The organism is Spirosoma harenae, from assembly GCF_054776975.1.
In genome coordinates this window covers 282,989-398,331 of record NZ_BAAHBD010000008.1, presented here as the reverse complement: position 1 = coordinate 398,331, position 115,343 = coordinate 282,989, and the positions used below count along the sequence as shown (strand labels likewise).

Genomic DNA, 115,343 nt, shown 5'->3' with positions numbered 1-115,343 from the left:
GATTTTCGGCATTCACAAGCATCACACTCGGCGTTTTCTTCTGTTTGCCCGTTTTTTCATCGTCGGTGATAAACATGGCTTTTACTTTATACCAGATTTCACCGCCCTCTTCATTATGAAAAACGTCGGCCAGTTTCATGCGCGAAATATTGGTAATATCGAAGTCGGGCGTGTTGGCGGCAATCTCCTGATATAGCCGGGTTTCGGCGTCCGTGTAACTGACGGCATCGACCAGATACGCTTCTGTTACCGTTTTTTGCTTGATAAATTCTTCATTCCGGCTACCGACATTCGCATCGTCGATAGGCTGCTGAAATCGGATTTTTCCGAGAAACCAGTTGGGCATTTTTTAAGATTTTGATACGTAAAAATAACAATTTTTATGAGGTAAAAGTGCGGAAAGAGTGATGAGTTATGAGCGATAAGTGATGAATTTTTATTGCTTTTACTCATCGTTTATCACTTATAACTCATCACTTTTTATCACTCTTTTTTACTCGCTCGATTGGCTTGTTTGATGGTCTGTTCGATCTCATCCCATTGCTCAGAAGAGACATTTTCGAGGTGATTAAACTCACCCGCCATCAGGACTTCACCTCCATCAATCGTGATGGATTCGCCAGTGATAAAGCTTGAATAATCCGAAAGCAGAAAAGCCGCCAGATTAGCCAGTTCGCCATGTTCGCCCACTCGTTTGAGGGGAATACGACTAACCGGATCCATCATCTTCATTAAAGGTTCTGGAAAGAGTCGATCCCAGGCACCTTTCGTAGGAAATGGCCCCGGCGCAATGGCGTTGAGTCGAATGCCGTATTTACCCCACTCAGCCGCTAATGATTTGGTCATTATCAGCGCCCCGCCCTTCGCTACTGCCGATGGAACGACGTAACCCGACCCCGTTGTGGCATAGGTTGTTGAGATGTTCAGCACCGTACCGGGAATTTTGGCGTCAATCCAGTACTTCCCGACGGCTAAGGTAAAATAATACGTTCCGCGCAGAACGATGTCGACAATGGTATCAAACGCTTTATAAGATAGTCGCTCGGTGGGGCTGATAAAGTTGCCCGCTGAGTTATTGAGCAGGCCATCAATTTGGCCAAATTTCTCCAGCGTTTTGGCAATAACCGCTTCAATTTCAGCAGGATTGCGTACGTCACACGGAACGGCCAACACCTGGCCGCCCGTTTCCTCCATCAGTTCAGCCGCCGTTGCATCGATCACAGCTTGCCGACGGCTACAGATCGTAATACTAGCACCCAATTGCAGCAGGTAGCGGCTAATCGATTTCCCAAGGCCTGTACCGCCCCCGGTAACAATAATGGTTTTCCCCTTCAGCGCATCATCGCGCAACATTCCTGTGGTCATAATGATTGAATTGATGAATGATTGAATTGTTGAATGAAAGGTTTATTGTCGCGGTGAATAAATATGCTAGCGTAAGCCTATTCAATCATTCAACAATTCAATCATTTAATACCCCCGGTTTATTTTTCGGTTGAATTCGGCCTGGCGTTTTTCCAGAGTCGCCTGCATAGCTTCAGAGAAATCGTCGGATTGAAGCTGGCTTGAATTCCAGACGGCTACGTATTGCAGACCGTCTTCGACAGATTTGTTCAGGCTGTAATTAAGGACCCGCTTGGCTCCCTGCACGGCAGAAGCCGGATTACTGGCAATCTGATGCGCCAGTGTTGCAGCAGCTTCAAAAAGTTGATCCGGCGTTTCGTACACATGATTGACTAAGCCCACTCGTTCGGCGAAAGCGGCATCGTAATCGGCACCGGTAAACGCCATTTCGCGCGTAAATCCCTGACCGATAATGTGCGGCAGAAACTGAAGACCACCAATGTCGGGTGTGATCGCGAGTTTGGCTTCCCGGAGACTAAACTTCGCGTCGCGGGAGCAGAGTCGGATGTCGGCGGCTGCGATCATGTTTACCCCACCACCTATACACCAGCCATGCACGGCAGCTATGACAGGTTTCGGCGACTCGTGCATTTTTTGAAAACCAGACTGCATTTGTCGAATTTGCGCCATGAGTTCTGCTCGCTGATTGGCTAAAACGGTGCCGGTTGTCATTGATATCAGGCGAGGAATCATTTGTGGCAAATTCAGGCCGTAACTAAAATGATCACCGCTTCCCCGAAACACAATGCATCGGATGTCGGTCATTAGATTAATGGCATCCATCGTCTTCGGGAGTTCTTCCCAAAACTCTGGTCCCATGGCGTTTCCCTTGCCAGGGCCAAGCAATGACACCGTTAAAACGCCGTCGGTTTTTGTTAAGGATAAGGATTGATACGTTTGTTCCATAACAGCAAATGGGCTTGCAGAGGGTTGGCGTAAAGGTAATAGAATTACCGAATTGGCAGTAATGAATACCAATACTGAGATGGTCAATCACGTTTATTACGAGGTTACGGTCTAAAAAAGCTAGCCTGTTGCGCTATCGACGAATTAAATTATAGCCCAAAACAAGCCGATTTTGATTAAGAACAGTAAACCCGACTTACACCCATCTTTTGCCATTGAATGCAACGACAATTTGTTTTTTGTTGCTTAACTGACCTATTACGTCTATGAATTACTCAGAGAAGATTACTCGTCAACAGTTTCTTAAGTTGAGCGCTCTGGCTACCTCGGCCGCGTTTTTGTCTCAATTGGATGCCTTTGCCGCTACGCCAAAAGCCGTTGGTTTACAGTTGTATACGCTACGCGATCTGATGGCTAAAGACCCGGATGGTACGCTGAAAAAAGTAGCCGAAATCGGTTATAAAGAAGTGGAATCGTTTGGCTACTCAGATGGGAAATTTTTCGGTAAAACAGCCAAAGAGTATAGCGCATACCTGAAAAGTTTAGGATTGGCAGCGCCTAGTGGACATTATACGACTGGGAAAACAATGCCCAACATGAAAGGAACGCTGACGAATGATTGGAAGCGGGCCGTTGATGATGCCGCTGCCATTGGTCAGAAATATATGGTTTGCGCCTACCTGTTTCCCGACGAACGGAAAAAACTGGACGACTACAAACAGTTTGCAGACCTGTTCAATAAATCAGCGGAGGTGTGTAAAGCCGCTGGTATTCAGTTCTGCTACCACAACCATGATTTTGAATTTAAGGAGTTAGAAGGTAAAATGCCCTACGATGTGCTGCTGAATGGGACAGATAAAAACCTGGTAAAACTCGAACTTGATTTATACTGGGCCACCTTCGCGAATCAGGACCCCGTTGCCTTATTTAAAAAGCACCCTGGTCGGTTCCCGCTTTGGCACATCAAAGACATGGAAAAAACACCCGAACGGGCATTTGCACCAGTCGGTACGGGTTCCATCGATTTTCAGCGCATTTTCGATGCGAAGAAAACGGCTGGTCTAGCTCACTATTTCGTTGAACAGGATGTCTGCAAACTCCCTCCATTAGAATCAATTGCGATTAGCTACCGCAACATGGAGAAAATGAGCATGTAGTTTTGGGTTGGGCATAGGGTGAATTTCTTAATCACCCTATGCCCAACGCTAACAACTGCTAAAACCACTTCCCCAGGTCTGTGTCTTCACAGACCCCTTCCCGGATGGCAGCGCTGGCTGACGCACAAGGGGCTGTGAGGACACAGACCTGGGGTATGGAGTAAAAATAAACTAAATTTTACCCCATGACCTTGCACCTATGCCCTAAGCCAACAGCTGCTGAAACCATTTGCCGGAAGATTTTACAATACGTTGCTGGGTTCTGAAATCGACGTAGACCAGGCCGAAGCGAGGGCGAAAGCCTTCAGCCCACTCAAAATTGTCGAGAAAGGTCCATGCGAAATAGCCGTGAACGGGGAGTCCATCTTGCTTCGCACGTAATGTTTGCTGAAGATAGTCCTGATGGTAGGTAAGCCGGGCTACGTCGTATACCATCCCCCGTTGAAGCGTATCGTAGAAAGCTGCCCCGCTTTCGGTGATGTATATCTTTTTAACTCCCTCGTATTGACTGAATTGCTGAATAACCCGGTACATACTTTCTGGGTAAACTTCCCAGCCCATTTCAGTAATGGTCGATACATTCCGGCGTAGGGGCGATACTTGGGAGGCCCACAGATACGGCATAAAATACGACTGCTCCACCACCGCCCGGAAATAATGTTGCAGGCCAATAAAATCGAAATCAAAGGCCAACCTCTCCATATCACCGGGTTTGGCCACTTTCTTTGCAATACCCGACAAAAATGGCAATTCTTTGGCTGGATAACCCAACCCTAGAGCTGGTTCGATAAACAGCCGATTCATCAGCGCATCGGCACGGTTGGCGGCAGCTTGATCGCGGGGGGTAAACGGATCGATTGGGGAGCAGGAAAACGTTGTGCCTACCTGAGCATCTGGGATATTCTGCCGGACCATACGGCCTCCCTCGGCTTGTGCTAGTGCCGTATGGTGAATAACGGGCAATAAACTTCGAAAACTACGTCGGCCAGGCGCGTGCTGACCCGTGAAATAACCCAGTACCGAAAAAGCCAGCGGTTCGTTCAGGATAATCCAGTGCTTGACTTTATGACCGAAGGCTTTGGTGCAAACGTCCGCAAAGTCAGCAAACCAGTCGATAATTCTCCGGTTGGGCCAGCCGCCCAGATTTTCGAGTGCTTGTGGTAAATCCCAGTGATAGAGCGTAATCCAGGGGGTAATCCCCAGTTCCAGACAATAATCGATTAGTCTATCGTAGAAGGCCAGTCCAGCTTCATTGATGCGTCCGCCGTGAGCGGGGCCAAGACCGTCGGGTAAAATTCGTGACCAGGACAGGGAGAAGCGAAAGGCATCGAATCCGAGTGATTTATGTAGTTGAAGATCAGACTCGTAGCGATCGTAGAATTCACAGGCGATATCGGCCGTTTCACCCGTCTTGATCTTGCCTTTCTGTCGACTGAACGTATCCCAAACGCAGGGAGTACGGCCATCCCGGTCTACGGCTCCCTCAATCTGATATGCAGCGGTAGCGGTTCCCCAGATAAAATTTTCACCGAAATCCTTGCGGCTAAATGGTATTGAAAAAGGCGGAATAGCAACTTCGTTAATCAACGCAGTATCGATAGATGGCTGAATCCCGCAAAAGTACCGCGTTGTCTGAAAATGATAATCCCCAACACAATTATTTAACATACTGTGTTGGGGATTGATCGTTTTACTTCGTCTGATTAGCCACGGCGATTGTAAGGGGCATTATACCGATTCGGTTGTTGGGCTGCAAACAGGCGGTCACGTTGAGCAGAAGTTAGAACGGCCAGCATATCCTGACGTTTGCGTACCTGAAGCTGACGAAGACCAGTAGGCGTCATACGAGAGGTTTGCATGATACGATCGTAATTGTCCTCGATTTTGTGAAGCTGTTTTTCCTGACGTCGAGATAGGCCAACGATGGCGTCGATCCTGTCGATTTTAAGCTCATCCTGAAACTGGTCGCGGTCATAACGAGAGCCACCATATTGAGGAGGACGGTTATCAAAAGGTTTAGAATATACGCCTTGGGCAAATGTTACAGTAGTTGCGAAGGCAAAGAAAGTCAGGGCGGTTGCGATTGTCTTTTTCATGATCAGTAGCTGTTTATTTGTGCGTTACTGATTCTTAGAGGGGAAGTAGGTAGCTGCGTTTAATCGACCTTTTGTGCATTCTGGCTGAATGCCTTTTTTCTGCTTCCGAACCCCTGTTAGGTACTTCCGAATGGCCAAAAAATAAATGATTACCTTTGCAGAGTCTTTTTGTATTCCCATAAAAACCCAGAGGACGACCTCGCCGTAGTGGTAAATAAATTCGGGACGACCCGGCTTTTTAGAAATCGTACACTATGTCTTGGGTTTATTTAGTTTTCGCTGGACTGTTAGAAGTCGTATGGGCCTATTCAATGAAACAGTCCAATGGTTTTACACGTCTTACGCCCTCGTTGATCACTATTATGGCTATGATTGCCAGTTTTGGACTACTGGCGTTAGCCATGCGGACGTTACCGCTGGGTACTGCCTATACGATCTGGACAGGAATCGGAGCCATAGGCACGTTCATTCTTGGCATTATCTTTTTAAGTGAACAGGTTAGTAGTACTCGCTTGCTGGCTGCCGGGTTAATCATAGCGGGCCTACTTTTAATGAAATTCTCTTCTAAACAGTAAAACGGCCATCAACTGGATTAGGCGTTGAAAAACAACGTTAAAGCGAAATACTCCTTCTTCGGGAAAGGGCGGGGAAGACACAATTCACTACTATTTCAAAACCGAAACCGCGTTTATGGTGTCTCATAAGAGAGACTTTCGGATTCGTATGTAAACGTTGAGTACATGTTTGGTAAGCCTTTTTTTTATGCACTACTGCCGATTTTATTAGTAATAACAGCTACATTTTCTACTGTAGCGCAGGATACAATCAGGCTAAAATCTGGCCGTCAAAGCATTCCAGATACATTATTATTTAAAATACAAAAAGCTCAGTCGGTTATCACAGAGATTAAAGCGGCTAACAAAAAAGGGTATGGCATTGCCCGCATACGCGTTGGATTAGCTGATGTAAAAACGACGATTGCCCCCGTTTCGGCCGATTTAAAAAACAGTAAGAATACCATTGAGGCCAAAAATCTCTCGAACTACAGCCTGATCTTGAGCGATGCACAGGCAAAACTGACGGCCTGGCGAACGACGCTCTCTAAATCAAACAACGATATACAGAATCTACTCGACCAGGTCCTTGCGTTGAGTTCGGATTCCTTATTGATGGTGACTGGCAATGATACGACCGAGAAAAAATTATATGCCGATCAATTAGCCAGCCTTAAACTACAGTTGCAGGATGCAGGCAGCCAGACCACGGCCCGGTTGGATACGGTCAGTCGATTACTGGCCGATGTGTCAGGTACGTCGCTCAATATCAGTACTATGCAAACAAGCATTGCTGAGCGGTTGCAGAAATCTACGGAAAATGCGTTTCAGAAAGAGTCGCCTTATTTGTGGGAAGCGCCCACAACCCTGGCAGTTCGTAATCTGTCAGCAATACTCAGTGCAAGTTTCCTGGGACAGGACCGAATCCTTAATTACTTTTTTGCCTCTTCCTGGGACAATCTGTTTCTGTTGTTTCTGCTAGCTGGGCTATTTTTCCTTTGGGTGTTTACGAACTTCAAAGCCGCTCGTAGACCCACATTGCGACAAAAGGTCGACGAGCTTGGGTTGGTTAATATAAAGCCGATTCCTATCGTTGCCTCACTGATTGTTTTGCTTAACCTAACGCCCCTTTTTGAGCCCCAGTCACCTTCTATTTACGTAGAGATTTCCCAGTTTCTCTTATACGTAGTGCTCTCCATTCACCTTTGGAAGCGGTTTTCCCAACGCGATGTCTGGATGTGGCTGGCAGCCGGGTTTTGCTATATTCTGCTGATTGCTCTAAATACTGTAGCCCGCGATTCGCTGTTTATGCGACTTGGGCTTATTGCCCTGAATGCATGCTTTTTATACATCGGTTTTACCTTTTCCAAGCGACTTCCACGCCATCAACGACTCAATCGAATGGTTCGGGCGGTCATGAAATTGTATCTGTTTTTCCACGGGCTAGCCATTTTATTGAACATTTTTGGTCGAATTAGTTTAGCGAAAACAGTTAGTGTGACGGCTGTTATTGGACTGGTTCAAATAATTGGGTTAGGGATTCTTATCGATATAGTTCTGGAAGCCTTAGCCTTGCAGATTACGACTAGTACGTACGTGCAGGGATTCTTTTCTCGCGTGAATGTAAACCGCACACAACGATCTTTTAAAAAAGGGCTGACCTTTGTAGCTATCGTCCTATGGTTACTCGTGTTTTTTATCAATCTGGGCCTGGCCGATAGTCTGTTTAGTTTGGCTTATAAACTCCTGACCAAACCGCGCGGATTCGGCAGTATTACCTTTACGCTAAGTAATGTATTTGCCTTTTCGGCTATCATTTACCTGTCTACTCAATTACAAAAAAATATAGGCCTGCTCTTTGGTGAAAGTCAACTGCCAACGGTAGAGGATAGGGTAGGGCCGGTCAGTTCCATATTAGCGTTAGTACGGCTGGCTATAATTATTGCTGGGGTGTTGCTGGCATTTGCGGCTTCGGGAATTTCGATTGATAAGTTTACGGTCGTTCTGGGTGCACTCAGCGTGGGCATTGGTTTAGGCATGCAGAATATTGTCAGCAATTTCGTATCGGGCATCATTCTGATTTTCGAAAAACCGTTCGAGATTGGGGATTACGTGGAGTTGGCCGATAAAAAAGGTCGGATTCGTGAGATTGGTATCCGGTCGAGTAAGATGCTAACGGCTCAGGGCTCAGAAGTTATCATCCCAAACGGCGATTTTATTGCGAACCGGATCGTTAACTGGACCTCTAACGAAACGTATCTGAAAACGGATCTAACGGTAAAAGTAGCTGGGACTACCGACCTGCAGGTAGTTCGCGATCTACTGAAAGATGAGGTGAGCCAGCTCGATGGCGCGTTGAAAAATAGGGTACCTGAGCTGTTTATTACGGCAATTGGCCCAGATTCGATCGAACTGAAGGTGCAATTTTGGATAAACAGTATCTACAATGAAACAGCCCTGAAAAGTCAGCTTCTGGAGCATCTATTAACAGCCTTTAAACAGGCTGATATTCACCTGATATAAACTCGGTTGAGTTACCTATAGAAAGAGCACAGTGCTAGCTTAGTTTGCATTATCTGGCAGTTTTTTCGTTGATGTAGGACAGTAGCTAACTCATTTCAACATTCACTGAGATACCAGGTTACAGCTTTGACTTGATAGACACATTATGATTCAGATTACGTCCTGGGCTACTTTAGGATTGACAGCGCTATTATTTTTTATCGCTATTTTCGGGCGCTACGTCCTGTTTTCGCTCGTCTTCTGGTGGCTATTCAATAAGTTAAATACGGATTCATTAGCTAACCGAACGGTTCAGCTTCGTCCCAGAAAGTCGGGGCAGGAGTGGAGGGAGATAGGTTGGTCAGTGTGGACCTCCCTTATTTTTACGGCGATTGCCCTGGGGGTAATGGTTGCTTATCAGAAAGGATACACCAAAATTTATACAGACATTCACCTGTATGGTCTGGTGTGGTATCCAATTAGTATTGCGTTAGTCCTGTTCATACACGAAACCTATTACTATTGGCTCCACCGCTGGATGCACAGGCCGGGCATTTATCCGTTAGTACACAAAACCCATCATGATAGTTTGACCACCTCGCCCTGGACGGCATTTTCGTTTCATCCGTTAGAGAGTACCCTGCAAGCCATTCTGATTCCTGCGTTAACCTTTGTGCTGCCGCTGCATAGCACAGCTGTTGGGCTCATTTTAATCATAATGACCTTATCCGGAGCAATCAATCACTTGAATGTTGAAATCTACCCAGGAGCCTTTGATCGTCACTGGTTAGGTCGATGGTTGATCGGGGCCACTCATCATAGTTTACACCATAGCCAATTTCGCTATAATTATGGCCTCTATTTCACATTTTGGGATAAATGGATGAACACTGAAAGTCCAGATTTTCACCGGGTTTTTAGCCAGAAAAGTAAAAAAGAGTCTGTTGAAAAGGAGCGCTATAAGTCAATAGACCGATCCTGATTTTTTCGGGCCATTGCCTGGGCGATAATGCTAGCTACGATTAGCTGGAGCGCGTGATAGATCATAATCGGCAGGATAACCACGCCAGCCATAGTGGCCGGAAACAAGACTTTTACCATGACACTGCCTTGTATCAATGATTTTTTTGAACCGCAGAACAACGCCGTCACCCGATCTGGCTGGCTAAAATGCAGGAGGTGGCTGAGTAGATAGATCAGTCCGAAAACGAGGGCAAATAAGCCTAACATAAGGGCTGATAACTCGACCAGATCGCTTACCGAATAATTTGCAAACAGATTGAGCGAAAACGATTCGCAGAAGGAAGTGTACACAATCAGCAAAATTGTCGTCTGATCGCTGTACCGCAGGTAGGTTTTGTGCCGGTTCGCAAACTGCCCTAATCGTTTATTCAAAAGAAGACCCAATACAACCGGAATAATCACCTGAATGGTAAGTTTGCCAATTACGCCTGTCAGGTCATACCCTCCGTTGACGTCGGTCAGTACGAAACTCATCCAGAGGGGCGTGATAAATACACCGATCAGGCTGGAAATACTGGCGTTAAAAATGGCCGCTGGTAAATTCCCCCCTGCTATAGACACCATCACTACTGATGACGAGACCGTAGAGGGCAGCACCCCTACATAAAAAATACCCAGCCAGAGTAAGCTGGTTTCGGGCGTTGCCAGGAACGATCGGCCAGTCAGCGTGATAATCGGGAAAAGGACAAACGTAGTCAGGTGAATGAGCAGGTGGAGCTTATAATTGAGAAGGCCAGCCTTTAATTGATCGAAGTTTAGGCGCAGGCCATAGAAGAAAAAAATCAGTGAAACGCCGTAGGTTGCCAGTGAGGATAGCGAGAAAAATCCTTCCTGAATACCGGGTGTGGGCCAGATTTTGGCCAACCCAATCATAGCCAATAAGGCAATTATAAACCAATCGAGCCCAATCCGGGCGAGGAGATCACTTACACTTTTTTGAGCCATACTTCACAACGTATGCATATTAACAAATCTCGCCATCAGAAAGATAATTTCGTGAGAGAATGTTGATCAAAGGTAAGGATAAGTGCGAACCTGGTCGACAGACTTTTCGCGTCATGTCTGTAGCCATTAAGGCGTACAAATTGTTATAGGTATCAGCAACAAATCAAGTGAAACCAATGTCGGCAAACAACCGTGCCTTTAACTACGACCTCGATTATCGACAGCTGAATCTGCGTGAACATCCTGAATTATACCGAGTTGGAAAAGGCGAGCAGGGTGTTCTGTTAGTACAGCCCTATAAGGGAGAAATTTTGCCATACTGGAAATTTAAAACGCCCGACATAGCCCGTGAATCCTCGGAGAAAATCTACCAGCTTTTTCTGGATTATAAAGAAAAAGGTGATTTTGTAGGTATGGATATGGCCCGCAAATTCCTGCAAATGGGCATGACGCGAAGTTTACGATACTACCATCATAAATCAGGACAGAAATACATTGGTCCCGTTCCTGATGATAAAAAAGGCCAAAGTGGCGCACATGGAAGAGACGTAGCGCCCGAAGAACATGACCAAACGAAGAAAGAGAGTGCGGAAATCTTTCAGAAAAAATATTTAACGGTCATGGAAGATGCGGAATACCTACAACAACGCGATGCGTTTAAACAGAAATATGGGTAGGAGATTATAAAAATTAAATACGTTCACTCTCTATGGCTTTAGCTGCATTTGTAGCTAGTTCGATAATCATGGGGAGTAGATGGCCAAATCGGGCGTCCTGGCTGTGGCCCTGCTTCCAGCGGGCGTAAATCTGCTGGGCGATGACGGCGTTTTTATACAGCCCAAATACGTAATAGAATAGAATATTGGTCAGGTCGCGACCGCTATGGTTGGCGTATCGATCCACTACTTCCTGGCGTGTCAGATTGCCGGGCAGCCAGGTTAGGTTGAAGTTTTTATAAGCCGGACTATCACCCGCTTCTGACCAGTAGGCTAACGTAGCGCCCAAATCCATGAGCGGATCGCCAACCGTCGCCATTTCCCAATCCAGAACGCCCTTGATTTCGGGGGTTGGTTCACCTGTTTCGTCAGTAGAAGCGAGTAGCAAGTTGTCGTATTTGTAGTCATTGTGCAGAAAAGTCGGTGTCTGTTCAGGTGGATAGTGCTGCTGGAGCCACTCACCGACATAGTCCATCGCAGGAACTGTATCGGTTTCCGCGTTCTGATAACGACCACTCCAACCTTCCACTTGTCGCCGTACATATCCTTCCGGTTTCCCCAGTTGAATTAGTCCGGTTGTATGAATGTCTAAACCATGTATAGCTACCAGATTATCGACCAGGACTTCTGAAAGCTGGCGCATCCGTTCTGGAGCAATTTGCAGAGTAGGGGCCATAGTTGCCCGTAGAACAATTCCCGTTACCCGTTTCATAATGTAAAACGGTGCGCCCAGTACGTCAGGAGATTCGCAGTAAACAATAGGTTCTGGAATTTTATCGTAATGCCCTTTTAACAACGACAGCACACGAAACTCCCGACCCATGTCATGGCCCCCTTTGATATTCGCTCCAAATGGTGGTCGGCGAAGGACGTACTCTCCCGTTGCTGTATTTAGCCAGTAGGTCAAATTCGAAAAACCGCCCGGAAATTGTCTGACCTCCAGCACTTGTCCCATCTTTGGAGCGTAATGGCGGAGGTATTCGTTCAGCCGAACCAGATTCAGTTCTTCACCTTCACGAACCGACCGTGGCCTATCAGGAGCAAGCATAGGATAGTTGATGTAGTATGTAGGATATAGGCGTAAAGTACCTGGAACCAATATCATACTTCATACATTCCTCTTACTTCTTTTTGAACTTGTCTACGATTTTAGTGAGTGGATAGCCTACATTCAGACTCAATGATCGATTATAAGCTTTAGCACCATCTGGTCCAAACGGACTTGGCTGAATATTAAGTAGCCCTAAATCGTACGCTAGTCGAACCCGTAGGCTATTGGGAAATTGATAGCCAATGAGGCCTTGACCAGGCTTCATCGGTGGCGACTTGTACGGTTCCTGGCCTTTTGGGAAGCCCGGCCCGTTGAACCCTTTATCACCTACTAAATAAATTTATTTTTAACCAAATCGACAGAACCTTCTGTCATGAAAACGCTAATGCAGGACTGCATCAAAGAACAAGTCAAAAACAGAAATGGAATGCGAAAAAACAACGGTTTTTTCATAGGCGTAAACAATTTGAAACGTGGAATTGCCCCAAATTTCCCGTGTTATACACCTCTACGAAATAGTTATCGCTAACTACTTTCTATAGGTTTACGCCAACTGATTGATGCTTAAACAAGTCCCTGCTCTTTGGCAAAGTTGAGTAGGCCGATTGGCGTATCGATACCCAATTTGCTGGCAATATTCCGGCGGTGGGCGTTGACGGTAAATTCGCTGATAAACAGTCGTTCGCTGATCTGGCGGGTGGAGTAGCCCCGTACAATTAGCCGGATGATTTCGACTTCCCGTTTTGTAATCTGGTATTTTACCGTGAAATCGTCCGTGAATGATTCGGAGCTGCTAGGCGTCTGGGCTTCTTCTGGGAACCAGGTTTCACCTGCCGAAACCGCTGATATTGCATTCTTTAGCGTGACGGAACTACTGGTTTTGAGCAGATATCCGTTGGCCCCCAGCGCTTTCATCTCTTTGATTAGTTTTGGCTGATCGTAGCTGGTGAAGATGATGACTTTTAGGAGTGGAAACTTTTCCTTTAGAGCAGTCAGCGTCGTAATTCCGTCCATGTGGGGCATATTCAAGTCCAGCAAGACCAAATTGACGGGCTGTTTTTGCAAACGATCTAACAGCTGTCGACCATTCGTAACCGGCTCCAATACCTCTACATCATCCATCTCTTCCAGCACCAACCGAACCCCATCAACCAGCAATGGATGATCGTCCGCTATAATCAGCCGTAAGGGCATACGCTTACTGTTTTTTAACACTAAGTAAACCTAATATAATCGGTTATTTCTGTTCAGCCGCCATTAGTTTACGAAACTGCTGTAATTCTTTCGCTTTTTGCCGAATGTCCAGACCGTATTTTTTGAGAATGCTGATGGCCAGATTTTGTTTGTGCACCTCATCTGCTCCATCCCAGATGCGGGCACCCCGCTCATGTCGGTACATGGCTGCTAGCACCGTATCGTCGGTTACACCCAAGGCACCATGTACCTGGATGGCTCGGTCCAATATGCGGAGAAAGGCGTTGGCAACGTAGAATTTGATGGCCGATACGGCTTCGCGAACATTGCTCACACCAATGGTGTCGATCATGTGCGCGGTATTGAGCACGTATAGTCGACAAGCATCAATCTCGGCCCGACTTTCGGCGATAAAGTCCTGAATGAATTGCTTTTCGCCTAACATGACATTGTCCTCAATTTCACGCGTAGCTGCTCGTTTGCACATGAGATCGAGGGCTTTTTCGGCGTTACCAACCCAGCGCATACAGTGGTGAACGCGTCCCGGACCCAGTCGCTCCTGCGCCAGGCGAAAGCCCATTCCTTCGCCTGCAATCACGTTTGAAATGGGCACCCGACAATCGGTATAGGTCACTTCGGCGTGACTAAACCAACCTTCTCCCGCTTCGCCAAATACCGGTATATTGCGTTCGATGTTGAAGCCCGGTGTATCTGTGGGCACAATGATCATACTGGCGCGCTGGTGCGGAGCCGCATCCGGATTTGTTACGACCATGACAACGGCAAACGCAGCTCCATCGGCCGATGAGGTAAACCATTTTCGACCATTAATAATGTACTCATCGCCATCTCGTACGGCTGTTGTCGCCATTCGCGTTGGGTTTGAACCCGCAAAATCAGGTTCAGTCATCGAGAAGCAAGAGCGAATTTCACCCGCCATGAGCGGCTTTAGATAACGTTCTTTTAATTCTGGCGACGCGAATTTGTGAAGGAGTTCCGTATTGCCAATATCAGGCGCCTGACAGCCAAATACATAATGCCCGAAAAAAGGCGCATACGCCAATACTTCGCTGATTTGACCAAACTCGCAGAGGGTCAGTCCGTGACCCGGTCCGTCGTCAGGGCCCGATTCTTTAGGTAGCGCCAATCCCCATAAACCAGCGGCTTTTACTTGTTCGCGTTTCTGATCGAGAACAGGAATTATGGCACTTAGATTATGATGCGAAAAGCCAGCTTCAAGCGGAATTAGTTCGGTCTCGACAAACTCGCGAACCCGGGCTAGCAAAGGTCGGACGCGCTCCGTAGTGAAAATCGTTTCCATGGGAGAAAATTAGCCGTTTTTTACGGATTCGCAGCATTCAAATCTGGAGTGCGCCCTTGCAAACCACCCGTATGAACGGCGACAACCGATGAGCCGTCTTTGAAATAGCCGTTTCGGGCGAGGTCGTAAATGCCGTACATCATTTTGCCCGTATACACCTGATCCAGCAAAACACCCGTTTTTTGTTCGAATTTCTGGATAAAACGTAGTAATTCGGGCGTCGTTTTCGCATAACCACCAAAGTGGTAATCAGAGATTAGTTTCAGGTTGTTTATTTCGTTTGCAATTGACTCATAACCTGAAGCCTGAACCTTGAAACCCGAACCGCTTTTCAGTACAACAAATCCCAATACCTCTGTGCCAACCGGCACCGATTGCACCAAACCTAATACAGTACCACCCGTTCCTACTGGGCAACAAACATAGTCGGGTGCATCGCTCAACTGGGTGATTAGTTCAGGGAGAATTTCTGCCGTTCCTCGAATGGCTAGTTCGTTGGTTCCACCCTCGGGAATCACATAACAGCGCCCAAATTGCTGCGTCAATTGATCCAAAAAGGCTGACTCTTCTTTATGCTGATAATCGGTTCGGCTGATAAAGTGCAACGTCATGCCACACGACTGGCAAAACGTTAGCGTCGGATTCAGAGGAAGTTGAGCCAATTCTTCACCTCGAACGATGCCAATTGTGCTAAAGCCAAACTCCCGTCCGGCAGCTGCAACGGCGTATAAATGATTTGAATAGGCACCACCAAACGTTAGTAGCGTATCAAAACCCTGTTCGAGAGCAGCCAGCAAATTGTATTTGAGTTTTCGCCATTTATTCCCCGATACGGTAGTATGAAGCAGATCATCGCGTTTGATAGCCAGCCGGATATTTACCGGCTCCGGAAAGGGATCATCGAGCCATTGTACGGGTGAATTGGCTGGAAACGTTTGCCAGTGTTCGGCGAAATCGTGGTTCATCCCGTAAATTTGCCAAACTATTTGAGATCATCCCATTATGACCGAAGCGGTTGACGAATTTTCGGAAGAGGAAGAATTGTACGAACACCACCGCATTGTGGTCGACAAAGGGCAGAGTTTGCTGCGCATAGATCGCTTCCTGATGGATCGACTGCAAAACGCAACCCGAACCAAAATTCAGGCGGCTATTGATGCAGAATCCGTTCGGGTAAACGATAAGCCCACCAAGGCCAGTTATAAAATTAAGCCTTCCGATGTGATCACGATTTCGCTGTCGCACCCGCCCCGCGATACCGAAATCAAGCCGGAAAACATTCCGATCAATATTGTCTACGAAGACGATGAACTATTGGTGCTGAATAAAGAAGCGGGAATGGTTGTTCATCCGGCGCACGGAAATTGGGACGGCACGCTGGTGAATGCACTGGTGTATCATTTTCAGAACTTACCTACCTCGCGCAATGGCGAAATCCGTCCGGGATTGGTGCATCGAATCGATAAAGACACATCGGGGTTGATGGTGATTGCCAAAACGGAATTTTCCATGACGCACCTGGCACGCCAATTTTTCGAGCATACAATTGAGCGGACGTACAACGCGCTCGTTTGGGGAATTCCGAATCCTGCCGATGGTACGATAACCGGCTACATTGGTCGCTCGGTCCGCGACCGGAAAGTACAGGCGATTTACGACGACGAAACAAAAGGCAAGTGGGCCGTTACGCATTATAAAACCCTGAAAGATTTGCGTTATGTAGCACTCGTGCAATGTAATCTGGAAACGGGTCGCACGCATCAGATTCGGGCGCATATGAAACACATTGGTCACCCCCTGTTCAATGATGCCATGTACGGAGGTGACCGAATCTTACGAGGCAACCCAGTCGGAAGCTACAAAGCCTTTGTTGATAATGCCTTTAAGCTATTGCCCAGACAGGCTTTGCATGCAAAATCACTTGGCTTTACGCACCCCCGGACCCGCCAATGGCTCCAGTTTGACTCCGAATTACCCGACGATTTTCAGGCGGCATTGGACAAATGGGAGAAGTTTGTTATAGCGTAAGGAAAGTAGGTTTATTCTGTATCTTGCACCCTTATTCAACTACTGCTACAAACTTATAGTCACCTAAAAAACTTAGTCCTACCGAACAAAATATGATTAGCATTCGCCCCGGCACGCTCGAAGATATACCCGAAGCATTCGAGCTGGTTATGGAATTAGCCGTTTATGAACGAGCTGCCGATCAGGTTACCAATACAGTTGAACAAATGGCCTTAGATGGCTTTGGGCCGAATCCCCTCTTCGGTATGATAATGGCCGAAGACTCTGACAATAAGAAGATTGTGGGTATGGCACTGTATTTCTTCCGCTATTCGACCTGGAAAGGAAAACGCCTGTATCTGGAAGATATCATCGTAACCGAAGCGTTCCGGGGGTATGGCGTTGGAAAATTATTACTGGATGCGACCATCGAAATGGCGCGTGAAACCAATTGCACGGGTATGATGTGGCAGGTGCTGGATTGGAACGAACCCGCCATAGGCTTCTATAAACAGTTTGGTACTCGATTTGACGACGGCTGGACAAACTGTCATCTTGATTTTTAAGGCGTATTAGTTTGAATTATATGATGCTCAATTTTCCTTGATTATGAGTCTCATACGGACAAAAATTAGTGTCTTTTCGGATGCTATTCAACCTGGTTCTGCCTTTGAAGATTTGCCTGATTTTTGGGTTGATCCAATGCCGTTTGTCCCTCGTGAGAAAGAACGAGTTTATATAGAGGGGATGATGGATCCATTTAAACGTCCATTTTCGGCCTTTACCGAAAAACAATGGCATACCGTATACGCATTAGACTATACCGTTGATTCTGTTGCTTATGGTCAGGATGAGGAAGGATATTTTGTCAACTTGTTGTTAAAAGGCGACTAAATTAACTCAATCGATACTTGTTACGCATAAAAAACGTCGATCCTGAGTGGGTCGACGTTTTTTGATTAACACACTGGCATACAGATTGCTACGTGCCTTTGTGTAATAAGTATATTTATGGGTTAATTTGGAAACACTGGCTTTATTGGAGTCAGTGTTTTTTGTATCAAAGGTTAAGCAGCTAACTGAACTTTGTTTTGAATTGTTTCCAATGGATCGGAAGTGGTTGCTTTGAGTTTCTTGTGATAGAAAAAATACGAACCAAAACCCAGCGCCACAAAAATAAAAATTGGCGACCACTCCCCGAAAGACTTGCCACTATTCGCGACGGAATACGTAGCACCCAACAGGTCGAAGATAAGACCGGCATACGCCCATTCTTTAAGGCGCGGAAAGCCCGGAACCAGAATGGCCACCACCCCGAGTAATTTGGCCCAACCCAGAAACGGAATGATATACGTCGGATATCCCATTTCACGAAACCCCTGTACGGATATTTCGTTAACCATGATATTAGGAATGGCCGAGCCAGCCATAACAAATGCGAACAAACCAGTTAATACCCAATACGTGATTTTCGTTTTTTTCATGGTTTTAGGAGCTGTGTTTAACGAACGAATTTGTGTCATGGCCGTAGTTGTTGTTTGTTTGATTATAGCTCAAATTTACGGCATTTCGAGGGTAGAAATAGGGGGCGAAAACGGCGATAAACGGGTGATTTCCGCCATTATTCATGGCCTATTTTAGCATCTCTTTTTATCCGTAAGTATTGATCGAAACAATTGAGAGAAAAGTAAAAACAGTGAAAAAAATAGGGTTGTAATTCGGAGGATATAAATAAAAAATCAGCCCATCATTAAATCTGTGGACTGATTAGAAAACGCTGGCCGAATTAATTATTAAACAGGATTTTGGGTCGGTATCAAATGATTTTCAACCGTTCTTCTTCCAGATCAATTTGATACAGTTGTTGACGGATAATCTCTTCGTCAATCTTAGGGTCTTTGTTGAGTTCGGTGAGATACTGTCGCTGACTTTCAAGTAGTTCCACAAAAATTGCTTTGGTCTTTACGTTCATCCAGCTATCGTCGGTCGCTTTTGATCGCTCTTCCCACTGCTTCAGGAATTTCTCCAGCCCGATGTGCCCATCCAGATCAGACTCATATTTAGCTTTCATAAACTGAAAAACATGCTGCTTGAGGCCCTGTTTCATTTGTTGTCGCATCAGTCCGTCTGATTCCTCATCGACTAAGTCTTCAAACACGTTGGTTCGGCTTATGATAAAAGGAAGCGTAAGTCCCTGAACAACAAGGGTAAGTAGTATCGCTACAAACGTGATAAACAGGATGAGATTCCTTTGTGGGAAAGGCGTGCCATTTTCTAACGTGATTGGGATTGCTAAAGCTGCTGCCAGCGATACGACACCCCGCATGCCCGTCCAGCCTAACAGGGTGGGTATTAGCCAACGTCTTTTTCTGGTACGAGCACGTGGAATAACACTGGGTCGAAAGAGGATTGTAGCTAATAAGGCGGTATAGGAACTTATCATCCGGGCGCCAATCAATACACCTGTAACCAATATGCCATAGCTAATAGCAGTACGTAACGGAATACCTTCCGAGCGCAGGCCATCGACAATTTCGGGAAGTTCCAGACCAATGATCAGAAAGACGATGCCATTGAGGATGAATACAAAACTTTCCCAGACACTGAAGCTTTGAATGCGGCTGGCACTGTCGAGGAAAATCAGGCGTTTGCTCGACATAAACAGACCACCACTTACAATCGCCAGTACGCCCGAACACCCAAGTTCCTCGGCTACCCAATACATAAAATAAGGCTCAATCAGCGTCAGGGCGATATGGGATTGGGCATCGAGAGGAAGCCGTTTATGGCCCTGAACAAAAACCCAGGCCAATAGCAAGCCGATACCTGCACCACCGATTACCATCCATAAAAAACTCAGAGCTGCTTGTTGCCAGATGATCTGACCCGTACCAACGGCTACCAAAGCAAACCGGAAAATAATCAGTGAAGAAGCGTCATTGAGTAAGCTTTCTCCTTCCAGAATAGCGGACGTGGATTTGGGGATTTTTACAAATTTGGTAAGTGCTCCAGTACTGACGGCATCCGGTGGGGATACGATTCCGCCCAATAAAAATCCTAAGGCAATCGTAAATCCTGGAATAAAATGGTTAGCCGCTATCGCTACTGACAAGGCGGTGAAAAACACGACAAGAAACGCAAAACTGCCAATAATTCGCCACCATTTTTTCATCTCTTTGAAGGAGATCGTCCAGGAAGCTTCAAAGAGGAGCGGAGGTAAGAATATGAAAAAGATGAGGTCAGGGTTGATGCGTACTCGGGGTAGCCCTGGCATGAAACTGACAAGTAGCCCGGCTACTACTAATAGAATTGGATACGCAATTTTTAGCTGAGTAGCCCACATGTTCAGCAACACGATGGCTGCTATCATGGCGAGCAGAAAAGGCAAAAGAGTGTGCATTAAGTCAAAATCTATGAAGTAATATCTGGTCTTTCCGCTGGCAGATACACGCTAAACGTAGCTCCATGTCCTAGCTGGCTTGTTGCTGTAATGGCCCCTCCGTGATTGGCAACTACTTTCTCGCTAATGGCTAAACCCACCCCTGTTCCGGCAAATTCATTTCTGCTATGCAATCGTTGGAAGACCTGAAAAATGCGATCCAGATATTTCTCGTCAAAGCCTACACCATTATCCATTACATCAATACGATGATATAAAACGGAAAACCGACCTGGTTTTACCGAAGGCGGCAAATCGCTGGCAGCTACCAATTGATAGCGAATCGCAATTTGTGGAATGGTTGGAGCACCCGACGAATTGACCCGACTAAATTTCAGAGCGTTACTGAGTAAATTCTGGAAAAGCTGACCCATTTGCGAAGGATCGCCCGAAACGTTGGGTAATGGATCGATTTGAATCTGAGCCCCCGTTTCGGTAATAACGAGCTCTAAATCAGTCAATACTGTATCGATGATCTCAGTAAGAGACAATATATTACTCGTATCGCGACGGGTTGAGATGCGTGAAAAATTGAGCAAATCTTTAATGAGCATCGACATCCGACTAGCCGCCGACTGCATCCGATTTACATAGCTTAATTGATCGCCAGTTGAATTGGCGTAATACGTTTTGAGCAGATCACCAAACTGCTGAATCTTGCGTAAGGGTTCCTGTAAGTCGTGGCTGGCTACGTAAGCGAATTTTTGTAGGTTTTCGTTCGACCGAATAAGTAAATCGGTCGATTCGGTCAACTCTTCATTGGTAGCACTCAGCTCTTCGTTGGTGGCAGTCAGTTCTTCGTTGGTAGCGGCCAACTCTTCTGTCCGTTCCTGTACCAGATTTTCCAGGGCGAGTTGTAACTCCCGTTCAAGGGTTACGTCCTGTACTGTGCCAGCTATACGAACCGGTTTTTTCGCGTCGTCAAAATAGGTTTGACCAAGTGCATGAATCACCTTGCGTTTTCCGGTTTTGGCATTTATAACAGAATATTCAGCTTCAAATTTCCCCTTAGAACCCAATTGTTGAGCCGCCTGAAAGGCGTTGGTAACCAGATTTCGATCCGTATCAACCACGCAGCTCATCATCTCTTGCCAGCTAGTATCTCTATTGTCAAGTCCAAGCAAGTTGCAGTAGCGCTGAGAAAGCTGGGTGGCCCCGGTTACCGTATCAATAGTCCAGGTACCCAATTCTGCTAATTCAATAGCTCCCCGAAGCGATGCCTCACTTTCGCGGAGTTGCTGCTGAATAAGCATCTCAGTAGTTACATCGATGGCCATGTTTAGGATGGCATATACCTCACCCTGGTCGTTAAAAATTGGCTGATAGGTGAAATTGAAGTAAAACGTTTGTAGTTGACCATCAATGACTAAATCGCAGCGATCAGCCGTAGCATGGTATGCTTTACCCGTGGTGTATACCTCGTCCAGAATTTTGATGAATGGCTGAGACTCCAGTTCAGGCAATAATTCGGCGAAGGTTTTCCCAATCACGTTTGGTCCCTTTCCCCAGAACTTGGTCATTGGTTCATTGACTTCCTCGATCACCAGTTCCCGGCCCACCAGCAGGCCAGTTGCTACAGGTGCCTGTGCAATAAGGGCGCGGAAACGGGCCTCGCTTTCTTCAACTTTTTTTCGGGCCAATACCTGTTGCGTAACATCGACGCTTACATCTAATACACCGTATACCTTTCCGTGTTCATCGAAGAGCGGAGTGAAGGTCACGTTAAAATAGTATGTCTTGTTTTTTTCGCCTTTAAATACCACTTCCACATCCGAAGCCTGAAATGGTTGGCCTGTGGTTAGTACGCCATCCAGCAACTGAAGAAAGTGCTGATCTTCCTGTAAGACGTCAGAAAAAACGCGTCGAAATGATTTTCCTTCTATATCCGGCCCTTTTCCAACCAGGTCAATAAACAATTGATTTGGGTTCTCAACGATGAGATCCGGACCGACAAATACACCAATCGCGGCTGGGGCTGAGGTTAAGATAGAACGGAGTTTTGTTTCATCCTCAATGAGTCGCTTGCGTTCAACGACTGCCTTTGTGGTTTCTATACAATTGACCAGCACACCAGCGGCTTCTCCTTGGTCGTTCAGCGCCAAACTATAGGCGAATGTCCAGTAGACATCCTCTAACCGCCCATTTCGATAGGCCGTAACGGGCGTATCCTGAAAGGTTACCGGCTCACCTGTAGTCAATACACGTTCTAGTAATGGGCCGACAAAATCCCAGCTTTCTGGCCATATTTCCCGCGCGGGCTTGCCTATCGCCGGATGTTTTGCCAAATTTAGGCTGGGCGTGAACGCATCATTATAGAAACAAATGTGATCAGATCCCCAAAGGACCAATGCTGGCAGGTGGGTATGAAGTATGTTACTGATGTTGGTCCGTAAGCTATAAGGCCAATCGCCAGGAGTACCCAGCGACGTTTTTGACCAGTCGTAGGATCGTATGAATTCCCCCATCTCTCCACCGCCCTGTAAAAATGGATAGGGATCTGGACTAACATCTGACATGACAAACGACTTGATACGATGTGGACAGTCTAGCCGCAGTAAAGCCTGCTATATGTATATCAGGAACAAATAATGGGAAGATAACCCCCTTGTTGTATAGACGGGAAAGTATAGCTATTAGTTGGAAAAACGATAGATGGCCAGTCATAGAAGTTGAATTACAAGACACCAGACAACATGTGCCTACTCGAAACGAAGTAACTTTCATGTAAACTAGTAGCCCGACTTAAAAGTTAGGCCAACTTTCATTTTTTGGTGACGATCATAACCGAAATTGGCTGCGAAACATCAACTATTTTTACATCATCTGATAAGTTTAGACTTCACGATAACCGATAAAAATCATTTAGATGATCTCATTAATCAACCTGGCCGATAAATTTGAAAGCTTCACGGAATATTGGCATCCGTATATAATTGGCGAACTGAACGGCCAATACGTCAAGATTGTCAAAGCGAAGGGCGCTCTTGTCTGGCATAGTCATGAGCATGAAGACGAACTGTTTCACATTCTCAAAGGGCGTTTTATTATGGATTTTCGGGATCATACTGTTGAGGCTGGCCCCGGCGAAATTCTGATTGTGCCCAGAGGAGTCGAGCACCGGCCACGAACGGGCGACGAAGAGGTCCATTTGATTCTATTTGAACCCAAAGCCACCAAACATACGGGCGATTTAGTACTCGATGTGACCGTGTCGGAACAGACCTGGATATGAGTATTTCGTTGCAATGAGGAGTTTATCCCGAGGGTTCGCTTATAGAGATTCAACCATCAAGTTTTATGTTCCTCAAAGTATCAATAGTTAGTTTTCTGGTGTGCGTGGCTCAGGGAGGTGTACAGGCACAAGCGCTTAATACATTATCGGCTCAGGAAAAGAAAGAGGGCTGGAAGCTCCTGTTTAATGGTAAAGACCTTACCGGATGGCATAAATATAACGGCAAAGGCACCCCGGCGTCGTGGAAAGTGGAACAGGGCGTATTGCACCTGGATGTTCCCCAAACGGCCACCGCTACTCCTCGCGATGCAGGTGATATAGCGACTGACGCTGTTTTTAAAGGTGATTTCGACTTTAAAGCCGAATTCAAAATCGAAAAATATACCAATAGCGGTTTCTTTTTCTTTGTCGAAGAATCACCTAAGAATGAGAAGATTTACACGACAGCTCTTGAGGTTCAGGTTGGTGATGACGCTCTGTACCAGAAAGCCGTAGAACATCCGCACAGTTCCGGCGATCTGTTTGGCATTGCCGACGTACGGATTCAGGAGCCGCAGCCGCTGGGAAGCTGGAACAAAATGGATGTTTCGCTGAAAAAGAATAAGTTGACCGTCACGATCAATGGGTTCATAGTTCAGGAACACGACGTTACCAGCGCTGATTGGAAAAAGCGCGTGGCTGCAAAAGCTCAAAAAGGCATACCCTTTGCCAACGGGAAGTTTACCGGACGAATTGGTTTACAGGACTGGAACACCAGTGTCTGGTTTCGAAATATTAAAATAAAGAACCTTTAATCTTAACTGGAAAATATGGAAAATCAGTCAACGCGTCGTCAGTTTTTAGGCACTACAGCTGCCCTCATATCGGGCATAGTTGTCAGCAACAGCAAAGTTTTTGGTATGCCTGTCCTGATTCGCAGTTTGGGCGACAAACCCAATTCAGTATTGAAAGGCGTACAGATTGGGACAATTACATACTCATTTCGAGATATGCCCGATCAAAGCGCCGAAGCTACCCTGCAATATGTGCTTGATAGTGGTATAAATGCCATTGAGTTGATGGGCGGCCCGGCCGAAACCTTTGCCGGTGCTCCGAAAAGCTCAGTCGATATGAAGGTGATGTTTCCGCTGATGAGAAAAAAACGCGAAAACCAGACGTTAACGGACGAAGAGCAGAAAACGCTAACGGAACTGGAGACGCAGCAGAAAGCCTATCGGCAGGAAATGGCTAAATGGAGAGCGTCGGCGTCGATGAGTAAGTTCGAACAGTTGAAGAAAATGTACAACCAGGCGGGTGTACAGATTTACGGCTTCAAGCCCGATGCCTTTGGTATGCAGAATTCCGATGCTGACATCAATTATGGTATGCAGGCCGCCAAAACGCTGGGGGCTAATCAGGTGACACTCGAACATCCAGCCAACGATGCACATACGCTGAAACTTGGTAAGATGGCTGAAAAACACGGCATTCGCGTCGGCTATCACGGCCATGAGCAGCAAACGCCAACGTTCTGGGATACGGCCCTGGCGCAATCGCCAGCCAACGCGATGAATTTCGATCTGGGCCACTACATAGCGGCTGGTCAGCCCGATCCGCTGGGATTGATCAAACAGAAACATACGCGAATTTCCAGTATGCACATCAAAGATCGTCAGACGGCGGATCATGGGAAAGGAAATCTTCCCTGGGGGCAAGGCGATACACCGCTGAGAGAGGTGCTGAAACTGATGAGCGAACAGAAATATACGTTCCCGGCTGCGGTCGAACTGGAATATAAAGTGCCCGAGGGATCGAATTCGGTGGCCGAGGTGAAAAAATGTGTCAATTTTTGCCGGAATATTTTAAGCTAATCGGCATAGGGCATGGGGGTAAGGTCAGAGGGTAAAACAGTCTTTACGATTACCCTCTGATCTTACCCCCATGCCCCATGCTATTTCCCAATTCTATGAAAAGACGAACGTTCGTAAAAGCTTCTCTTCTTACAAGTACTGTTACTAGCGCTATTGCCCCATTGAATCCAGCTAGAGCTGCTTCGGAGGCTCAGCAAAACGCAAATCCAGAGTTTTATGAACTGCGGATTTACAGCTTGAAAAACAATAAACAACGCAAGGCAGTCGAAGCCTATTGGCAACAGGCCGCCATCCCGGCCCTTAATCGACTGGGCAGCAAAAACATTGGTGTTTTTACCGAATATCTCCCGCAGGGATTTACCAAACTGGTTGTCGTAATTCCATTCAATTCACTGGACGATTATTTTAATACGCCCGATAAATTGGCTAAAGATGCTGACTATCAGCAGGCAGGTGCAGAATACTTAGCTGCCGAAGCGACTGCCCCCGCTTATGAACGTATTGAAAGTTCGTTGCTGAAGGCATTTACGCTCATGCCCAAACTGGAGGTGCCTGAAAAAAAGGCGCGTATTTTTGAGTTACGTCGCTACGAAAGCCATAATGAAACGGCTGGCCGAAAGAAGATTGAAATGTTCAATCAGGGGGGCGAAATCGCGATATTCAAACGGGTAGGATTAACGCCTGTGTTTTTTGGCGAAACGCTCATTGGCCCCATGCGACCTAATCTGACCTACATGCTGACCTTCGATAATATGGAGGAGCATGACCAGAACTGGAAAACCTTCGGTAGCGATCCGGAATGGAAAAAGATTAGTTCTGTACCTGAGTTTACGGATGCTCGTATTGTATCGAATATTACCCGGATGTTTCTGATCCCTACTACGTTTTCACAGGTATAGTAGTCCTGGTAAAAGGACGGGGCGAAGCTATTTATGAAGAAAAAGTCGTATAAAAAGTCTGATTTACCTGAAAAAATATGTCCTGTCTGCCAGCGCCCGTTTACGTGGAGGAAAAAGTGGGAAAACGTGTGGAATGAGGTAACTTATTGCTCCGAGCGTTGTCGTAGAGAGAAGCATTCCGGGCAACTAAAAAACAAGCAAATGCCCTGATTGACTCAGGAAGATTATCATAGAAGATGCTAGTTCAAACGTATCAACTCTCCGCTCAGTTGATACGTTTTTCCTTTTTCGGTCGTCAAACGAACCTGCTTATTCCCATAGCGTAACAGGCAAGGCTGCCCTGCTTTGGATGTTACCTCAACGCCACTTAACTGACCATTCTGCCAGCGAATATTGAGCACAAATCCGCCTTGGGCGCAGATGCCGTTGATGTAGCCGGTTGGCAAATCGGTCGGTAAGGCAGGGAGCAAATCAATCGTTTTCCCCTGACTTTGCAAGATCATTTCGCCAATGCCGCTGGCTCCGCCGAAGTTACCATCAATCTGAAAAGGCGGGTGCGCATCGAACAGATTGGGGTAGGAGCCACCACCCGTTGTGCCCTCGGGCGATATAGCAGGGCGGAAAAGCAACTTGAGCATAGTATAAGCATGATTCCCATCGTGGAAACGCGCCCAGAAATTGATTTTCCAGGCCAGACTCCAGCCTGTTCCTTCATCACCCCGTTCCAGCAGCGATTGACGGGCGGCTTTCATCAGGTCGGGAGTTTCATCCCACGTAATATCAGTGCCAGGGTGAACACCCCAGAGGTGTGATACGTGTCGATGCGTGTCTTTCGGATCGTCAACATCCTGAAGCCACTCCTGCAATTGGCCATGTTTACCAACCTGATTTGGTGCAATCTGGGTATACATCGTTTTTAAGGTGTCGCGAAACGCCCCGTCAGTAGCCAGTATTTCGCTGGCAACGACGCAGTTTTTGAACAGATCACGAATAAGCTGATGGTCCATCGTAGGGCCGGCGACAAGTCCGCCATGTTCGGGTGAGTTAGATGGCGTGCTGATGAGCCAACCCGTTTTTGAATCTTTCACCAGAAAATCCACGAAAAAGCGAGCTGCTTCCTTCATAGCTGGATACGCCCGATTTTTCAGAAAAGACAGATCCTGTGTGTAGCGGTAATGTTCCCAAAGGTGATGGGAAACCCAGGCAGCACCACTCACCCAGATGCCGTGATTCGACGCATTGATCGGAGCTGTACCGCGCCAGAGATCGGTGTTGTGATGCAGCACCCAACCACGTGCATTATAATGCGCTCGGGCCGTTTTTCTGCCCGCTACAACCATCTCGTCGATAGCGGTAAACATAGGTTCGTGACAGGCCGAAAGATTCAGCATTTCGGCAGGCCAGTAATTCATCTCTACATTGATGTTTGTCGTGTATTTACTGCCCCAGGGTGGCGTAAGTAAATCGTTCCAGATGCCCTGCAAGTTAGCGGGTTGGGTTCCCGGACGCGAACTGGAAATCAGTAAATACCGGCCGTACTGGACATATAAAGCTACCAGTGAGGGATCTGACGATTTCTCGAAACGCTGCAGTCGTTCATCTGTGGGGAGTTGTTCATTGGCTGAGTGCCCCAAATCAAGCGACAACGTATTAAAATAGGTCTGATAATCCTGCACGTGAGAGACCTTGATTGCATCAAACGTTTTGTCCTCTAGCGCCTGTAACGGCTGCTGACTCATCATCGCAGGGTCGGCAGATATGTCTTTATAGTTTTTGAAATTGGTACCTGCGGTCAGATACAGTGTTGCTTCATCAGCGTTAGTGATTACCAGTTTGTTATCCGCTACACGTATCTTCCCATTTTTCGTCTGGACACGGAGAAGACTTTCCCCTTTTAATGCCCCATTCTTCACCTGAACCGATAAGGCAATCGTTTGATTGTCAATTTTGCGAATCGAAAAGCCCTGGTGCGAACTAGTTAACGAAGATTGGAAACTAATTTTTCCGCGCTGGTTGGCCGTCAGATGAATAGCCATGACCTGAGACGGGGCACTGACCAGATACTCGCGGGTAAAGCTCACACCATTGGCCGAATACGTAACACGGGAAAGCGCGTTGGTCAGATCTAGTTCGCGTCGATAATTTGTTGCCTTTCCCTGATCTTTAAAGGTTAGCCAAAGATCGCCAAAAGGCTGGTAATCGGCCTGATAGCGTGGAAAAGCCGGGGGCGCATCATCCTGAATCCAGTATTTAAACGGGCGGCTAAGCGGAACGCCATCAGTCGATTTCTGACCAACTGGATAAACAACAAACGTTGGCTGACTGGTTTTCACGCCGATAAAACCGCCTTTATCGAACAGGTTGATAACCTGAATCGCCAATTGATTTTTGCCTGCCCGAAGCTTTGCTGCCGGAATTGTGTAGCGTCGGTTTTTAGCAATTCCTTCATCAGAGCCAATCAGCTCGCCGTTCAGATACGTAAAATCCTGATCGCGAATTCGGCCCATATCGAGTACGACGTCTTTTCCAATCCATTCTTTGGGCAGATCGAACGTGGTGCGAAACCAGACAGCCCCATCCAATCCTTCCAGCACCTCTTTTTCCCATCCATCAACGGTTGGAATCGGCATCGTTTTCCAGGTCTGATCGTTGAACGTAGCAGCAGCAGGATTCGCCTGGGTGTTGCTTAGATTCCGAACGCGGGCAAACCAATCAACTTTCTTTTGGGCATAGCCCTCCTCGTTACTCTGTCGACCCATGAATGTTTCCTGGGCCAACTTTTCGGCTTCGGCTTGTTTTCCATCGGCCAGCAACTGACGAATTTGCGGCAGGTATTGTGCTGCCCCTTCGCGTTGATACTCGCGCGGTCCACCCGTCCAGAGTGTTTCTTCATTGAACTGAATATGATCGCTTTCGAGGCCGCCGAACACCATTCCTCCCAATCGGCCATTGCCAATCGGCAACGCTTCTACCCACTGGCTGGCTGGTTGTTTATACCAGAGCGTAAAAGACTGTTTAGCTGGGGGCTGCGCACTAACACGCCAGGGTAGGAGAGTCGCTAAAAAACTAATGATACATAACAAGAATCTCATAGTAATTAAGGTAGCCAGGAGGAACCTCAAAATGACAATTAATTGATCTGAGAAAAAGCTAGTGAAAAGCGATATATAACCCCACCATTGTGATTACCAACGCAATCCAGGCGATCCGGACGGTTTGGGTTGGTTTGGCAATCGCATTTGTTTTAATCGTTTCGGGTGTATATACCGTTGGGTTTTTATCCAACAACGAAATTAGAATGGCCACCAGAAATAATGTGGCAAATATTGAGAACGAGAGCAACAGATAATGCGGCCAGAAAGAATACTGATCAGCAGGAAAGACCCATAAATAAAGCACACCGACGCTCAGACTGAACGCCGAACCGACTGACAGAATGGAATTTACGGCCGTTCGAGTGGTACGTTTCCAGAAAACCGTCAGCAGGAAAACGACGGAAAGGGGAGGAGCAATAAAGCCCAGTACCGATTGAAAAACATCAAATAAATTGAGCCCTTTTATACTATCGATAGCCAACACCATCAGAACCGCAAACAGGCAACCAGCTAGTACGGTCATGCGTCCAACGCGGATAATGTCTTGATTACTAGCCTTTGGATTAATTTTCTGCGCATATACGTCCATTGTAAATACGGTGCTCAGCGAATTCAACGACGAACCAAGCGTGCCGACTAACACCGCAATCAACACCACAATAACGAGTCCGTTCATACCCGGCGGGAACAGATTTGTTACCATTGTCATGTAGGCTTCGTCGGGATTCTTAAGATTTGGGAACAGGATGAAACACAGAATGCCCGGCAGAATAAATAACGGCAACGACAGGATTTTTAGCCAGCCAATAAAATTGACACCTAACTGTCCCTGTTCCAGATTTCGGGCACCCAACACGGATTGCACCATCGCTTGATCGGTACAGAAAAACGCAATAGCCGCCACCGGATAACCCAGCAGAATAGCGGGCCAGGGATATTTAGTGTCGCTGGCCGGATGAATCAGACTCCAATAGTTAGTCGGAGCTTTCTGAAAGACCGCTTCCAGTCCGCCAATTTTATTGATACCAATAACAGTAAGGGTTAGGGAGACACCAATCAGCAAAATCATCTGGAACACATTGACGCGGGCGATAGCTTTGAGCCCACCCGTATACGCAAACAATCCGGCAAATAATACCAGTACAATCACCGACTGCCACATCGGAATACCCAGAATCTGACGGACCAGAAAACCACCCGCAAACAAGCCTAACGAAAGCCACGAAATCAGGATTTTGATCAGTGCGTACCAGGCCAGAATGGTTTGGGTCGATTCACCGTAGCGTTTGCCCATAAATTCGGGCATGGTCATTACGTTGGCTGCCAGGTATTTGGGGGCAAATACAATGGCTAGCAAAAACAGGAAAACAAACGCATACCAATCGAAATTAATAGCTACAATTCCGGTGCTATAGCCAATACTCGCAAAGGCCAAAAGCATCGACGGGCCGACATTGGTCCCCCACATATTGAATCCAATGCTCGCCCAGCCCAACGACTTATTCGCCAGAAACAGCGTTTCGTCGGTCTGTCCTTTTTTCGGTCGACTGACCCGATAACCAATAATCGCCAGAATCACCAGATAGGCCAGCACAATGCCATAATCCAGCGGAGTTAAGCGGTCAGTGATTTTATTCATTGATTTTCAGGAATCAGAATGATAATCCATGCTCACTCAATACGTCCTGTACCTTCACAGGCTGACCAGTTTGCAGCGATTTGTCCATTGATTGAAGCAACGCTACTGTACCGATGCCTTCCCGAATATCCGGATACGCCGTTTGGCCGGTCTGGAGACAGGTAGCGAAATAATCGAGGTAGTTCTGGTACTCGCCCGCGTGATGGCTTTTTCCTTCAAACCGGAAATAGTGCTTCAGTTTGTGTTCCCAGGTCTGCACGATTTCTTCGCCCGTATTGGTTGTGATGGCGTAACGTAAATCCATATAATCGGCCTGGCTGCAGCCTTCTGTACCACGCAGAATACAACTCATTTCGGAATCTCTTACAACGGGTTGAACAGGACCTGTGTAGGCACCACTCACGCGGGCAATTCGCCCGTCGGTGGCTTTGAAAATGAAATGCATCGTATCCGCATTTTTCAGGCCGCCTTTCCGCCCGTTGGAACTAAGCATTCCGTAGCCCATCACTTCCTCAATATTGGGTAGATACCAGCGGATAAAATCGACAGGGTGGCTAAGTCCGCCATAAAGCCATTTGAACGCATTTTCCAGCGACCATCCTTTCGCCAGAAACCAGCGATGGTCGGCGTGGTAATAGCCTTCGATAGTAATTAATTCGCCGATGAGACCAGCTTCATAATCGGCCCTCTGCTTTTTCATCGGCTCGAAAAAGCGGGAACTCTGGCCCACAAACACTTTTTTGCCTGTTTTTTCGCTCACCTCAATCAACTCCTTCGCTTTCGATAAATCATCGATAAACGGCTTTGTGCAAACCACGTGTTTGCCATGGAGCATGGCCAGTTTGGTATGCTCTGCATGAAGGTGATCGGGGGTGTAAATCGCGATAACATCAATTGTTGGGTCATCGAGTAAGTCCTGGTAACTGGTTGTATAGTTCTGGAAATCAAATTCTTTGGCTCGTTGCTGACACAATTCCAGTTTCTGATCGCAAATTTTGACCAGCTCATAGTTCGGACTCGACAATGCCGCCGACATCGTACTACGTCCTTCGCCTAATCCTAAAATACCTAATCGTAACATTGGTTTTGTTTCTTATTTTATTCCTTTCAACTCCACCCAAACCTCGCCTGGTTTTGTGCCTGGAATCCCTTCCTGGTACTTCTTCATGCGCGTATTCCATTCATCGACGCGGGGGTTGTTTTCGGTTGTTTTTGGGTTGAGTTTGTCTAAATGTTCGCCTTTCGGAATGCTGATCACCAGCATCAACTGCCGTCCGTTTCGGTACAAAAGCAATTGTTGAAAGTGCGCATTACAAAAGCCGTTCGACACTTCCGGCCATTTCTCAAACTGCGTAGCGTGATAGTCCAGATATTCCTGCTGGAGCTTGGGGTCGGCGGCCAGATTGGCTGTCAAAATTGTATGACTCCACTCGCCTGCGACTGGTCCGGTAGCGCACCGATTCCGATTGAATTCGTAAAACAGGTCGTAGTAGGTTTTGACGTTGGCCGTTGGAAAGGCAGATTTCAGTCGTTCGCCCAGCACAAAAACGTCTTGCACTTTATCGAAAATGACGAAATGATTTTGCCACTGAAACAGCGCTTCCGGGCGAACTTTATTTTGCGCCATTACTTTCTTTATCTGCTCACTATCAATCGATTGTCCCTTCGGGACAGTTAGTTCGACGATAACCGGACTTTCTTTATTGATACGCCACAAATGGTCAGCGGCCGATTTCTCCTGAAGCAAATGCCGATACGCTGGTTGCAGTCCCGCTTTGATTCGAATGCTATCCGCAACGTGTGGGCCATTGTTTGTCCAGATATTATTCGGACCATTCGCGTTTTGCAGGTATTTTTCGGAAGGCGTCCAGTTGTCTTTTATTGTGAAATACGACGAGCCTTCGTCGGTGTATAAATAAAACCAGTGGGCGGGTAAGTGGGCGTAAGGAGCTTTGTAAACGCTATCGATGGTGTTCTCGGCGATGATTGAACCAGGTTGCGCGGAAAGGGTATATATGGCCGCTGCGTCATACATGTGTTTGGCGTAGTGATGAATCCGATTGCCTACTATCCGGTTGTTTCGCATAGCATTGATGGTACGTGTCCAGCCCCAGCCCAGGCTAATCCCGCTGTAGCCTACTTCGCCAATGTCATTATGCTCGATCGTAATGCCTCTGACGTTTCCCGCGCCAATACCAACACTGCCCCAATCTTCGTTCGTTACGTTCGTAATCAGGTTGTTACTGATTGTTAAATTGGTGCAGATTTCCCGCTGATCGGCCGGATTATAGGGCAAGTGAATTTCGGTAGCTTCATCTGCGTAAACGCCGGCCTGTATGCCCGTTCCGCCAATGTCCTTAAACAGATTTCCTTGAATAAGATTGTCCTGAACGCCTTTGTGATAATCCAGACCGGTAGCCGCCAGATGCTCAAATCGACAGGTTTCAACAGTCGTATGATTGGCAAAATTTACTGCCAAAGCCGCAGCCGGACGACCTATCCAGGCCTGATTTTCCAGCGATTTTTTGTCGGGTGTTCCGGGTATTTTCAGCTTGTAGGCATCCAGCATGTACAGTCCGGCCTGATGCGGTACTTGCCCCTGTTGCGATGGTCGCAGCCAGCCTGTGTGCTGAAACGAAATGCCTTTGATCAATATGTTCGATACCGGATGATCAATTGTTCCGGTGATATGTACCAATGTTTCGAGAATGGGTGCGATTACTTGTGCCGTTTCAAGATTTTCGGCCGGCCGTGGGATGTAGTAGAGCCTTTCGGTTTTGGTATCCAGAAACCATTCGCCGGGTTGGTTTAAAAATTGGATGGCATTGGTTAGATAAAACGCTGAATTACCCGTTTCTTTCGAAAACCAGGGAGCAGGCCACGGATGTTCAGACTGAATACGACTTTCGGGTTGATGAAACCATAGTTTCGCGCTATCACCTTGTACATCCATTTGTTTGATACGGAGATTGGCAATGGCCCACCACTGATGAATAGTCATTTCCAGCCCATCGGCTTTGGATAGATCACCGAAGGCAGGTGCCGGAATCCAGCAGGTTTGTTCCTGTTTATTCCACGACAGAATCCGGTTCATCAACGGATAGGGTGTGTCTTTGGCTCGTGTTGCCTTTTCGCCATTGACCCACAACTGCCGGAACTCCACCAATCGCCCACCAACTTTCGGTGCGTCGGCAACCCAGACTTTTCCAAGCGCATCCCTTGGTAAGCCTGCTACCGTCCCTTTCAGCTTTTGCCACTTTTTAATCAGTATACCACCACTCAAAACGGGCTTTTCGTTCGGAGCCGCTTCAATAACTGTTGGACTTGTAGGCGTTCCCGAATCTTCCGGACGAATAAATACAGCTTCGTTTAGTGCATACAGACCGTTTCGTAGATAAATATGCGCCCCCTGTGAAATAGTCGGGTCATTCAATCGACGCAGTTCCCGAACCTTCCGAACCGCCAGTTGCAGGCTGGCCAGCGGTTTATCCTTTGTCCCCACGTTTGCATCCGATCCATCTGGTGATACCCAGATTTCAGCCTGCGCGAAAAGGAGCGAGGGAAGGAGAAAGGCGAGTACTAATAAAGCAGACAGTCGTTGCATGATCTGTGGTGTCGGGTTCCTAAACCCGACATTTCATTTTCCCGAAAAGTTAAAATACAAGGTCATTTCGATAGCGCGGGCGGGTTCTTTTTCGTAATCGTAAAAAGCGTACTTCTGACCCATTGGGCCGGTGGTTTCGGCCCGTTGCGTTTTGGTGCCAATACTGCTGATACCCTGCATAAACGAAAGATCACCCGATGGGAAAATGGGTTCGTAATTATGCCACTGATCTGTTTTCCAGGCGGGTGTAAAGAGTCGGAAAAACACATCTTCGTTCTCTGTAGCTACTGTAAAGGGCTGGCTTGATGTTTCAAATCTGCACCAGTATAGATTAGCATGATACCCTTTGAATTCGGGGTAAACCAGTGGTTGCTCACCGGTTTCGGTGTTGTTATACGCTTTGTGCCAGACGCCCAGCGTGCCGCCTTTCATTCGGTTTTTCCAGACCCGATACGGCCCTTTTCCTCGCCATGTAACAGCCTTCATTTCAGTTTCGGGGAATGAAAAATTGACGCCGTTCATAAACGTAAAATAGGCATCCGGAAAATAGCGTACCCTCATCTTTACCCAACCCGACGGATAAATAGTCCACTGCAATGTATTGTAGGCCGTTTTTCGATCGAATGTCGATTCGATGATAAGGGCTTTCCCGTCGGTATGGTGGGTGAAGTTTTTGAAATTGGTAACAGCTTCCTGCAAAATTGGGCCGTTTGTAAGCGGAATCACTCCCGCAGAATTGGCGACCTGATGTAGTGCACCATTCCGTTTATTAAAATCGAGCCGGATGCCAGCTGCCGCAACGGTATACAGTGAGTCTGTTTCCGTTAAGGATATATTACCCGCGCCCTCTGTTTTGACCAGTGACGAAACTGCCTGATCGGGTAACGAAATCGGAAAACTCCAGGTAAATAACGTTCGCTTGAACGGATCGGTAGCTGTCAGATATAGGATGTCATACGCTTTCCAGTCTGTAGGAAGTGTTGCTTTAAGTGATCCTTTTTCAAACGGTTTCAGGCTTGGAGAGGTAACGGAAAACTTTTTTTCTACTGCCTTAACCGGGTCGTTTGGCCCAGAGACTTTCACCAGTTTCCCGGTAAATAAGCACTGCGACGTATTGGTGAAATGGTAATGATTTTCAATCTGGAATGTACCATCGAATGTGGAGGTAATCTCCCGGCGTTCCACCCTGATCGGCGACCATACTTCTTTGATGGTAAAGAAACTGCCCTCTTTTTCTCGGTATGGTCCTACAATGCCATCAGCCCCGCGATTTTTGTCCGTATCGAGCAGTCCTTTGCCATTCTTTACATCGGTACGTACGATACCCTGATCGGCAAAATCCCATAAAAATCCACCGGCTGCCAGTGGATCATGCCACATTGCTTCCCAATAATCCTCTAAACCCGCTCCATGACCGCCATCGTACATACCGTGCAGAAACTCAGTGGGTAGCGTAATGGAATGGCCCTGGTTGTAATTGCCAATGCCGTAATTATATTCCCGATAATGCTGGGTATCAAAGCCGTTGAAATCTTCCCAGGCATGAAGCACGTGACGTTTCTGGATATCCTCGTTGCCAAAGAGCGCGTCTAATTCACGATTATGACCACCTTCGTTGCCGTTGATCCAGAGAATGACCGACGGATGATTGACGTCGTGCGTAATGAGTTCATGCAGGAGTTTGGTGCCCGTTTGGGTATCGTAGTGACCGTGCCAGCCCGCTAGTTCATCGAACACAAATAAGCCTAGTGAATCGCAGACATCCAGAAAATGATCGTCGGGCGGGTAGTGCGACATTCTGACGGCATTCATGTTCATGTCTTTCATCAGATTCACATCCAGAATGCTCACCTTTTTACTCAATGCCCGACCCGATTCCGGCCAGAACGAATGCCGGTTCACGCCCTTCAGCTTGATTTTGGTTCCATTCACGTAAATGCCATCCCGCTGCTTTATTTCCACCGTTCGAAAGCCAAACGTTTTTCTCACGATGTGAATGGTCTTTCCAGCCTGCTGTAGTTTGAATTCAACGTTGTAGCGATTAGGTGTTTCGGAAGTCCACAAACTAGGCTTCGGAATCGTTTTTGATAACGTAACGAGTGAATTGCCAGATTGAGTTTTTGCCGTAAACGGCGTTCCCACTTTCTGCCCGGACAATGTGTAGATCTGGGCTGATATGTCGCTGGCTTTACTGCTTGTTGCTACTTGTAATTGCGCTGTAAATGAGCCGTTTGCCTTAGCATCAATTGCTATGTGTTCGATATGTTCGGCCGGGAGAATTTCGAGATAAACTGGCCGAAAAATGCCGCCGAAAATCCAGAAATCGCCTTTTCGTTCGGCTTCATTTACCGATGCATTAGCCGAGTGTTTTGAAACGGTCGCTTCCAGTAAATTGGAGCTTCCATACTGAATCAAATTCGTTACATCATATTTGAACGCGTAGTATGCGCCCTGATGAATAGCGCCCGCCGATTTACCATTGATTTTTACGTCGGTGTCAGTCATAACACCCTCAAAAACAAGGTTCAGGCGTTTGCCTTTCCATGAGGCTGGCGCCTGAAATTCGTATTTATATAAGCCTTGTTCCTCGCCCTTTGCACTGTCTTTAGCAAAACCATAATTGTACTTGCCGAACCCCTGCAACTCCCAGTTCGACGGTACGGGTATCGTCGTCCATTTCCCCGAGTTCTGTCCGGCGGTGCAGTAAAATTGCCAATTTACGGTACGATCGTTCCCTGTTCCCGACAGGTAGCGTCGTTCGGTCTGCTGAGCTAGAGCAAAGTAGGGTTGAGAGAGTAGAAAAATGATTAAGAGTTTACGTTTCATTCTGATGTTCATATGCAGCTTCTCCGAGGTCTGTGTCCTCACAGACCATTGTACCGGAGGTTGTGTTGGCTGACGCATAAGTGGCCTGTGAGGACACAGGCCAGGGAATTGAACTGACAAAATCACTTCAACAAGCCCGTCAAAATCTTCTTTTTTACATTGAAAATGGTACCATGTTTATGACCTTCGGGGATTGAGATTTCAGACTTTACACCCGTAAAAGTTTTAAAATCGCGCGTCCTGACGGCATCGTACGTTTTATCCTGATATGAGTCGAAGTAAATCAGCCAGTCGCTGCCAACTTTAGCGACGGATGGTCCTTCGGTAAATTTCTTCGTGAAGGGTGCCGAAACGTTGGTATACGGTCCAGTTGCGTTCGTACCAAAAGCTACCTTGATGTTCCGTTCCGGGCGAGTGTTGTCTTTCAGAACAAGCACATAATCAGCAGGTTTTCGTTTGACAATGACAGCGTCGATGACACTGAATTTTGGATCAAGGAAGAGTTTGGTGGGGGAGAACGTCGTGAAGTCTTTTGTCGTCGTGAAATACATCCGGTGGTTATTTTTCTCTTCTTCGACACCGCGCTCGAATCGACCCGGAATGGTTGAGGCCCAGGTAATTACAAACTGATCGGCTTCGTCGTCGTAAAATAATTCGGGAGCCCACACATTTACGGTTGTCGGTTCGTGTTCCATCACCGGAATAAATCGTTCTTCCGACCAGTGAATCAGGTCGTTGGAACGGGCATAACCAAATCCTTTATCATCTTTCCAGCTACTGGTCCAGACCAAATGAAAGGTACCGTCTTTCCCCTGCGCAATTGATGGATCACGCATCACCTTCTGAGTACCGATTTCAGGTTTCAGAAACGTACGATTCAGGTCTGTCCATTTACAGCCATCATAGCTGTAGAGCATCCGTAACCCCTCATTCGCCGGCTCATGAAATGACGTGAACATATAAACCGACTTCGAACAGGAACTGAGCGTAATCAGGAGGATAAATACAAAGCACTCCACCCTAAATCCCTCTTTCGAAAAAATGGACATTAAAAGTCTGATAGTGAAGCCTTTCCTAACAGGGGAGGGGCTGGGGTGGGGTTTAACATCTGCGTTCATTTCTTCTGAATGACTAATACCCAATCGTTCCCGTTTCTGGGCTCTGCGGGTGGATTGAATTCCTGTATGCCTGTGTTTGGTATATCGCCAATGGCGGTCGTTTTTCCATCGCGCGGACTGAACCAGGAAGCTGTTACGGTTTCGCCTGGAATCTTGCCCATGTTCAGTTTGACATTCCGGCCAGTGTAGGTGTAAATCATTGCATAATCAGGACCTCTGCTGGCTATCAGATAATCGTAGCGAATCCCTTGATTTGCAATGAGAGTCTGGTCGGGAACGCGCTCGAAAAAGGAGTGGTTGAGCAGCAAGGTTTTCAGATGAATCATCTGCCCGGCTCCTGGTGCATTAAGGGCTGTTTTCCAATCATCAATGGCACCGAACGAACTTTTCTTATCGCCTTTTTTATAAAACTGCATGATCGAATTATGCCCATAGGCATAGCCAAACGCCCCCGCCAGCACCGACCAATACCCGTACCGACGCACATCATCTGCCGTCCAGCGAGGGTCTTTGGGGTTGTGTAGTCCGTATGGAATCTGCTCGTAGGAAGGTTCTCCGTCTATAACGGGTTTAGTTGGTTTCTGCGCTAAATCAGCCTGTATATATCGCCAGTTGTCTTCGCCGTAATGCCAGCGATCTTTAGCCGAGGTATCCTGTGCATACGATTTATGACCCGACTGTACCATATTGAAATCCAGCCAATTCTCATGATGGAACCACTCCGACGATGAAGCCCTTCCGCGCGGATGGAACGTAATCAGGTGCGTAGAATCAAGTTGGTTGATTGTGCGGCCAATGGTTTTCCAAACTTCCAGCGAATCGCTGCCTTTAATGTCGCCACCATCCAGCCAGATAATATTCGGCCGATTTTTGTAGCGATTGGCGATAAAATCGGCGTAAGCTTTGGCTCGTTCCGGATTGACGCGTTTGCTTTTGATGTTGTTGCCCCAAAGCGGTACCAGCGCCATATAAATACCTTTTTCTGCCGCTTTGTCGACCACAAAATCGACATGGTCCCAGAAATCATACTGAGTTGAGTCACTGAACGAAGCGCCCTCTGTAATCCTTGGCGTCGCAATGTTTTTATTGGTCAGAGCTGAATCGCCATACACGTTGGTGGCGCCTAGTGTATGTAGTACCATTACCTGAATTACGTTGAACCCTTTTTGCTTCCGATTCTCCAGATAGGTTTCGGTTTCCTCGCGGGTAAGTTTGGTAAAGAGTAGCCAGCCTGTATCGCCCAGCCAGAAAAATGGCTTGTTATCGCCAACTGACAGAAAGCGACTATTTTCAGAAATTTTCAGTTGGTTTGGATTAGTTTCGACTGCTTTCTCTTTCGTGGCACAAGCCCACAGAACAATAGATACTAAGGCAGGCAGTAGGATTCGATTTACGGTACAGATTCGCATGTACAAAGAATGCGTTTTTTCGGAGCGATTCTGTGTATGATTTTTTCGTCGGTCTGTATGATTTTATCAATCTCCCGGAATCGCAGATTCCTACTAATCTATTGCAACCACGACCATCGTTTAGCCCAGTCCAATAAGGCTGCATTGCGCCATTTAAACACGGTTTTGCCGCCCTGCTGGATGCCATTAAAAAGCGCAGGATCGCGCCGGTCGGTGTACCAGTTGGGGCCAAGGATATAATCATCAGCCTCCCGTTTGCCCGGCCAATTCGTATTGACCACGAATTGGCCGCTTTGCTGTGGGAAACCAGCAATGGGCGAACTAAGTGTATAAGATAGCGTTTCGGTCTGTTTAGGAATGTACAGGATCGTATAATTACCGTTGCCCAGGTAGTAGCCCGGCCAGGTTTGTACGCCGATCCCGGCTTTAACTGACATCGTAAAACAAACTGAATCCGCTGGAATATTGACTACAGGTCCCTTGAAACGGAATTCCATAATCGAATAGACACGTACCGTATCGGAAAGGGTGGTATTACGCTGGAAAATATGGCGTGGGCTATGCGTAAATTTTTCAAAACTACCTCCCCAACTTTCTCTGGTGGGATCGTTGGGGTCGCCATCCATCATATACAGTAGCGACGGTGTATCACCCATCTTGACATTTCCCTGGTAATATTTCTTAAAATCCTTGCCCAGATGGCTGGTTGCGCGGATGTATCGGTCGTAGTAGTTGTGCGTATTGAGGCTATCCGGGACACCTGTGTTGGAAAAGAAACCTGTGTAGGAACCGTTGGCTTCGATGAACCACAGGTTCGGAAAATTCTTCACGATATAGGCATAGCTGTTGGCACTCCATTTTTTGTTTGGACCACCAATCCAGTAAACCTTGATCTTATTTTGAATCGACGGCGCATCGTGCAGTGCCTGGGCTACATCTTCCAGACCACCCCAAACTAACACCCAAAGCGGTTGTTTACCAGGCTTTTGTGCGCATTTAATAATCCAGTTTGACCCTTCAGTAGCCGTCGCATACCCTTTAAAAGGCGCCAACCCCTGTCGACCCTGTTTGCACACGGCGCGTAATGCATCGGGTGATGGGTAGTTACTGATGTGCTGGCTTAGTTTGGGGAGATCTTTTTCGTAAAGATCAATCATGTCCAGCATTTGCTGTTTCGTACCCTTACCATACGAAGGGGATGAAATAAGCCCCTCGGTTTCGAACAAGTTGCTGTACATCAGGAAATGGGCCATGGACTGATTATCATCCGGGTCGGTGCCGCCAATGTCGGTACTGATGAGTATGCGAGGTTTTACCGGTACGGGCTTCTGGGCCAACAGCATCAATGGAAACAGTGTCAACACGTATAATAAAACCACCTGCTGCATAGTTGATTTTTCCATAAATAGTCGTTGCCAATGGGCAATTTAGTACTTGTTCAGTTTGAGCGATAACCAGTGTTGGTATCACTCGATAAGCTAATACCGGCAGGCTGATAAAACTTGTATCAGCCTGCCGGTATAGGAATTAAAACCAGAATCAATATCCCGGATTTTGGGTAATCGCTTCGTTTTGAGTACGAACGATTTGTGGGATGGGCCACAACAATTTAGTCTGAGTAATAGCTTTACCTTTGGCACTCAAGACTGGAATGGCGCGATTTGTTCGTTTGAGATCGAACCAGCGATTGAATTCAATGGCTAACTCTACCCGACGTTCGTGTTCGATGGCTAAATCGAGCGTTGAATACTTGGCCGATGGATACGTCGCATCGCCAAATTTGGGCAATTTCGAGCGAGTTCTGACCAGATTCAAATACGTCGCATCGCCGGTGGCTTCCGACAGCAGCAGTAGCGCATCGGCGTAGCGTAGTATCATAAAATTGTTGTTAGACAGTGGGTTACCGCCAACTTGGGTGGCTTTGGTATCGGTCCATTTGATGGTATATTTCTGGTTCACAAACGTACCCGCATTGTTGTAACCCGTTGTGAGAGACACATCCCGGCGAGGATCGCCTGTTTCGTACTCGTTATACAGGTCGTCTGTCACCTGATTCATACCACCTCCGTAGAAACCCAGCGTGTTGGTGTTGGGGTAAAAAATCTGATAATATCGGCTGAACGGTGCCGACGCATTGCCTCCCAGAAACTGTACTTCAAAAATCGATTCTTTCGTATTCTTTACGTTAGGGCCCCATAAATCGGCATAATTCGGCAGGAGTGAATACTGATTGCTATCATACAGGCTTTTCAGTACAGTAGCCGCAGCGGCTTTATCGCCCAATGTCAAATACACTTTACCCAACACCATCTGCGCAGCCCCTTTCGACGCTCGCCCGGCAATGGTGATGGCCGACGCTAATGGTAATTTGTCGACAGCAAACGTAAGATCTTTTTTGATCTGATCGTAAACCGCGCTTTGTGGAGAACGCAGAACCGCATAGCTTTCTTCGCCGGTTAGGGGAGTGGTCACAAGGGGTAGATCGCCCCAGAGCTGCACCATGTTAAAATAGTACAATCCACGCAGGAACATCATTTGTGCTTTTACCCCATCCTTATATGCCGCGTCCAGACTTGCACCCTCAATTTTGTTCAGCACAATGTTGGCGTTGAAAATGGCTTTGTAATACTCCTGCCAGAACTGATACACCATCGTGTTCGACGTAGTGAGGCTGTAATCTTTGAACTGCCATTTGTCGGCCTGAATCCCCGAAATATTATACACGATGGCATTGTCGCTCATTTGCTCGTTGGCGTACGAAACCGAACCTTCCGGATGATAAATATTGTATAGCGATGCGTAAGCTGCGTTGACCGCCAGTTCAAAATCGTCTTTCGACCGGAAATTGTCGGCGGTTGGGTTGGAGAGGGGAGCCAACTCTAGAAACGATTCTTTGCAACCCATAGCCAGAAGCCCGATGCAAAGGATTGTGAGAATAGGTTTTATAGCTTTCATACGATTTTATGTCTAGCTTTTTTTTAGCCCGTCTCCTGTTTTAGGAGAGGGGTGAAGAAATCCTAAAAATCAACCTTTAAGCCCATTGTTATCACCCGAGGCAGGGGATACGAACCATAGTCGACGCCGATAAATGCACCGTTTGGTGCGTTGCCCGATGCATTTAATCCATTACCTCCGGCGCTGAATGTACTAGCTCCATAAGTTGTGTTCTCGGGGTCGTAGTTGGTGTACGAACTCCAGAGGTACACGTTCTCAGCGTTCACGTACACGCGAGCCACTTTGAACGGTGTTTTGCTCATCAGACTCATCGGCAGCGTGTACGAAATACGGATGTTTTTCAGGCGCGTAAAGGACGCATCTTCGACCCACAGACTGTGGAATTGATCCTGCAAACCCGTTAGGCCGAGTGTTGCGCGGAAGTGCGTGCCATCGCCGGGATTCGACTCCGACCGCCAGCGGTTATCAACATTGGCAAACATGTTTCGACCGTTGTTCCAGAAACCCAGATACCGGAAATTCTGATTGACAATTTCTCCGCCGTAAGAACCTTGCAGGAAGAAGGAGAAATCGAATCCTTTCCAGGTGAACGTATTGGTCAGACCCGCCATGAAATTAGGCTGATAGTTTCCCAGATTCGTGCGATCATCGACCGTAATTTTACCATCGCCATTGACGTCGCGGATTATGGGATCGCCGGGTTTGGTGGTGCTGTAGTGCGGATAGGCATCGACAGCTGCCTGATTCTTAAATACACCATCTACTACGTAGCCAAAGTAATTTGAAATTGGCTGACCTACTTCGGTTTTTACCGCTACAACGTAGTCCGTATAGATAATTGGCGCATTGCCGGGGCCCAGCTGAAGCACTTCGTTCCGGTTCAGACTAAAGTTGAAATCGGTGGTCCAGCCAAATTTACCTGTTGTGTTTTTGGTGTTCAGATTCAGCTCAATACCCCGATTGCGCATCCGGCCAATATTGGTCAACTGCGTCGAAAAACCTGAAATATCAGGGACTGGCACGTTCAGGAGCATATCGCGGGTGATCGAATTATAATATTCAGCTGATAGCCCAATTCGGTCGCCTAACAGTCTGACATCCAGACCAATGTTTAATTGCGCTGTACGTTCCCATTTCAACCCAGTATTGGCAATGTTACCGATCGCGAGTCCCGACGCCAGCGTAGAACCCGATACGTAGTTGGATGAACCCAGTAAGCTGATAGCACCATAGTTTGGAATCTGGTTGTTCCCGGCAATACCATAACTGGCCCGCAGTTTCAGGCTATTTATCAACTTAACATTCTTCATGAAATTCTCATCCGAAATCAGCCACCCTGCCGATACCGAAGGGAAATAACCCCAGCGCGTATCGGTTCCAAATCGAGAGCTCCCATCCCGACGAATGGCTCCTGTCAGGAAATATTTATTCTGGTAATTGTACTGTGCCCGAGCCAGATACGAAATCATCGCCCATTCTGAAGCCGTACTCGAGCCGCTCGTTACCACACCCGCGTTCAACGTTTCGACAAGGTCGTTTGGGAAATTCCCCGACGTAACGGTAGAAAACTCATCCCGTTGTTTCTGAACGCTATAGCCCGCCAGTACATTTACACTATGGTCGCCAAACTGCTTGTCGTATGTAAGCGTATTTTCCGATAGCCAGTTGAGCATATAGGTTGTTTGAACGTTCCCTTCGGCAGGCAATAGACTCGAATAGCCATATCCCTGATTCTTAACCCGATACGAGTTTAGCCGTGTGTTGAATAGGTTGCCGCTGATGCTTGTCCGAAACTTCAGATCGTCGGTGATGTAGTACTCTGCAAAGGCCGTTGCCAGCGTATTGAACGACTTATTTTGTTTATGGTAAAACCGGGTTAGCGAATACGGATGCCACAGATTCAGGTCGTTGTAGGCCAGGTATTTATTCCAGACCGAATTCGGATCGCGATAGCCCAGATTGCCATTCTCGTTATAAACCGGGAAAATAGGGTCACTCTGTTGGGCGAGGCTGATCACATCACTTTTACCCTGCGTTCCTTCCGTTCGGTCGAAAATCGACGTAGCACCCAGGTTCAGGCCGAGGCTGAATTTATCCGAAACTTTGTGCTTGATATTGGTACGTAATGAGAGTCGTTTGTAGTAGTTCTCATCCAGAACGGCCTGTTGGTCCAGATAAGCGCCCGAAAACAAAAATTGGGTTTTTTCTGTACCACCCGAAACCGACAGTTGCGCGTTATGAGAAGGAGCGACTCGGAACATAACATCCTGCCAGTCAGTACCGTTGCCGAATTGCTGCGGGTTATTGATAAAATCTTCCGGAATCCGATAGGCCGCCGAACGAACACTGTTGGGGTCTGATGCTTTATTGACAGTGGGGTTTAGATCGACCCAGGCGTTATTATGGGCATCGATATAATAATTAATCCATTGCTGGGCGTTCATCAGCGGCACTTTACGTGTAACCTGCTGAATACCATATTCATAACCCGCACTTATATTCGTCTTCCCAACTTTACCCAGTTTGGTTGTTACCAGCACAACGCCATTGGCTCCGCGCGAACCGTAAATAGCGGCTGAGGAGGCATCTTTCAGTACATCGACCGATTCAATATCCTGTGGGTTAATCAGATTGAGATTGAAATTTTCAAGCGGCACTCCATCGACGACAAATAACGGCGTAGTACCCGCCGTAATGGAGCTAACTCCCCGAATGCGGATAATGGGAGCAACACCGGGTGCACCCTGTCCCTGCGTGATGTTTACTCCAGCCACTTTCCCCGCCAGCGACTGCGTAATGTTGCTGAAGGAACGGTCTTTAAACTCGTTGAAACCAACCGACGCTACAGCCCCGGTAATGGCGCGTTTGCTTTGCGTACCGTATCCCACTACCACCACTTCGTTCAGGGTTTTGTTGGAAGGCTGCATTGTTACATCAATTACCGAGCGGTTCGTAACCGGAATTTCCTGCGTTTCGAAACTGATGGAGCTAATTACTAGTACTGCGTCTGTTTCGGCTGAAATGGTGTACTGCCCATCCTGATTCGAGATGGTCCCGTTTTTCGTTGACTTCACCAGAACGGAAGCCCCTGGTAACGGTTTCCCGGTCTCGTCCGTGATTTTACCGCTAATCGAGGCAGCGCGTCCCTGCCCGTGGACATGTGCAAAAGAAAAACAAAGCAAAAGAAAGGCTAAACTAAATAGCCGTAATTGCTGTAGGGTTAGAATTGGACACATATTGGTAGATTTATTCGTATACAAAGAAGGGTATCACGAAAAATTGCTAAATAATATGGTTAAAGGTAATTCGGAGAAGGTAGAGTAACCCTCCTGTACTCTCCTGAAAAGGCTATTTTTTATTTTCTATTTCTTTCTATTTCTTTCTATTGTACTACTTAATGCCCTCATGGAAGCCTGCATTAACCTGATTTTTATGCACAGCTTTGCATTTCTTTTGATTTATGCATTGTCTAGTTTAGCAGGATCCGTTAGAACTATTGTCCCGAATGGGGTTTATTAGAAAACACGACAGAAGTAGCTTATGAGTTGGTCAGCAAAACAATATACCAAATTTGAAACCGAGCGAAATCGCCCGATCTATGACTTACTTGCCCGAATACCAACCCGAAACGTACAAACAGCAGCCGATATAGGCTGTGGTCCTGGTAACTCGACGGAATTACTTTATAAATGCTTTCCTGATGCCGCAATTACCGGAATGGATAGTTCTGAGAATATGATTGACGCGGCTCGAAAGCGACTGCCTGCTATTCCGTTTGAGGTAGCGGATATTGCTGCCTGGCAGAACAAAGGGCCTTTTGATGTAATTCTCGCCAATGCAGCCCTGCAATGGGTGCCTAATCATGAATCCATATTTCCGACGCTTCTCAATAAACTGACACCAGGAGGCACCCTTGCCGTACAGATGCCTGATAATTTCGATGAGCCAGCCCATCGGCTCATGCGGGAAACGGCTGCTGAAGGGCCATGGGCAGAAAAATTGACTGAGGCACAGCATCGGCTAGACCGGCGAAAAGCAGAATGGTACTATGAGTTCCTCAACGAGAGAACGCTTACCCTCGACATCTGGCGAACAACGTATTATCATCCACTCGCTGGGGGAGTCGCTGCTATTGTCGAATGGTTTAAAGGGACAGGTCTGCAACCCTATCTGGCCCCGCTCGATGAACAGGAGAAAATTGCCTATCTCGAACGGTATCAGGAGGCAATTGCGCAAGCTTATCCCACTTTTGCCGATGGCACAGCCCTGTTGCCTTTTCCTCGATTATTTATCGTTGCAGTTCGTAAGTAATCCGTTTCTAGTTTACCGAAGCCCTCTGGCATATTCTGTAAATAAGCAGTTATTTTCGGGAAGATTCTCGTGTTTTCAGTAAAACGAATAGGGGATGGGTCTTTCGAAATGTATTGATTGGTTTCGTTTGTAGAAGCATTGATGCGAGAAAGAATCTTTTCCTTACTTTTGGAAAATCCAGAAATGAAAGAAGTTAGTATGCTGCCGAATCAACGTCGGGATAAAATACTCGAATTATTGAAAGAAGATGGTTCCGCCAAGGTAATCGACCTGGCCCGCATTTTTAAAGTGACGGAAGTAACCATCCGGCAGGACCTCGATAAACTGGAAAAAGATGGGCTCGTAACGAAGGAGCACGGTGGGGCATATCTGAAAAACGTAGAAGATCAAGTTCGAACGTTTTCGCTTGGTAATCAGGAGAATATCGACAAAAAAGAATTGATTGCCGCTAAGTGTCTGGAATTCATTGAAAGTGGCGATAGCATCATTCTGGATTCGGGGTCAACAACCACTGAAATCGCTAAAAAACTGCGGGGCTATAAAAACCTGACAGTCATTACCAACGCGCTCAATATCGCTATGATGCTTGGCGCTGAACCCGGTATTGAACTCATCGTAACCGGGGGCGAGTTCAAGCCACCAACTTTGTCGCTAACGGGACAAAAAGCGGCTGATTTTTTCAAAGGCATCAATGTGCAAAAGTTATTTCTGGCGACGGCGGGTATCTCGTTAAAGTCAGGCTTAACCTACCCGAGTCTCAGCGACCTGGTTGTTAAAAAAGCGATGATTGATGCGGCCGATACGACTTACCTGGTTGCTGATTCAACCAAGATGGGTAGAAGCGCTTTTGCCAGTTTGGGAGCGCTCTCGCTGATTGATTACATTATCACAGACAGTGGTATCGAAGAAAAACACAAGCAGGTTTTTCACGATAATGAGATCGAATTGATTATTGCAACCTAGTATCTTACAGATAATCAGTTCGTCAGCGAAACATTTAATCCTTTCCGTAAGGTATTCTGGATTTCAGCAACCGTGTCAGTGTACCGAATTAGGTCATCAATTTCTTCGGCCGATGCATCGGCAATGACTGTGGCTTTGTATTGGAAATTACGGCCTGGCTCGCCCGGCGCACCGAATTCGCCTGTACAAACAACCTCTACTCCGGATACAGCCATGTTCCGTTTGCTGGCTTCCCGATAAATATCGTTGCAGAAGCAAGTCGCTAAAGCAAGTAGCAGCAGTTCTCCGCCATTTACCGACGAGCCGTAGCCTGACGCCTTGGCTGAAATCTGGACAGATTTTGCATCGTCGTTCGTTTGCACGGTCGCTTCATGCTGGTTAAATGTGTTTTTGACAGTCGCCGACATTTTCATGAGCAAGTAAGTTTTGTCTGTGATTTACAAGTAATTAGTACGCTGAAAGGTTGGCAACTGCGTCGGCTACGGACTGACAGAAATTGATTTGTCTCGATTTGTTGCTTTCAAAAATGAAATCCTTCAGACTCTTACTCTGATAGCGGCTGAAATCGCCTACAATGGCTAGCCGGACTCGATACGTAGAAAATTTTTGCAGGATTTCACCCGCTATCCCAGTCTTTAAATCGAAGAAATCGTTGGTGATAGCCTTCTCGTGAATAATGATCCGGTCGAAATCCTGATAATATACATTGCCTACTAAATCCAGCCCGTCATCTACCGTAGCCATGATGACGTTTTCGGAAATAATTTCTGCAATTTTAACATTACCGATTTGATGTATTTTGATTTCCATCTGGGTGTATAAAAAACGATTGTCAACTATAAAGCCTAAGCCAGCTAAGTACATTTACTGAATTTAGCTACACGCCCAATACGTTCAAAAAGTCCTCTCGATAATTACTGCCGATAGGAATTTCGTATGTGTCGATAAAAACTCGGTTACCCTCAATATGGCTGATTTTAGCCTTGTTGATCACAAACGAGCGATGCACTTGAATGAACTGATTTATAGGGAGTAAGCTGATAAAACTCGAAAAAGTCATACCGGGCATCAACGTACCGGCCGTTGTATTGATCTTGGTGTAGTTCCCATTGGCTTCAGCGAAAAGAAGCTCATCATGCCGGATTTTATAGATTTTTCCATCCGCTTTTACGAAGGTGTGGTCGTCCGATTTTGGGTCGTTCGCTATGAGAATTGGGGTAGGGGCAGGCCGTAAACGATCGAACGCTTTGTCGACGGCGACAATAAAGCGTTCGAGGGAAAAGGGCTTGAGAAGGTAATCGCAAGCGGATAGATCGAATGCATCAACGGCGTATTCTTTGTAGGCCGTTGTGAAAATTACCTGTGGCTGATTTTTCAGGGTTTTCAGAAACGCAATGCCGCTAAGAACAGGCATGTTGATATCTAAAAATAGAATGTCGATCGGCTGTTTTTGCAATTCCGTTTTTGCATCGAGCGCATTATCGCAGGAGGCCACGACGATTAGTTGCGGCAAATGCTTACAGTAGGTTTCAATGATTTCCCGCGCTATGGGCTCATCGTCGACAATCAGGCAGGTTGCTTTTTTCATTTGATTCGAAGCTGTAACTGTACTATATAAAACCCGTCGGCTTCCTGAATGGCTAAATCATGTGCATTCGGATATAATAAATCAAGCCGTTTTCGAACATTGGCCAGGCCCAGGCCACTACTTTTGGCTAGTCCACCAGTTGTTTCTTCGGCTCTGGTAAACGAATTTTTGACCGAAAATAGAATCGAATTGCCCCACAGTTTCAGCGAAATATCAATCACAATAGGTTGCTGGATCGAATTCTTCGCGTGTTTAAATGCATTTTCAATAAATACGATCAGAAGCATCGGCGCAATCCGAATCTCTGTATTAGTCACGTTTTCGATACTTGTGGTTAACGCAAGTTTGTTACCGATACGTAATTTTTCAAACTCAATGTAATTATTGATGTAAGCCAGTTCATTCGTTAGTGGGACGAACAGATCTTTAGCGTCGTATACGGAGTAGCGTAATAGTTCGGAAAGTTTCAGTAATAGGGATGGTGTTTTGTCGGGTTGCGAAATCGAAATACCATACAGATTATTTAACGTATTAAACAGAAAATGAGGACTTAACTGCGACTGAAGTACATGGAGCTCACTCTGGCTATGTTCTGCCTGGGCTTGGGCCGCCTGCAACTGATTCGCAATTCGAATTCGTATTAGTTTGATGAGCATACCTGTCGATATACAGACAATAAAAAGTGGCAGGCTCAGGAAAAACGTATACATGAAGTTCTGATGGCTCTGCAAACTGCTGGCAAAATTGGCACTCATCAACAGGCAACTGACTATAATTAGTGGTAACAAACCGAACAGCCAGCCGGGAATCTGCTTCGTTGCCGGAGTCCATGAGAGTGCCAGATAACGACCGCTATAAACACCGATCAGACAACCCAGCGTAGCGATTAGGGCCGATTCTTCGTCGTTTACGGTCGTAATCGTTTTAGTATAGGTACGAAAAATAAAATAGAGCGGAATGGCCACAAGCCCCCAGACAAAAAAGTGTTCGGGGAGGCCACTATTTCCACCAGACCGGTTCGCTGAATTAGTTTTCACAGGTGTCGTTTTGATTGGCTGACACAAAACTGGGTAACTCAACCAAGATAAGTAAACGAGCCGGACAGACACCTAAAAATGACTGACGAAATCGTACAAACTACTGACCAACCCGTTTGACACCCCAAATCGGCATTCTGTCAGACCGTTGGCCAAGTCCGTCACGATTCTTTTAAGAGCCAACTCCTACGGTCAATCTTTGATACGAACGTAGTGAATCGAACTCTTAAACAACACCCCATGCGACCTGTTTTCTTGTGTATCCTCTTCTTAATTAATCCATTGGTAGGCTTTACTCAATCGCCCATGAAAAGTATTACCGGGCTTATTAAAGACATTACAAACGAACCGTTGCCCGGCGCTACAGTCCGTTTGTTACGTGCGTCAGACTCAACTTTAGTACGGGGGGAACTGACTAGCAGCAGTGGGAAATTTACTTTCGTTGACCTGTTGCCGGATACGTATCGAATTCATGTCACGAGCGTGGGTAATATCGATTATCGAAGCGGAGCCATTCTGATTGACGAGCAACATCCAGCCGTTACGTTGCCAGTTTTTATCGTAACACCTTCAAAAACAATGCTGAATGAGGTTAAAGTGGTGGCAAAAAAGCCGCTGATCGAACAGGAGATCGACCGAACGATTGTGAACGTGGAAGCGATGATTGGTAGTGCCGGAAGCAATACACTGGAAATTCTTGAAAAAACACCGGGTGTTACGGTTGGCACGAATGGTGAAATTAGTTTGAATGGGAAAGCGGGCGTATTAGTCCTGATTGATGATCGACCAACTTACATGTCGGGGCAGGATTTGGCGGCTTATCTGAAATCCTTGCCGGGCGGTTCACTGGAAAAGCTCGAACTGATGACCAATCCGCCCGCCAAATATGACGCAGCCGGCAGTTCAATCATCAATATTCGCCTAAAACGTACTCGAATTCAGGGCTTTACGGGCGGGATTACAGCCGGATTTAACCAAGGTGTTACCAGTCGTAGCAATGATGTTCTTAATCTAAATTACAATCGTAAAAAGATTAATCTTTTCGCTAGCCTTGGCTATTCTAAAGATGGAAATTATGCCACTGACGTTTACGACCGGCGGTTTTATGAGCCCAGTTCCGTGTTAAACTCGTCAGTACAGCTTACGAACCATTATACTTCCACAAGCCATTCCCTTATGGCAAGATTTGGAATGGATTATGCTGTATCGCCCAATACGACGTATGGTTTTGTTCTTACTATTCAGAACAGCCCCCGTCGGGATCGACTCGATTATGTTAGCCAAAGTCGTGATAATCGGGCGGTTATTGATTCGATCGGAACGGGTAATACAGTCGGTATGTATCGGTGGAAGAACATCGGGGCAAATACCAACGTGCAACATACATTTGGAAAAACGGGCCGCGAACTCTCCGCTGATCTGAATTACATTACGTATGGATCGGAGGGAGATCAGTCGTTGCAAACCAGGATAAATCGCCCTGATGGGCCATTGCTCAATAGTCGTCAGTTTGTGTATAAGCTGCCGTATACAATTACCATTTATTCGGCCAAAGTGGACTATGCACATCCATTGGCGAATAAGGCGAAAGTAGAAATGGGGGCGAAGTCGAGCATCGTGACGAATGATAACAACGCGCAATATTTTACGCAAACCGCAAGTAAACTGACGCCCGATTTTGGTCAATCCAATCATTTCATCTACCGCGAAACTATACATGCCGCTTATCTTAATTATCGCAAAGACTGGGGTCGGCTGGCAGTACAGGGCGGTCTTCGGACTGAGAATACGCAGATTGCTGGTCGGCAATTAGGCAACCCCGAAGTGGCCGAAACATCATTTACTCGAAACTATGTAGGATTGTTTCCAACGGCTTTTGTGAGCTATAAACTCGACAGTGCTGGAGCCAATACGCTCACAACCAGCTTCTCCCGGCGGATCAGTCGCCCTAATTATCAATTGCTTAATCCGTTTCTGGCGTATCGGGATCAGTATTCGTTCACGATGGGAAATCCCTATCTGAAACCTCAGTATAACAATCAGATGGAGCTTAAATATCAGCATAAACAATATGTGGGTATCGCCCTGCAATACAGCCAGTTTACGGATATTATTTTTCAGTTAACACAAGCCGTTGGCGATATTTTTATCAATCGTCCCGACAATGTAGCGAGCGGACACATTCTTAGTCTCAACACCAACCTCTCGGTTTCGCCCGCCAAGTGGTGGAACGTTAATGCTAATGTGATGCTGGCAACCTTAAAGCTAAACGGAATGGCTTATTCAGAACGGCTTAATCCGAGACTTTATCATGCCCGAATCAATCTGCTCAATCAGTTGCGATTCGATAAGGGATGGAGTGGCGAATTCAGTGGCTATTACTCGTCCAACGATTTGTCGGGTCAAACCATAACGAGTTCGCGCTACCGGATTGCAGCAGCAATTCAGAAAAAACTCTGGCAGGATAAAGGCAGTATTCGACTAACACTTGAGGATATTTTTCACTCCTGGAAAACAACCGATCGAACCGTTAGCCTGAAGCAGATCGAAGCATTTCATACCAACGAAACCGACACGCAGCGAATTGGCCTGACGTTCACGTATCGTTTTGGAAAAGAGGCCTTTGCCCGAAAGCGGGCTCATTCCGACAATGCCGCCGATGTAGAAAAGAGCCGAGTGAATTAGCCGAAAGTCCATGATCCTGTCTCTGCGTAATGATAATGTACTGATCGGCCCTTAGTTTTGCTTACTGACATTGGTTGATAAGTTGAATGATGGGCTAAACCGCAATACATATGCGCGTAGTAATTATTGGTGGCACAGGACATGTAGGTACCTATTTGGTTCCCCGATTGGTAGAGGCTGGTTATCAGGTAATTTGTATAAATCGCCAGCAAAAAAAGCCTTATCAACCGCACCCCGCCTGGGACCAGGTCCAGCTAATCAAAGCCGACCGTACGGAATTAGAACGCCAGGGAGAGTTTGGCCGTGTCGTTGCTGATTTAGCACCACAGATAGTCATTGACATGGTCTGTTTTCAGCCTGAGAGTGCTCGTCAACTCGTCGAATCGTTACAGGATGGGATTGAGCAGTATCTGTTCTGTGGCACGATGTGGGTATATGGGCATAGCATTGAGGTACCCACAGATGAAACGCACCCCCGTCAACCCATTGGCGAGTATGGTATTCGGAAAGCCGCAACAGAAAGCTATCTATTGCAACAGGTCGACCAGGAGCGATTCCCGACAACCGTACTGCATCCGGGGCATATTGTTGGGCCAGGCTGGCAACCAATCAATCCGGCAGGTAATCTCAATCCAGCCGTTTTTTCGCAACTGGCGAAGGGCGAAGAAGTGATGTTGCCAAACATTGGTATGGAAACGTTACACCATGTTCATGCCGACGATGTTGCCCAAGCGTTTATGCAGGCTATCTTACACCGCTCTCAGGCCATCGGAGAAAGTTTTAATGTTGTTTCCCCCAAGGCACTTACGTTACGAGGGTATGCGGAATCGATGGCAGCCTGGTTTGGGCAAAAAGCCCAGCTTCGGTACATGGCCTGGGACGATTTTCGTCACCAGGTTTCCCCTGAAGATGCTCGCCTGACCTGGGATCACATCGTTCACAGCCCGAATGGCAGTATTGAAAAAGCGCGTCGTTTAGTGAACTACAATCCCAAGTATTCCTCATTAGAAGCCATTCAGGAATCGCTACGCTGGCAAATGAATCAGAAAACGTAACATATTGGATAATAGGAATATCACTCGAATAGCCAGTCGATGGTTTTCTTATTTCCCGCCAGACCAGCATCCACGATGGGAATCTCCTGAGTGCCATCCATAAAGCCTAGTAGCAGACAGACGCCTTTACCCAGATTCAGGGTGTGCTGGCCGGGTTTAAACGAATACGCGTGAACATTGACTGGCGGCATTCCATCAACCAGAATGGCATTTGACATTTTGATTTCCGACTGACCGTAATCGTTGGCGCTGGCGTCCGTTTCCAGTTCGGGAGCGGGAAGGTAGTTCGAGCCCTTTTCGTTGAAAAAGCCAATCAGCAATTTCACAGGTTGAGAGGCCGTAAACGTCAGGCTGGTACGTTCCGATTGCTGTGTCGCTTTGGCGAATTTCAACCCTTTTAATTGCCTTAGTTCAGGTGCTACATCGCGGATCGTTGCGGACGTATCGGCAAAAACGGGTTGGCCTTTATCGATTGTATAGGTATCAATCTTTGGGCTTTGGAGCGTAACCGTTGCCGGTTTCAGCGGAACGGTTTGTTTGGCAACGGAATTGGAATTCGTTTTGAGTGAGTCAATTACGTGTTTGAATCGGTTCAATTCTTTTTGATAGACTGGTAGCATTTCCTCCCAGGTTTTATACGTACCGTTGACACCCCGCATCGGAATTTTGCGCTGCTGCGTCTGCATACTGTTGGCGTACAGATACGTATCCTTTGTGAGGTTTACTAAATCCGTAAAATGGTTTATACTACTTTCCAGCAGAGGCACTGCTTTCTCCAGTTCGCGAACATCTTTAGAATATTTATACCGCAACACGATTACCGCAGCCCGAGCTTTCTGAGCATAAAAATTGGCCAACGCATTCTGGCAATACACGTCATTTTTCAGCCGATCGAATTCGGCCTTGTCTTTTGTGACTGAACCAGACGCTTTCTCAATGGCGGCAACGGCTTTTTTACCATGTTCAATCACCTCATCGGCAATTTGCGGTGGGGTTTCGCCAATGTGTTTTTCCTGTTTGGACGCCTTTTCGGCATACTCGATAATCATTTCGCCCTCAGGTGCTTCTGATTCGTACATCAACGTGAAAAGGCCGTAACGAAATGGATTGATCAATTGAGTCATCAACATACCAAGCGTCAGCGTTTGGCGGTTGCCGTCGGTAATGCCATAGCGTCGTAGTAATTTAGGCTCGATCTCGCCGGCCTGCTCGTAAGCTTCAAGTACGTCTTTCCCTTGTTCAGTTGATAAGCCATATTTTTCGGCCAGTTGAGTTCCCCAGTACGATACTTCGGCAGGGCGATCCCGACCAGCTTTCCAGGCGTAACGCGCCCAGTTTTTGTACCAAATCCAGTCGCGGTCGAGCTGGAGTAGGCGAGGGGTGGTTTTGTCGGCAGTGTAAGGCCAATCCCAGTACGAAGCTTGTGGATACAGATGCAAGCCGTTAGCCCCGTAAATGCTGTGCATTGCCAATACCGACTTCTGAATAAAGTCGGCAGAGCCATAGCGGAAGGGCTCCAGATTCGCCAGAATATGGACATTCTCAATCTGTACGGTACCGATATTGCTTAATGTACGGTGTAAATCAGCCCATTTGCCGCGTGGCTCATAGGTCGTTAATGCTTCGCCGTTGAACTTCGCTTCAGTATATAAATTCTTGTAGATGGGCAGAGCCGCTTTCATCACGCGCGGAGCGTCTGTATCGTGCGCACGAAGCACAAGAGGTGGTTCGGTGGTTTGCCCGAGAGCTTTCAGCCCATCTTTTACGCCGGGAATAATAGTCTGCGTAAACCAATCGACATCGTCCTGACCAACACCTTCCATGGCTTCGCCCAGTGCAATCAGTAAGCCCACGTTTGGGTACTTTTCAACGAAGGCGGCAATCGATTTTCGGGTATAGTCGGCAATGAGAGGGACAATAGGGCGGTTACGATCCTGCGTCTTGATATGGTGGTGTTCGGCAAAGGGTTTCGAAACGATAATATTGTAGAACATCTGAATCACCCAGATACCCCGTTTATCGGCTTCTTCGGTTAAAAATCGAAACATTTCTTCATTCTTCCTGAACGTAGCGTCGTCGACTTCTACGGCGTATGGATATTCCTTCACTCGTACCAGCGACGCAAAGGGATGGCCGTTCCATAAATACAGTGAATTAAACCGGTTTTCGACCATCATATCCAGATACCTGATCCACAGCGCTTTGTCGTAAAGCCACGGAAATGTTTCGGGTGTGTACGGATATTCATACACATCTCGTCCGGGCAAATACGTCGGTTTCTGGACGCCGATACACGTACCACGCAGCACCATTTCAGGGCCATCAGTCAGATTAATGGTTTCGGGAAGTTTGCCAGTTTCTTTTATTCGTGACGCTAATTCCAGACAACCGTAGAGCGTACCTGATGGATCATTACCCAGAATAGACAGTGGCTTTTGCGCGTCTTTCTGAACAGAAAAAGCTTCCTTTTTTAGGTTATTCCCAGCTTTTAAACCTAAATGAATGACATAATCTCGATTAGGCGACGGAGTATTTTTTATAATACTTGTCTGATAGCCAACTGTTTGCAGGGTCTGCTTTAGTTTTTCTGCACCAAAATCAAGTCTGACATGGCTTTTAGCTGGGAGCACAATAGTGACAGACTGACTTTTTCTCGCCGTTTGTTGAGCGGCTATGGGAGAGGCCGCAAGAAGGATGTAGAGAAGCGAAACGCCGGTACGATAACGGTTCATAGTAAAGGTGAAAAGTCAGGAATCAGGACGTTTACAAACGTACAGGTTTAGTACAACCTGAATCTCCACCATTTTCTCTGAAAATTGTACAATGTTAGCGTAGCAAAATGAGATTGTTATTTCGGCCAATGAATGCTATTTCGGCCACTGGTTACCCTATATGTACTATTTGATCTCTATAGCCAACTGCCTTCCTTCGTCTAACGCTTTTTTGTCCAGGCCCGAACCCACGGCAATTCCGATGGCCATACCAATCGGTAAACCGATGCCCAAAAAGCCGATATTGCCAAGACTTAACCCAATTGCCACGCCAATGGGCAGGCCAAAAGCCGATATGCCAAGGGCTAACCAAAGTGTTCGATAGTAGTTTTTGGGAACGATTTTAAGCTCCTTTTCTACTAGTTTAATAATTTTCGTTTGCTTCTGTTTTATTGCTTTCTCGAATGCATTACCCGTGAGCGGTGTAGTGTTTAATTCGTTAACGTCCTGATTAATAGATTCAATGATGGGCTGAGTTAATTCCTTCTTTTTTAATTCGTTCAGAAGCCCTCCGAGCTGGATGTACATGGCCCGTAGTTTACTATCCGCTGCGAAATCCTGTCTTTCTTTTAGCTCATTAATTGTCATACAGGTATGATTATGTCAGGTGATCGTTGGTAAGTATTGGTTTACTTATTGGCTGGTTTCAATATCCTATTGGTAGCATCCTAATAGTTAAGGTTTGGTTATTTGCATAAGATAGGATAGTGGTATGATATTGGTGAAGAGTGGATGCTAAAATAATGATTTGCCAGTAACTGGTCTGTAAATAAGTTGGTTTAGTGGGCAGTTTTCTCTGTCGAACAGAATAAAATCCGGCCGTTTCAACAAAGTAATTTCCGACGTTTTAACAAAGTGACTCGTGACTCTTAGCCGGAAATTTGTCTCATAAAATTTCTCAAGATTATGACACAGACAAACACCGAAATATGGGTACTCGTAACGGGCGGCACTGGATTCGTTGGTGTAGAATGTATTCGGCAATTGTTGCAAAAAGGCTATAGCGTAAAAACGACACTCCGTTCGCTCAAGCGTAAGCAGGATGTGTTGGATATGCTCAAAGAGGGGGGCATTACGTCATTCAACAACCTGGTTTTCATCGAAGCCGATCTGACCAACGATGCGAATTGGAAGGAAGCCGTTAAGCATTGTACATACGTATTGCACGTAGCATCGCCAATTAGTCTGCGCGTTCCGAAAGATGAGGCCGAAATGATTCGACCAGCTGTAGATGGCGTGGTTCGCGTACTCAAAGCGGCACGGAATGCAGGGGTAAAACGAGTGGTATTGACATCCAACTTTGGCGCTGTCGGGTATAGTCATACCGATACGACTACGTTAATTACAGAGGAAAATTGGACGGATCCGGCCGAAAAAGGACTTTCTGCCTACAATAAATCGAAAGTATTGGCCGAACGGGCGGCCTGGGATTTTATGAACAGAGAAGGTGGGCGCCTGGAGCTGTCGGTTGTCAATCCGGTCGGTATCTTTGGCCCTTCGCTTGGCCCGGATTTGTCGAGTGGTTTTGAGTTACTGAAACGGGTGCTGGATGGTTCGATGAAGCGGGTTCCAAACATGACGCTGGGTATTGTTGATGTGCGGGACGTAGCCGATCTGCATATTCGAGCCATGGCTAGCCCAGCTGCAAAAGGGCAACGGTTTCTGGCAATTGCCGGCGACATTATGACTTTACCAGAAATTGCTCAACTGCTGAAAAATAAACTGGGCAACCGAATCAAAACCATTTCGACCCGTCGGCTACCCGATTGGGTGGTTCGTGTAGTCGCTTTAGTTAATCCAACGGCTAAAAATCTGGTACCAATGTTGAGTCGGTATCGGGATGCCAGCAACGCGAAAGCCAGAACCCTACTTGGTTGGAAGCCGCGTAGTAATGAAGAGGCATTGTTGGCAACGGCGGAGAGTTTGATGAAATTTGGGGCTCTAAAAAAGTAGATCCTGCCCTCGTATAACAATGAACAAGTATTCCATTCTGATAGCGTTGTTTTTTCTGGGATTGGTGCTTTCAGCCATTCATCCGCACGATTATTTTACGTGGATACTGGAAGTTGCACCAGCCATTATTGGCTTGATTGTTTTGATCGCTACGTTTCGGAAATTCAGATTTACCGATCTGGTCTATGTGTTAATACTTATTCATTGCTATATTTTGTTTGTCGGAGGACATTACACCTACGCCAAAGTGCCTCTTTTTGAGTGGATTAAAGACGTATTTCATCAAAATCGAAACAACTACGATAAGGTAGGCCATTTTGCTCAGGGCTTTATTCCTGCCAGTATTGCTCGAGAGTTGTTAATTCGTGAAAAAGTCGTTCAGACCAGAAACTGGCTTACTTTTTTGACGGTTTGTATTTGCGTGACAATCAGTGTATTGTACGAGTTTTTAGAATGGTTAGTGGCCGAACTTTCGGGAGAATCGGCCGAGTCCTTTTTAGGAACACAGGGGTACGTTTGGGACACGCAATCCGACATGTTATGCGCAACCATAGGGGCTACCTGCATGATTCTGTTCTTATCGAAAATTCAGGACAGGCAAATTCGGTCGATACGTGCGTAAATTAACGGAATGAGTTTCAAAAAATAGGATGAAAGCAACTGCCATCACTTCCTGCTACATAGGTCCCGAATTATCGCCTGAGCAGTTTATTTCGGAGCATTTTTTCCTTTACCTGGGAACCGGAAACATGACGGCTTATGACGGTAATAAGGAATATAAGCTTAAAGCGGGTGAATGTGGACTTGCCCGCCGAAACCATCTTGTTAAATACAATAAGCAACTCGTCGATGGAAAATTTGAAAAAATAGTTGTCGTATTTGATCAGAAGTTTCTAAAAGCGTTTCAGGAAGAATATAAGCTTCAGACAGACCTGAAAAAACCATCGGGAGGATTGATCAAATTGGAGAAGAACCCACTGGTTGATAATTACGTGCGGTCGCTGGATAGTTACTTAACCGACAGCGGGAAAATCGATCCTGTCTTTTTCGATATCAAACGGAAGGAATTGCTGTTGATTGTGTTAAGAAAGAATCCCGAACTTGCGAGTGTTTTCTTTGATTTCAGTGCTCCCGAAAAAATCGACCTGGAAGCCTATATGAATCGTAATTTTCGGTTCAACGTAACGCTGGACCGGTTTGCCTATTTGACCGGGCGCAGCCTGACGATTTTTAAGCAGGATTTTAAACGCATTTTTCAAGATACACCGAGCCACTGGCTGATGCAAAAGCGACTGCAGGAAGCTTATTTCTTACTGACCAAAAAAGAACGTAAAGTGTCTGATGTTTATCTGGAAGTGGGCTTCGAAAACCTGTCTCATTTTTCCTTTGCGTTTAAAAAGAAATTTGGATATAGTCCAACCAGCATACCCGAAGAATGGCTTGTTTAAGCCAGATAAAACCGAATGAATATAGCCACCAGAGATCAACCCGTACCGATTTACGCACTAGAGCACGATCCCGTTCTGGGAGACAAGCTATTTAGTATGGCCAACTTTAACGGGACGATGCCTCATCGTTCGGAACAGCTGATACCTCATCGCAAGGATTATTATCTGCTGGTGTTTGCTCGTCGGGGCAACAGCCGTCATTGGGTGGATATGACACCCTATGTTACCCGAGATAATACCTTCTATATCTTCGTGCCAAACCAACTGATTGTCAAAGAGGAACCTAAAGCCATGTGGGGTACGGCCATGGCGTTTACGGCCGACTTTCTGGCCTTACAGGAAAGTGCTGCTCTGAGTAAATTGCCCCTGATTCGCAATCCACAGAATGCGCACGAATTGAAGTTGGCAACTTCTGATATACAATTCATCGAAGACATCCTGGAAAAGATTTACAACGAGTACACCCACCCCGGCGAATGGCAACAACGTATGCTTATCGCCTACCTGACTGTGTTTGTGACCTACTTGAGCCGGCTTTATACGGAGCAGTTTGAGGGCGATTCACTTTCTACAGACAAACTATTGCTAAAGAAATACCAGGCTACGATTGAGGAAAACTTTCGCGAATTGCATCAGGTGAGCGAGTATGCCTCACTACTCAATGTGTCGGCCGGGTATCTGAGCGAAGTAGTGAAAGTGCAGAGCGGTCGACCGGCCATAGTGCACATTCATGAACGATTGGTACTGGAAGCCCGCCGTTTGCTATTTCATAGCCAGCAATCTCTGAAAGAAATTGCGTTTGACCTCGGTTTTTCGGATGCGTCGTATTTCAGTCGCTTCTTCAAACGGGAAACTGATCTGACTCCAGCGGAATATCGGGCCAGCAGCCGTGAAATGTACCAGTAATGCCGAAGAATGTGTTCGATCTGTGCATGAGGGATGCCGTAGTTTTGCCCCATCACAAACAGATGAACAATGAAAACAGTATTAATCACTGGTGCTAATAAAAGCATCGGTTTCGAAACAGCCCGTCAGTTAGTACAGAAAGGCTATTACGTATACCTCGGAAGCCGCGACTCTCAAAAAGGTCAGAAAGCCGTCGATCAATTACAATCGGAAGGCTTTGCCAAAATCGAGTCGATTACCATTGATGTTGATAATCTTGATTCCATAAAAACGGCACGGGAAACCCTGGGTCAGAAAACCGGCGTACTCGATGTATTGATTAATAACGCAGGAATCAGTGGCGGCTTCCCACAAACAGCAATCGATACCGACATCAATGTGTTCAAAAACGTCTTTGAAACCAATTTTTTTGGTGTAATCGAAACCACACAGGCTTTTATTGATTTATTGAAGCAATCATCGGAGCCGCGTATCGTCAACGTTACATCCGGCTTAGGTTCGCTAACCTTGCACAATGACCCCGACTGGAAATATTATTCTGTGAAAGGCGCTTGTTATACGGCTTCCAAAGCGGCTCTGAATGCGTATACGATTGTATTAGCCTACGAACTACGCGATACACCGTTTAAGGTGAATGTTGTCGATCCGGGTTATACGGCTACTGATTTCAATCATCACAGTGGCCCTGGTACCGTATCGGATGCAGCTGCAAGAGTCGTAAAAGCAGCCATGCTTGGTCCAGATGGTCCCACGAGTCAATTCTTCAGCGATGATAATGCTCCCGACACAGGGATTAGTCCCTGGTAGCACCCCGTTGCGATTTTGTTGTTGATCACATTGCCCTGAGAACGCTAATCAATCGTTTTCACAGGGCGATGTTTTTGTTTTGATTCAAATACTAAGTCGGTATGGGGAGGAGCCTATAATGGCTATCAGTTTAGGTACTGTGTAGTACTAGTTGCTAGGTCAGCTTGTAAATAAATTCGTCTATTTCTGCTTGCCGTGCGTTGGCAAAACCTTTATCCAGGCCAATTTTCACAAAACCGCATTTTCCTAAAACGTTTTGCGAACCTACATTGTCAAACGCAACTCGGCCAAAAATTGGTCTTGTGTTTTCAAGCGCCAGAAAATTTCCAAGTGCGGTTGTTGCAATTCCATTTCCCCAATACTTTCTATCGATCCAATACGTAATTTCAGCGTTTCCTACCAGCTCAAATTTTGCCACACTACCCACCACTGTTTTATTAATAAAAATGGTCTTCATGTGTATGGCCGGGTCATTCAGGAATTTTGTAAACTTCTCAAAATAGGCTTCTTTATCGGTTGGATCTTTTGACGTGAAAGCAGCTAAATAGTTTGCCTCTTTGTCGAGTTGAAATTGAAATAAATGGGCTAAGTCAGCATATTCAGTTGGCCTAAGTTCGAGCTGCAAATTCTGTAACATGAGAATACGTAGACGGTTTTTTACATTGCGTGCCAATGCTCAAATATACACAACTTCATTGCGTCAATAGGACCATTTTTGTAGTTGAAATGATGTATATCATTTTCGGTCTGATACTCTCTTTCTGATTCTGCTAAGGGATTGATTTTTTATGCCTAAAAAGGAGGCAATGTGATAAGAATGTACCCGCTGAACAATCGTAGGATGTTGCTTTACTAGATTCAGATACCTGTTTTCATGAGTCAGAAACAACAATTCTTCAGTCCTGCCTTGCGACTGGTGGAAGAAATGTTCGGCCAGCAGCCTGCCGAATTTTTCCCAGCATTTATGGGTGTCGTATAGCTGCTGCAAATCGCTATAACGGATGTAAAGAATTTGTGATTCTTCCAGCGCTTCTATGTGATACACACAGGGATATTGATAGAGAAAGCTGCGAAACGAAACAACAAACTGATCTTCCGAAAAAAAGAACATATTTTTCTCTTCATTACTGGCTTCATCGTAATAAAATACCCGGAAAATACCTTTTACGACGATCCCCAAATCGCGGCAAACAACGTTTTGTTTGTTGTAAAAATCATGCTTCACAATCGTGCGATCCCGCCAAAAGGGCAAACTCACCGATATATCGTCATCGGTGAGTCCGGCAAAATTGCCCAACACTTTTTGTAGTAATGGTAGTTTGTCCAACGTTTATTCCTTTTTCAATCGAAGTATCTCATCCAGGTAAAAATAAACAATCTGGATTGGCTCTCGTCGCCCGTTTACCTCATTGAGTGGTGCTCAACCAGTTGATTATTCAGATTTCGCTGCCTAAAGAACTGATATACCGACCCGATTACAAAGAAGCCAAAAAGAACAAGCAACGACCGAACAAGAAAAGGGTCAGACGGGCTTGTAATGAGCGGATGGCCTATCGGGACGCGGCTAAATGTTTCGTTGACCGTAGGTATCAGCGACAGAAAAAAACTGAATGACATACAAAAGTTTTCGACATAGCGGGCCTGGTTGCTACCCTTCTTTTTGGTGTATAGAAAGAAAGCTATCCCAATCAACACGATGATAAACAGGGCAAATACGTGCCCAGCATTAAAACCGCCATGTTTGGATATACCCAGTGAGGTTAACGACGTAACGATGGTTGTCCAGAAATAAATTTGCCCGGCTCCGATGCCCAGGTCTATTTTACCTTTTCGGATAAACGATACAATGGCCGCTACAACAGCGATAAGTCCAATGACGGTATGAAAGATACCCAATGGTGATAAGTGCATGATGCTTGATTTTTTCTGCAAATCTTTGCCTAAAAACCAGCAACATTTTTCACTTAAGTTAATAAATGAGACGTTGAGTCAGAAAATTCAGTTAAACGAAGCCCGAAACTCCAGGGGGGATTGATTTGTCTTGCTTTTAAAGAGCTTACTGAATGATTGCGAATGCTCAAAGCCCAGTTCGTAGGCGATTTCACTGACCGATAAATCCGTTGTTGATAGTTTTTCTTTTGCCTTATCGATCAGCTTGTTATGAATATATTGCTGGGTATTTTGCCCGATCAGCGAACGGAGTAGATCGCTTAAGTAGGTGGGTGAAATCGCCAGTTGCTCGGCTAAATACTGGACGGTTGGTAACCCTTTTTGTAACGAGTTTTCGCTACGAAAATAGTTGTCCGTTACTTCTTCCAGTTTCTGCAATAGCGTACTGTTCACTGATTTTCGGGTAATGAACTGACGCTTGTAAAAACGTTGGGCGTAGTTGAGCAATAACTCAATTTGCGAAATGATCACATCTTGACTGAAATCATCTATTCGACTGTTCAGCTCGTCTTCGATCATTCTGAAAATAGAAAGAATGGTTGCTTTTTCGCTTTCGGAGAGGTGGAGGGCTTCATGCACCGCATACGAGAAAAAACCGTACTGCTTTATCGTTTTGGCCAGTGGATAACCGAGCAGGAAATCAGGATGGAACAATAGTCCGTATTGCGAACAGGCTCCCGTAGAGCTATCATCGTCGCCTTGGCTCCCAATGAGTTGGTTTGGCGAAGCGAACAGTAAACCGCCTTCGTCAAAATCGTAATAATCCTGTCCGTATTTCAGACTACCACTGAGTTTTGGTCGATAGGAGATTTTATAGAAGTTCAGTACATGCGTACCTGTCAACGCACTCGACCGAACCGAATTCTCTTCAGCATTTAAAAAACTGATCAGCGGATGCTTAGGTTTGGGCAAACCCAATGCCCGGTGTGCTTCCGTTATCGAATCGAATTTATAATGAATAGACTCTTCTTTTTTCATGATCAACGTATTTTAACACCAATAATCGATAGTCAACGTGTCGATTATTGGTGCATTGTCTACGACAAGATGATTCTTACTTCGAATCGCCCTGGGCTGAGTTGGAAACTTCTTCCCAGGCTTCCCAGGTGGCCAGTCGTTCGGCAAAAGCCGTTCGAACTGAGGAAAGATTGTGGCTTCCGAGGAAGAACCGAAGCGGTGGATTTTCGGCATCGACAACCTTAAAAAGCGCCTGCGGTGTGACTTCCGGATTACCTCGTTCCAGACCGCGCAAGCCATTCATAAAGTTTGTTTTAAAATCGGTATACACATCCAGTGATGAGGCAAACTTCAGCGACTCCTGACTGCCAAACTCCGTAGCATAGGCTCCCGGTTCAATAATCGTTACGTTAATGCCGAAATCTTTCACTTCGGTAGCCAAACTTTCGTGGATAGCTTCAAACGCCCATTTCGACGAACAGTAGTAACCTATCACAGGAAGCGTGACCTGGCCAAGATTGCTGGATACACCAACTATATGACCACCAGCCTGTTGACGAAGTAAAGGCAAGGCAGCCTTAATAACCGATAATGCGCCAAATACGTTGGTTTCGTACATGGCTTTCACCTCATCGTTACTGGCTTCTTCAATCGTACCAACCAGCGAATAGCCCGCGTTATTAAGAATAATGTCCAACTTCCCGAAGTGAGCGTGTGCCTGATTTACAACTGCTTTCACCTGATCAGGATTGGTTACGTCGAGTTCTAGCGGCAGTACGTTGTCGCCGTATTTTTCGGCGAGGTCGGTAAGGCTCGATAGCTTTCGGGCTGTAGCCGCTACTTTATCGCCACGTTGTAGGGCGGCCTCTGTCCAAACGCGTCCGAACCCTCGTGAGGCCCCGGTAATAAACCATATTTTGCGCGATATAGCCGGTTCTGAAGTAGCACCAGCTGTAGAAGATTCAAGTTGATCAATCATATTTTTAAAATACTTATTGGTAGGCCAAAGGTCGGGCTCTGTTACCCGGCAAGTGTAGTCAAATTGAGGAGTCTTGTAGTCAAAATGAGAAAGCCGAAATGCCCGGTAGACTTATTGCCAACCATTGACTATCCGTTAGTTCGTCCCAATAAATTTTCGTCATATAACACAGAATTTGTAATGTTTGTCGAATTCGATCGTCTTTGTCTGGATACCAACCCCGAATCGGATGAACTGGCTACGATTGAACGCATTACTTCTTACGTTGATGACAACTTGCCCATTGGCGCAAACTAGTCAGTTAACCGCCCAAACCGTTGACAAAAATCAACGACCGTCGAGCCGGACGCTAACAATTCAGCAGAAACAGGCAGATTTTGACGTCCTTAGAAGCGCGCTTAAGGAGGCTCATGGCGGCCTGTATCGCTTCACGGATAGTACAGTTCTGAATCAGCGATTTGATCAGTATCGCAGCCAACTGCCTTTCGTAAAAGATCAGGTAGGGTTTATCTCGCTCTTGTCAGCCATGCTTGCTGAGGTTCGGGATGGGCATATGCGGCTTGAATATGATGGTACAACCAATGAGCAACTAAGCAATGCCCGTCTATTTCCATTCCGGACCATCCTCGAAGGAGAGAAGCTCATGGTCGCTTATAACGAAACGCCTGACAATACGACCGTTATTCCAGGAATGGAGATTCTGAGCATCAATGGACGCAAAACCTCGGCGTTAGTTGGGGAAATTCTTGCCAGAATTTCAGGTGACGGATTTATTCAGACAGGCAAAAAAAGACGTTTTGAACGCAGTTTCGCCCAAAACTATTGGTTATTCATTGACCAGTCAGCTGAATTTACCATGATTGTGAAGGATAAAGCGGGGAAAGAAACGACGGTTACCGTTTCCGGTGTGCCCACTAGCGAACGAGTTACGAATCGGACCGCGAATCGGGTGAATGAGCTGATGATAAAGTCCGCCAATCAACTCGACGTATCGAAGGAAAACATAGCTGTACGCTTTGCCGATGATAAGAAAATCGCTGGTATCCGGATCAGAGGGTTTGATGGGCAACAGTTTGTAGCAACACTTGACAGCGTATTTCTACACTTGAAAAATGAGAAAACAAAAGCGTTGATTCTCGACCTGCGTGGAAATGGGGGAGGAGTGGATGAGTATGGTGCAGCGCTGGTTTCGCAGTTTACCGACAAACCATTCCGATATTTTGATCGAATCCACTTAACATCGATTGCGCCTTCCTTTGCCACCTGGAAGCCACGAACGTTTGAGACTCTTCGTAAGCAGACCGTACCTGATCCTAAGGGTGGTTATTTAGTAACGACGGCTATGCATTCTGGTGTCGGTGAACAACAACCTGCCAAAAATCCATTTTTGGGTAAAGTTATTGTCCTGATGGACGGTGGCACGTTCTCGACCTCGGCCGATGTGACAGCAACGCTGAGAAAATTGACGAATGCCGCTTTTATCGGTGAAGAAAGTGGCGGAACCGCCGAGGGCAATACCTCTGGCCTCAATGCCCTGATCAAATTACCGAATTCAGAACTGGGGCTCAAGATTCAAATGTTTGGCTACTGGAATGCGCTGGTGGTTCGGGAAAAGGGGAGAGGAACACTGCCTGATTACCCAGTAGAAACCCGAATTGCCGATTTACTGGAAGGTCAGGACAAACAATGGCTACAGGCAGTATCCCTCGCTCGCAGGGCAATAAAGTAATAAATCTATTTAGCCGTATGTTATTTACCGGGTAATCACCAGATCATATTTCGTCAGGAGGCCGGGTAAACTATGGATGGAAAACCGGGCTTTTTTTACTTTATTTTCCTCAGGATTGATTTCCAGATTATACGAACTAGCGAAATCGGCCTGCGTCAGATTATTGTCTTCAAATCGGGTCAGTTCCAGATTACAGTGCTTAAACACGGTGCCGGTCAGATCACATTTCAGGAAGAAAGCTTCTTTTATTGAGCAATCCGTAAACTGCGCTTTCTTTAGTTTTCGATTCAGAAAAACCGCATGATCCAACTGGCATTCCTGAAAATTCGTATGGAAACCAAACGGATCGCAAGGGCCAAAATCGACGTGCACCAGTTGGCAATTGACAAATGTTACATCGTAAAGCTTGGTGTTTTTCAGTTCTGCTTTCGTCAGATTGCAGCCCTCAAATCGACAGTTGATAAAACTTGCATTCGACAAGGCCACGCGCGACAGATCCTGTTTCCGAAACGTACACTGTTCAAATTCCTGACCGAGCAATAGGTCAATTACTAAATCATGTTGATCAAAAACCTGATTGTAATACTCCATTATTTCGTTCCTAAACGGCTACCGGGGCCTTAATCGCTGGATACGGATTGTAGTTTTCGAGCGTAAAATCCTCGTATTTGAAATCAAAAACCGACTTCACAGCTGGATTCAGGCGCATTGTTGGCAATGGGCGTGGTTCACGGGCGAGCTGCGTCTCTACCTGCTCTAGATGATTCAGATACAGGTGTGTATCACCTCCCGTCCAGACGAATTCATGCGCTGTGTAACCACATTCCTGCGCAATCATCATTGTCAATAATGCATAGCTGGCAATATTGAATGGTACACCTAAAAAGACGTCGGCGCTTCGCTGATAAAGCTGGCAGGAGAGTTTTCCATCGGCCACGTAGAATTGCATCAGTAGGTGGCAAGGCGGCAGCGCCATGTTGGGTACGTCAGCGGGATTCCAGGCTGAAATAATCATTCGCCGTGAATCGGGCGTGCGTTTTAATTGATTCAGTACATCCTGCAATTGGTCGATCACTCGTCCATCGGGTGCGGCCCAGCTTCGCCATTGTTTGCCGTATACCGGACCCAAATCTCCATTTTCGTCTGCCCATTCGTCCCATATTGATACACCATTCTCCTTCAGATACGTGATATTGGTATCCCCTTTAATGAACCACAGTAATTCATGGATAATGGATTTCGTATGTACTTTTTTGGTGGTCAGAAGTGGAAACCCGTCTTCCAGATTGAAACGCATCTGATAGCCAAAAACGCTGATGGTGCCCGTCCCTGTTCGGTCGGTTTTGCGGGTGCCATGCTCGAGAATATGGCGCAGGAGGTCGTGATATTGTTGCATAATCAAAATTCGTAAGTCGAACGTCAGCAACCAACTTTTAGGCAAAAAATAAACCCATCGACCGTTTTGGCAGATGGGTTTAGAAAGTGATGAGGAAGGTTTACACCTGAGCTTTTTTCATGCAGCAGGCATGACTGCTACCTTTTTCGCAGGTCGATGATTTCGCTTTCTTCACTTTTTTCTCTTTATGCGTGTCAACAGCATACGATACTGCCGTAAGGGAGGTCAGCAGAGCCAGACCGAGTAGGGCTTTTTTCATAGTAGGCACAGTTAATAGGTTAAAATTCAGTAACGTATAATTCTGGATTTTATGCAAAAACCACGCCATTCCATTTTTACTAAACCTAAAAGGTTTCTAAAACCTTTTAGGTTTATGCCTGAATCTCAAACGAATACGTAATATCGGCTGTTGGGCGAAGTTGCGCCGTTGCTGAGCAGTACTTATCCATCGACAGATCAATCGCCCGTTTTACTTTATCGGCGTCCAATTGGCCTTTGAGCAGGTAGGTAATGTGGATTTTTTTAAACGGAGCAGGAGTCGCGTTTTTCAATCGTACCCCATCCACTTTCAACCGAAAATCTTCGATAACCTGCTTCTGCTTTTTGAGAATCAAAATGACATCTATAGCCGAACAACCTGCCAGTCCCATCAACAACATTTCCATAGGTCGTGCTCCTGCATTATGCCCGCCAATATCTTCAGCTGCATCGATATGTTGCGCGACGCCCGACATTCCAACGGCTTCAAAATGAAAGCCATCGTCGACGCGTACCAGTTCAACCTGCATTGTCTTAAACTCCTGATCGGTTTCAACCGGCTGTGAATCAAGCATTGTCTTTTTTGCGTTTATAGGAAAGAATACGTATTTTCACTGACTCAAACGACAACAACCATGTCCGAAAAATTCACCGACGACCTCTTCGATCTTAAAAACGACCGGCGGCTGAGTGTGTATTTATATCGGGCCGGCTTCGGAGCCTGGCTCCTTTATATTATATCGGGCGCCCGGTTCATGCAGTCGGTGAGTATGTACCGAACAGATTTCGGCGTCTTCTCGTTCTTTCTGATGGTCATGGGTTTGTCGGCCTCCATGATTTATGATTATTACCATCATCCGGCTGAGTTCGCCCAGAAGAAAAAGTGGCTGATTGTTAGCTATGTAATACTAGCTGGCTTAGTTTATTTCTTCATTCTTCACAACGAATCCGTACCATTCGAGCATCTGTTCGGGCAGGGTTTGTTTTGAGGCAAGTATCTGTTAAAGCTATATATTTATAGGCTTTTGTCATGCTGATGCAGGAAGCATCTTAATATTTCTTTACCTATAAGTGTATAGGCATTAAAATGCTTCCTGCGTCAGCAGGACAAAAAATTAGTATTACACTCTCAATATTCACTTTCCGATCTTAGCAATCACTCGCTGGTAACGAGTTAGCTGCGGAGTTCCAGAGTCTGTTACTTCCAGAATTAGGTGAATCGTTTTTCCGGCAGTTGCGTCCGTCGGAACGGTAAATGAGGCCTTTGGGCTAGTTTCGTTCTGGATAGCTACTTTTCCGGGATAGGTTCCTACTTCTTCGTATTGCCACCATCGGTAATGCAATGTATTCCCATCAGGATCGATTGCTGACCCATTCACAGTAATTGTAGCGCCCGGTTTTACCGTCAGATTGGCCGGATGCGCCAGCTTGACAGTTGGTGCATGGTTCGCTTCTTTATTGCTTTTTACGCACCAGTCTGCACGGGCAGCGAAGTCGTTTTGAAGTACAGGAATCCAGCGCGTTTGTGGATAGGCGGCTTCCTGCTTTTTGGTGTAGGGATCGTAGTCAGTTACGGTTTTACCATCTTCCCAGCGGTATGGATTGGTTGCCGACTGCACCATCCGACCACCCCAACCGCCGTACGAAACATCTTCCATGCTCCGCAGACCAACATCGACTAGGTAAAAAAAAGCGGGTGAATCGCCTTCAGAAATGAAATCATATTGACTACGATTGTATTTTTTGGCTTCCTCCATGTTGCCGTGCGTATGCTCAGGATCGCCGGGAAGCTTCTGCCCATCACCCCACAGATAATATGATTCCAGCAATGGGCCGTGATTGAATTTGATATTTTCAGCAAACCACTTACCGTCCAGATATGTCTGTAATTCGGAGGGAACGACGCGCGGCCACAGGTATGCGAAACTCCAGAACTGGTCGGAATTATACAAAACTTTGATCTTCGGCCAATTGGGAGCTACGTACTTTTTGTAAGTAGCGTCCTGATCCAGAACGGCATAGATGATCGCTTTGTCGGATACTTTCCTTGAGACAGCGTCCCAATTGGGTTTGCCCTTGTACTCATCCTCAATGGATTTGAGCGCCCTGGCGACCGTATTGGTACCGCCCCATATTTGCAGATAAACCGGATTTGGGTTGTTATCAAGTAAGATCTTTTTGATGAAATCTGATCCTTGGGTATCCGTATTCATTTCTCCCTCAAAATCGATATTGCCAATCCGGATCAGACTTTTCAGGTGTTCAGGCGTTGGGTATCCTTTTGCATTTTTGGCCAGATTTGGATACACCTTCGCATACTTATCAATGTATGTTTCCATCCAGGTCGTACCTGGCCAACGTAGTTCCGTACGCTCGCCATATCGCTTCGCAGTACTGGCCATTTCAGACGTAAATTTCGTCCCCTTGCCGTCGCCTTTATAATGCCATTGCGAACTACTATATATCAGGCCGACAATATCAAACTCGTTGGCATACAGCAGTAATCGAATAAACGTATCGACGTCATCTACTTCGCCATCGGTCGTGACAATCGTGCGGGGTTTGGCTTTCGTCGCACTCGATGGTTGGGCTATTAACGGTTGAATCAGCAGAAGTTGTAAAGAAAAAAGCAGCGCGTACGGTTTCATAGGTCGGTTTAATTTTAGGTACAGGAATTTATGGGCGATTCGAACGAATGGCAGATTGCCAACCAGCGTAGGCTTCTTTCGTTAACACTTGATTTTCAGTAGGTGAAACGACCGATTTCTCTTCATTCAGTTGTTTTATATGATCCAGATCGTTAAAAATGCCTGTTTTTAAGCCCGCCAGATAAGCGGTACCCAAAGCCGATACATCAGCCATAGATCGATTGACGACGGACTTTTGCAACAAATCAGCCAGGAATTGCAACACAAACCCATTCGATGTCAGACCGCCGTTCACCATCAATTCGGCCAGCGTAATCCCGGTGTCCTGCTCCATGGCTACAATAACGTCTTTGATCTGATAAGGAATCGATTCAAGGGCAGCCCGAACAACGTGGTTCTTCGTTGATCCGAATGTCAATCCCGAAATAGATGCTTTTCGAGACATTTCCCAGTGGGGTGCACCTAATCCGCTGAACGCCGGAATAATATACACCCCACCATTGTCAGAAACCGACGTTGCCATCACCTCCGTTTCTCGACTTTCAGCGAACAGATTCAAACTGTTTTTCAGCCATTCGATGGTAGCGCCACAAGTAACGATGACTCCTTCTAACGCATAATCGACACGCTCTTCCGTACTCCAGCAAATTGTCGTTACCATGCCGTGCTGCGATGGTGTAGGCTTATCGCCAATGTCCATCATGATCGAGCAGCCTGTTCCCAAAGTGGCTTTGGCAGTTCCCGGTGCGAAACAACCTTCGCCAAAAGCCGCTGCGTGGGAGTCGCCTATCAGGCTGGTAATGGGCAGGTTATGATCGAATAAGCCGTTGAAATTCGATTCGCCAAACAGGGCCGAGGACGGTTTCAAATCAGGTAAATTCAGTCTCGACAGGCCAAACCTAGCGAGTAGTTCCTGATCCCAACTTAGCGTTTGCAGATTGAAGAACAGCGTTCGTGAGGCATTTGTGTGATCTGTAAAGTAGCACGTTCCGTTAGTCAGTTTGTAAAGTAGCCACGTATCGACGGTTCCGAAATACGCTTTGCCTGCGTCAATCGCTTTCCGGACTTTTTCAACGTTTTCGTGCAGCCAGATGAGTTTCGTTCCTGAAAAATATGGATCAATAAACAGGCCCGTTTTCGCCAGAATGATTTCTGATAATCCTTCAGCTTTTAATCGTTCACAAACGGTAATCGAGCGTTTGCACTGCCATACAATAGCGTTATGCAACGGTACTCCTGCTTCGTCCCAGATGATAAATGTTTCACGCTGATTAGAAATGCCACAAGCACTAACTGCCTGTAAGTCTCCTCCTTGTGCGGCAAAATCACCAAGGCATTTTCCAACGGAAATCAATACGTTTCGAAGAAGCTCTTCAGGGTCCTGCTCAACGTATCCATCACCAAAGTAATGCGTTGTTAACGGCTCGGAACCTCGCGCAACTGCTTTCCCCGTATGATCAAACAATAGCGTTTTGGTGCTGCTAGTGCCCTGATCGATGGCAAGAATATAGGACGTACTCATAAGGGTTGATACCGGATTCGCGTTCGCTATTAGTTAGGGAAGTACCTCAACAATCACTCGTTTATAGCGGGTTAGAGCGGGCGTTCCTTTGTCGGTTACTTTCAGAATGAAATGAATGGTTTGCGCTTTCTCGACGGTCGGGGCCGTTACGGGTACATCATACAAATTCGATGCATACGGTCGAAAGCTGACCAGTTGCGGATAGGTGCCCGCTTCGGGATACTGAAACCAGAGATAACTCATCGAATCGCCGTCAGGGTCCGTTGTTCCGGCGGCATTCAGGTGAAACTGCTCACCCGATTTTACCGTCAACTTATCTGAATGTGCCAGCTTTGGCACAGGTGGATGATTGGCCTGCGGATACGCTTTTGTACACCAGGCCATACGTGCGGCAAAGTCATTCTGAAAATCCTGACGCCACCGCCAGATGGTTGTAAAGATGCTCTTGGGGGCAGTTGGCTCCGCAGGTTCCATGTACGATTTACGAGGTAATGCACCAGCAAACAACGAATCGGAAGCATTCGTCCAGATCGGGCGCGTTTCGGGTTCGTCAGGTGGGGCTCCGGCGGGTCCAAAACGCCTTGGTGTTGTTGGAAACGCAGGTTTTTCCAGGATATATCGACCTCCCCAGCCACCATAATCGGGGCGCTCAGGCGTATTTAGTCCATTAGGAACTAGGCCTAGAAAGGCGGGGGTATCGCCTTCCATGCCGTACGCGACATCGGGATAAGCCGCTCCCAGTGGTCCGTGTCCCTGCTGAATATTTTTCGCCAGCCAGTCACTACTAATGAACTCAGGATGTGTGCCCTTCTCCGTAGTATTAATCCCCCGCCAGGTTGCCTGCTCATAACTATACCCCGGACTACACACGTAAAAAACAGATGGAAACGTTTTGCGAAGCCACGGCCCCGAATCATCCTGATCCGAAATCGTATACACGCGCAACTTTCGATACAGTTTCTCCGCCTGTTCAGCCGAACGCGTCTTTTTTATCTTCCAGAGCGCCTGCGCCAATGTATTCGGCCCTCCCCAAATGGGCACCCAGAGTGGCCGGTCGTCAGGTTTATCCAATAATCGGATAATCCATTCCGAACCTTCCGAATCGTGCCCTTCTCCAACGCCACCCATACCATAAACAGGTAAGCCTTTTTTAATCAGCGTTTTCAGCGCTTGTGCTGTCGGGAAGTTCGCTTCGTGTTTTAGCAGATTCGGCTGGACTTTTCCATAGGCATCCACAATGCTGTGAATGGTTTCGGGCGCAACCCGTGTTTTTTGATGAATAGACGTAGTGGCAATGATTCCTTCAATATCCCACTGATTCGCGTACAATAGCAACCGAACCAGCGATTGCGAATCATCAGGATCAGCTTCAATATCGGTCAACACCACCATCCGGAGTTTTCGCTCTTTCGAGGTAATGGGTGTTTGGGCCAAACCAATAGCCCAAACGAATAGCCCAATGAGTGCCAGAATAAGTTGGGAACGAATATGACGTTTGTTTACCCCTACATCCTTCGAAAGGAAACTACTATGCATTTGAATAACGTCCCCTTTAGGAGGTTTCGGGGTGAAGCGACGCGAAAAAAGCATACTAAACAGGTTCATTATCAGCAACTGTTTATCCGTTTTATCAATCAATATTTTCTGAACTCTATCGCAATGGTTTAACGGAGATCTCTTTAAAAAAAACTACATCGTCCTTGCCGTGATTCTGCAGGCCGATGTAACCCGTTGCTGGTCGAAGACCTCGATACGGTTCAAAATCGAATTTGCGAGGGGGGACAGGATCGCCTTCTTTGTAGTCAGTCACTTTAACGCCATTGACAAAAACGATGGTGCGGGGGCCATCCAATGTAATATCCATCGTGTTCCATTCAGGGCCGGGTTTTCCGGGTTTCGCGAGGGGTTTCGATAGTGAATATAAGGTGCCTGTTACGTGATAATCGTCTTCGTTGGATGTTTCGGGGGTATTGTCAATCTGTACTTCGTAGCCGTAATGAACCGGCATCCATTCTTCACGAGGTTCTACAGGTATTCTAATATAAACCCCTGAATTACTGTTCTTTTTCTCCATTCGATAGACTACCCGAATCGTACAGTTACCGAATTCCTCTTTCGTATAATACAAAAGCCCCATACCACCATGCCCCCGAATTTGGCCATTTTCGACAGACATACTTCCTTTCCCGACATGTTTCCAGCCTGTCAGATTAGTACCGTTAAACAATTTCCGCCAATTGCCTTCTGTAGTGGATTTGGGGGGGTGTGGCGGTCGCGCAAAGGCAAATGAATTTGACAAAAAAGTAATTGCAGAAAGGCTAAAAAAGCAAAGTGCCAGCAATCTGTTTCGAGTAAGTAGGTTCGTTGTAGTCATTGCAACAAATAGACGAAGAATTAGGGGGTTGTCGACTAAATAGGTGAGTAAGACGAATTCTACTACTCATTCTTGGCATTTGCTTTATCGATAATGACCGCCAGTAGAATGACAAACCCTTTCACAACCTGTTGCCAGAATGGTGATACGTTGAGCAACACCAGCCCATTGTTCAGCACCCCGATGATAATGGCTCCCTGCACCGTACCGAGAATACTCCCCCGTCCGCCCGACAGTGACGTTCCGCCAATAACCACGGCTGCAATTGAATCGAGTTCGTAACTAATCCCCGCGTTTGGCTGAGCCGAATCCAGTCGCGACGTAACGATTAATCCGCCTACAGCTGCCAGTCCACCGGCGATGCTGTATACTGCCAATTTGATTTTGTTGATGTTAACACCGGAAAGTCGGGCCGCACTTTCGCTGCCACCGATGGCATAGATATAGCGCCCTAATCGGGTTTTATTTGTGATTAGTACAGCAAGGGCAACGATAATTCCCGACACCCAGACTGGTACGGGAATCCCTATAAACCAGCCCGTTCCAAGAAATGTAAATGACTCGCCTAAGCCTGTAATCGGGAAACCCTCGGTCCAGAGCATAGTCAGTCCACGGGCAATGGTCAGCATAGCCAATGTCGCCACGAACGGCGGAAGAGAAAATCGGGTAATTGCCCAGCCGTTGAACCAACCTAATCCAGAGCCAACCAGGATGCCCGCCAGCATAGCCCCTAACAAAGTAAACCCAACAAAGAGATTGGCCGAGGGCAGTTCAATGCCATTACGCAGCAACCCCGCTGTAATAGCCCCCGACAACGCCAGCACCGAACCCACCGACAGATCAATACCGGCTGTGAGTACGACAAGTGTCATGCCCGTCGAAATGCAGACGTTGACGGAAATCTGCCGCAAAACATTCCAGAAATTAGCGACGGTCAGGAATTTATCCGACATCAGGCTGATGCCCAGGCACAGAACGAACAGAGCAATCAGCGATTGGAATCTTGTCAGAAAAGGTCGGTACGAAGTTGCGGTTAGTTGCATAGGTATTCGATTTTCTGCTTCCTGGGTCTGTGTCCTCACAGACCTCTCTTGCGAATGATTTAAATATGCTTTCGCAAAGGTGACCTGTGAGGACACAGGCCACGGAAACGGTCAATATTCACTTATTAATTTTGGAATAGCAGCTTTTAAAATAACATCTTCCGAAGCTTCTTCTATCGGAATCTCGGCGGTTAGAACTCCTTCGCTCATGACCAGAATTCGGTCAGAAATAGCCAGAATTTCGGGTAGTTCGGATGAAACGATGAGAATACCCATACCCTCATCGGCCAGTTGCAGAATCAGCTTATAGATTTCGTTTTTGGCGTTGACGTCAATACCGCGCGTTGGTTCGTCGAGCATGAGCAGTTTCGGATTCGTCGCCAGCCATTTCGATAGCACGATTTTCTGCTGATTCCCACCACTCAGATTTTTGGCTGTCTGCTTTTCCGACGAGGTTTTTATTCGTAAATCCGAAATGTATTTTTTTGCCAAAGCGGTCTCCTTCGCTTTATTCAGCAACCCTCCCTGTTCAATCGTTTCGAGCGCGGTCAGGCTGATGTTGGTTTGCACATCCATACCTAGCACCAAACCATCCTTTTTGCGATCTTCCGGAACGAGGGCCAAGCCTAACGTAATGGCATTGACAGGCGCTTTCAACGCTAGTGCTTGTCCATCCAGATGCACCGAGCCACTGATCCGTTTCGGATGCAGGCCAAACAGACTTTCCAGTAGTTCGGTGCGTCCGGCGCCCATCAACCCGAAAATGCCAACGATTTCACCCCGGTCAACCCTAAACGATATGTTTTTCAGTTGATTGTCCTGCGTTCGAACGGGGTGCTTCAGACACAGATTTTCAATGTTTAATAAGGTTTCATTCGGGCGACCAATCGCTTTTCGTCGGATGCTGGAAATATCTCTACCCACCATTTTTCGAATCAGCATATCGTGATCAATGCCCTGCATGTTACCGGATTCGATGGACCTCCCATCTCGTAGCACAACGTAGCGGTCGGCAATCGTAAACAATTCGTCGAGTTTGTGCGAGATGTAAACAATCGCCTTATTCTCGCGTCGAAGGTCATTAATGATCTCGAATAAAATAGCTACCTCGCTTTCGGTAATGGCCGATGTCGGTTCATCCATAATAATTACTTCCGACTCAACTAGTAGTGCTTTTGCAATCTCAACAACCTGTTGCTGACCGACTTTTAGCTCTACAACCAATGTGTCGGGATCAATGGGCAACCTGAGTCGGTCGAGTAATTCACGGGTTTTCGCTTGCATCGCTTTCCGGTCGAGCGTACCCCAGCGTGTGGTGATTTCGCGGCCCAGAAAGATATTTTCGGTAATACTCAGATACGGAATCAGATTCAACTCCTGGTGAATGATCGCTATGCCACAAGCCTGCGCATCGCGGATGGAGTGGAAACGAACGGGTTCTCCATTAAAGCGAATTTGCCCATCGTAATCCGGGTAAACGCCCGACAGAATTTTCATCAACGTGGATTTCCCCGCGCCGTTTTCGCCAATCACTGCCGTTACCTTTCCCGCCAGAAATTCTAGGCAAACGCTATCCAGCGCCGTTACGCCCGCGAATCGTTTAGTGATATTTTCTGCGACTAACATGGGATGGGTTTTATGTGGGTCGGTTTCTTAAACGTGACACCACACTATGACACTAAATGACTTCTACCGTAATTGGAATAACTTCCAGATTGTCAAGATGCAAATGCTCCTTGTTTAGCTCGATAGCTCCTACAAATTTTACGGTTGCTCCTGGCTTTGCACCGGCTTTAACCGGCGGTACAACCTTGTTTCGGATAATGGCATTCAACGCTGACGATACATTGTTGAGGTCCATCGTATTATCGAAATCTGTAATGTTTATCAGGCCAGAAGCATCGCGGGCAGCATTGCCAAAAATGTACTCCGTCGCCAGTTTTATGGTTTCTCCTGAATTCAGAGAAACCGTAACGTCATCACTACTAATGTTCGTGATTTTCCCCTCGCCCTTGATCAGAAAATAGCGAATGTTGCCAATCCCAAGCGCGTGTGACTGATCAAAGGCTTTTTCTTTATCCGTTTTTAGTAGCGTCGTAAGTGTTCCTAAATCAGTGGCATTGGCTGCGGAGGGTAACAGTTTTTCCGTCCAGAATTTTTCGGCGTAAGCTGTGGCATCAAACGTGCTTCCTGAAACTGCCGTTGCCTTCCTTTCGTCCAGCTTTTTGAAGTAGACGGAGTTATACGCTACAACCGCTAGCAGAACCACTAATGCACTGTATTTCAGGCTGTTTTTTGGCATGACGTGTCAGGATTTTTTGACGGCTGGATAATCCTTAATATTCGCCTGATCGACTAGTTCAACAGCTACGGGGATTTTTTTTGCAAAGTCGCGCTTGCCTCTGAAGTACTCGTCAGCGAACTGAGCAGCCGTTTTTGCCATCGTCTGGGGCGATTGTAAACCCGTCGCTTTAATCTTACCGTCGCGGATGGAATTCATAACGTCGTCAGCCCCATCGAAACCAAAAACGCCAACTTCCTTTGCTTTGCCAGCAGCTACCAATGCCTGATACGCCCCCATCGCCATTGCATCGTTTCCACAAAAAACCGCATCGATATCAGGATTAGCCTGGAGAATGGACTCAAGTACTTCCATGGCTTTATTTCGGTCAAAATCAGCGCTTTGCTGGGCTACCATTTTGAAATTCGGATAATGATCGACTACGCTGTGAAAGCCCTTTGAGCGATTCCAGGTATTGTTATCGCCAACTAATCCCAGAATTTCGACATACTTGATTGGTGCGTCTTTGGCTTTGCCTCGTAGTGTCTGGACAAAATATTTTCCGATAGCGACACAGCCCGAATAATTGTCGGATAGAATCTGACAAGTAGCCGCTTGCGGTGCGTTGACTTCGCGGTCCATGCAAAATACAGGAATACCTGCGTCAATAGCCTTTCGGGCATTTACAATGGAGCCATCCGAATCGGTTGGATTGAGTAGAACTGCGTTGAATCCTGATACAATGGCATTCTCAAAATGGTCGATTTCGAGCGCCGTATTGTTCTGCGAATCAAAGATTTTGGTTTCGTAACCTAACGCTTTCGCCTGAGCCGCAGCCGTTTCGGCCAACACTACGAACCACGGATTGTTGAGCGTCGAGACAATGACTGCTACTTTCTTCGGTTGATTCTTGTTGGATTGATTCGTACAACTGCCCAATGTTAGTAGCAGTAGCAACAGGCCGAAAATATGTTTCTTCATACTGGATTAAGGAGTTTTTTTTGTCATTCCTGCGGTTGCCGGAATGACAAAAAATCAAGGAAACACCGTTACAATCACGCGCTGGTACCGAGTTAGAGCGGGTTCTCCCTTGTCGGTTACGGCCAGAATAAAATGCATCGTTTCGGGTTTGGTTACTTTGGGAGCTACGAACGAGGCCGTTTTCTGCTGCACGTTGCTCATTTTCGGTAGCCGACTGCCAGTATAGGTACCAACTTCCGGATAATAAATCCATTCATACGTTAGTGCGTTTCCGTCAGGATCGGTCGAACCTTCAGCACTCAGCGTAATGGTTTCGCCGGGTTTGGCTGTCAAATTACTGGTATGGGCCAGTTTCGCTACAGGTGGATGATTCGCTTCTTTGTAGGGCTTGATAGTCCAGTCGATACGAGCCGCAAAATCATTCTGATAAGCCTGACGCCACCGCCAGATGGTTGCTTTGTTGCTGGCATACCAGCCTCCATCGATCCCCTTTACCTGGTCTTCGGCGTCGGTCCAGATGGGTCGCGTTTCGGGCTCGAGAAACCATTTCCGGGTTCGGGGAATGTAGAGTTCGTAACGTCCACCCCAACTGCCATAGTTCGGATGTTCCGGGTCACTTAAACCATTGTCGATCAGGTTAAAAAAGCTCGGTGTGTCGCCCTCCATAATAAAGTCAGTATGCGGGTGTTCGGCCCCCAGTGGTCCGTGATTTTTGCGGATATGTGTGTCCAGCCACGCATTATTTACGATGTTGGAGTCGGGTCCGGCAAAACCTGGTGCATAGGGAAATACGTCGCCACTAATGCCCCGCCAGGTAGAGGGTTCGTAACCTCCCAACGCATGAAAACCGGGGCTAACGATATAAAATAGGGAAGGAAACGTTTTGCGAAGCCACGGCCCCGAATCATCCTGATCCGAAATCGTATAGACCCGTAGCTTAGCCACAAACTTGTCGACTTCGACCGGTGTACGGGTTTGGCGAACTTTCCAGAGTGCCTGCGCTAAACAGTTGGCTCCGCCCCAAACCGGAATCCAAACGGGCCGATCGTCTTTTTTATCGACCACGGTAATGATGTGCTCTGAGCCTTCCGAGTCATTACCTGCGCCAACAGCGTTCATGCCGTACTTTGGAATCGCTGGTTTGACAACACTCAATAGATAAGCCGTTTCGGGATAGCCTTTTTCGTGCTGGAGCAGGTTGTTGCGCACCTTACCATAGGCTTCCACAATACGTCGGATACGCTCGGGAGCAACTCGATTCTGCTGATGCACCGACGTAGTTGCAATTAGCCCTTCTACGTCCCACTGGTTCACGTACGTTAAAAAACGTACCAGCGACTGCGCATCATCCGGTTCATTTTCGATGTCGGTCAACACCAACACACGCAGTTTTTGGGGTAGTGGCTGAGCGGTGCTATCCGGGGGCGATCCTGCCAGTAGGATTAGGGAAAGTAAAAGAAAAAAGGGTTTCATATAAGGTTTAGGATAATACTGTGGGGAGGCAATCCTTTGCGTTTCATTGGCGTCAGTATAACCATCTGGCAATGAGAGGCAAAGGGGGGCGTCTCTACAAAGTCAACAAGGTCAATCCGGCTTCGGCAATGCCATTCTCTGACAAGCCGTAATGATCGAAAATTTCAATTTGCGAGCCAGTCACGGTATATTCGTCCGGTATGCCCATAATTTTAAAGGGATTACGAAACCCATTTTGCATCAAATACGACGCGCAGGCTTCACCCAGTCCGCCAAAAACACTATGTTCTTCGACTGTCAGGATGGGGCAGCCTTGGCTGGCTACATTGGCCAGCAATTCATAATCTAACGGCTTGATCGTGTGCATACTCACCACGGTTGAGCGGATACCATGAACGTTTTCGAGTTGACGGGCTGCTTGAAGTGTGGGGTAAACGGTTTCGCCTGTAGCTATCAACACTAAATCGTGCCCTTCGCAAAGGATACGGCCTTTCCCGAACGAAAACGCCTGATTCTCTTCCGACAGCAATGGCATTGGCTTTTTACCAAATCGGATGTAAATCGGATGATCCGTTTCAGCCGCTGATCGGATCGCTTGTTCCGTTTCGAAATTATCAGCGGGAGCAACTATGATCAGATTATGTACCGCACGTAACGCAGCGAAATCGTGCAAACTGTGGTGTGTGGAACCTAGTGCACCATAACTAACTCCGGCACTGATACCGATGAGTTTCACTGGATTATCGGAATAAGCAACGTCTGTTTTGATTTGCTCGAACGAGCGGGCTGTCAAAAAACAGGCGGGCGATACGGCAAACACCTTCTTACCCGTTGAGGCCAACCCAGCTGCTACGCCAACCAGATTTTGTTCGGCAATACCAACTTCAATGTGCTGTGCCGGGAATTTCTGCCCAAACGGTACGAGCTTCCCCGATCCGCGCGAATCGCTGGTAACCACCAGAATTTGCTTATCTGTACTGGCTAGTTCTTGAAGTGTGCTCGAAAATACATCCAGATTAGCCTGCGCTTTTTTATCCGTTATGACTGTTACGTCTGCCATGCGTTGTTATTGGTTCTATTCCCCGTTGCTGTGTCCTCACAGCAACTTATCCAGTAGGTAAAATTGTAGCTGACGCATAGGTTGCTGTGAGGACACAGCAACAGGAGTCGATTCGTTCTTAGTTTACCGTAACGCGATCTCCACTTCGTCTAACTCGCCAATCGCTTGTGCATATTGCTCTTTATTTGGTACGCCGTGATGCCATTTTAGCTGATTTTCCATGTAGCTGATGCCTTTGCCTTTTACCGTATGGGCAATAATCAAACTGGGTTTCCCAGGTGCAAACGGCAGGGCATCAAAGGCTTCAGTAAGTGCCTGCAAATCGTGCCCGTCGACATGTCGAACAGCCCAGCCAAATGCTTCAAACTTCTTGTCGAGTGGATCGGTGCTGCACACATCAGCCGTTGGAGCGGTTATTTGCAAGCCATTTTTATCGACAATCGCGCAGAGGTTATCGAGCTTATATTGAGCCGCTAGCAGAGCGGCTTCCCAGTTGGAGCCTTCGGGCAATTCGCCATCACCCAGCAACGTAAAGACGCGAAATGGTTTTTCATCTAATTTAGCCGAAATCGCCGTACCGACACTAAGCGATAAACCGTGCCCAAGCGAACCGGTATTTTGCTCAACGCCGGCAATCTTTTTCGTCGGATGCCCGATATAGTGCGACTTGTATGTACACAATGTTTCCAGATCTGATTCCGGGAAAAAACCTTTGTCGGCCAGCACCACATAAAGCGCTTCGACGGTATGGCCTTTACTCTGAATGTATCGGTCACGATCGGGTGATTTTGCGGTCGCGGGACTGACATTCAATACGTTGTTGTACAGCACATTCAGAATGTCGATACACGACAGACTGCCGCCTGTATGTCCAGCGTTGGCTCCAACAATGTACTTGAGTATGTTTTTTCGATACTGTACCGATTTCTTAGCTAATTCATTGACATTCATGCCATATGTATGATGTATGATTGACCGTACCTGATAAATGTTTTGCGGGTCAACCGGTATGGAAATCAGAAGATTATTTAAAAATTTTGGGTGTCAGTTCCGTTAAATACAGACGCCAGTTTACCCATGTATGACCACCTTCACTTTCTCGATACGTGTACGGCAATCCGACTTCATCATACAACGCTCGTAATCGGGTGACACCATTGTACAGAAAATCATCTTTTCCGCAGGCAATCCAATACAGTTTGGGTTTAGCCTCTTTTATGGCCTTGAGTTGTTTTATATGGTTCTCACGGTTATAAGCTTGGGTATTACCCATATCAAAAAGCCCCATACTCATCACACCGATGTAGCCGAACGTTTTTGGATTCGCATTGGTAATTTGCTGTGTGTGGTAACCACCCATCGACAATCCGGCAATCGCCCGGTGCGCGGGATCAGCCAGCACGCGATAATTGGCTTCGACGAAGGGAATCACATCGGTAATCAGGCTCGTCTCAAACTTGCCAGATGTCATTGCCTGCATACCGTTGATCCCGTTGGATTCAGCCTTTGCAAAAGCCGGACGTTCGCCGGGAGCTGCGGCTACGCTGGGAACCCCATTCGTCATCACCACAATCATAGGCAGCACCTTACCGGACGCAATCAGATTGTCTAAGATGTAGTTGGTCCGCCCTCGACTGATCCAGCCCTCTTCATCACCTCCTCCTCCATGAAACAGGTACAGCACTGGATATTTCTTCCCGCTTTTCTCGTAACCAGGGGGCGTGTAAACCTCCATCCGTCGATCCATACCAATCGTTGGCGATGGATACCATACCGCAGCCAATTGGCCATGCGGAACTGATTGTACATCATACAATTGCGTTTGTGACCCCGGTAAAATCAATCGACTTTCGATAATTGACCCATCGCGGGTAGCCACATTATTAGCGGGGTCGAGTATGGGAACACCATCCACAAAAAACCGGTATTCATACATATCTGCCGGGAGCGGACCGACTTTAACTTCAAAGACACTCGAATCTTTTCGAGTCAGTTCAATCGTATTTCGTAAGTCTTTCAACCAGGTTCCCAGCAAGCGCACAGACTTCGCGTTGGGCGCTTTTAAGCGAAAAATGACCGAATTATCGGCCAGTATTTCTGGCGATACGATTGGATTGGGTCGTTGCTGAGCCCACGAAAACGTGGTGAAAACGCAGTAAATCAGGCTAAAACAAATAAGCGTTCTATAGTTTCTCATTGTCGTGGCTGATTTATTGTTTGGGCTTCATGAATCCTTGTTGCGCCATCCATTCCGCAAACCGCTCAATCCAGTGATCTGTCGGCAGGTTCTGTTTATTCATGCCAAAACCGTGTCCACCTTTCGCATACATGTGCATTTCAACGGGATGCCTGGCTACCAGCCATTTGCTGTATAATTCCACACTGTGCGGGGCCAGATTCAACTGATCATCAGATGCGCATACTACAAACATCGGCGGAGCGTCGGCCGCAACTGTACCTTGCAACGCAGCAGGCATGTAGGCGTAAACAGGAGCAACGAAATTCGGTCGATTATCTGGCGTATAATTAAAAGCAGAGGACGCTGTGACTGTTCCACCTGCCGAAAATCCGACAATACCGATTCGGTCAGGTGCTACACCAAAATCAGCCGCGTGTTTGCGTACGTAGGCAATAGCCGCCCGCCCGTCGGCGATTGTGAGCGGAATAGTGGCCTCATTTTCAGCTTGCCATTCTGCTTTACGAGGGCCATTCATACCCGCCAGCATGTCGGCAAACGGATCATCTGTGTTTATGTGAGCTGTTCGGTATTTTAGCACAAAAGCCGTAACGCCTTTTTTCGCCAACCACGTAGCTACATCATTGCCCTCATTATCAATGGCCAGGAAGTGAAACCCACCCCCCGGACAAACAATGACAGAAGTGCCGTTGGCCACAGCAGGATCAGCGGGGAATACCGTGAGCGTTGGATTGACGACATTAAATACCGTCACCAGCTTAATCGCATTCTTGTTATTCTTTTTCTCCTCCCAATTCCACTTTTCGGAACCCGGTGCCGGACCATCATAAAGTCGAATCTCTTTCTGCTGTGCCTGCGCTACGCTTGACAGGAGAAGAAATACTAAAACGAAAAGTACTCTCATGGTAGATCTGTTTTCACCCTTAAATTCCCTGAAAGGGGCTTGATTTGTGTTTGAAAAAGTCTCCTTCAGGGATTTGAGGGTAAGAGGGAGATTAATGCATATACACTTCCCAGCCCATATAATTTCCCATAGCTTCCTGAAGAATACCGGCCGTTTTCGAGGCATTCATCACAACATGGTGCTCGAAACCATTTCGGCAAACGTACTGCATCAGTCCCTGCAAATTAGCTATCTGAGCCACAGCTCGGTTGCCAAACGTGTTGAGCGGATCGTCCGTCAAAACACCTTCACCAATGTAAGCTTTCATGACGCCTTTCGGATCGTCAGTACTGATACGTCCGTAGGTTAACGGATTGGCGGGAGTCCGTCCTGCCAATGCTCCATAGGTATTTTCTTCACCAACCGTTGTGCCCAGAATTGGGGCCGTACTAATCTCAATATCAGGCAGGAAGGACTTAGCCCAGTTGCCACAGTGGAACAAGACACATTTATTTTCGTCGTCAGCGTAATTGTTATTCCAATCCACTAAGGCACTCGGTGAGCCCGATGCCAGCTGCATCGCGTACATACTCAACGTTCCCGTCACGTCGACTTCGCAGGCACTTGGGAGCATATTCTCGCTCATAATGCTCATGTTCGTACAGATATTACAGCCGTAGTTTTGCTGAAGTGATGTCCAGCACTGAATCGCAGTAGCATCGAGCGCGTTTTCAGCCATGAAATCAGCTAGAACAACGTCGAGTTTGGCAATCTGAACGAGCTTATCGTTTGGCGTGCGGCCCGTTGGCGTATAGGCTTTGATGGCATCGAGCCGGTCTTTTACCGACTGATCGGCAATGGTCAATTTGTTGGCATTTCCCAGAATCTGCGACAGATCGACGGTGACGACCGAAATGCCGTTCCGTTGCAGGATTTTTTCGCTATATCGAACGGTATTAAATGCGCCCGGACGTGCGCCAACCGCACCAATCCGAACGTTTCGAAGGCCTTTCACGACCCTGGAAACCGCGATGAAATTTTTTAGATCCGTTTCAAAACTTGGGTCTGACGGATGAACGACATGCTTGGTTGTCAGTGTGTATTTGATCCCAAACTGATACAGGTTATTACAAACCGAAATTTTACCGCACCACGCATCCCGCCGACGCGCTACGTCCAGCTTATTTAAATCGTCGGGATAAGCCTGAATGAGTACGGGTACATCCAGACGGGCTAATTTTAACGTTTCGGCTACTCCTTTTTCATCACCGAAATTGGGTAATACAACCAGTACGCCCATAATTTCGTCGGCATGTTTTCGGAATAGTTCGGCGCATTTTTGCGCTTCCTGAAACGTTTCAACACCCCCTAATTTCGTAGTCGATTCGTCGAGCATGATGGGATTAACCCCCACTTTCTGAAAAACATCCAGCAGATCGGCGCGGCATTCACCAACGAGTTTATCAGGGAAAAAGTCACGATTACCAATAATCACTCCTAGGGTAACGGGGGTACTCGATTTCATAGGCATAGTTTAGTAGCACAGATCAAGCTATCACTCAAAAGGTAGCATGTGATGACTTAATCAACGATGAAACAAAAATAATAAATAGAAAATAAAACAAAAAAATAGAAAATGATTTTTCTGTAAAATCGATTTGTAAAGCGTATTGGTCAGGTTATTAGTAAGGACAGCGCTGTCGATACCTACTATTGATAGTTAGAAAAGGGCTATTTATACTCATTTTATTGTACGTATCGAGTATTTATTTTCAAAAAATCGGATCATTTTCTTTTACTTTCTAAAGCATTCTTATTTTTGCTTTCGATTTCTTTTGTGCTTTAACGAAACAGGTATGAGCCGTTTGCTCACTCCCGACTATGAAACATAGAGCCCATCTTTCCCTTATTTTTATCAGTATATTCCTACTGTCGGTAACGCCTTCACTTGCCCAAAATCAGGCTACCTGGATCTGGTATCCTGGGGATTTTGAGATCTGGCTGGGTAACAATATGCAGAACCGACGTACCGAACGAACTACGTTTCTGCCTCCGTTCTGGAAACTCGATAGTCATTATAATCTGATTGATTTTCATAAGGATTTCGATCTGTCGCAAGCCGAAGACGTTGAGCTGTTTGTGGAGGGGAAGTACAATGTAAAAGTGGATGGAAAGTCATTTCCAGGCTATCCGAACCGCATTACGATACCCGCCGGAAAGCACAAACTAAGTCTGAAAGTATTCTGTCAGGATCGGGTTCCGGCCATATTTGTGCGTGGAAAAAATGTGATTTCGGATGCTACCTGGCTCGTTACATTCGAGGATAAGGAATGGATTGATGAAACGGGTAAAGCATCTGACCAATCGGGTACGACCTGGCTCAAAGCAGGCTCGTGGAATTTCAACGATCCGGAAACACCACCATCTAAATTTCGACTGAATACCAGAGCATTATCAGCGGTTAAAACCGAGAAAAAGCCCGGCTCCATCGTTCTGGATTTCGGAAAAGAAACCTTTGGCTTTATCAAACTCCATGGTCTTTCGGGCAAAGGTAAAGTGTCCATCTATTACGGCGAATCGCCCGAAGAAGCACGCGATACAGCCCATACCGAAACAACTGATTTTCTGCAAATTGCCCAAACACAGAAACGTGATTCGGTGATGGAACTGACTAAGGCGTTTCGCTACGTGAATGTTCAGATCGATGGTAGTGTTTCGATAGATTCGGTGTCGATGTTATACGAATACCTGCCCGTTGCCGATCGGGGAAGTTTTCGCTGCAACGACGAGCAAATCAACAAAATTTATGACGTAGCGGCCTATACATTACACCTTAACACACGCGAGTTTTTCATTGATGGTATCAAACGTGACCGCTGGATTTGGTCGGGCGATGCCGCGCAAAGTTATCTGATGAATTACTACCTAATGTTCGACTCGCCATCCGTTACGCGTACGATGCTGGCCTTACGGGGTAAAGAGCCCGTGACGAGCCATATCAACACCATTATGGACTATACATTATACTGGTTCATAAGTATTTACGATTATTATCAGTACACCGGCGACAAAGCGTTTATCCAACAGTTTTACCCGCGAATGCAGACCTTAATGGAGTATTGTTTGGGTCGGCGAAACAAAAATGGCTTGCTCGAAGGCCTTGCGGGTGATTGGGTTTTCATCGACTGGGCGGAAGGATTGAGCAAAAAAGGTGAGGTAAGTTTTGAGCAATTACTTTTTGCCCGTAGCCTAGAAACAATGGCTCTCTGCGCCAACCTGGTCAACGATACGCCAAACGCGCAAAAATACAATCAACTGGCTGCCGATGTAAAAGCAAAACTATTCAACTCCTATTGGAGCGACAGCAAACATGCCCTCGTTCATAGCCGGGTGGATGGTAAACCGACTGAGAACGTAACACGCTATGTTAACATGTTTGCCATTTTCTTCAACTACTTCGATGATGCGAAGAAACAGGCCGTGAAGCAATACGTGCTTCTTAATCCTGAAGTACCTAAAATCACCACGCCTTACATGCGTTTCTACGAACTCGAAGCCCTGTGTGCGCTGGGCGAGCAAGCCTACGTAACCAACGAAATGAAGGATTACTGGGGTGGTATGCTGAACCTGGGTGCTACGTCGTTCTGGGAAGAATACAATCCAACCAGGAAAGGAGCGGAGCACTACGCCATGTATGGCCGTAATTACGGAAAAAGTCTTTGCCACGCCTGGGGAGCCAGCCCGATCTATCTGCTTGGCAAATATTACCTGGGTGTAAAGCCAACTAATCCAGCCTACGCTACGTATCTAATTGAACCACAGCTCGGTGGGTTGCAATGGATAGACGGGAAAGTTCCCACGCCCACTGGCGATATCAGTGTGTATTGCAGTGCGAAGGAAATTAACGTAACAGGAGCCGCCGGAATTGGAACCCTCCGTTTCAAAAGCCAAACCAAACCCCTCTGCAAGCAAACCGAAGTCCGCTCCATGGGCAATGGTTTATATGAATTGACAGTAGAAAAAGGGAAAAAATATGTAGTGAGTTATAAGCTGTAGACTATTTGTCAACAGCATTCAAAAGGGGCATTAATTTTCGTAGACAAAACAAAATGCTGTATACCAGGCGATTATTTATGCCGATACAGAATCGAAGAAACGTCTTAACTACATAATTCCTAAGGAACCCTACCAGGCAATGACAAACTTTACAGACTTGCTCACAGATCAATAACCTTGTTACGTACTACCTCAGAATGCACTAAGCCATAGGTTTGGTCAAATGGCAAATGCTGGTAGATTGCCTATCACCATCTATACAGGAGGGGTTAACCTCAACGACAGAAAATCGGGCGTTACCAACAGGTGTTTTGGCAACTGTAGAACTGCAATAGTACTTAAGAATTGCAGTCCTGTTTTCGTTTTAACGTGATAATATTCTACAATTACCGGAGAAGATAGCAGAGGTAGTTCGGTTTTACTCCTATTAATTTTGAGTTTAATACTATTTGATAAAGCCGCGGTTCTATAAAATGAAATCACTTCGATACGTTTGTCTACTACTATTGTGCGTTAATCTCTCGCCATCGGTTAATGCCCAGACAAAAGCCCTTGTTAATACATCACAAAGTAAGTTTGCTCGACTGGAGAGCACGGACTTAAACGCTGTGACATGGACAAAAGGCTTTTGGGCGGACCGCTTCGCCGTCTGCCGCGATTCCATGGTGCCGCATCTTTGGGATACGTACACCAACGCCAACGTCAGCCACGCTTTCCGTAACTTCGAGATTGCTGCCGGACTGGAATCGGGGAATTTTAAAGGGCCATCCTTTCACGATGGGGATTTCTACAAAACGCTGGAATCGGTGGCGAGTATGTATGCGCTGACCAAAGATCCAAAGCTTGATGCGCAGCTGGACAAAGCCATCGCCGTAATTGCCAAAGCGCAGGCTCCCGACGGCTATGTATACACCAAAGCGATTATCCAGCAGAAAAAAACGGGCGAGAAAAAGATGTTCGATGATAAGCTCAGTTTTGAAGCATACAATTTCGGACACCTGATGACGGCGGCTTGTGTCCATTACCGCGCTACCGGCAAAACATCGCTCCTCAATATCGCTAAAAAAGCGACTGATTTTCTGATCGGATTCTACAATACAGCCAGTCCGGAGCAGGCACGTAATGCCATTTGTCCGTCGCATTATATGGGCATTACGGAAATGTACCGAACCACCCGTGATCCCAAGTATCTGGCCTTAGCGAAAAAACTGATCGATATTCGCGGCCTTTCGGAAGGTACTGACGATAATTCTGACCGGGTTCCGTTTCGGCAGATGAAAAAAGTAATCGGCCACGCCGTTCGAGCCAATTACCTCTTCGCTGGAGCCGCCGATGTATTTGCCGAAACCGGCGACAGTACGTTGCTCTCGACCTTGGATTTAATGTGGGACGACGTTGTTCATCGTAAAATGTACGTAACAGGTGGTTGCGGGGCGTTGTATGATGGCGTTTCGCCCGAAGGCACGTCGTACAAACCTGACACCGTACAAAAAGTGCATCAGGCGTATGGTAAGGCGTTTCAACTCCCAAACCATTCGGCGCATAACGAAACCTGTGCGAACATCGGCAACCTACTCTGGAATTACCGGATGCTCCAGATTACGGGTCAGGCCAAATATGCCGACATCATGGAACTGGAATTGTACAACGCGATTCTGTCGGGCGTAAATCTGGGGGGAACAAAGTTTTTTTACACAAATCCACTTAGTGCGTCCGACGATTACCCCTACCAGATGCGCTGGATGGGCGGTCGTCAGCCGTACATTCGACTGTCAAACTGTTGTCCGCCAAATACGGTGCGAACGATGGCCGAAGTAAGCAGCTATGCCTACAGTATTTCGGATAAAGGTCTGTGGCTGAATCTATTCGGAGGAAGTCAATTGGCCACAACGTTAAAAGACGGTTCGCCAGTACGACTGACACAAACCACGAATTATCCCTGGGATGGAGCTATCAGTCTGCAATTGGAGCAGGTCCCTACGAAACCTTTCTCGCTATTTGTCCGCATTCCGGGCTGGTGTCAGGGGGCCACGATCAACGTTAATGGAACAGCTATTGCTTCTCCTGTCACAACCGGCCAATATGCCGAAATTAACCGAACCTGGAAAACGGGTGATAAAGTAGAAATCAACTTGCCAATGCCAGTTAAACTAATGGAAGCCAATCCTTTAGTGGAAGAAACTCGCAATCAGGTAGCGGTGAAACGTGGCCCACTTGTTTATTGCCTTGAATCAGTCGATAATCCCTCAGCCAAGCTGAACAACATAGCACTATCGGCAAAAAACGACTTTAAACCAACGCCGATTCAGATTGACAACAGCCCGCTTATGGCGCTGGAAGGCGAAGCCAAACTACTGATCGAAGGCAATTGGACCAACCAGCTCTACCGAGAAGTTTCCGATAAAGCCCCCGCTCCAGCCCGTGTGCGACTGATACCCTACTACGCCTGGGCTAATCGTGGTCATTCCGAAATGGAAGTATGGATTCCGTTCGTTCGGTAGCCAAAACATAACCATAAAAATTTTCGTACCTTTGTAGCCATACGTTAAGACGCATATTCATGTAGGATTAAATTTCTTTCAGGGAAAACATCAGCAAAATCGTTAGTCGGTTCGCTCTGGTTATTCATCACTTTCCGAAAGAAATTATGATTCATCTACAACATATATCCTACTTCCATCTGAATAAAGATTTACTATTCAATGACGTAAATCTTACGATTAATCCGCACAATAAAGCCGCCTTAATTGGCAATAACGGCATCGGCAAATCGACCTTGCTGAAAATTATGGCGGGCGTATTGCACCCATCACAAGGTTCCATTAAAGTTGACTCAACACCATACTATGTTCCTCAGTTGTTTGGGCAATTCAACGAGTTGAACGTAGCCCAGGCGCTTCAAATTGAGGATAAACTCCATGCCTTGCGGGAGATTCTTGACGGTAACGTAACGGAAGAAAATCTCGCCCTACTTAATGATGACTGGACAATTGAAGAGCGTTGCCAAGAGGCATTAACTCATTGGCAGATAAAGAATCTGGATTTAACTCAGCCAATGAAAACGTTAAGCGGGGGCCAGAAAACGAAAGTGTTTTTAGCTGGAATTGCCATCCATAATCCTGACATTGTTTTACTGGATGAGCCAAGTAATCACCTTGACACGGCGGGTCGGCAATTGTTATACGATTTTATTAGGTCTACTTCCACTACGCTGGTGATAGTGAGTCACGACCGGGAATTGTTGAATCTGCTCGACTTTGTATTTGAACTGACAAAGCGAGGAATTACAGTTTACGGTGGAAATTATGATTTCTATGCTGATCAGAAAGCCATTGAAAGCAACGCGCTGAATCAAGATGTAAAAAGTAAAGAGAAAGCCTTGCGAAAAGCTAAGGAACTAGAACGGGCGACGGCAGAACGCAAGCAGAAACTCGATGCGCGCGGCAAAAAGAAGCAAGAAAACGCAGGTGTGGCCAGAATCATGATGAACACGCTCAGAAACAACGCTGAAAAAAGCGCATCGCGGCTGAAAGGTGTCCATATGGAAAAAATTGGCTCTATTTCGGAAGAGTTGAGCGAACTACGCAAAGAGCTACCTGATACCGACAAAATGCGATTCGGTTTCGATAATTCGGCACTGCACAAGGGCAAGGTTTTGTTTTCCGCTACCGACATCAATTTTAGCTATGGTGATCAGTTGCTCTGGTGTGAACCGTTACGTTTTCAACTCACCAGTGGTGAACGTATTACGTTGAAAGGCCTAAACGGTTCAGGGAAAACAACGCTTATAAAACTAATTCTGGGCGAGCTAGAGCCTAGCCTGGGCAGTGTATATCGCGCTGACAATAAATCGGTTTACATCGATCAGGACTACTCTCTCATCAACAATGCAGTTACCGTTTACGAGCAAGCGCAGCGATTCAATGGTTCAGCCCTGCAGGAACACGAAGTTAAGATCAGACTCAACCGGTTTTTATTTACGAAAACCGATTGGGATAAACGTTGCGAAGCGTTGAGCGGTGGCGAAAAAATGCGGCTGATGCTTTGCTGTCTCACTATCAGTAATCAGGCTCCAGACATCATCATTCTGGACGAACCGACCAATAATCTTGATATTCAAAGTATTAGTATTCTGACAGCTGCTATCAACGAATACCGGGGTACGCTCATTGTCGTCTCACACGACGAATTGTTTCTGGAGGAAATTAATGTCGAGAACAGCCTTGTCTTAGCGTAAAAATGGGTCGCTGATTTTTATGATAATTAGCAACCCATTCTAAACTGCCTACTATTGAATGGCCAATTGAATTGCTTTGGCTACAGGAACGAGTTCTGTCTCTGTATCGGTGATAGTCAATTCAGTACGTAATACCAGAGGGGGTTGTGCCATAAATTTGGGATGGTTGCCTCGGTTTGCCTGCGCGGCATGCACCAGAAACGGATGGCACAGATAAATGCAACCGGCCTTGCCGGTTGCCAGAGCTTCTTCCTTGTGAGGCAAAGCATCCAGATTTTCTGCCAATTCTATAAAGGACAGACCAGCTTCACCTTTGTCGGCAAGGAGCCTGGCAACATCCAAATGCGAACCTTTGCGAATAATGGTTGGCGCACCTGTTTCCGTAACATCTGAGTACAAAACCAGCATCAGCAAAGCGCGTCCTTTCGACTGTACGTTCACTCGCCAGTCAAAATAATTAGTGGGCTCTGTTCCCGGAAAACTGGCATCGACGTGCCATCCCGTATCCATCGGTTCTTTATTGGATGGAAAACGAACCGGAAACGTTCCTACGTTGCGGCACGGAATCCAGTTACCTTCACCGATCAACTGATCAAAAATGCGGTGTAGCTCCGGACTATTTACCGACTCGATAAAGGCTGGCTGCGCATACATTCCCAACCGTACGACAGGTTCTGTCCACGTAGCAGGATCATGTCTATCGAAGGGGAGATCGGCCCATAAACTGTTTACTACGGCATCAGCTGTAGCTTGAGAAAAGGCGTTGTCTACACGAACAAAACCATCCTGAATAAATTGTTGTATCTGTCCTGAATTTAAAAGCGCTGGCATACTCATTTCTTTTTGAAGACGAATAATGATAAATCGGCCGTATGGCGGAGTTCACAGAATTCAGTTAAAAAATTGGCTAAAAAACGGATACGAAAACCATGTGTCCTGAAGTGATTGGGACTCGCGCGGAAGAAACCGCCAAAACGTATCCAGAATTCGCGAAATCTGTTGAGAAGTTTAGCGAAAAAAAATACTAATACATCCCACCCCTAACCCTATATTATATATTAACGCACGAATTCGCTCGTACCAGCCTTTTACGGCGATGATTTTACGGGATCTACGCATGCGCTGGAATTTCTGAGTCGAGCAGGGTTGAAAACCGCATTGTTCATTGAGTCGCCCACGCCCGAACGATTGGCTGCGTTTTCGAATCTGGATGCACTCGGCGTCGCTGGTATGACTCGGTCGATGACACCCGATGCCATAGAAAAAACGCTCCGTCCCACATTTACCGAATTACGAAAGCTCGACCAGCCGCTGTTTTCAGCCCCTAGATGACTATTTCGGGATCGATTTTGGCCAATTACTGGAGACGTCGACCCGTAAAGGACTAATCTTCCAGTAGGGTTGCAGATACAGCAAAAGCGTCAACAGTTTAGGCACGGGTACTACATTTATTCCGCTTCCTGTATTTTTTCCTTTGCTTCTTCTAAATCATCGCCTTCTGGTTGAGGAATCTCACTAGCATGTCCGACCTGGTCTCCAGCATAGGTTAAGGCAATCAGCATTGGGAAGTGGTCGGATCCACAATTCGGCAAACGTTGGATGGTCTGTAATTGAAAATGATGCGATACAAAAACATGATCTAAGGGCCAACGTAAAAAGAAATAACGAGCATGAAATGTATTGTACAATCCGCGTCCGACACGTGGATCCAGCAAGCCACTTATGCGCTGAAACAAGCGAGTTGTATGGGACCAGGCAACATCGTTCAAATCGCCCGCTACGATAATCGGGCCTGATTTGGTTCGTGCTTCCTTGCCAACTAGTAATAGCTCGGCATCCCGCTCTGTGGAGCGATGATGTTCAGTCGGACTCGGAGGCATCGGATGAACGCCATAAAAATGGATCAATTGACCCGATGGCAGTTCAAGCTGTGCATAGATTGACGGAATATCATCTTCGATGAGGAAACGTAATTCGTGAGTGCGAATAGGAAATCGCGAATAAAACAGCATTCCATACGTATTTTCCAACGGATGCAGAATCGTATATGGATAGACAGCCTCCAGTTCTTTCAGCTCATCTTTCCATTTCTGATTTGCCTCCAGCACCAACACAACGTCAGGGTTGTGGTTGGCAGCTAAAGCCCGCACCTCTGGCATCCGCGTATTTTCCATGTAAACGTTGGCGGTCAGCACCCGAATCGTGTTGCTGCCTGATTCATTGGACGCCTTTGATAAGGCAACGGTTGGCACCTGTTTTCGATGAAAAGGCGTAAATGGGTAAATCAGCCAGGCCTGATACGATAGCGTGAACACTAAGCCGATGGGAACAACGAGCAGAATTCCATCCATATGTTGCCCGAACCAGATCCAGCCGACTAATCCAATCGAAGCAAGTACAGTCAGCTGCAAATGTGGGAAATCCCAGATGCGAACCCACCAGATGTCCAGCTTAATCAGATTGATGAACGAAACCAGCGTAATGAAAATGGAATAACTAAGCAGAATTATATCAGAGCTAGCCATACTTGAGCAGGAATGGTATTTTCAATGCTAACCCTAAAGTCAGCTTAGTGTTTTAGATTAAACGGCTAAGTCTAGTGGTTATAGCCTATCTGCATAAAGTGGGTATTGTATGTTGTCAATTCTGCTGGGTTAAGTCTTTATTGTTTAGGAGCAAATCGTTGAAAAAAGGTCGTTTTGTGTCGGTTGACAAAATAACTGCCGAGAAAAGCTGTTAGCCCAGTTGCTATGGCAACGACTGGCCAGAACTGTTTCATCGGAAAGAGTCGTACCAACGTTTCGGCCCAAAAGGCAGCATACAGCCCAATTACCGACCAGTTCATAAAGTAGTAGTGGTAATAAAGCCAGGTCGATACGTAGCGACGGAAAATAATCGGAATCATTCCGCCGATAATTGATACACTGCTGAAGATAGCTGCAATATGAAATGGGCCGAATTTGCCGAACAAACGGTAGATCATAAATGCCGTTATGTTTACCAGAATCATGGCCACAACATAGCCATAACCGATTTGTTTGTGGGCACGAGTTGCTTTCGGCATCAGTAAGACACAGGTTCCGAGTAGGAGGGCGGCTACGGCTGAATAAACGTGAATAGCACCAACGGGGGAGTGAATAATGTCGAGTAGCATAGATTTAGGAAGGTTTATGTTCTAAAGCTAACAGGAACTGGTTTGTGGTTGTATGCCTATCCGACCGATTGCCTAACTTGCGGAGTAAATGACCTATTTTCTATGACCAATTCCGAAATCGTTGATCTGCTCGAACTAACGGGCCGATTGATGGAACTCCACGACCGCGATCAGTTTAAAACCCGAACCTTTCAGTCGGCTGCGTTTAATTTAGATAAATCCACCGCTGACCTGGCTAATTTGCCGGTTGATGAACTGGTCAAATTACAGGGCGTAGGAAAATCTGTAGCACAGAAAATCCGCGAAATCGCTGAAACTGGCCATCTGACCGAACTCGATGAGTTGCTGGCTCAGACGCCTTCGGGTGTGCTGGATATGTTTCGGATCAAAGGATTGGGCGTGAAGAAAATCAGGACGCTTTGGCGCGAATTGGGGATCGATAATCTTCAGGATTTGCAGCGAGCTGGTGAGAATGGAGAGATTGCCAAAATCAAAGGGTTTGGTGCCAGTACACAGGAAAAAATACTGGCGGCTCTGGAGTTTTTGCAGCAACAGCAGGGAAAGGTTCGTATGGATAAGGCCGCGCTCATCGCCAATCTGGTGCAGGAGCAATTGGTGAAACATTTCGAGCGAGTTGACATTAGTGGGCAAGTTCGTCGGAAAGCGCAGGAAGTCGATGTAATTCAATTACTGGTACAAACCAGTGATCCAATTTCGGCAATGCTTACTTTGGCGAATCTACCGGATTTGGAACAGAATGAGCAGGCATCGTCACCCTTCGTATGGCGAGGAAAACTTGCCGGATTTGATGTCGTGGTCGAATTGCTCTTGTATCCAGCCGAGCAGATGAATCGACAACTGTTTATTCAGACGGCTACAGACAAACATTTACAGCAGGTGGGAAATGGTGGAGCATCCCTACTTCAGGTTGCGTATACCAGCGTGGTGTCGGAAGTGACCGATGCGCCAACAGCGGATGTTGAAAAAGCGATTTACGAGCGAGCCGGATTGCCCTACATCGTACCTGAAATGCGTGAGGATGATTTTGCCTTTCGCTGGGCCAGTCGGTATAAAAACGATGAATTAGTAACCTGGGATGACTTGCGCGGAACACTTCACAATCATAGCACCTGGTCAGATGGAAAGCAGTCGATTGCTGACATGGCTGCGTACTGCCGTACGTTAGGATTAACCTATTTCGGAATTGCCGATCATTCGAAAACAGCTTCGTATGCGAATGGCCTTGACGCGGAACGCGTTCAGCAACAACAAGTTGAAATTGATCAATTGAACGCAGGTTTTGGGGCTGATTTTCGCATTTTCAAAGGAATTGAATCCGACATTCTGAGTGATGGCTCCTTAGATTACGACGATACTACATTAGCTACGTTCGATTACGTAGTAGCCTCGGTTCACCAAACATTGACGATGTCGCTCGAAAAAGCTACGACACGTCTGTTGCGGGCTATCGAAAATCCCTATACCACAATTCTGGGACATCCAACAGGTCGCTTGCTACTGGCTCGTGAAGGATATCCAATTGATCACCGGGCCATTATCGATGCGTGCGCCGAACACAACGTCATTATCGAGATTAACGCCAGCCCTTACCGACTCGATATCGACTGGCACTGGATTGATTATGCGATGCAGCAGGGCGTCATGCTCAGTATCAATCCTGATGCGCACGACCTGGCCGGTTTGCTGGATATGCATTACGGAGTAGCTGTAGGCCGGAAAGGCGGCCTAACCAAAGCCATGACATTCAATGCATTGACACTAGCAGAAATGAGCGATTACCTGCAAAAGCGCCGATCTGAGTGGCGTAAATAGCAGGAATCTGGGGTCAGGCGGGATATTAATTATGGCTTAAAAGCATTCTAAATAGGGTAAATTCGCCAATTAAAAGCTTTATAACCATAGGGTTTCTTTTATATAGCCGATTAAGTTCTGTTTGTGAAGCCTGGTATAATATCCAACCTGATCGTCCTAAACCCGGCTTTATGCGGTTTTTACTCTTACTATTGCTCTTATTCTGGCTACTAAATGGAGTTTTTGCTCAACGATCAACCCCCAATACTGCACCGCCACCGCCGACCTATTCGGCTACGGGTTATGTCAAAGATGCGAAGACCGGGAAGCCTATTCAAGGGGTTAATATCGTTGTCCTGAACATATCGAAAGGATATATAACCGCAAAAGATGGTTTTTACACGGTTCAGTTACCGCCGGGGAATTATGTACTGCGATTTTCGCACGTAGGATATCGGCCGCGTCAGGATACGATTTCACTCCAGAAAACACTCTTTCGGGAAATCATGATGGTGGACGATTCGAAAGATCTGGAAGAGGTTGTCGTAACCAGCGAAGCCCCAGACCGCAATGTACGTAAGGTTGAAATTGGCGTATCGCAGTTAACTATTCGAAGTATTCGCCGGATTCCGCCATTGATGGGGGAGGTTGATATTGTCCGGAGTTTGTTGCTGTTGCCGGGTGTTACAACGGTTGGAGAAGGCGCTCCGGGCTTTAATGTTCGGGGGGGGAGTACCGACCAGAATCTCATTCTGTTTGATGATGCCCCCGTATTCAATTCGAGCCACCTGATGGGCTTCTTCTCGGTTTTTAATCCTGATGTGGTGCGCGACGTGACGTTGAATCGGGGAGGAGTTGCTGCTGCCTACGGTGGTCGGGCATCATCAGTACTGGATGTGAAAATTAAAGAGCCCGATGCGCAAAAGTGGGGAATAAACGGCGGTATTGGCTTGATTTCGAGCCGATTGGGAGTAGAAGGGCCAATTGTCAAAAATAAGTTATCGTTTCTGGCGGCAGTTCGGGCTTCGTTCAATGATTTCCTGTTTAAACTGGCACCGCCCAATCTGCGAGGCACAACGGCTAATTTCTACGACGTGACCACGAAGCTCAAATACCAGGCTAGCGAGAAACATACGCTTACGTTTACGGGCTATGTGAGTACCGACGTCTTTAAGTTAGCATCTGATTCATTGTCTGGCCAGGAAATTAATGCCTCATCGACCAAATTCAATTATCAGACGATGACAGGGGCTGTTCGCTGGAATTACTTCATGAGTAAGCAGTTAAATTTAGCTACGTCTGCAATCCTGAGCCGCTATCAGGCAAATTTGTCTTCGGCTGATTCGTCTAATGCTTTTGATCTGAAATCGGGAGTCTGGCACCGACAGATTAAGTCAGATCTGACGTACACACCCAACGAAATCCACCAATGGCAGGCAGGTATCAGTGCGATTGATTATTTAATTCAGCCCAACACACGCATACCTGGTCCGTATTCCAACGTCTTGCCCATCGATATTGCTCGTGAACAAGCTTATGAACTGGCAGCGTATGTACAGGATGAATGGAACGTAAATGCAGACGTAGCAATTATTGCAGGGTTACGTTATTCAACTTTAATGAATCGGGGCCCGGCATCAGTACGGACCTATCAGGAAAACGGCCCTCGTCAGGATGAAGCGGTAACGTCGACAAAGACGTATGATGCGGGTAAAATTTATAACACGATGGGTGGCCTGGAACCTCGGCTGGCCGTGCGTTGGTCGGTAGGGGAGGGAAAAGCGATCAAGGCAGGCTATAGCCGACTTCGTCAGTATATCCAGCAGGTGACGAATACAACGGCTGCCTTGCCCACGTCGCGCTGGCACTTAAGTGATACGTATACAAAACCGGTCATAGCTGATCAATGGTCGTTGGGCTACTTCCGAAATACATCCGACAACGCTATTGAAGTATCGGGAGAAGTGTACTATAAAACGTTGACGAACGCGATCGATTATCGTGATGGAGCCGAACTCCAACTGTCTCCAGCCATTGAAACCCAGATTGTTCAGGGTAGTGGACAGGCGTATGGATTTGAGGGCTTACTACGTAAAAATAAAGGCCGTTGGACTGGTTTTATGAGCTATACTTACGCCCGTACCTTTCTGACTATGAATAGTCCCTACGCCAGCGAACGGGTAAATAACGGCAATCCGTATCCGGCTAATTACGACAAACCCCATACGCTCAACATTCTGGCTACGCACCGCCCGACAACCTGGTTTAGCATGTCGCTCAACTTTACCTACAGCACGGGTCGACCAACGACGCAGCCAGCAGCTATTGCACGGGTTTCGGGTATTCAGATCCCTATTTATCTGGATCGCAATCAGCAGCGTGTCCCTGATTATCATCGACTTGACTTCTCAATGACGTTTGAGCAGAATCCGGAGAAGCACAAGAAGAATCAAAGCAGCTGGGTATTCTCGATTTACAATGTGTATGCACACAAAAATGCGTATTCGGTCTTCTACAAGCTAAGTCCTGCTTCCACGTCGGATGCGTATAAACTATCTATTTTTGGAACGGCGTTCCCATCGCTAACCTATAATTTTAAGTTCTGATGCGACTCCGATTTTTCCTTTACGCGCAACTATTTCTCTACGCCCTGCTAGTGGTTTCGTGCATTACTGAATTTCAACCAGACACGGTTTCTATTCCAGTTTCGCTCGTTGTAGATGGACAAATTACCGACCAGCCTGGGCCATATACCATTCGATTGACGCGCACGGCAGATTACTCATATAAGAGTTTGAATTTGCTCGAAACCGGTGCTATTGTAACCATATCGGATAATCAGGGCAATCAGGAAGTACTGAAAGAACAGTCGTCGGGTGGGGTTTATATGACGGCTGCAACAGGCATTCGGGGAGTGGCTGGTCGAAGTTACAAAGTAACGATTCAGACCAAAGCTGGAAAGAAATACGAATCGGACTTGGAGGTGTTAGTGGCTGCTCCGCCTATTTTGAAGCTGTATTATGAATACACGAAGGAATCAGGTGGGGCTACGACGGCCAAGAATCAAGGCTGGAATGTGTATCTGGATACGAAAGACCCTGAAGTAGCCGGTAATTTTTACCGATGGAGCTGGCAACATTATGAGTTTACCGAAGTTTGTTCCAAGACAGAACAGGCTAATGGGACTATAATCGGCCGGGGCTGTTGTTCGCCCTGCTGGGATATAACTCGCTGTTATAACTGCATCGACGTGACTTCCGATGTCGATATTAACGGAAAAGCGATCAGTCGTCAGTTTATTATGCGTGTACCCTATAAATCCAAAAGCCGCTATTATCTGGAGGTCCAGCAGCAGTCAATCAGTAAGGGGGCGTATGAATTCTGGAAAAGTGTTCGCGGATTAGTCAATAATACGGGAGGGCTTTTTGATACAGCCCCTTCAACGGTATCGACTAACCTGCATTGCACGAACGACCCGACAGCGGTGGTATATGGCTATTTTGGAGCAACGGGACTTTCTGAACAATATCTTTTTGTCGATCGAAGTGCCGGAGAAGGGCCCCCTGATTCAGATCCACCGGTTATTATTCCACAGCCATCTGCCTGCGCCGTATGTGAGAATAGTATTTATAGAACGCCAAACCAACCTCGGTGGTGGCAGTTTTAATCTGAATGAAACGACTTATTATTCGGCTTTGCCAGTTAACAGTAAATCAAATAAATTTGCGTAAATGATGACAGCATGACACGCCCTGTTAAGATCCTGGTTTTACAACTCTCGTCCATTGGCGATGTCGTGCTGACAACTCCCGTTGTTCGTTGCCTAAAGCAGCAATTGCCGAATGCTGAATTGCATTTCTGCACCCGATGGGATCTTAAACTCCTTGTCGATTACAATCCGTATCTTACAAAACAGCACTACTTAGAGGCAAATTTGTATGCGTTGATTCGCAAGCTTCGTGCAGAGCAGTTCACGTATATAATCGACCTGCAAAATACCTTCCTGACGGGCCTTATTAAAGCCGCTTTAGGTTGTCGTTCCTATAGTGTGGAGAAGCAAACGTTACGGGAGTGGCTTTACGTTCGGTGGAAGATCAACGCCATGACCGACCAGCATATCGTGGATCGCTATATGGCAACAGTAGCGTCGTTGGGGATCGAGAATGACGGCCGGGGACTGGATTACTTCATTCCGTATAAAGATGAAGTCGAGCTTGATTGGCTCCCCGAAACTCATCAGTACGATTTTGTTGCGTATGCCATTGGTGGACAAAGCCCAACCCGGCGATTACCCGTACTGCGGATGATTGAATTATGTCTGAAAATTAATTACCCGATTATTTTACTGGGCGATAAAGCTGACCGTAAAATCGGGGATGAAATTGTTCGGGCGGTTGGCAGCCAGCAGATTTACAATGCTTGTGGTCATTACAATCTCAATCAGTCTGCTTCATTACTACAACGGGCGCGAGTCGTTTTCAGTCATGATACGGGATTGATGCACATTGCCGCTGCCTTTCGTAAGAAAGTCTACTCAATTTGGGGGAGTACAACACCCCAACTAGGTTTTTATCCTTATAAAACCCCTCACGTCCGTCTCGAAACGCCGGGTTTAGGATGCCGCCCTTGCTCAGCGATCAGTTCAGGTAATTGCCCCTTAAAGCACTTTAAGTGCATGAATACGCTCTCCTTCGATTTCGAAGTCAAAGAACTCCGGATAAAAAAGAATTTTTGATGATTTAGTGTCAGTTACTACTGTATTGGTGAATTGGTTTGTTAACTAATCATTGTGAAGATTTACGGTTTTTTACTGTAAAACCAAATCTGATTACTTCATAATTCAGTAGGAGTCCTGATAAGCGCCTTGATCAGATTGAACCAGTAATGGCAGATGGTCTTCAAAAAGTTAATCCTTTAGTTGAAGGGCAGGGAAAACTTGTCGAAATAGTTGTTGACAGCAGAGCTAAACTTGACGAAGTAAAATCAACCGTTGTCAGGATTGATAACACTGTTAACGGGCAAACTAATTCTATTCAGAAATTAAAAACAACTGTTGATCGGATTGATAACACGGTTGCTAAGCATCTGCCTAACCCGTTCAGCAACCGATTCTACAGATATTTCAGTCAAACAAGCTAAATCGCCACGCCAGCACGGTACATTGCCAAAAACCGAACAGGGTCGACAAGGAAGCAAATCAGTAGAAACTTGCAAAATAGCTTCAGCCCCTTGTCCCCAGGGACCAAAACCAGCATCGGGATGAGTGGCTCCCCAAATGGATAGAATTGGTACACCACTTAAAGCGGCCAGATGCATATTCCCTGAATCCATACAGAGCATACCCGTCAGCCTGCGAATAAGCAGCAATTCCGCAGCCAGCGAAAGCTTCCCGGCTACTACTATGACTTGCGAAAATTGGGCCTTCAAGGTTTCCAGTTGCGCGATTTCATCAGGTCCGCCACCAAATAGAAAAACAGTGAGGGGTGATCCTTCGAAAAGTTGTTCCAACAAGGGCGCAAATCGTTCAAAAGGCCATATTTTCTGCGCATGTTGAGCAAATGGTGCAATACCTAACCAAGACGCGTTCGGATGGATAGATTGCTTATTCAGGAAAGTTGTAAGCTCATCTTCGGCTGGGCTAAAGAGCGGGAACTGAAAAGGTTTTGTTGGCTGAAGTGTGAAGCCTGCCTTATCGAACGCTTGCGCATATCGATCCACACTATGGGTTAGCTGACGACGAACTTTATCGGATTTTCGGGTTAGCTCTTTTTTTTCAGTTCGACCTTTATCGATCGTTACGGATGGTATGCCTACTGCCCAAAAGAGACGTTTTAAAAGTCCTGAACGTAAATTCTGGTGTGCATCAACGACGATCTGATACGTGTCTATTTGACGAAGCTCATGAAACAGCCGAATAAGTCCTTTCACACCATTATGTCGTCCGTCAAAATCGGCTCCTACTACACGGACGTTCGGGAACTGATCAAAAAAAACGGCAAATTTCTGGCGGGTTACGAGCGTAATACTCGTGTCAGGATATCGCTGGATAAATGCCTGCACAACGGGGGCCAATAGGGCAACGTCGCCCATGGCCGAAAACCGAAGAAGTAGCAGGCTGTTTTTCAAGGTATGATATAGGATATATAATGTATGATGTATGATGTATTAAGAGGGACGATCAATGGTATACCTCATACATCCTATATCATACATCTTATTAACTTTCTCCGTAAAGTACTGGATTTAAGCTAGGATCGTTGTACATTTTCATTTGCCGATATACTTTCATATAGCGGTCACCACGCTGAATATCTTCCAGAAGTTCATCGAAACATGTAGCCAGATCATGCTCCTGCTCGAGCAGAATCGTCAGTTTGTGATAGGCTTTCTGGCGATGTTCATCCGAAACGGATTGTCTGTCTACCTGTTCCTGAAAATGGTATATTTTGAGTTGCAGAATCGACATTCGATCCAAAAGCCAGGCTGGCGTTTCGGAATTCATTCGGGCACTGGATTTTGGGGTAATGCTGGCAAATAAGTCTGAAAACCAACTATCAATCTGCTCGACAGTATCCGTCCGATCCTGGTTCGACTGATCAATTCGTCTCTTGATAGCAACCAGCTCATTTGGCTGAATGGTTGGGCTACGGATAATGTCTTCGAGATGCCATTGAACTGTGTCAATCCAGTTTTTCTGGTATAATAAAAAGGCGATGTCGTTGGGCGAATACGGATTGTTGATGAGAGTCTCGACATGATCGGCCAGATGGTAGGTCTGAATGCTCTGGCGAAAGATGTCGTTAGCAAGTGTAGCGTTCATAAGTAATTAATCAAATGCAAAGATACGCTTTCTGGGGGTAAGCTGGTAATCGCTATGTTTCTCTGCAATAGAAGGATGGCCCAATATGTCCGATGCTTGGCCCTTGCGTACAAAAATTACCTCCTAATTTTACTGGCTGATTTTGCTGTTCGATGGCCCGTACTGTTCAAGTTGTTTTTATTGTTCCGCCACACGTGCATGTGCTGGATCTGACGGGACCGATTCAGGTTTTTTACGAAGCGGCTGAATACGGCGCCCCTTATCGGCTGATGTATTGCTCGTTTCAAAGTCCTGTTGTTAGTTCGGCAGGCTTGGGTTTTGGGGCTGTAATGCCGTTTGATGAGGTGCAAACTCAACCGGGGGATTATATTTTCCTGCCCGGAATGGATATGGATTATGTTCGATCAGCAGCGTTTAAAAAGGAAGAGAGATTTTTTGAGTGGCTACGGCAACAGCACAGCAATGGCGTTTTTATTTGCTCGGTGTGTACGGGTGCATTTTTAGTCGCTCAGGCCGGATTGCTTGATGGTCGGAAATGTACAACCCACTGGAAACGGATTGAAGAACTTCGAGCAACTTACCCTCATTTGGTGGCTCAATATGACAAACTGTTTGTGAAAGATGGGGGCGTTTACACCAGTGCAGGAATAACAGCCGGGATCGATCTGGCATTGGCCATCCTTGAAGAACAACAAGGGCCTTTGTTCGCCACAAAGATTGCCCGCGAGCTGGTTGTTTATTTTCGTCGTGGAGGTGAACATTCGCAGCAAAGTGTGTATCTCGATTATCGAAATCACATGAATGTTGCCATTCATCAGATGCAGGACTGGCTGATTGCGAATCTGGAGGCTAAAGCAACCCTGCAAGAGCTAGCCGAAATCGCTAATATGAGCCCCCGAAATCTTACACGAACGTTTCGGAAAGAAACCGGTACGACGATTCATAACTATACCACTCGCCTACGACTTGAACTGGCACAAACACTCCGACATAATCCAGGTATGACGATGGAGGCCATTGCTGCCAGATGCGGATTTCAAAATGCCCGACAACTTCGCCGTATCTGGCGAAACTAGAATACTCCGGTTTAGTAAAGCACACGAAAAACAATTACTTATGAACTCAATGATGAATACCGTTCGCAACATGATCATGACCTGTTCATTGATTGCTTCGATTGGTTTTACTGAAGCTCAAAAACCAGGGCCGAAAGAAGAGTTGATGGCGTACTATTGCGAACCTTGTGGGAATACCTGCGATTTTGAACGCCATACTGAATCCGGAATTTGCCAACACTGTGGCATGCCTTTAATGAAACGTAGGGTAGCCTTAATGGATTCACTTCAGCAGTCTCAGAAAAACGCCCGCAAGCGTAACGTGGCCATCTTTATTCACAATGGGGTAGAGGTGCTGGATTTCTCAGGACCGAGTGAGGTCTTTGCCTCGACTGAAGGCTTCAACGTTTACACAGTTTCGCTCTCCAAAGAGCCAATTATTAGTCAGCGGTTCATCAAGATTATCCCAAACTACAGTCTTGACGATTGTCCAAAACCGGATATTGTCGTATTACCGGGCGGACAAACTGGACCATTTCTGGAAAATGGTCCATTAATAGACTGGATAAAAGCCAGTGCGCGCGATGCCGAAATTATGTTATCGGTTTGTACGGGTGCCGGACTGTTAGCCAAAGCGGGTTTACTGGATGGAAAACAGGCTACTACGTTTCATAACTACATCGACGCGTTGCAAAAGGCAACGCCAAACGCTAAAATTTTGAGAGATACGCGCTTTGTAGATAATGGGCAGATTATTACGACAGCCGGTGTGTCGGCGGGTATCGACGGTGCGCTCCATGTGGTTGCAAAATTGAAAGGTCTTGCTGTAGCCACAAAAACAGCGCGGTATATGGAATACGACAAATGGAAGCCAAACGAAGGTTTAATTGTTGATCAACCAGGAAAAATAGCGGCTGAGCGTAAGTGATAGCCCTTTTTATCGACCACCGGTAACATCAATGAATGGTGTTCGCAACTTGTGTTGCTGCTTCCTCATTCTTTATGTAATTGACGAACACCCGATAGCCTTTATTTGCTGCTAAAATGGCTGTAGCCGCACCAATACTACGGCCCCCACCCGTAATTAGAATCGATTTATTCATGAAAACAACTAAGATGAGGTAGGTCAGAAATTGAAGAAAAACGTTGGCTAAAAGATAATAAACAGAAACTAGTGTAAAGTTTTCCAAACCGGAAATGTCTCACCTACTGTGAACTCCGACTGATCGGAAGGTAATTCCATAAAACCATCGGCCGCTAATAAATTGGCAAAATCGGCGGAACCAGAGCCTGGAAGTGGATGCGCGAGCGTACGGCCGTCGGATTCTGACGTTAAATGAACCGGTAAGAAATAGGTAATCGCAGGCTTGAACACTACAGGTTCTGCTAATTGCGCATAACGAACAGGTATAGAGGCCAACCCCAGCGATGCCTGCAAATAAGGCAGTACGTACCGATAAGCACATAATACTGTCGATACCGGATTGCCGGGTAAGGCGAAAACCGCTTTGTTATTAGTCGTGCCGAACCAAAGTGGTTTGCCCGGCCGCTGGTCTATTTTGTGAAAAAGCTTCTGTACTCCTAAACTGGCTAATACAGCCGGTACAAAGTCTGCTTTTCCGGCAGAAACACCCCCGCTTAAAATCAGCAGATCATTCGTAGAGAGAATTTTCTCCAACTCAGTATGCAGAACGGCCTCATCATCGATAATATGGTGAAGTGTGGCCTGAACACCCAGCGAGGATAGTGCAGCCCTAAGCATATACGTATTAGAACGGCGAATCTGATAAGGCAGGGGCGTATCAGCAACATCGACCAATTCATCACCGGTAGAAATAAGCGCCACCCGAGGTAGGGTTGTTACCGTTAGGGTAGCCTGCCCGACCGAAGCGGCAACGGCCAGAGCAGACGGCCCCAGTCTGGTTCCGACAGACAAGAGTTCATCGCCAGCCCGACGGTCAGTTGCCTGAAGATGAAGTTGCTGCCCAATCTCTACGCCCGTACTTGTTATGGTCGCCTGCCCATCCTTAATCATCACATCTTCGTAGCGAACAACTGTATCTGCACCTATAGGTAGCATTGCCCCTGTCATGACTTCGAGACAAGTATTCGCTTCAACAAGCGTTTGTTGAGGCTGTCCGGCTCGTTGCATGCCTACGATCTGGAATGTTCGAATACCAGTTGAATAGTCGTCAAATCGTATAGCAATTCCATCCATCGCTACCCGATCAAATGGCGGGAAATCGCGATCAGCATAAATAGACTCACGCAGGACACGACCTGTTGCGTCTATGAGTGAAACCGTTTCTGACGGTAGGGCAAGCAAATGATTTTGCGTAATGGCGAATGCGTCGGCAACAGATAGCATGACTACAAATATGAATTAGGACCGGGCTGGCGAATCCAGTGATAAATGATGAATTTTGGCCTAAAAGATGCAATCTATTCATCATTCCCCAAAATGAACTCGTTTTCTCATTTAAATAAAGAAGGTAATCCTGCAATGGTCGACGTGGGGGCGAAGGCCATTTCTCGACGGACCGCTCGTGCGCAAAGTATCGTTGCTTTAGGCGCTGAAATCATGCAACACTTAACGGGTCAGGATATTACCACGAAGAAAGGGCCTGTTTTTCAAACGGCGATAATTGCCGGAACGATGGCGGCCAAACGCACTGACGATCTGATTCCACTTTGTCATTCGCTTGGCTTGGATAATTGCCAGATCTCGATTACAACCGAAGGAACCAATGCAATTATTGACTGTCTGGTTTCTACTGAAGGGAAAACGGGGGTTGAAATGGAAGCATTGGTAGGGGCATCCGTAGCTGCTTTAACCATATATGATATGTGCAAAGCCTTCTCGCACGATATAATCATTAAAGAAACGAAGCTCATGGAAAAAACGGGCGGTAAACGCGACTTTCGACGTGAGTAAACTGAACGGACTTATTCTGACAGGTGGTCGCAGTACACGAATGGGGGAAGATAAATCGCAATTAGTTTACCATCATAAACCCCAGCGTGAACACTTGACCGAGTTATTACGGCCCTATTGCAGCGTTGTGTACTGGTCTGTCAACCTGGCACAGGAAGCTGATTTGGTCGCATGGGGGCATCTACAGCTGCGAATTGTCGATTCGTTTGACGCAGCCAGCCCTCTTAACGGAATAGTGTCTGCTTTCGAATACGACCCAGCAGCAGCCTGGTTTGTAGTTGCCTGCGATATGCCACTTCTGACCGTACAATCGCTCGACGCTTTGGCAAAAGGTCGTAATCCCGCTAAACTGGCCACCGTGTTTTATGATTCTGATGGGAAATTGCCCGAGCCCTTACTGGGCATTTATGAACCAGCTTTTGGCCCAATTTTGCAAGAGGCTTTTACCGCTGGACAGATTTCTCCACGTCAGATTCTGCAACAAAATGAGATCGAATTACTAACGGTGCCCGATGTTCGCGAATTGACCAATATCAATGATCCGAAGACCAGAACTGAGCTAGACTTGTGAACATAGGGTTGTTATTCAGGTTCATAGATAAAATCAATTTGTATGAATCTCGTTCGACATTTGCTATTGGCTGCCGGGTCGTTTCTATTTGGGAGTGCTGCTACCGCGCAACGGATCACCCCTGCCCCGACACTACGGGAATTTAGCGAGCAGCGTATTCGGCATCAGAAAACGCTTGGCCTGACATTAGGAAGTTACGCATTGGCCAATATAGCAATTGGCGCAATAGGGGCTAGCCAGACAGTGGGCGAGACGAAGTCGTTTCACAAAATGAATATGTACTGGAATCTGGTAAATCTTGGGATTGCCGGAGCCGGCTTTCTGAGTTCGCTTAAACAGAATGCTGATCAGGAAACGTTGAGTGATGCTGTTCGGAAGCAGGAAACCATGAAGCAAATTTTGCTACTTAATGTGGGTTTGGATGTTGCCTATGTAATTGGTGGCGGCTATTTACGCGAAAGAGCGGATAATCATCCCGACAAGGCTGACCAACTGCGCGGGTACGGAAAATCGATTATGCTGCAGGGTGGTTTCCTGTTTGCCTTTGATCTGGTAAACTATTTCATTTTCAAAAATAGGGGCGATAAGCAGGAACGAATATTACTCGGAGCTAGCAAAAATGGTGTGGGATTGGTAATGCCAATCAGGTAATCCTCAGCAAACCAGAAATTGCCTGTCAAGGCGAACTAATCAGTATTGCCCGTCGTTCTGCGATAATTTACCAATCTGAACTGAGCAATGCAGTCTCATTTACAACCGTTTCAATCATTCATTTCCAAAGCAATTGATTATATACAGCAAGACGAAGATGCTGTAGGTTTAGCCGTGGGCGGTTCCTGGTCATCTGGTGAGATGGATGATTATTCAGACCTTGATCTGGTGCTGGTAACAACTCAAAAAATTGCGCCTGATCTTGAGAAAATGCAGGCCTATGCTGGGAATTTTGGAAATATGCTCGCGTCTTTTCGGGGCGATCATGTGGGCGAGCCAAGATTGTTGATTGCACTGTATGATAACGCGTTACTGCACGTCGATATCAAGTTTGTTACGCCGGATGAATTTCACCATCGGGTCGAAGATCCGGTTATTCTCTGGGAGCGAGATCAGGCGTTAACAACAATTATTGAGCAATCAACAGCGCAGTATCCACCTTTTGATTTCCAGTGGGCAGAAGATCGCTTCTGGATTTGGTCGCATTATGCCGCGCTCAAAGTGGGGCGGGGCGAATATTTTGAAGCCATTGACTTTCTGGCTTTTGTCCGCAATGCCGTACTCGGCCCGATGATGCACCTGAAACATGAGAGTTTGCCTCGTGGTGTACGTCGGGCGGAAACTACGTTTCATATAGATGAACTTTCCTGGCTTCGTAAAACAGTAGCTACACCCGATCGAACGATGTTACTTAGCAGCTTGTGGGAAGCCATGTATCTCTACGAATCGTTGCGGGATAGGCTGGCTCCCGAAGGATTTCGCAAAAATAGCACGGCCCAACTTGCCGTTACAAAGTATATTGCCGCTCTTTAATTTCCGTCAGAAATGGTCAAAGGTGGTTGGCGATTTGTACAGTTAGTTCCTAATCACCTCTGAGCGCCATTATCTATATATGATAAAAATAACGTTTGTCAGATCTAACAACTTTTGACTGAATGATAAATCAGGACGACTATTTTATACGGGAAGCCATTCGTCTGGCTCGCGAAGGGATGAACAGTAATCAGGGAGGGCCTTTTGGCTGCGTCATTGTGCGTGATGGTGAAATCGTTGGGAAAGGTTGCAATCGAGTTACCTCGACTAATGATCCAACAGCCCATGCGGAAGTAGTAGCGATAAGAGATGCCTGTCAGAATCTAGGTACATTCCAGTTAGACGGTTGCACACTGTATGCTTCCTGCGAGCCTTGTCCTATGTGTTTAGGAGCTATCTACTGGGCGCGCCCGAGCCGAATTGTGTATGCCGCCATGCATTCCGATGCCGCCAACGCTGGCTTCGACGACCAGTTTATTTACGAAGAGTTGGACAAGCCTTATGATCAGCGCCATATTCCCATGCAGCAACGCTTGCGAGACGAAGCCGACCAAGTTTTTCAGGAGTGGATAGCCCTGGAAAAGCGAATCCCGTATTGACAGATGATGTCTTTCTAAAAAGCCGTACTTTTGCAAAAAAAGCAGTCGCTTCCCGAACTTTCCAGAGCGACTTTCTAAACAGACTACGTCATGCCAGGAATGGAATTTTTTGGAGCCGAAGAGCGCAAGGAAATAGCCGATGTGCTGGAAACCGGTATCCTGTTTCGGTATAATCACGAAGCGCAACGAAACAATATTTACAAAGCCCGTGAGTTCGAGGCCGAAGTCGCTAAGGTTGTAGGTGCGAAATACGCACATGCCGTTTCGAGCGGTTCTACCGCCGTTTTGTGCGCGTTGGCTGCGGCTGGCATTGGTGCAGGCGACGAAGTGATTGTTCCACCTTTTACCTACATCGCTACCGTAGAAGCAGTCTTAATGATCGGGGCTTTGCCCGTTTTTGCCGATATAGATGATACACTTTGCCTGAGTGCCGAGGGCATTCGGAAGGTGATTACGCCAAAAACCAAAGCAGTTTGTCTGGTACACATGTGCGGACAGATGGCCGATATGCGAACCATCATGAGCGTAGTTCAGGAGCATAACCTGATTCTGGTTGAAGATGCAGGTCAGGCAATGGGGGCGAAGTATCAGGATACGTATACAGGACTTTGGGGTAAAACCGGAGCTTACTCGTTCGACTTTTTCAAGATTGCTACGGCAGGCGAAGGCGGGATCATGGTCACCAACGACGAAACGGCGTATAAACATGCCGATTCCTACTCTGATCATGGTCACGATCACGTAGGTACAAACCGGGGTATGGAACAGCACCCGATTCTTGGTTTCAACTACCGCATCAGCGAATTGCACGCGGCCGTAGGATTGGTACAGACACGCCGGGTTCCTGAGATCATCAAACGGAACAATGTGCATAAGAAGAAGCTGATGTCGGCACTGAGCGCGATTCCGGGCGTATCCTTTGCGCGTATTCCCGATGGTGATGGCGATTCGGCTACCTTCCTGAATATCTTAATGGAAGATACGAATTCGGCCCAACGGACTGTTGCCGAACTGAATGCTGCTGGCGTAGGAGGTTTCAATTATTGGTTCACGAATATGTACCACTTCATTAACCAGTGGGATCATATCAAACAAATGCGAACCGCTTCGGCATTGGCTATCGAGAAGTTTGGCGCTCCTCAGGATTACAATAATTTGGACATCCCCAATGCCCAAGCCGTTATCGGCCGATTGATTTCGTTTGGCATCCGAGCTTCGTGGACAGATAAAGAAGTCGAAAAACTGGCTGCCAATATCGAAGCCGCCATCCGGAAAGCAACATTAGTCGAAGCGTAAAATTTTATCATAAACGTATGTCAACGACTGCTTTATTGACCGAAATAAAGTCTCTTCCTCCTGAATTGCGTCGGGAGGTTGAGGACTTCGTTGCGTTCCTACGGACTAAAATACAGCGAGTTACAGAACTAAAGGAGCGGGAATTTGGCTACGCAAAAGGTAAAGTACGAATGTCAGATGATTTTGACGAGCCATTGGACGAATTTAATGAGTACATGTAATGCGGCTATTGCTTGATACCCATACGTTGCTTTGGTTTTATAGTGGTGATGAAGCTTTACCAAAAAATCTAAAGCAACTAATAAGTGATCCTGCTAATCAGTGTTATATCAGTATTGCTAGTTTATGGGAGATAACCATCAAGGTTGGTATTTCTAGATTAGATATTGGTGGTCCTATCTCGGAATTATTTAGTTTTTTAGAACGTAATAAGTTCTGGGTATTAGCTATTGAATTTGAGCATTTGGTACAATTACAGAAATTTCCGAATCATCATAAAGATCCTTTTGATCGACTCATTATTGCACAGGCAATAGCTGAAGATTTACCAGTTGCTTCAAAAGATCAATTTTTCAGCCAGTACGATTTAACAATACAATGGTAGCGACACCAACACAAACCACGCATAAAAATTTTAAAGGCATCGAGAAAACCGTTTTCGGGCGGGGAAGCTTTTCGCAACTCGATGAAATTCTGGCTCCTCGACGGGCTGATAACGAAGGGTATTTCGTTTTTCTGGTCGATAATTATTTTAAAGGAAAACCTCTCGAAGAGCGTGTTCCGGCGCATTCTGAGGACCTGACGTATTATATCAGCGTAGAAGAACACGAGCCGACCACCGAGCAAATTGATCAGCTACGGGATGAGATTCTGGCCAAGAAAGGATTGCCATCGGGGGTAGTAGGCATTGGCGGTGGTAGTATCATGGATATTGCCAAAGCCCTCTCGCTTATGCTAACCAATGAAGGCTCGTCGACGCTTTATCAAGGCTTGAATCTGATTAAAAAGCCGGGTATTTATCACGTAGGCGTGCCTACAATTTCAGGAACAGGTGCTGAAGTATCGATGACCGCTGTACTGACTGGGC

102 protein-coding genes and 1 pseudogene (2 of these 103 running past the window's edge) are annotated in these 115,343 nt (G+C 46.6%); 43 read left to right on the top strand and 60 right to left on the bottom strand.

What is annotated here, in order from left to right; all coding sequences use genetic code 11:
* The 3 genes from ACYVE4_RS10020 to ACYVE4_RS10010 all read right to left on the bottom strand — a co-directional run.
* On the bottom strand, window positions 1–346 hold the 5' portion of the coding sequence (locus ACYVE4_RS10020; RefSeq protein ID WP_461039523.1) for a DUF4494 domain-containing protein. Its footprint begins 173 nt before the window's first position; only the first 346 of its 519 coding nucleotides appear in the window; its start codon is at window positions 344–346; its stop codon lies beyond the left edge, outside the window.
* 137 nt (window positions 347–483) lie between these two features.
* On the bottom strand, window positions 484–1,365 hold the full coding sequence (locus ACYVE4_RS10015; RefSeq protein ID WP_461039521.1) for an SDR family oxidoreductase: 882 nt from the start codon (window positions 1,363–1,365) through the stop codon (window positions 484–486).
* 105 nt (window positions 1,366–1,470) lie between these two features.
* Complete coding sequence (locus tag ACYVE4_RS10010; protein ID WP_461039519.1) at window positions 1,471–2,310, bottom strand: crotonase/enoyl-CoA hydratase family protein; 840 nt, start codon at window positions 2,308–2,310, stop codon at window positions 1,471–1,473.
* 266 nt (window positions 2,311–2,576) lie between these two features.
* Here ACYVE4_RS10010 and ACYVE4_RS10005 point away from each other — a divergent pair, with 266 nt between their 5' ends.
* Entirely contained in the window at window positions 2,577–3,467 is an 891-nt protein-coding gene (locus ACYVE4_RS10005) for a sugar phosphate isomerase/epimerase family protein (RefSeq protein ID WP_461039518.1), read from the top strand.
* A 204-nt stretch (window positions 3,468–3,671) separates the two neighbouring features.
* On the opposite strand, the gene ACYVE4_RS10000 is transcribed toward ACYVE4_RS10005, so the two are convergent.
* On the bottom strand, window positions 3,672–5,135 hold the full coding sequence (locus tag ACYVE4_RS10000; protein ID WP_461039516.1) for a GH1 family beta-glucosidase: 1,464 nt from the start codon (window positions 5,133–5,135) through the stop codon (window positions 3,672–3,674).
* A 35-nt stretch (window positions 5,136–5,170) separates the two neighbouring features.
* Window positions 5,171–5,563 (bottom strand): hypothetical protein, encoded by a 393-nt coding sequence (locus ACYVE4_RS09995; RefSeq protein WP_461039514.1) that lies wholly within the window; start codon window positions 5,561–5,563, stop codon window positions 5,171–5,173.
* Between the two features lie 311 nt (window positions 5,564–5,874).
* Between ACYVE4_RS09995 and ACYVE4_RS09990 the strand changes: the two genes are divergently transcribed.
* The 3 genes from ACYVE4_RS09990 (at window position 5,875) to ACYVE4_RS09980 (ending at window position 9,601) form a co-directional block, all read left to right on the top strand.
* Window positions 5,875–6,138, top strand: a complete 264-nt coding sequence (locus ACYVE4_RS09990) for a DMT family transporter (RefSeq protein WP_461039513.1) — start codon at window positions 5,875–5,877, stop codon at window positions 6,136–6,138.
* A gap of 165 nt (window positions 6,139–6,303) precedes the next feature.
* Window positions 6,304–8,640: a mechanosensitive ion channel family protein gene (locus tag ACYVE4_RS09985; protein WP_461039511.1), complete on the top strand. Its 2,337-nt coding sequence runs from the start codon at window positions 6,304–6,306 to the stop codon at window positions 8,638–8,640.
* A 145-nt stretch (window positions 8,641–8,785) separates the two neighbouring features.
* A complete protein-coding gene (locus ACYVE4_RS09980) occupies window positions 8,786–9,601 on the top strand; it encodes a sterol desaturase family protein (protein ID WP_461039509.1) in 816 nt (271 codons plus the stop codon).
* On the opposite strand, the gene ACYVE4_RS09975 is transcribed toward ACYVE4_RS09980, so the two are convergent.
* The gene (locus tag ACYVE4_RS09975; RefSeq protein WP_461039507.1) at window positions 9,577–10,587 is read right to left on the bottom strand and encodes a bile acid:sodium symporter family protein; all 1,011 of its coding nucleotides are present in this window, start codon (window positions 10,585–10,587) and stop codon (window positions 9,577–9,579) included. The genes ACYVE4_RS09980 and ACYVE4_RS09975 overlap by 25 nt on opposite strands.
* A gap of 176 nt (window positions 10,588–10,763) precedes the next feature.
* Between ACYVE4_RS09975 and ACYVE4_RS09970 the strand changes: the two genes are divergently transcribed.
* Complete coding sequence (locus tag ACYVE4_RS09970) at window positions 10,764–11,264, top strand: DUF4385 domain-containing protein (RefSeq protein ID WP_461039506.1); 501 nt, start codon at window positions 10,764–10,766, stop codon at window positions 11,262–11,264.
* 13 nt (window positions 11,265–11,277) lie between these two features.
* Here the strand turns inward: ACYVE4_RS09970 and ACYVE4_RS09965 are convergent, their stop codons facing one another.
* The 5 genes from ACYVE4_RS09965 to ACYVE4_RS09945 form a co-directional block, all read right to left on the bottom strand.
* On the bottom strand, window positions 11,278–12,351 hold the full coding sequence (locus ACYVE4_RS09965) for a phosphotransferase family protein (protein WP_461039504.1): 1,074 nt from the start codon (window positions 12,349–12,351) through the stop codon (window positions 11,278–11,280).
* Window positions 12,352–12,424: 73 nt separating this feature from the next.
* A complete protein-coding gene (locus ACYVE4_RS09960) occupies window positions 12,425–12,619 on the bottom strand; it encodes a hypothetical protein (RefSeq protein ID WP_461039502.1) in 195 nt (64 codons plus the stop codon).
* 299 nt (window positions 12,620–12,918) lie between these two features.
* Window positions 12,919–13,548 (bottom strand): response regulator transcription factor, encoded by a 630-nt coding sequence (locus tag ACYVE4_RS09955; protein ID WP_461039501.1) that lies wholly within the window; start codon window positions 13,546–13,548, stop codon window positions 12,919–12,921.
* 43 nt (window positions 13,549–13,591) lie between these two features.
* Window positions 13,592–14,869: an acyl-CoA dehydrogenase family protein gene (locus ACYVE4_RS09950; protein ID WP_461039499.1), complete on the bottom strand. Its 1,278-nt coding sequence runs from the start codon at window positions 14,867–14,869 to the stop codon at window positions 13,592–13,594.
* A gap of 20 nt (window positions 14,870–14,889) precedes the next feature.
* Window positions 14,890–15,834, bottom strand: coding sequence for a 1-aminocyclopropane-1-carboxylate deaminase/D-cysteine desulfhydrase (locus ACYVE4_RS09945; RefSeq protein ID WP_461039497.1), 945 nt, complete (start codon window positions 15,832–15,834; stop codon window positions 14,890–14,892).
* A gap of 37 nt (window positions 15,835–15,871) precedes the next feature.
* Between ACYVE4_RS09945 and ACYVE4_RS09940 the strand changes: the two genes are divergently transcribed.
* The 3 genes from ACYVE4_RS09940 to ACYVE4_RS09930 all read left to right on the top strand — a co-directional run bounded on the left by ACYVE4_RS09940 (window position 15,872) and on the right by ACYVE4_RS09930 (window position 17,770).
* Entirely contained in the window at window positions 15,872–16,897 is a 1,026-nt protein-coding gene (locus tag ACYVE4_RS09940) for an RluA family pseudouridine synthase (protein WP_461039495.1), read from the top strand.
* A gap of 92 nt (window positions 16,898–16,989) precedes the next feature.
* The gene (locus tag ACYVE4_RS09935) at window positions 16,990–17,442 is read left to right on the top strand and encodes a GNAT family N-acetyltransferase (protein WP_461039493.1); all 453 of its coding nucleotides are present in this window, start codon (window positions 16,990–16,992) and stop codon (window positions 17,440–17,442) included.
* A 43-nt stretch (window positions 17,443–17,485) separates the two neighbouring features.
* Window positions 17,486–17,770 carry a hypothetical protein gene (locus ACYVE4_RS09930; protein WP_461039491.1) on the top strand — a complete coding sequence of 95 codons (285 nt, stop codon included), beginning with the start codon at window positions 17,486–17,488 and terminating at the stop codon, window positions 17,768–17,770.
* A gap of 173 nt (window positions 17,771–17,943) precedes the next feature.
* Here the strand turns inward: ACYVE4_RS09930 and ACYVE4_RS09925 are convergent, their stop codons facing one another.
* From ACYVE4_RS09925 to ACYVE4_RS09915, 3 genes are all read right to left on the bottom strand, one after another.
* Window positions 17,944–18,360, bottom strand: a complete 417-nt coding sequence (locus tag ACYVE4_RS09925; protein ID WP_461039489.1) for a DoxX family protein — start codon at window positions 18,358–18,360, stop codon at window positions 17,944–17,946.
* A 332-nt stretch (window positions 18,361–18,692) separates the two neighbouring features.
* A complete protein-coding gene (locus ACYVE4_RS09920; protein ID WP_461039487.1) occupies window positions 18,693–20,276 on the bottom strand; it encodes a Na+/H+ antiporter in 1,584 nt (527 codons plus the stop codon).
* 11 nt (window positions 20,277–20,287) lie between these two features.
* Window positions 20,288–22,831, bottom strand: a complete 2,544-nt coding sequence (locus tag ACYVE4_RS09915; protein WP_461039485.1) for a PAS domain-containing protein — start codon at window positions 22,829–22,831, stop codon at window positions 20,288–20,290.
* 350 nt (window positions 22,832–23,181) lie between these two features.
* Between ACYVE4_RS09915 and ACYVE4_RS09910 the strand changes: the two genes are divergently transcribed.
* The 5 genes from ACYVE4_RS09910 (at window position 23,182) to ACYVE4_RS09890 (ending at window position 26,506) form a co-directional block, all read left to right on the top strand.
* Window positions 23,182–23,547 carry a cupin domain-containing protein gene (locus ACYVE4_RS09910; protein ID WP_461039483.1) on the top strand — a complete coding sequence of 122 codons (366 nt, stop codon included), beginning with the start codon at window positions 23,182–23,184 and terminating at the stop codon, window positions 23,545–23,547.
* Window positions 23,548–23,612: 65 nt separating this feature from the next.
* Window positions 23,613–24,341: a 3-keto-disaccharide hydrolase gene (locus ACYVE4_RS09905; protein ID WP_461039481.1), complete on the top strand. Its 729-nt coding sequence runs from the start codon at window positions 23,613–23,615 to the stop codon at window positions 24,339–24,341.
* Between the two features lie 15 nt (window positions 24,342–24,356).
* A complete protein-coding gene (locus ACYVE4_RS09900) occupies window positions 24,357–25,397 on the top strand; it encodes a sugar phosphate isomerase/epimerase family protein (RefSeq protein ID WP_461039480.1) in 1,041 nt (346 codons plus the stop codon).
* Window positions 25,398–25,492: 95 nt separating this feature from the next.
* Window positions 25,493–26,296, top strand: coding sequence for an NIPSNAP family protein (locus tag ACYVE4_RS09895; RefSeq protein ID WP_461039478.1), 804 nt, complete (start codon window positions 25,493–25,495; stop codon window positions 26,294–26,296).
* A 33-nt stretch (window positions 26,297–26,329) separates the two neighbouring features.
* Window positions 26,330–26,506 carry a DUF2256 domain-containing protein gene (locus ACYVE4_RS09890; protein WP_461039476.1) on the top strand — a complete coding sequence of 59 codons (177 nt, stop codon included), beginning with the start codon at window positions 26,330–26,332 and terminating at the stop codon, window positions 26,504–26,506.
* A 29-nt stretch (window positions 26,507–26,535) separates the two neighbouring features.
* On the opposite strand, the gene ACYVE4_RS09885 is transcribed toward ACYVE4_RS09890, so the two are convergent.
* From ACYVE4_RS09885 to ACYVE4_RS09840, 10 genes are all read right to left on the bottom strand, one after another.
* Window positions 26,536–29,388 (bottom strand): glycoside hydrolase family 95 protein, encoded by a 2,853-nt coding sequence (locus tag ACYVE4_RS09885; RefSeq protein ID WP_461039474.1) that lies wholly within the window; start codon window positions 29,386–29,388, stop codon window positions 26,536–26,538.
* Between the two features lie 58 nt (window positions 29,389–29,446).
* Window positions 29,447–31,030 (bottom strand): sodium:solute symporter family transporter, encoded by a 1,584-nt coding sequence (locus ACYVE4_RS09880; RefSeq protein ID WP_461039473.1) that lies wholly within the window; start codon window positions 31,028–31,030, stop codon window positions 29,447–29,449.
* Between the two features lie 13 nt (window positions 31,031–31,043).
* A complete protein-coding gene (locus ACYVE4_RS09875; protein ID WP_461039472.1) occupies window positions 31,044–32,111 on the bottom strand; it encodes a Gfo/Idh/MocA family protein in 1,068 nt (355 codons plus the stop codon).
* A 12-nt stretch (window positions 32,112–32,123) separates the two neighbouring features.
* Window positions 32,124–34,634, bottom strand: coding sequence for an L-rhamnose mutarotase (locus ACYVE4_RS09870; protein ID WP_461039471.1), 2,511 nt, complete (start codon window positions 34,632–34,634; stop codon window positions 32,124–32,126).
* A gap of 33 nt (window positions 34,635–34,667) precedes the next feature.
* A complete protein-coding gene (locus ACYVE4_RS09865; protein WP_461039470.1) occupies window positions 34,668–37,460 on the bottom strand; it encodes a glycoside hydrolase family 2 protein in 2,793 nt (930 codons plus the stop codon).
* Between the two features lie 122 nt (window positions 37,461–37,582).
* Complete coding sequence (locus ACYVE4_RS09860; protein WP_461039469.1) at window positions 37,583–38,509, bottom strand: glycoside hydrolase family 43 protein; 927 nt, start codon at window positions 38,507–38,509, stop codon at window positions 37,583–37,585.
* A 65-nt stretch (window positions 38,510–38,574) separates the two neighbouring features.
* Window positions 38,575–39,987 (bottom strand): glycoside hydrolase family 140 protein, encoded by a 1,413-nt coding sequence (locus tag ACYVE4_RS09855; protein ID WP_461039467.1) that lies wholly within the window; start codon window positions 39,985–39,987, stop codon window positions 38,575–38,577.
* A gap of 98 nt (window positions 39,988–40,085) precedes the next feature.
* Entirely contained in the window at window positions 40,086–41,390 is a 1,305-nt protein-coding gene (locus tag ACYVE4_RS09850) for a nucleoside hydrolase-like domain-containing protein (protein WP_461039465.1), read from the bottom strand.
* A gap of 136 nt (window positions 41,391–41,526) precedes the next feature.
* On the bottom strand, window positions 41,527–42,942 hold the full coding sequence (locus ACYVE4_RS09845; protein WP_461039464.1) for a RagB/SusD family nutrient uptake outer membrane protein: 1,416 nt from the start codon (window positions 42,940–42,942) through the stop codon (window positions 41,527–41,529).
* A gap of 62 nt (window positions 42,943–43,004) precedes the next feature.
* Window positions 43,005–46,178: a SusC/RagA family TonB-linked outer membrane protein gene (locus tag ACYVE4_RS09840; RefSeq protein ID WP_461039463.1), complete on the bottom strand. Its 3,174-nt coding sequence runs from the start codon at window positions 46,176–46,178 to the stop codon at window positions 43,005–43,007.
* Window positions 46,179–46,482: 304 nt separating this feature from the next.
* Here ACYVE4_RS09840 and tam point away from each other — a divergent pair, with 304 nt between their 5' ends.
* Both tam and ACYVE4_RS09830 read left to right on the top strand, forming a co-directional pair.
* Window positions 46,483–47,253: a trans-aconitate 2-methyltransferase gene (gene tam, locus ACYVE4_RS09835; RefSeq protein WP_461039461.1), complete on the top strand. Its 771-nt coding sequence runs from the start codon at window positions 46,483–46,485 to the stop codon at window positions 47,251–47,253.
* A 198-nt stretch (window positions 47,254–47,451) separates the two neighbouring features.
* Window positions 47,452–48,216: a DeoR/GlpR family DNA-binding transcription regulator gene (locus tag ACYVE4_RS09830; protein ID WP_461040373.1), complete on the top strand. Its 765-nt coding sequence runs from the start codon at window positions 47,452–47,454 to the stop codon at window positions 48,214–48,216.
* Between the two features lie 14 nt (window positions 48,217–48,230).
* Here the strand turns inward: ACYVE4_RS09830 and ACYVE4_RS09825 are convergent, their stop codons facing one another.
* From ACYVE4_RS09825 to ACYVE4_RS09810, 4 genes are all read right to left on the bottom strand, one after another.
* Window positions 48,231–48,629 carry an OsmC family protein gene (locus ACYVE4_RS09825; protein ID WP_461039459.1) on the bottom strand — a complete coding sequence of 133 codons (399 nt, stop codon included), beginning with the start codon at window positions 48,627–48,629 and terminating at the stop codon, window positions 48,231–48,233.
* Window positions 48,630–48,663: 34 nt separating this feature from the next.
* Window positions 48,664–49,026, bottom strand: coding sequence for a DUF4180 domain-containing protein (locus tag ACYVE4_RS09820; protein ID WP_461039458.1), 363 nt, complete (start codon window positions 49,024–49,026; stop codon window positions 48,664–48,666).
* A 67-nt stretch (window positions 49,027–49,093) separates the two neighbouring features.
* Entirely contained in the window at window positions 49,094–49,804 is a 711-nt protein-coding gene (locus tag ACYVE4_RS09815) for a LytR/AlgR family response regulator transcription factor (RefSeq protein ID WP_461039456.1), read from the bottom strand.
* Window positions 49,801–50,841, bottom strand: a complete 1,041-nt coding sequence (locus ACYVE4_RS09810) for a sensor histidine kinase (RefSeq protein ID WP_461039454.1) — start codon at window positions 50,839–50,841, stop codon at window positions 49,801–49,803. The genes ACYVE4_RS09815 and ACYVE4_RS09810 overlap by 4 nt, the downstream gene beginning before the upstream one ends.
* Before the next feature lie 240 nt (window positions 50,842–51,081).
* Here ACYVE4_RS09810 and ACYVE4_RS09805 point away from each other — a divergent pair, with 240 nt between their 5' ends.
* Both ACYVE4_RS09805 and ACYVE4_RS09800 read left to right on the top strand, forming a co-directional pair.
* Window positions 51,082–53,526 (top strand): outer membrane beta-barrel protein, encoded by a 2,445-nt coding sequence (locus ACYVE4_RS09805; protein WP_461039452.1) that lies wholly within the window; start codon window positions 51,082–51,084, stop codon window positions 53,524–53,526.
* 110 nt (window positions 53,527–53,636) lie between these two features.
* The gene (locus ACYVE4_RS09800) at window positions 53,637–54,581 is read left to right on the top strand and encodes an NAD-dependent epimerase/dehydratase family protein (protein ID WP_461039450.1); all 945 of its coding nucleotides are present in this window, start codon (window positions 53,637–53,639) and stop codon (window positions 54,579–54,581) included.
* A gap of 20 nt (window positions 54,582–54,601) precedes the next feature.
* On the opposite strand, the gene ACYVE4_RS09795 is transcribed toward ACYVE4_RS09800, so the two are convergent.
* Window positions 54,602–57,313, bottom strand: a complete 2,712-nt coding sequence (locus tag ACYVE4_RS09795; RefSeq protein WP_461039449.1) for an alpha-d-galacturonidase — start codon at window positions 57,311–57,313, stop codon at window positions 54,602–54,604.
* Between the two features lie 165 nt (window positions 57,314–57,478).
* Window positions 57,479–57,940: a hypothetical protein gene (locus ACYVE4_RS09790; RefSeq protein ID WP_461039448.1), complete on the bottom strand. Its 462-nt coding sequence runs from the start codon at window positions 57,938–57,940 to the stop codon at window positions 57,479–57,481.
* A gap of 318 nt (window positions 57,941–58,258) precedes the next feature.
* On the opposite strand from ACYVE4_RS09790, the gene ACYVE4_RS09785 reads away from it, so the two are divergent.
* From ACYVE4_RS09785 to ACYVE4_RS09765, 5 genes are all read left to right on the top strand, one after another.
* Window positions 58,259–59,305: an SDR family oxidoreductase gene (locus tag ACYVE4_RS09785; RefSeq protein WP_461039447.1), complete on the top strand. Its 1,047-nt coding sequence runs from the start codon at window positions 58,259–58,261 to the stop codon at window positions 59,303–59,305.
* A gap of 19 nt (window positions 59,306–59,324) precedes the next feature.
* Complete coding sequence (locus tag ACYVE4_RS09780; protein ID WP_461039445.1) at window positions 59,325–59,927, top strand: DUF2238 domain-containing protein; 603 nt, start codon at window positions 59,325–59,327, stop codon at window positions 59,925–59,927.
* A 28-nt stretch (window positions 59,928–59,955) separates the two neighbouring features.
* On the top strand, window positions 59,956–60,753 hold the full coding sequence (locus ACYVE4_RS09775; protein ID WP_461039444.1) for a helix-turn-helix domain-containing protein: 798 nt from the start codon (window positions 59,956–59,958) through the stop codon (window positions 60,751–60,753).
* Between the two features lie 15 nt (window positions 60,754–60,768).
* Window positions 60,769–61,659: a helix-turn-helix domain-containing protein gene (locus ACYVE4_RS09770; protein WP_461039442.1), complete on the top strand. Its 891-nt coding sequence runs from the start codon at window positions 60,769–60,771 to the stop codon at window positions 61,657–61,659.
* Between the two features lie 69 nt (window positions 61,660–61,728).
* Window positions 61,729–62,466, top strand: coding sequence for an SDR family oxidoreductase (locus tag ACYVE4_RS09765; protein ID WP_461039440.1), 738 nt, complete (start codon window positions 61,729–61,731; stop codon window positions 62,464–62,466).
* Between the two features lie 154 nt (window positions 62,467–62,620).
* Here ACYVE4_RS09765 and ACYVE4_RS09760 read toward each other — a convergent pair whose 3' ends face one another.
* The 5 genes from ACYVE4_RS09760 to ACYVE4_RS09740 all read right to left on the bottom strand — a co-directional run bounded on the left by ACYVE4_RS09760 (window position 62,621) and on the right by ACYVE4_RS09740 (window position 66,352).
* The gene (locus ACYVE4_RS09760; protein ID WP_461039438.1) at window positions 62,621–63,103 is read right to left on the bottom strand and encodes a GNAT family N-acetyltransferase; all 483 of its coding nucleotides are present in this window, start codon (window positions 63,101–63,103) and stop codon (window positions 62,621–62,623) included.
* A gap of 99 nt (window positions 63,104–63,202) precedes the next feature.
* Complete coding sequence (locus ACYVE4_RS09755) at window positions 63,203–63,793, bottom strand: Crp/Fnr family transcriptional regulator (RefSeq protein ID WP_461039436.1); 591 nt, start codon at window positions 63,791–63,793, stop codon at window positions 63,203–63,205.
* 74 nt (window positions 63,794–63,867) lie between these two features.
* The gene (locus ACYVE4_RS09750) at window positions 63,868–64,377 is read right to left on the bottom strand and encodes a hypothetical protein (RefSeq protein ID WP_461039435.1); all 510 of its coding nucleotides are present in this window, start codon (window positions 64,375–64,377) and stop codon (window positions 63,868–63,870) included.
* An 87-nt stretch (window positions 64,378–64,464) separates the two neighbouring features.
* On the bottom strand, window positions 64,465–65,394 hold the full coding sequence (locus ACYVE4_RS09745; protein WP_461039433.1) for a helix-turn-helix domain-containing protein: 930 nt from the start codon (window positions 65,392–65,394) through the stop codon (window positions 64,465–64,467).
* Window positions 65,395–65,470: 76 nt separating this feature from the next.
* Complete coding sequence (locus tag ACYVE4_RS09740) at window positions 65,471–66,352, bottom strand: SDR family NAD(P)-dependent oxidoreductase (RefSeq protein ID WP_461039431.1); 882 nt, start codon at window positions 66,350–66,352, stop codon at window positions 65,471–65,473.
* Between the two features lie 229 nt (window positions 66,353–66,581).
* Between ACYVE4_RS09740 and ACYVE4_RS09735 the strand changes: the two genes are divergently transcribed.
* Window positions 66,582–68,081, top strand: a complete 1,500-nt coding sequence (locus ACYVE4_RS09735) for a S41 family peptidase (protein ID WP_461039430.1) — start codon at window positions 66,582–66,584, stop codon at window positions 68,079–68,081.
* 24 nt (window positions 68,082–68,105) lie between these two features.
* Here ACYVE4_RS09735 and ACYVE4_RS09730 read toward each other — a convergent pair whose 3' ends face one another.
* From ACYVE4_RS09730 to ACYVE4_RS09715, 4 genes are all read right to left on the bottom strand, one after another.
* Entirely contained in the window at window positions 68,106–68,672 is a 567-nt protein-coding gene (locus tag ACYVE4_RS09730; protein ID WP_461039428.1) for a pentapeptide repeat-containing protein, read from the bottom strand.
* Between the two features lie 10 nt (window positions 68,673–68,682).
* Window positions 68,683–69,477, bottom strand: a complete 795-nt coding sequence (locus ACYVE4_RS09725; protein WP_461039426.1) for a thymidylate synthase — start codon at window positions 69,475–69,477, stop codon at window positions 68,683–68,685.
* Window positions 69,478–69,577: 100 nt separating this feature from the next.
* The gene (locus ACYVE4_RS09720; RefSeq protein ID WP_461039425.1) at window positions 69,578–69,736 is read right to left on the bottom strand and encodes a hypothetical protein; all 159 of its coding nucleotides are present in this window, start codon (window positions 69,734–69,736) and stop codon (window positions 69,578–69,580) included.
* A 112-nt stretch (window positions 69,737–69,848) separates the two neighbouring features.
* Window positions 69,849–70,310: an OsmC family protein gene (locus ACYVE4_RS09715; protein WP_461039424.1), complete on the bottom strand. Its 462-nt coding sequence runs from the start codon at window positions 70,308–70,310 to the stop codon at window positions 69,849–69,851.
* Between the two features lie 60 nt (window positions 70,311–70,370).
* On the opposite strand from ACYVE4_RS09715, the gene ACYVE4_RS09710 reads away from it, so the two are divergent.
* Window positions 70,371–70,724, top strand: a complete 354-nt coding sequence (locus ACYVE4_RS09710) for a hypothetical protein (protein WP_461039422.1) — start codon at window positions 70,371–70,373, stop codon at window positions 70,722–70,724.
* Between the two features lie 147 nt (window positions 70,725–70,871).
* Here the strand turns inward: ACYVE4_RS09710 and ACYVE4_RS09705 are convergent, their stop codons facing one another.
* From ACYVE4_RS09705 to ACYVE4_RS09640, 14 genes are all read right to left on the bottom strand, one after another.
* Complete coding sequence (locus ACYVE4_RS09705) at window positions 70,872–72,383, bottom strand: DUF1593 domain-containing protein (RefSeq protein WP_461039420.1); 1,512 nt, start codon at window positions 72,381–72,383, stop codon at window positions 70,872–70,874.
* Between the two features lie 28 nt (window positions 72,384–72,411).
* A complete protein-coding gene (locus ACYVE4_RS09700; protein ID WP_461039418.1) occupies window positions 72,412–73,905 on the bottom strand; it encodes an FGGY family carbohydrate kinase in 1,494 nt (497 codons plus the stop codon).
* 33 nt (window positions 73,906–73,938) lie between these two features.
* On the bottom strand, window positions 73,939–75,510 hold the full coding sequence (locus ACYVE4_RS09695) for a DUF1593 domain-containing protein (RefSeq protein WP_461039417.1): 1,572 nt from the start codon (window positions 75,508–75,510) through the stop codon (window positions 73,939–73,941).
* Between the two features lie 46 nt (window positions 75,511–75,556).
* Window positions 75,557–76,204, bottom strand: coding sequence for a 3-keto-disaccharide hydrolase (locus ACYVE4_RS09690; RefSeq protein ID WP_461039415.1), 648 nt, complete (start codon window positions 76,202–76,204; stop codon window positions 75,557–75,559).
* Between the two features lie 137 nt (window positions 76,205–76,341).
* Window positions 76,342–77,322 (bottom strand): ABC transporter permease, encoded by a 981-nt coding sequence (locus ACYVE4_RS09685; protein ID WP_461039413.1) that lies wholly within the window; start codon window positions 77,320–77,322, stop codon window positions 76,342–76,344.
* 111 nt (window positions 77,323–77,433) lie between these two features.
* Window positions 77,434–78,948, bottom strand: a complete 1,515-nt coding sequence (locus tag ACYVE4_RS09680) for a sugar ABC transporter ATP-binding protein (RefSeq protein WP_461039412.1) — start codon at window positions 78,946–78,948, stop codon at window positions 77,434–77,436.
* A gap of 52 nt (window positions 78,949–79,000) precedes the next feature.
* Window positions 79,001–79,624: a DUF2291 domain-containing protein gene (locus tag ACYVE4_RS09675; RefSeq protein ID WP_461039410.1), complete on the bottom strand. Its 624-nt coding sequence runs from the start codon at window positions 79,622–79,624 to the stop codon at window positions 79,001–79,003.
* Between the two features lie 6 nt (window positions 79,625–79,630).
* The gene (locus tag ACYVE4_RS09670) at window positions 79,631–80,584 is read right to left on the bottom strand and encodes a substrate-binding domain-containing protein (protein ID WP_461039408.1); all 954 of its coding nucleotides are present in this window, start codon (window positions 80,582–80,584) and stop codon (window positions 79,631–79,633) included.
* A gap of 54 nt (window positions 80,585–80,638) precedes the next feature.
* A complete protein-coding gene (locus tag ACYVE4_RS09665) occupies window positions 80,639–82,057 on the bottom strand; it encodes a DUF1593 domain-containing protein (RefSeq protein ID WP_461039407.1) in 1,419 nt (472 codons plus the stop codon).
* A 94-nt stretch (window positions 82,058–82,151) separates the two neighbouring features.
* The gene (locus tag ACYVE4_RS09660; protein ID WP_461039405.1) at window positions 82,152–83,117 is read right to left on the bottom strand and encodes a transketolase family protein; all 966 of its coding nucleotides are present in this window, start codon (window positions 83,115–83,117) and stop codon (window positions 82,152–82,154) included.
* A gap of 123 nt (window positions 83,118–83,240) precedes the next feature.
* Window positions 83,241–84,068 (bottom strand): transketolase, encoded by an 828-nt coding sequence (locus ACYVE4_RS09655; RefSeq protein WP_461039403.1) that lies wholly within the window; start codon window positions 84,066–84,068, stop codon window positions 83,241–83,243.
* Window positions 84,069–84,141: 73 nt separating this feature from the next.
* Window positions 84,142–85,314 carry an esterase gene (locus ACYVE4_RS09650; RefSeq protein WP_461039401.1) on the bottom strand — a complete coding sequence of 391 codons (1,173 nt, stop codon included), beginning with the start codon at window positions 85,312–85,314 and terminating at the stop codon, window positions 84,142–84,144.
* A 13-nt stretch (window positions 85,315–85,327) separates the two neighbouring features.
* A complete protein-coding gene (locus ACYVE4_RS09645) occupies window positions 85,328–86,218 on the bottom strand; it encodes an alpha/beta hydrolase (RefSeq protein WP_461039400.1) in 891 nt (296 codons plus the stop codon).
* Window positions 86,219–86,309: 91 nt separating this feature from the next.
* On the bottom strand, window positions 86,310–87,722 hold the full coding sequence (locus tag ACYVE4_RS09640) for an L-fucose/L-arabinose isomerase family protein (protein WP_461039399.1): 1,413 nt from the start codon (window positions 87,720–87,722) through the stop codon (window positions 86,310–86,312).
* A gap of 356 nt (window positions 87,723–88,078) precedes the next feature.
* Between ACYVE4_RS09640 and ACYVE4_RS09635 the strand changes: the two genes are divergently transcribed.
* From ACYVE4_RS09635 to abc-f, 3 genes are all read left to right on the top strand, one after another.
* Window positions 88,079–90,253, top strand: a complete 2,175-nt coding sequence (locus ACYVE4_RS09635; protein WP_461039398.1) for an alpha-L-rhamnosidase-related protein — start codon at window positions 88,079–88,081, stop codon at window positions 90,251–90,253.
* Between the two features lie 473 nt (window positions 90,254–90,726).
* On the top strand, window positions 90,727–92,754 hold the full coding sequence (locus tag ACYVE4_RS09630; RefSeq protein WP_461039396.1) for an aceric acid hydrolase: 2,028 nt from the start codon (window positions 90,727–90,729) through the stop codon (window positions 92,752–92,754).
* A gap of 146 nt (window positions 92,755–92,900) precedes the next feature.
* A complete protein-coding gene (gene abc-f / locus ACYVE4_RS09625) occupies window positions 92,901–94,490 on the top strand; it encodes a ribosomal protection-like ABC-F family protein (protein ID WP_461039395.1) in 1,590 nt (529 codons plus the stop codon).
* A gap of 51 nt (window positions 94,491–94,541) precedes the next feature.
* On the opposite strand, the gene ACYVE4_RS09620 is transcribed toward abc-f, so the two are convergent.
* Window positions 94,542–95,321 carry a phytanoyl-CoA dioxygenase family protein gene (locus tag ACYVE4_RS09620; protein WP_461039393.1) on the bottom strand — a complete coding sequence of 260 codons (780 nt, stop codon included), beginning with the start codon at window positions 95,319–95,321 and terminating at the stop codon, window positions 94,542–94,544.
* Window positions 95,322–95,588: 267 nt separating this feature from the next.
* Between ACYVE4_RS09620 and ACYVE4_RS09615 the strand changes: the two are divergent.
* Window positions 95,589–95,822 (top strand): annotated as a pseudogene (locus tag ACYVE4_RS09615) (four-carbon acid sugar kinase family protein); the annotation flags it as partial.
* Between the two features lie 116 nt (window positions 95,823–95,938).
* On the opposite strand, the gene ACYVE4_RS09610 reads toward ACYVE4_RS09615, so the two are convergent.
* Window positions 95,939–97,015, bottom strand: a complete 1,077-nt coding sequence (locus tag ACYVE4_RS09610) for an endonuclease/exonuclease/phosphatase family protein (protein WP_461039391.1) — start codon at window positions 97,013–97,015, stop codon at window positions 95,939–95,941.
* Between the two features lie 137 nt (window positions 97,016–97,152).
* Complete coding sequence (locus ACYVE4_RS09605; protein ID WP_461039389.1) at window positions 97,153–97,644, bottom strand: DUF2306 domain-containing protein; 492 nt, start codon at window positions 97,642–97,644, stop codon at window positions 97,153–97,155.
* A gap of 102 nt (window positions 97,645–97,746) precedes the next feature.
* Here ACYVE4_RS09605 and ACYVE4_RS09600 point away from each other — a divergent pair, with 102 nt between their 5' ends.
* The 4 genes from ACYVE4_RS09600 to ACYVE4_RS09585 all read left to right on the top strand — a co-directional run bounded on the left by ACYVE4_RS09600 (window position 97,747) and on the right by ACYVE4_RS09585 (window position 104,191).
* The gene (locus ACYVE4_RS09600; RefSeq protein ID WP_461039387.1) at window positions 97,747–99,477 is read left to right on the top strand and encodes a helix-hairpin-helix domain-containing protein; all 1,731 of its coding nucleotides are present in this window, start codon (window positions 97,747–97,749) and stop codon (window positions 99,475–99,477) included.
* A 170-nt stretch (window positions 99,478–99,647) separates the two neighbouring features.
* Entirely contained in the window at window positions 99,648–102,062 is a 2,415-nt protein-coding gene (locus tag ACYVE4_RS09595) for a TonB-dependent receptor (RefSeq protein ID WP_461039386.1), read from the top strand.
* Window positions 102,062–103,123: a DUF4249 domain-containing protein gene (locus ACYVE4_RS09590; protein ID WP_461039384.1), complete on the top strand. Its 1,062-nt coding sequence runs from the start codon at window positions 102,062–102,064 to the stop codon at window positions 103,121–103,123. Before ACYVE4_RS09595 ends, ACYVE4_RS09590 begins: the two co-directional genes overlap by 1 nt.
* A 75-nt stretch (window positions 103,124–103,198) precedes the next feature.
* A complete protein-coding gene (locus ACYVE4_RS09585; protein ID WP_461039383.1) occupies window positions 103,199–104,191 on the top strand; it encodes a glycosyltransferase family 9 protein in 993 nt (330 codons plus the stop codon).
* Window positions 104,192–104,496: 305 nt separating this feature from the next.
* Here ACYVE4_RS09585 and ACYVE4_RS09580 read toward each other — a convergent pair whose 3' ends face one another.
* Window positions 104,497–105,582: a glycosyltransferase family 9 protein gene (locus ACYVE4_RS09580; RefSeq protein ID WP_461039381.1), complete on the bottom strand. Its 1,086-nt coding sequence runs from the start codon at window positions 105,580–105,582 to the stop codon at window positions 104,497–104,499.
* A gap of 91 nt (window positions 105,583–105,673) precedes the next feature.
* Complete coding sequence (locus ACYVE4_RS09575; RefSeq protein WP_461039379.1) at window positions 105,674–106,276, bottom strand: DUF4254 domain-containing protein; 603 nt, start codon at window positions 106,274–106,276, stop codon at window positions 105,674–105,676.
* Between the two features lie 152 nt (window positions 106,277–106,428).
* Here ACYVE4_RS09575 and ACYVE4_RS09570 point away from each other — a divergent pair, with 152 nt between their 5' ends.
* Entirely contained in the window at window positions 106,429–107,352 is a 924-nt protein-coding gene (locus tag ACYVE4_RS09570) for a GlxA family transcriptional regulator (protein WP_461039377.1), read from the top strand.
* Between the two features lie 40 nt (window positions 107,353–107,392).
* Window positions 107,393–108,259 (top strand): DJ-1/PfpI family protein, encoded by an 867-nt coding sequence (locus tag ACYVE4_RS09565; RefSeq protein WP_461039376.1) that lies wholly within the window; start codon window positions 107,393–107,395, stop codon window positions 108,257–108,259.
* Between the two features lie 28 nt (window positions 108,260–108,287).
* Here the strand turns inward: ACYVE4_RS09565 and ACYVE4_RS09560 are convergent, their stop codons facing one another.
* On the bottom strand, window positions 108,288–108,434 hold the full coding sequence (locus tag ACYVE4_RS09560) for an SDR family NAD(P)-dependent oxidoreductase (protein ID WP_461039374.1): 147 nt from the start codon (window positions 108,432–108,434) through the stop codon (window positions 108,288–108,290).
* A gap of 68 nt (window positions 108,435–108,502) precedes the next feature.
* Window positions 108,503–109,699 carry a molybdopterin molybdotransferase MoeA gene (locus ACYVE4_RS09555; RefSeq protein WP_461039373.1) on the bottom strand — a complete coding sequence of 399 codons (1,197 nt, stop codon included), beginning with the start codon at window positions 109,697–109,699 and terminating at the stop codon, window positions 108,503–108,505.
* A 93-nt stretch (window positions 109,700–109,792) separates the two neighbouring features.
* Between ACYVE4_RS09555 and moaC the strand changes: the two genes are divergently transcribed.
* The 9 genes from moaC to ACYVE4_RS09510 form a co-directional block, all read left to right on the top strand.
* On the top strand, window positions 109,793–110,266 hold the full coding sequence (gene moaC, locus ACYVE4_RS09550) for a cyclic pyranopterin monophosphate synthase MoaC (protein WP_461039371.1): 474 nt from the start codon (window positions 109,793–109,795) through the stop codon (window positions 110,264–110,266).
* Window positions 110,259–110,837, top strand: a complete 579-nt coding sequence (locus ACYVE4_RS09545) for an NTP transferase domain-containing protein (RefSeq protein ID WP_461039369.1) — start codon at window positions 110,259–110,261, stop codon at window positions 110,835–110,837. Before moaC ends, ACYVE4_RS09545 begins: the two co-directional genes overlap by 8 nt.
* 42 nt (window positions 110,838–110,879) lie before the next feature.
* Window positions 110,880–111,488: a DUF6992 family protein gene (locus tag ACYVE4_RS09540; RefSeq protein WP_461039368.1), complete on the top strand. Its 609-nt coding sequence runs from the start codon at window positions 110,880–110,882 to the stop codon at window positions 111,486–111,488.
* 87 nt (window positions 111,489–111,575) lie between these two features.
* Window positions 111,576–112,361, top strand: coding sequence for a nucleotidyltransferase domain-containing protein (locus tag ACYVE4_RS09535; protein WP_461039367.1), 786 nt, complete (start codon window positions 111,576–111,578; stop codon window positions 112,359–112,361).
* A 122-nt stretch (window positions 112,362–112,483) separates the two neighbouring features.
* Window positions 112,484–112,960 (top strand): nucleoside deaminase, encoded by a 477-nt coding sequence (locus tag ACYVE4_RS09530; protein ID WP_461039365.1) that lies wholly within the window; start codon window positions 112,484–112,486, stop codon window positions 112,958–112,960.
* A gap of 90 nt (window positions 112,961–113,050) precedes the next feature.
* Entirely contained in the window at window positions 113,051–114,256 is a 1,206-nt protein-coding gene (locus tag ACYVE4_RS09525) for a DegT/DnrJ/EryC1/StrS family aminotransferase (protein WP_461039364.1), read from the top strand.
* 17 nt (window positions 114,257–114,273) lie between these two features.
* Window positions 114,274–114,477 (top strand): type II toxin-antitoxin system VapB family antitoxin, encoded by a 204-nt coding sequence (gene vapB / locus ACYVE4_RS09520; protein ID WP_461039363.1) that lies wholly within the window; start codon window positions 114,274–114,276, stop codon window positions 114,475–114,477.
* Window positions 114,477–114,860, top strand: coding sequence for a type II toxin-antitoxin system VapC family toxin (locus ACYVE4_RS09515; RefSeq protein ID WP_461039362.1), 384 nt, complete (start codon window positions 114,477–114,479; stop codon window positions 114,858–114,860). Before vapB ends, ACYVE4_RS09515 begins: the two co-directional genes overlap by 1 nt.
* On the top strand, window positions 114,854–115,343 hold the start of the coding sequence (locus ACYVE4_RS09510; RefSeq protein ID WP_461039361.1) for an iron-containing alcohol dehydrogenase family protein. Its footprint extends 614 nt past the window's final position; 490 of the gene's 1,104 nt are visible here — the first part of the coding sequence; the start codon lies at window positions 114,854–114,856; its stop codon lies beyond the right edge, outside the window. The genes ACYVE4_RS09515 and ACYVE4_RS09510 overlap by 7 nt, the downstream gene beginning before the upstream one ends.

Bases quoted from the DNA above. Each gene is read 5' to 3' on its own strand.
- ACYVE4_RS09830 (WP_461040373.1), top strand. From the start codon at position 47,452: ATGCTGCCGAATCAACGTCGGGATAAAATACTCGAATTATTGAAAGAA.
- ACYVE4_RS09705 (WP_461039420.1), bottom strand. From the start codon at position 72,383: ATGAAACCGTACGCGCTGCTTTTTTCTTTACAACTTCTGCTGATTCAA.
- ACYVE4_RS09955 (WP_461039501.1), bottom strand. From the start codon at position 13,548: ATGCCCTTACGGCTGATTATAGCGGACGATCATCCATTGCTGGTTGAT.
- ACYVE4_RS10015 (WP_461039521.1), bottom strand. From the start codon at position 1,365: ATGACCACAGGAATGTTGCGCGATGATGCGCTGAAGGGGAAAACCATT.
- ACYVE4_RS09980 (WP_461039509.1), top strand. From the start codon at position 8,786: ATGATTCAGATTACGTCCTGGGCTACTTTAGGATTGACAGCGCTATTA.
- ACYVE4_RS09820 (WP_461039458.1), bottom strand. From the start codon at position 49,026: ATGGAAATCAAAATACATCAAATCGGTAATGTTAAAATTGCAGAAATT.
- ACYVE4_RS09525 (WP_461039364.1), top strand. From the start codon at position 113,051: ATGCCAGGAATGGAATTTTTTGGAGCCGAAGAGCGCAAGGAAATAGCC.
- ACYVE4_RS09760 (WP_461039438.1), bottom strand. From the start codon at position 63,103: ATGTTACAGAATTTGCAGCTCGAACTTAGGCCAACTGAATATGCTGAC.
- ACYVE4_RS09605 (WP_461039389.1), bottom strand. From the start codon at position 97,644: ATGCTACTCGACATTATTCACTCCCCCGTTGGTGCTATTCACGTTTAT.
- ACYVE4_RS09890 (WP_461039476.1), top strand. From the start codon at position 26,330: ATGAAGAAAAAGTCGTATAAAAAGTCTGATTTACCTGAAAAAATATGT.
- ACYVE4_RS09805 (WP_461039452.1), top strand. From the start codon at position 51,082: ATGCGACCTGTTTTCTTGTGTATCCTCTTCTTAATTAATCCATTGGTA.
- ACYVE4_RS09850 (WP_461039465.1), bottom strand. From the start codon at position 41,390: ATGGAAAAATCAACTATGCAGCAGGTGGTTTTATTATACGTGTTGACA.
- ACYVE4_RS09940 (WP_461039495.1), top strand. From the start codon at position 15,872: ATGACCGAAGCGGTTGACGAATTTTCGGAAGAGGAAGAATTGTACGAA.
- ACYVE4_RS09680 (WP_461039412.1), bottom strand. From the start codon at position 78,948: ATGTTAGTCGCAGAAAATATCACTAAACGATTCGCGGGCGTAACGGCG.
- ACYVE4_RS09925 (WP_461039489.1), bottom strand. From the start codon at position 18,360: ATGAAAAAAACGAAAATCACGTATTGGGTATTAACTGGTTTGTTCGCA.
- ACYVE4_RS09685 (WP_461039413.1), bottom strand. From the start codon at position 77,322: ATGCAACTAACCGCAACTTCGTACCGACCTTTTCTGACAAGATTCCAA.
- ACYVE4_RS09700 (WP_461039418.1), bottom strand. From the start codon at position 73,905: ATGAGTACGTCCTATATTCTTGCCATCGATCAGGGCACTAGCAGCACC.
- ACYVE4_RS09650 (WP_461039401.1), bottom strand. From the start codon at position 85,314: ATGAGAAACTATAGAACGCTTATTTGTTTTAGCCTGATTTACTGCGTT.
- ACYVE4_RS09670 (WP_461039408.1), bottom strand. From the start codon at position 80,584: ATGAAGAAACATATTTTCGGCCTGTTGCTACTGCTACTAACATTGGGC.
- ACYVE4_RS09990 (WP_461039513.1), top strand. From the start codon at position 5,875: ATGAAACAGTCCAATGGTTTTACACGTCTTACGCCCTCGTTGATCACT.
- vapB (WP_461039363.1), top strand. From the start codon at position 114,274: ATGTCAACGACTGCTTTATTGACCGAAATAAAGTCTCTTCCTCCTGAA.
- ACYVE4_RS09675 (WP_461039410.1), bottom strand. From the start codon at position 79,624: ATGCCAAAAAACAGCCTGAAATACAGTGCATTAGTGGTTCTGCTAGCG.
- ACYVE4_RS09530 (WP_461039365.1), top strand. From the start codon at position 112,484: ATGATAAATCAGGACGACTATTTTATACGGGAAGCCATTCGTCTGGCT.
- ACYVE4_RS09595 (WP_461039386.1), top strand. From the start codon at position 99,648: ATGCGGTTTTTACTCTTACTATTGCTCTTATTCTGGCTACTAAATGGA.
- ACYVE4_RS09855 (WP_461039467.1), bottom strand. From the start codon at position 39,987: ATGCGAATCTGTACCGTAAATCGAATCCTACTGCCTGCCTTAGTATCT.
- ACYVE4_RS09730 (WP_461039428.1), bottom strand. From the start codon at position 68,672: ATGGAGTATTACAATCAGGTTTTTGATCAACATGATTTAGTAATTGAC.
- ACYVE4_RS09715 (WP_461039424.1), bottom strand. From the start codon at position 70,310: ATGCTTGATTCACAGCCGGTTGAAACCGATCAGGAGTTTAAGACAATG.
- ACYVE4_RS10000 (WP_461039516.1), bottom strand. From the start codon at position 5,135: ATGTTAAATAATTGTGTTGGGGATTATCATTTTCAGACAACGCGGTAC.
- ACYVE4_RS09960 (WP_461039502.1), bottom strand. From the start codon at position 12,619: ATGAAGCCTGGTCAAGGCCTCATTGGCTATCAATTTCCCAATAGCCTA.
- ACYVE4_RS09740 (WP_461039431.1), bottom strand. From the start codon at position 66,352: ATGATTGATCAACTTGAATCTTCTACAGCTGGTGCTACTTCAGAACCG.
- ACYVE4_RS09565 (WP_461039376.1), top strand. From the start codon at position 107,393: ATGAACTCAATGATGAATACCGTTCGCAACATGATCATGACCTGTTCA.
- ACYVE4_RS09575 (WP_461039379.1), bottom strand. From the start codon at position 106,276: ATGAACGCTACACTTGCTAACGACATCTTTCGCCAGAGCATTCAGACC.
- ACYVE4_RS09620 (WP_461039393.1), bottom strand. From the start codon at position 95,321: ATGCCAGCGCTTTTAAATTCAGGACAGATACAACAATTTATTCAGGAT.
- ACYVE4_RS09720 (WP_461039425.1), bottom strand. From the start codon at position 69,736: ATGAAAAAAGCCCTACTCGGTCTGGCTCTGCTGACCTCCCTTACGGCA.
- ACYVE4_RS09965 (WP_461039504.1), bottom strand. From the start codon at position 12,351: ATGCTTGCTCCTGATAGGCCACGGTCGGTTCGTGAAGGTGAAGAACTG.
- ACYVE4_RS09640 (WP_461039399.1), bottom strand. From the start codon at position 87,722: ATGAAATCGAGTACCCCCGTTACCCTAGGAGTGATTATTGGTAATCGT.
- ACYVE4_RS09560 (WP_461039374.1), bottom strand. From the start codon at position 108,434: ATGAATAAATCGATTCTAATTACGGGTGGGGGCCGTAGTATTGGTGCG.
- ACYVE4_RS09590 (WP_461039384.1), top strand. From the start codon at position 102,062: ATGCGACTCCGATTTTTCCTTTACGCGCAACTATTTCTCTACGCCCTG.
- ACYVE4_RS09745 (WP_461039433.1), bottom strand. From the start codon at position 65,394: ATGAAAAAAGAAGAGTCTATTCATTATAAATTCGATTCGATAACGGAA.
- moaC (WP_461039371.1), top strand. From the start codon at position 109,793: ATGAACTCGTTTTCTCATTTAAATAAAGAAGGTAATCCTGCAATGGTC.
- ACYVE4_RS09865 (WP_461039470.1), bottom strand. From the start codon at position 37,460: ATGAAACGTAAACTCTTAATCATTTTTCTACTCTCTCAACCCTACTTT.
- ACYVE4_RS09920 (WP_461039487.1), bottom strand. From the start codon at position 20,276: ATGCACACTCTTTTGCCTTTTCTGCTCGCCATGATAGCAGCCATCGTG.
- ACYVE4_RS09710 (WP_461039422.1), top strand. From the start codon at position 70,371: ATGTCCGAAAAATTCACCGACGACCTCTTCGATCTTAAAAACGACCGG.
- ACYVE4_RS10010 (WP_461039519.1), bottom strand. From the start codon at position 2,310: ATGGAACAAACGTATCAATCCTTATCCTTAACAAAAACCGACGGCGTT.
- ACYVE4_RS09735 (WP_461039430.1), top strand. From the start codon at position 66,582: ATGAACTGGCTACGATTGAACGCATTACTTCTTACGTTGATGACAACT.
- ACYVE4_RS09535 (WP_461039367.1), top strand. From the start codon at position 111,576: ATGCAGTCTCATTTACAACCGTTTCAATCATTCATTTCCAAAGCAATT.
- ACYVE4_RS09570 (WP_461039377.1), top strand. From the start codon at position 106,429: ATGGCCCGTACTGTTCAAGTTGTTTTTATTGTTCCGCCACACGTGCAT.
- ACYVE4_RS09845 (WP_461039464.1), bottom strand. From the start codon at position 42,942: ATGAAAGCTATAAAACCTATTCTCACAATCCTTTGCATCGGGCTTCTG.
- ACYVE4_RS09665 (WP_461039407.1), bottom strand. From the start codon at position 82,057: ATGAAACCCTTTTTTCTTTTACTTTCCCTAATCCTACTGGCAGGATCG.
- ACYVE4_RS09600 (WP_461039387.1), top strand. From the start codon at position 97,747: ATGACCAATTCCGAAATCGTTGATCTGCTCGAACTAACGGGCCGATTG.
- ACYVE4_RS09815 (WP_461039456.1), bottom strand. From the start codon at position 49,804: ATGAAAAAAGCAACCTGCCTGATTGTCGACGATGAGCCCATAGCGCGG.
- ACYVE4_RS09790 (WP_461039448.1), bottom strand. From the start codon at position 57,940: ATGACAATTAATGAGCTAAAAGAAAGACAGGATTTCGCAGCGGATAGT.
- ACYVE4_RS09950 (WP_461039499.1), bottom strand. From the start codon at position 14,869: ATGGAAACGATTTTCACTACGGAGCGCGTCCGACCTTTGCTAGCCCGG.
- abc-f (WP_461039395.1), top strand. From the start codon at position 92,901: ATGATTCATCTACAACATATATCCTACTTCCATCTGAATAAAGATTTA.
- ACYVE4_RS09985 (WP_461039511.1), top strand. From the start codon at position 6,304: ATGTTTGGTAAGCCTTTTTTTTATGCACTACTGCCGATTTTATTAGTA.
- ACYVE4_RS09825 (WP_461039459.1), bottom strand. From the start codon at position 48,629: ATGAAAATGTCGGCGACTGTCAAAAACACATTTAACCAGCATGAAGCG.
- ACYVE4_RS09770 (WP_461039442.1), top strand. From the start codon at position 60,769: ATGAATATAGCCACCAGAGATCAACCCGTACCGATTTACGCACTAGAG.
- tam (WP_461039461.1), top strand. From the start codon at position 46,483: ATGAGTTGGTCAGCAAAACAATATACCAAATTTGAAACCGAGCGAAAT.
- ACYVE4_RS09795 (WP_461039449.1), bottom strand. From the start codon at position 57,313: ATGAACCGTTATCGTACCGGCGTTTCGCTTCTCTACATCCTTCTTGCG.
- ACYVE4_RS09780 (WP_461039445.1), top strand. From the start codon at position 59,325: ATGAACAAGTATTCCATTCTGATAGCGTTGTTTTTTCTGGGATTGGTG.
- ACYVE4_RS09915 (WP_461039485.1), bottom strand. From the start codon at position 22,831: ATGTCAGATGTTAGTCCAGATCCCTATCCATTTTTACAGGGCGGTGGA.
- ACYVE4_RS09585 (WP_461039383.1), top strand. From the start codon at position 103,199: ATGACACGCCCTGTTAAGATCCTGGTTTTACAACTCTCGTCCATTGGC.
- ACYVE4_RS09765 (WP_461039440.1), top strand. From the start codon at position 61,729: ATGAAAACAGTATTAATCACTGGTGCTAATAAAAGCATCGGTTTCGAA.
- ACYVE4_RS09910 (WP_461039483.1), top strand. From the start codon at position 23,182: ATGATCTCATTAATCAACCTGGCCGATAAATTTGAAAGCTTCACGGAA.
- ACYVE4_RS09935 (WP_461039493.1), top strand. From the start codon at position 16,990: ATGATTAGCATTCGCCCCGGCACGCTCGAAGATATACCCGAAGCATTC.
- ACYVE4_RS09725 (WP_461039426.1), bottom strand. From the start codon at position 69,477: ATGCAACAATATCACGACCTCCTGCGCCATATTCTCGAGCATGGCACC.
- ACYVE4_RS09945 (WP_461039497.1), bottom strand. From the start codon at position 15,834: ATGAACCACGATTTCGCCGAACACTGGCAAACGTTTCCAGCCAATTCA.
- ACYVE4_RS09645 (WP_461039400.1), bottom strand. From the start codon at position 86,218: ATGAGAGTACTTTTCGTTTTAGTATTTCTTCTCCTGTCAAGCGTAGCG.
- ACYVE4_RS09515 (WP_461039362.1), top strand. From the start codon at position 114,477: ATGCGGCTATTGCTTGATACCCATACGTTGCTTTGGTTTTATAGTGGT.
- ACYVE4_RS09930 (WP_461039491.1), top strand. From the start codon at position 17,486: ATGAGTCTCATACGGACAAAAATTAGTGTCTTTTCGGATGCTATTCAA.
- ACYVE4_RS09785 (WP_461039447.1), top strand. From the start codon at position 58,259: ATGACACAGACAAACACCGAAATATGGGTACTCGTAACGGGCGGCACT.
- ACYVE4_RS10005 (WP_461039518.1), top strand. From the start codon at position 2,577: ATGAATTACTCAGAGAAGATTACTCGTCAACAGTTTCTTAAGTTGAGC.
- ACYVE4_RS09905 (WP_461039481.1), top strand. From the start codon at position 23,613: ATGTTCCTCAAAGTATCAATAGTTAGTTTTCTGGTGTGCGTGGCTCAG.
- ACYVE4_RS09750 (WP_461039435.1), bottom strand. From the start codon at position 64,377: ATGCACTTATCACCATTGGGTATCTTTCATACCGTCATTGGACTTATC.
- ACYVE4_RS09555 (WP_461039373.1), bottom strand. From the start codon at position 109,699: ATGCTATCTGTTGCCGACGCATTCGCCATTACGCAAAATCATTTGCTT.
- ACYVE4_RS09635 (WP_461039398.1), top strand. From the start codon at position 88,079: ATGAAACATAGAGCCCATCTTTCCCTTATTTTTATCAGTATATTCCTA.
- ACYVE4_RS09655 (WP_461039403.1), bottom strand. From the start codon at position 84,068: ATGAATGTCAATGAATTAGCTAAGAAATCGGTACAGTATCGAAAAAAC.
- ACYVE4_RS09970 (WP_461039506.1), top strand. From the start codon at position 10,764: ATGTCGGCAAACAACCGTGCCTTTAACTACGACCTCGATTATCGACAG.
- ACYVE4_RS09800 (WP_461039450.1), top strand. From the start codon at position 53,637: ATGCGCGTAGTAATTATTGGTGGCACAGGACATGTAGGTACCTATTTG.
- ACYVE4_RS09975 (WP_461039507.1), bottom strand. From the start codon at position 10,587: ATGGCTCAAAAAAGTGTAAGTGATCTCCTCGCCCGGATTGGGCTCGAT.
- ACYVE4_RS09860 (WP_461039469.1), bottom strand. From the start codon at position 38,509: ATGTCCATTTTTTCGAAAGAGGGATTTAGGGTGGAGTGCTTTGTATTT.
- ACYVE4_RS09885 (WP_461039474.1), bottom strand. From the start codon at position 29,388: ATGAGATTCTTGTTATGTATCATTAGTTTTTTAGCGACTCTCCTACCC.
- ACYVE4_RS09630 (WP_461039396.1), top strand. From the start codon at position 90,727: ATGAAATCACTTCGATACGTTTGTCTACTACTATTGTGCGTTAATCTC.
- ACYVE4_RS09870 (WP_461039471.1), bottom strand. From the start codon at position 34,634: ATGCAACGACTGTCTGCTTTATTAGTACTCGCCTTTCTCCTTCCCTCG.
- ACYVE4_RS09840 (WP_461039463.1), bottom strand. From the start codon at position 46,178: ATGTGTCCAATTCTAACCCTACAGCAATTACGGCTATTTAGTTTAGCC.
- ACYVE4_RS09660 (WP_461039405.1), bottom strand. From the start codon at position 83,117: ATGGCAGACGTAACAGTCATAACGGATAAAAAAGCGCAGGCTAATCTG.
- ACYVE4_RS09895 (WP_461039478.1), top strand. From the start codon at position 25,493: ATGAAAAGACGAACGTTCGTAAAAGCTTCTCTTCTTACAAGTACTGTT.
- ACYVE4_RS09880 (WP_461039473.1), bottom strand. From the start codon at position 31,030: ATGAATAAAATCACTGACCGCTTAACTCCGCTGGATTATGGCATTGTG.
- ACYVE4_RS09875 (WP_461039472.1), bottom strand. From the start codon at position 32,111: ATGTTACGATTAGGTATTTTAGGATTAGGCGAAGGACGTAGTACGATG.
- ACYVE4_RS09995 (WP_461039514.1), bottom strand. From the start codon at position 5,563: ATGAAAAAGACAATCGCAACCGCCCTGACTTTCTTTGCCTTCGCAACT.
- ACYVE4_RS09695 (WP_461039417.1), bottom strand. From the start codon at position 75,510: ATGAACCTGTTTAGTATGCTTTTTTCGCGTCGCTTCACCCCGAAACCT.
- ACYVE4_RS09775 (WP_461039444.1), top strand. From the start codon at position 59,956: ATGAAAGCAACTGCCATCACTTCCTGCTACATAGGTCCCGAATTATCG.
- ACYVE4_RS09540 (WP_461039368.1), top strand. From the start codon at position 110,880: ATGAATCTCGTTCGACATTTGCTATTGGCTGCCGGGTCGTTTCTATTT.
- ACYVE4_RS09610 (WP_461039391.1), bottom strand. From the start codon at position 97,015: ATGGCTAGCTCTGATATAATTCTGCTTAGTTATTCCATTTTCATTACG.
- ACYVE4_RS09900 (WP_461039480.1), top strand. From the start codon at position 24,357: ATGGAAAATCAGTCAACGCGTCGTCAGTTTTTAGGCACTACAGCTGCC.